Raw genomic sequence first — 112,334 nt, 5'->3', positions numbered from 1 at the left:
TGGACAACATGGTTGACGACAAGAAGAAGGTAAACCAGGTTGACGGTTCGGGCAAGGGATATGAGGGACAGGGATATGAGCTGCCCCTTCTCCTCTTCGCCGGATTCCGCACCCTCATCGACCGCCTGCACGCCGAACTCGCCCACCAGGGCCACCCCGACCTCCGCCCCGCGCACGGGTTCGCGATGCAGGCCATCGGGGCGGCCGGGGCCACCGCCAGCGAGGTCGGGCGGCGGCTCGGCGTCTCCAAGCAGGCCGCGGGCAAGACGGTCGACCGCCTCATCACCCTCGGCTACGCCGCCCGCACCGACGATCCCGCCGACGCCCGCCGCAAGCTGGTCCAGCTCACCCCGCACGGGTTCGACGCGCTGCGCCGGTCGGCGGCGGTCTTCGACGGGCTGCGGGGGGAGTGGGCACAGGCCCTCGGGGCCCGTCGGCTCGGCGAGCTGGAGTCAGACCTTCGCACGGTCGTTCCCCCGGACGCGTTCCGGCTCGACGCGGCGGGGTGGCTGGGCGGCTCGTGACCGGACGTGACCTCGGCTCCGTGCGTATCGTTGTACCGCGCGGCCGTGCTCGACCGGGATACGGCCGGGGAGGAGCGCCACGATGACCGTCGTAGAGACCGACAGGATCGCCATGGCCGAAGACGACGTCGAGTGGGACTTGGACCGATGGTTCGAGCTGCTTGAGCGGATGACCCCCGAGGGAATCAAGGCAGAAGTTGTCGAGGGGGCCGTTTCCATGGTGCCGCAGCGGAATGTGCACTGGCAGATCATCCGGAGGGTCCTCTACGCCCTGGATGACAGGTTCAGCCGGGACTCACTGGTCATGACGGACGTACGCATCGACTTCCCCGGCTATCAGAATGGCTTCTGCCCTGACATGGCGAAGCTCAAGGACGGAGCGAAGCCGGACACGGAAGGCCGCTGGCGGCACCAGGACGTGGAGTTCATCGCCGAGGTCATCTCCCGAGGCACCGGAATGAACGACTACGGCCCGAAGAAGGCCACCTACGCCGAAGCCGGTGTCCCCGTCTACCTCATCGCCGACCCGTACCAGGGCCGCTGCCACGTCTACACCGACCCCAAGGACGGCGAGTACCGCACCGAGTCGAAGTCCGACTTCGGCGAGGAGATCGACCTGACCGGCACCGTCGTCGACCTCGTCCTAAAAACCGACAGCTTCCCCCGCGACTGACCGCCCCCCGGCAAAGGCCTTGCCTGGAGCCCACTCCACCCCGTTGGCTAGGACCCCATGAGGTATACGCAGCTGGGACGCACAGGGCTCAAGGTCAGCCGGCTCACGCTCGGCACCATGAACTTCGGGCCGCTCACCAACGAACCCGACAGCCACACACTCATGGACGCCGCACTCGACGCGGGCGTCAACTTCTTCGACACCGCCAACACCTACGGACAGAGCGTCGGCAAGGGCCGCACCGAGGAGATCCTCGGCACCTGGTTCACGCAGGGCGGCGGACGGCGCGACAAGGTCGTGCTCGCCAGCAAGGTGTACGGGAACATGGCCCCGGACGGGGAGACCTCCTGGCCCAACCACGACCGGCTCTCCGCGCTCAGCATCCGCCGCGCCGTGGACGCGTCGCTCAAGCGGCTCCAGACCGACCACATCGACCTCTACCAGTTCCACCACATCGACCGGCACACGCCGTTCGAGGAGATCTGGCAGGCCATCGACGTACTGGTGGGGCAGGGCAAGATTCTCTACGCCGGGTCCTCCAACTTCCCCGGCTACAAGATCGCCCAGGCCAACGAGACCGCCCGTCGCCTCGGCAGCTACGGCCTCGTCAGCGAGCAGTGCCTCTACAACCTCGCCACGCGCGACGCCGAGACGGAGGTCATCCCCGCCGCCCAGGACTACGGCCTCGGCGTCATCCCGTGGTCGCCGCTGCACGGCGGACTGCTCGGCGGCGTACTGAAGAAGGAGGGCGAGGGCTCGCGCCGCACCGGGGGCCGCTCCGCCGCGGAGCTCGCCAAGCCGGAGGTCCGCGCGCGGGTCCAGGCGTACGAGGACCTGCTCGACAAGCACGGTCTCGAACCCGGCGAGGTCGCGCTGGCCTGGCTGCTGACCCGGCCCGGCATCACCGCGCCGATCGTCGGCCCCCGCACGGCCGAGCAGCTCGACTCCGCGCTGCGCGCCGTCGAGCTGGAACTGTCCGCGGAGGTACTGGACGGCCTGGACGAGATCTTCCCGGGCCCCGGGCCGTCGCCGGAGTCCTTCGCCTGGTGAAGCGGGGCTGGCTGACCAGGCAGGACTGACCAGGCGGGATTGACCAGGCGGGATTGACCAGGCGGGATTGACTAGGCGGGGCGGTCGCGCCCGCGCCTCCGTGCGGGGCGGTCGCGCCGCACCACTATGCGGGGCGGTGGCGCCCGCGTCGGCTGAGAGCCTGTGTCACGGGCTCTAACCGCCGACCATGGACGCCACCGCCACCACGACGAACATCAGCACGAGCACACCGGCCATGATCCGGTTTCTGGTCTTCGGGTCCACACCGTCGAGGTTAACCGGCCCCGCCCGGCACCCGGACGCCGCCTCCCAGAACCCAGCGCCCCACCGCCTCGTACCGGGGCCGCTCCCCCGGCACCCCGCTCCTCGGCAGATTGCTTCGTACGAGGGTCAGCTCGCGGACCGTCCACGCGGTCCCCTCGAAGGAGGCGAGCGCGTCGACGTACGGCCTGAGACCCGTCTCACCACGGCCGCGCGCCACCGTGAGATGCGGGCGGTAGTGCCGGTGCTGCTCCTCCATCGTGACGCCCGCCTTGCGGGCCGCCGCGTCCGTCCGCGCGGCGAGCAGCCGCAGCGCGGCCACGTCACCCGTGGCGCCCGCCCACAGCGCCCGGTCGCCGAAGTGCCCGCCGCCGTGCAGGGAGAGGGTGAAGGGCGGCGTGCGGTGCGCGGCCCGCTTCAGGCGGGCGGTGAGGTCCGGCACCGTCCCTTCGTCGACCTCCGCCATGAAGGCGAGGGTGAAGTGCCAGCCGTCGCGGGCCGTCCAGCGCAGCGCGTCGGCGCCCGGCAGCTCCCGCAACGCGCCTGTCGCCGTGGCCAGTTCGGAGGTCGCGGAGTCCGGCGGAAGGACCGCGGCGAAGAGTCTCATGGGCCTGAACGCTAGCCTCCCTCCATGAGTGATCCCATGCAGATCCGGCCGGGCGGTGCCGACGACGTTCCCGCCGTCCTCGCACTCTTCGACGGGGCCGTGGAGTGGCTCGTCTCGCAGGGCCGCACAGGACAGTGGGGCACCACGCCCTGGTCGGAGAATCCGAAGGCCGTCGCGTTGGTCGAGAAGTACCTCACGACGGGCGAACCATGGATCGCGGAGATCGACGGCGAGGTCGTGGGCACGGTGACGCTCACCGACGGGCCCGGCGGCGACATCATCCCGGAGGCGGACGAACCCGAGCGGTACATCCACCTCCTGGTCGCCGACCACCGCCGCTTTCCCGGCCGCGGCGTGGGCCGCGCGCTCCTCGCACACGCCGCCGAGGAGACCCGGAGGCAGGGTGTGTCCCTGCTCCGGGTCGACTGCTACGCGGGCGACGACGGCAAGCTCGTCGCGTACTACGAGAGCAACGGCTTCGAGCGGACGACCCCCTTCACGGCCGACAACCGCGAGACGGGCGACGCGTGGCCCGGCCAGGTGCTCGCCAGGCGCGTCTGAAACCGCCCGCCCCCGCGCCCGGCGCAGAGCCACCTCCGACGCAACGCAGGTTCGCGGCACGCCGCAGCATCAGCCCACGTCGACACCGCCGCGTCAGGCGCCCGCCCGGCGCGGCCGAACCCCTGGGCCGCCCTGCACACCGCGCAGACGTCACGCCGCCGCCGCCAGCTCCCGCTCCCTCGGTACGAACTGCACGTGCTGCCGACCGCGGCGCAGGTCCACCTTCAGGCGCAGGTTCGCCGCGCGGGCCAGCATCAGGCCGACACCGGCCGCGGCCACCAGGCAGACCAGGCCGCCGACGGCCATGCTGATCCGCACGCCGTAGGCATCGGCGAGCCAGCCGAAGAGCGGGCCGCCGAGCGGCGTGCCGCCGGTGAAGACCATCATGAACAGCGACATGACGCGGCCCCGCATCTCCGGGTCCGTGGCCATCTGGACCGAGGAGTTGGCGGTGACGTTCACCGTCAGGCCGAGGATGCCGATCGGCACGATCAGCGCGACGAACATCCACAGGTCCGGCGCGAACGCCGCCACGACCTGCAACGCGCCGAAGGCGATGGCCGCCCCGGCTAGCAGCCGCAGGCGCGAGGTGCCGCGCCGGGCGGCGAGCAGCGCGCCGGCCAGCGAACCGACCGCCATCAGGGTGTTGAAGAGCCCGTACATCCCCACGCCGCCGTGGAAGACGTCGTCCGCGAAGGCGCTCATCCAGATCGGGAAGTTGAACCCGAAGGTGCCGATGAAGCCGACGAGGACGATCGGCCAGATCAGCTCGGGGTTCTTCGAGACGTAGTTCAGGCCCTCTCGCAGCTGCCCCTTGCCGCGCGCCTTGCGCGGAGTGTGCTGCAACTCGGAGGTGCGCATCAGCAGCAGGCCGGTGAGCGGCGCGAGGAAGGACAGGCCGTTGGCGAGGAACGCCCAGCCGGGTCCGACGGCGGCGGTCAGACCGCTCGCCACGGCGGGGCCGACGAGGCGGGCCGACTGGAAGTTGGCGGAGTTCAGCGACACGGCGTTGCGGACCTGGTCGGGTCCCACCATCTCGGACACGAAGGACTGCCGCGTCGGGTTGTCGACGACGGTGACGAGGCCGGTGAAGAAGGCCGCGAAGTAGACGTGCCAGACCTGGACGTGGCCGCTGAGCGTCAGCGCGGCGAGGAAGAGCCCGCTGAGACTCATCGCGCCCTGCGTGACGAAGAGCAGGTTCCGCTTGGCGAAGCGGTCGGCGATCACGCCGCCGTACAGGCCGAAGAGCAGCATCGGCAGGAACTGCATGGCCGTGGTGATGCCGACGGCCGCGGAAGATCCGGTGAGGCTCAGCACCAGCCAGTCCTGGGTGATGCGGGCCATCCAGGTGCCGGTGTTGGAGACCACGGCGCCGGTCGCGAAGAGCCGGTAGTTCCGGATCTTCAGCGAGCTGAACATCGAGGTCTTCTTGGGGTGGACGGGTTTGTCGAGGGCGGTTGGTGCGGGGGCGGAGTCTGCTCCGGGTCCCGAACTCAAACTGGCTTCGCCTCCTTGGCGTACGTAGCGTCTCGTCTCCCGCGGGGCGCCGCGGGACTACAGGTGCGCGAGCTTCTCCAGGACGGGCGCGGCGGCGCGCAGCCGCTCCCACTCGTCCTGGTCGAGATGCTCGACCAGACCCGCGAGCCAGGCGTTCCGCTTGCGGCGGCTCTCTTCGAGCATCGCCTCGGCGGTCTCCGTCTGGGTCACCACCTTCTGGCGGCGGTCCTCGGGGTGCGGTTCAAGACGGACCAGCCCCTTGGCCTCGAGCAGGGCGACGATGCGGGTCATCGACGGCGGCTGCACGTGCTCCTTCCGGGCGAGCTCGCCCGGGGTGGCGGAGCCGCAGCGGGCAAGGGTGCCGAGCACCGACATTTCGGTGGGGCTCAGCGACTCGTCGACCCGCTGGTGCTTGAGTCGACGGGACAGGCGCATCACAGCAGAGCGCAAGGCGTTCACGGCGACGGCGTCGTCACCATGGGAGAGGTCCGGCATGTTTGTTAGCGTAACTCATTACCCAAGCTAAGTACCACTTGGTTTCCGCCCGCCTCAGCACCGGCAGTCCCATGCTCAACCATTTAGTCACCCGAACGAGTGAGGTGACTTCGGAAAGTGACGCGCGGGCCGCCGGGCGCCCGGGACGCTGTCCCGCATGGGATCGCCAGTGCTCAGCCTGCGCATAGACGGTGAGCTGCTCGACCGACTCCGACAGCACGCGGCCAAAAGAGGAATGAGCGTCCAGGACTATGTGGTCCGGACGCTCATTCGCGACGACTTCGACGAACGGTTCAAGACGTCCGTCGAGGAGACAGAGAAGTTCTACGGGGCGGCGTGACTACGTCAGGTTCAGCGCCGGCATCAGGTAGTAGAAGGCGAACACCGCCGACACCGCGTACATCGCGACCGGCACCTCGCGCCCCCGGCCCGCGGCGAGCCGCAGCACCGTGAAGGTGACGAAGCCCATGCCGATGCCGTTCGTGATCGAGTACGTGAACGGCATCATCAGCATCGTCACGAACGCGGGGATCGCGATCGTGTGGTCGGCCCAGTCGATCTGCCGGATGGACCCGGACAGGATCAGGAAGCCGACCGCGAGCAGCGCGGGCGTGGCCGCCTGGGACGGCACCATCGTGGCGAGCGGCGTCAGGAACAGCGCGACGGCGAAGAGGCCGCCGGTGACGACGTTCGCGAAGCCCGTGCGCGCGCCCTCGCCGACGCCCGCCGTGGACTCCACGAAGCAGGTGGTGGCGGAGGAGGACGAGGCGCCGCCCGCGGCGACGGCGATGCCGTCGACGAAGAGGACCTTGTTGATGCCCGGCATGTTGCCGTTGGCATCCGTGAGCTTGGCCTCGTCGCCGATGCCCATGATCGTGCCCATGGCATCGAAGAAGCACGAGAGCAGCACGGTGAAGACGAAGAGGACACCGGTGAGGATGCCGACCTTCTCGAAGCCGCCGAACAGGCTGATCTGGCCGACGAGCCCGAAGTCCGGCGTCGAGACGGGGTTGCCGGGCCACTCCGGGGTGGTCAGGCCCCACGAGGGGATGTCCGCGAGGGCGTGGATGACCATGGCGACGACCGTCATGACGACGATGCTGATGAGGATGGCGCCCGGCACCTTGCGTACGAGCAGGGCCAGGGTGAGCAGTACGCCGAGCACGAAGACGAGGACGGGCCAGCCGTTGAGGTGCCCGTCGCCGCCGAGCTGCAGCGGGACGGTGGTGTGCGCGGCGTCCGGCATGCGCGAGACGAAGCCGGAGTCGACGAGGCCGATCAGCATGATGAACAGGCCGATGCCGATGGCGATGCCCTTGCGCAGGCCCAGCGGCACGGCGCTCATGACGCGCTCGCGCAGGCCGGTCGCGACGAGCAGCATCACGACGAAGCCCGCGAGGACGACCATGCCCATCGCGTCGGGCCAGGACATGCGGGGCGCGAGCTGGAGGGCGACGACGGTGTTCACGCCGAGGCCCGCGGCGAGGGCGATCGGGACGTTGCCGATGACGCCCATGAGGAGCGTGGTGAACGCGGCGGTCAGCACGGTGGCGGTGACCAGCTGCTTGTTGTCGAGCTGGTGCCCGTACATGTCCTTCGCGCTGCCCAGGATGATCGGGTTCAGCACCACGATGTAGGCCATCGCGAAGAAGGTGGCGAAGCCGCCGCGGACTTCCCTGGCGAGGGTCGAGCCGCGCTCCGAGATCTTGAAGAACGCGTCGAGGCCGTTCAGCGGGGCTTTCGGCGGCTCTTTACGGGCATCGACCGGAGCGCTGGCCGAGGAAGACATGGAAAACCTCATGACCTGTGGTGAAGAAGGTGATGTGCCGAGCTTTAAGGAGTTGTACCTTCGTACGAAAGCAATCGGCCATTAACGAGCCGTTTCAGTATGAATACATGAGAGCGAAATCGCTATCTCCGCGCGTAGACCCTTGCGGGGCAACGGGTGTACGGGACACTGCCCCCGCCTCGTAAGGTGTACCCATGGCGAAGTGGACCCCCAAGCACGAGGCGCCGGAGCCCCTTGAGGGCCCCGTGGTCGCCACCATCACCGGCGGCACGATCCTCTGGTTCGTCCTCTTCCTGGTCCAGCTGCCGTTCTACGGCTGGTTCGACGACCGCGACACCACCTGGTGGGTGTGGACCTGCCTGGCCGGCGGCGGCCTGGGCCTCATCGGCATCTGGTACGTACGCGGACGCGACGCCGCGATCAAGAGGGCGAAGGTCACCCAGCCGCAGTAGAAGGTCACACCGCCGCCGCGGCCCGTACAACCACAGGACGGCTCACGTCCTACCCTGGTCGGATCTTTGGGGCATTCAAGGGGTGAAGCCCCAGAACCCCCCTTACCGTCGAATGCATGACGCATATCGACGCGGGCGCCGAGCTCGACCCGGTCCACCCGGTGCCGCCGCCCAAGGGGCGGGCCACCGGCCTGACCGCCTCGGAGGTCGCCGAGCGGGTCGCCCGCGGCGAGATCAACGACGTACCGGTACGCAGCTCCCGCTCTCTCGGCGAGATCATCCGGGCCAACGTCTTCACCCGCTTCAACGCGATCATCGGCGTGCTCTGGGTGATCATGCTGTTCGTCGCGCCGATCCAGGACAGCCTCTTCGGCTTCGTCATCGTCGCCAACACCGGCATCGGCATCATCCAGGAGTGGCGCGCCAAGAAGACCCTCGACAGCCTCGCCGTCATCGGCGAGGCCAAACCCACCGTGCGGCGCGACGGGCGGGCCGCCGAGATCCCCACCTCCGAGATCGTCCTGGGCGACCTGGTGGAGCTCGGCCCCGGCGACAAGATCCCGGTCGACGGCGAGACCGTGGAGGCCGACAGCCTGGAGGTCGACGAGTCCCTCCTCACCGGCGAGGCCGACCCGGTCATCAAGAAGCCCGGCGACAAGATGATGTCGGGCTCGTTCGTGGTCGCGGGCGGCGGCGCGTTCACCGCCACCAAGGTCGGCCGCGAGGCGTACGCGGCACAGCTCGCCGAGGAGGCCAGCCGCTTCACGCTCGTCCACTCCGAGCTGCGCTCCGGCATCTCCACGATCCTCAAGTACGTGACGTGGCTGATGGTCCCGACCTCCATCGGCCTGGTGATCTCCCAGCTCGTCGTCAAGGACGACGACTTTCGGCAGTCCATCGCCTACACCGTCGGCGGCATCGTCCCGATGATCCCCGAGGGCCTTGTGCTGCTGACCTCCGTGGCCTTCGCGATCGGCGTGATCCGGCTCGGCCGCAAACAGTGCCTCGTACAGGAACTGCCCGCGATCGAGGGCCTCGCCCGCATCGACACGGTCTGCCTCGACAAGACAGGCACCCTCACCGAGGGCGGCATGGACGTCACCGAGTTGCGCCCGCTGAACGGCACCGACGAGGCGCACGTGCGCAAGGTCCTCGGCGCCCTCGGCGAATCCGACCCGCGCCCCAACGCCTCGCTCCAGGCCATCATCGACGCCTATCCCGACAGCGAGGACTGGCGCTGCACCGAGTCCCTCCCCTTTTCCTCCGCCCGCAAGTACAGCGGCGCCTCCTTCAGCGAGGGCGACGGCACCGACTCGACGTGGCTGCTCGGCGCACCCGACGTACTCCTCCCCGACGGCGACCCGTCCCTCGCCGAGATCGAGGACCTCAACAAGCAGGGCCTGCGCGTACTGCTCCTCGCCCGCGCGAAGACCGACCTCGACGACCCCGCCGTGGCGTCCGGCGCCCGCGCCACCGCGCTGGTCGTCCTCGAACAGCGGCTGCGGCCCGACGCCGCCGACACCCTGCGCTACTTCGAGGAGCAGGACGTCGCCGCCAAGGTCATCTCCGGCGACAACGCCGTCTCGGTGAGCGCCGTCGCGGGCAAACTCGGCCTGCCCGGCGCACAGAACACCGTCGACGCGCGCCGCCTGCCCACCGAGACCGACGAGATGGCACAGGCCCTCGACGACAACTCCGTCTTCGGCCGGGTCACCCCGCAGCAGAAGCGCGACATGGTGGGCGCCCTCCAGTCACGCGGCCACACGGTCGCCATGACCGGCGACGGCGTCAACGACGTCCTGGCCCTGAAGGACGCCGACATCGGCGTCTCGATGGGCTCAGGCTCGGAGGCGACGCGGGCGGTCGCCCAGATCGTGCTCCTCAACAACAGCTTCGCGACACTGCCCTCGGTGGTCGCGGAGGGCCGCCGCGTCATCGGCAACATCACGCGCGTCGCCACGCTGTTCCTGGTCAAGACCGTCTACTCGGTGGTCATCGCGCTGCTCGTCGTCTGCGCGCAGGCCGAGTACATCTTCCTGCCGCGCCACCTCACGCTGCTCTCCACCCTGACGATCGGCGTCCCCGCCTTCTTCCTCGCGCTCGCCCCCAACAAGGAGCGCGCGAAGCCGCACTTCGTGCGCAGAGTCATGCGGTACGCGATCCCGGGCGGCGTCATCGCGGGCGTCGCGACCTTCATGACGTACGTCCTGGCCCGGCACCACTACGAGGGCGCGGGCGCGCGGGAAGCCGAGACCAGCGCGGCGACCCTGGCGCTGTTCCTGATCGCCATGTGGGTCCTCGCCATCATCGCCCGCCCCTACACGTGGTGGCGGATCGGCCTCATCGGCGCGATGGGTCTCGGCTTCCTGCTCGTGCTGACCGTGCCCTGGCTCCAGGACTTCTTCCAGCTGAAGCTGGTGGGCACGACGATGCCGTGGGCGGCGGTCGCGATCGCGGCGGTGTCCTCACTGGCCGTCGAGGTCGTCTACCGCTGGGTGGACCGCCGCTTCCCCGCCTGACGGCGGGCGGCTGCTACTGGACGTCGACGAAGTCGCTGGTCGACGTCACGGACGGGGTCGTGGACGTGCCCGCGAAGACGTAACGGTAGTAGCCGTCGGCGGAGGCCGTCACCGTGGTCTTCAGGTTGCCCTTGGTGTCGGACTTGACCGTCTTGAGGGTCGTGTAGCTGCTGGCACCCTTCTTCTTGTACTGCAGCTTCACGTCCTGCTTGGTGTAGCCCGCGTACTTGGCGGTGTCCCAGTTGGCGCGGGTCAGGGCGCCGGAGACCGTGAGGGTCTTGCCCTTCTTGATGGGCTCGGGGGAGGCGTTGGTGGTCAGGCGGGCGGCGCGCTTCACCGAGACGCTGGTCGGGTACGCGTCGTCGGAGACGTGGTCGCCGTCCTTGCCCTGCGCGATCGTCCAGACCTTCCACTTGCCGGCCAGGATGTTGCTGTAGATGTTCACGTTCGGGTCGGCGACGACCGTGACGGTGCAGGTCGAGGTGGTCGCGTTCACGGCGGTGCAGTCGCCGGTCTCGGTCTCGGGGACCATCGAGCCGTCGATGTTGTTCTCGTCGAAGGACGTGCCGTGCCACAGGAACGCGACGGCGTCCTCGATGCCGGACGGGTCCGTCGCGGTGACGGCGATCTTGACCGTCTTCTTGGCGGTGGTGCCGACCACGATGTCCTTGCCACCGTTGACGGTGATCTTCGTGATCTTGGTGTCGCCCACGGCGGTGTCGGCCGGGGCCTTGGCGGCGAAGGTGGCGGCACCGGCCGCCTTCGGGGCGTCGTCGGCCTGGGCGGCCGGGACGGCGAGTGCGGAAAGGGCCAGGGTGCCGGACAGTGCGGCCACGGTGGCACGGATGCGCATGTGTTTCCCCAGTTGGAGAAGGGGCCTCGCGGTGCATTTGCCTTCACGCGAGACCCGAGTGATCTAGGAGTCTGTTGACTCGCAAGATCAGACTCGCCACAGAAGCGAACGGTTGTACGACGGGTGAAGAAATTGTGACCGGGTTGTGGAATGCCCTGTTCCGCCCGGTACGCCGGTAGGCCAGGACGGAACAAGGCACTCCACAGCGCCCGGGAGGTCAGCGGAAGGTCAGTCGAACCAGCGGTCCCGGGCCAGCTCCGCCGTGCGCGAGGGGTCTTCGAGCAGCGCCGCCACCTCGAAGCGGCGCGGCCACTGGCCCGCCGCCCAGGCGAGACCCGCCGCGACCCCCTCCACCGTCGCCGCGTGCACGACACCGTCCGGGGTGCGGCGCCAGTCCAGCTCCACGCCGCCCGCCACCAGTTCGTCGTACTCGACGTACGTCTCCGGGGCCGCGGCACCCAGCAGAATGCGCACGGACTCGGGCACCGCGTGCTCGACGCCCTCCCCCGCCGGCTCCACGGCCGCCGTCTCGCTCAGCCGCCGCACCTGGAACAGCTCCGCCAGGTCCCCCGCCCTGCCGGGCCGCACGGGCAGCAGCGCCACGCCGTCCGCCAGCGGCAGCAGATCGGGGGCATCGGCGACCACCGCGTCCGCCGCGTCGACCACCACGACCTCGCCGTCCACCACCGCGCGCAGCTCGTCCGGAAGGGTCACCTGCTCCGGATCGAGATCGGCCAGCGCCCCGTACAGGGCGTGCAGTTGAGCAGCCGAAACGGGACGCTCCGGGTCCGCGAGACGGTCGAGCAGCTCGGCCGCCCCGCCCGGCTCCTCCAGGAGGGCCCCGACGGACGTCCGTACGCCCAGCGCCCGCAGCACCTGCTCATCACCGAACCCGGACGCGTCCACCGCGTCGTAGAGCCCGGCCAGGAGCGGATCACCGCCCTCCGCCCGCAGCCCGGCGGGCCGGCGGCCGTCGAGAACCGGATGACCACGCAGCCACCACGCCGCGTACGAACGGACCGTCTCCGTCGTACCGTCCGGCAGCAGCACCCGCAGCGGCTGCGTCAGCGCGTCCCGCAACGGCGGGCGCGACAGCATCGCCAGCGCCTGCGGCCAGCAGTCGTCGTCGACCAGGTCGAGATCCCGTACGGCGACGATCTCGGTGGCCACCGGCGGCACCGGAGTGTCCGGCAGCCGGTCGAGCACGTCCTCGCACCACACGTCGACGGCGTCGAGCAGACCCGCGTCGTCCGGCTCCGGGAAGTCGCCCTCGCGCGGCTCCAGTTCATCCGGGTCGAGAACGACATCGGTCGCCCGTACGAGAGCGAACGTGGCGAGCACCCCACAGGCGGCGAGCGGCTGCTCACCCCACCGCTCGGCCAACTCCTCGTCCACGAGCGCCAATTCGTCTTCCCGCATGACCTGCGCGAACGCGCTCCCCGGCAGGACCAGCTCACCGGCCGGGGAGAGCTCACCGTCCTCGTCGGGCAGCGCGAGGGCCGCCAGCCACGGCTCGTCGCCCGGAGCGAGGTTCGCGTCCCGCACGAGCGCGAGCACGACGTCCGCCAACTCCTCGGCGTCCAGCGCCTCCTCGTCCCACGTGTCGTCGTCGAGGGACGCGGCCACGGCCGCACGGACCTGCGGCGTCGTCAGAACCGCGCGAGGCGTCGCGGGCAGCGCGCCGAGCTTCTCCAGAAGCGGGTGGACGGCGTCCGGGTGGGCGACCTTCAGACCAAGACGGGCCAGGGACGCCGGATCGCGCTCGTCCCCGGGCGCGGGAAGCAGAACCTGCCGGGGTCCGATCGTCGTACGGCCGTCGGCGAGCGGCACCGGCAGCCCGGAAAGGCGGTCCGGGTCGACCCCCGCCAACGTGTCGTACAGCCGCCGCCACCAGCCCGGCTCCCGCTCAAGGCCCGCGAGACGGTCGACCGCCTCGGTCAGCGGAACGCGCGCGACATCGAGCGTGCGCAGCTCGGCGCGGCGCTCGAGACCGGCGGGCAGCAGACTCGGGAGCACCTCGGCGAGCACACGGACCGTATCGGCACCGGCACCCTCCACGACCTCCGCGTCACGCGGCCGCAGAACCTCCGGCAACTCGTCCTCATCGCCCTCTGCACGAGGCAGCGCCGGCGGCAGGAAAGCGGCGCGAGGAAGCCGCTCCAGGATGCCCTGCCGCAAAGCACCGTCCAGCTCACTCCTGCCGAGCGGCCCCGGCACGAGAGAAATGATCTCCTCCGTGACGGGCCGCCAGTCGGCGAGCAGCTCGACGTACGCCTCCGCGGCCCGCTCCACCAGGAAATCCGTCAACGGCCCCGGCGCCGCGTGCCGCCGCGCGGTGTCCAGCGGAAGCGACGCGAGGAGCAACGCCGGTACGCCCAACGGCTCGTCGCTCGGCGTCGGCGCGTGCACGACCGGCGTCGTACGGGGCCGCTCCGGAGCGCCGTCGGGGCCCGCGGGCACGGCCCAGGTGACCGACCAGTACGGGCGCAGCCGCTCCTCGACGGGCCGGTCCTTCAGCAGGACGGCGTCGAGCGGACCCTGCCGGCTGACGGTACGCCAGCGGGTCGTGCCCTCCCGGCTGTCCTCCACGATCGTGTACGGGGCCTCGACGCGGCGGCGCAGCGTGCGGGTCGACCCGTCCGGAGTCTCGATGCGGACCTCCTCCAGCCCCGGAAGGGCGAGGAGCAGCGCGTCGTCGACAGCGTCGAGCAGCCGCGCCACGAGGTCCTCCGCGGCGGCGTCGCGCAGCGGCAGGATGACGACCGTGTCATACCCCTCCGGGGCGGTGCCCTCGGCGGCGAAGGGCAGCCGGAGCAGCGGGACGTGGCCGTCCCGCCGCCGGACCTCGTCGCCGAGCCCCGGGCTGAACCTGGCGGTCTCCGCGGCGAGTTCACGCGCCTCGTTGAGCGACCAGCGGACACCGCCGGTACGCCCCACGACGGCGGGCTCGTCACTGACGGCCAGCACGGCGGCGAATCCGACGCCGAACCGTCCCACGCTGCCGGTGGCCCCCTGTTCTCCGGCCTGCGGGCCGGACGCCCTCGGGTCGGGCTCCCTCTTGGCCGAGGCGCGGAGGGTGGAGAGGGACTCCACGCCCGCGGCGTCCAGCGGGGCGCCGCTGTTCGCCGCGGCGAGGACCCCGCCGCGCAACGTCAGCGCCAGCCGGCCTGGCACGCCCGCGCGGGCGGCCGCGTCCGAGGCGTTCTGCGCGAGTTCCACGACGAGACGGTCGCGGTAGCCGCCGAGGGCGAGATCCTCCTCGGCGTTGGCGTCCTCACGGAAACGGGCCGGCGCCCCCGCCCAGGCGTCGAGGACTCCGCGGCGGAGGCGGGCGGTGCCGAAGGGATCAGTACCCTCGGCCGCCGGCCGCACGGTCTTGCTCACGGTCGACTGTCTCCTCTTGTGGTGGCTCTTGGGGGTGCGGGGTGTGCTGGGTGGCTCTTGGTGGGTGCGGGGTGTGTTGGGTGGCTCTTGGTGGGTGCGTGCTGGGTGGCTCTTGGCGGGTGCGTGCTTTGGGGTCTGCCTTGGTGCTTGGCCTGGGGGCGAACGGTACCGCGTCTCGCCGGGGGCGTTGGGGGTGGAGCGGGGGCGGGGGGGCGGGGGGGGTTGCCTGCGCCGCTTCGTGGCGGGAGGGTGGGCCCGCTGTTCCCGGCCGTGCGGCGGGCGGATCTCTTCGCCGCTACGCGGCGCTCTCCCCCACCCACCCACCCGTTTGCCCCGCACCGCAAGGTGAACGTGCGCTACGCCGCTCCGCGGCCGGGACGTGGGCCCGCTGCTCCCGGCCGTGCGGCGGGCGGATCTCTACGCCGCTACGCGGCGGTCTCCCCCACCCACCCACCCGTTTGCCCCGCACCGCAAGGTGAACGTGTGCTGTGCCGCTTCGCGGCGGGAGGGTCGACCTGCCGCGCTCAGCCCGTAAAGCGGGCGTTTCTTCGCCGCTACGCGGCGGATCTCCCTCCCGCCCACCTACCCTCCCGTTTACCTCGCACCGCAAGGTGAGCGTGCGCTACGCCGCTTCGCGGCGGTCTCTCCCACCCACCCACCCGTTTGCCCGGCACCACAAGGTGGACGTTCGTGGGGATGGTGAAGGGCGGGTGGGTGGGGAGAACGCCGCGGAGCGGCGACGCGGGGGGAGTGGGCGCAGGGGGACTGGTGGACAGCCCCGGGCAAGGCGGGCGACGGCCACACCCCACCCCCGCCCCACCGCTGCCGGAACTACGAGTGGCCGAGATCCTCCGCCGGCCCCTCCACACTCACCGACCCGGAATCCGCCGCAGGGCGCAACGGCAGTACGTCCACCCGCGTCTCGTCAAGCACCGGCGGCGCCGGCCGCGGCGGCTTCGGCATGACCGCGGCCTCCGAGTGCCCACCGCACCCGTACGACAGGGACACGACCCGCCCGTCCGCGGGCCCGAACTCATTGCCGCAGATACCGAACGCCTGCCCGAGCGAGCCTCCGATCCGCACGAGGAACCCGCAGCTGACGCACGCCGCGGGCGCCGCCTGCGCCATCGGGGTCTTCGCTCCGTACGCCTCGTCCCAGCGGTCCGCCGCGACGTGCAGCCCGTAGCGGGACAGCACCCGCGACCGCCGCATGCCCAGTTCGTCGGCGACCGCCGCGATGGAGCCGCGGGCGGGCGCGACCGGCAGCTCGGCGGGCGACACCGCCGTGACCTCGGCGTCCTCCGCCTCGACGAGCTCGGCCATCTCCTCCGAGACCACGGAGTTCGGCGGCGGCTCCTCCTCGCCCGAGTAACCGGGTTCGAGGCGCAGGTCCTCGGCGTCGGTCGGCAGCAGGTCGCCCGGCCCCATGTCGCCCGGCCGGAGCCGCTCGCTCCACGGCACCCACTCGGGGGCGAGGAGCGCGTCGGGACCCGGCAGCAGCACCGTCTCGTCGAGGGTGACGACCTTCGCCCGCGAGGCACGGGCGACCGTCACGGCCCACCGCCAGCCGCGGTAGCCGAATTCCTTGCACTCGAACAGGTGCGTGACGACCCGGTCGCCCTCGACGACGACCTCGACGTGCTCGCCGACCACACCGGGCGCGGCGGCGTCCTCGGCCGCGGCACGGGCCAGGCCGACCGCCTCGGCGCACAGGCGGTCCGGGGTACGCGGGGTGCGCGGGGTACGGCTTCGCGTTGTCGCTGCGCTCACAAGTATCGCTTCTCTCCTACGCCGTCTCACGAGTGCGCCACCCTTACGCGGGGGTACGGACGGAGCGGACCAGAGGGCCGCGTCAACGTCCGCGCCCGACGTTCTCGGGCGCACCTACGTCACCCATTCTGCGGGATGACCGAGAGGCGCGCGGCCAAGAACAACCGCCGCAGGCGCGCTACGCACGCTACCTTCTCCTGGCCCCTGGGCCTACACCGACGTACGCCACCGCGCCCCGCACCACCCCTCGTCCCCCTCCACGCAGCCCCCCGCACCACCCCTCAAACCGCCGCCGCTACGCGGCGTTTCCCCCACCCACCCGCCCTTTCCATCCCCCACAACCAAACACCCGAAAAACCCACCCCAAACCGGCACAGCACGCCCGCTTCCCGGTGCGGGGCACACGAGCGGGCGGCTGGGGGACCCGCCGCGTAACAGCACCGAACATGTCCGCCCTGCAGCGCGGGGCGCACAGACGGGCGGCCGGGAGCCCACCCCGGAGCGACACAACACACGCCCACCCGCGGTGCCGGGCAAACGGGTGGGCGGGGGGGGGGGAGGGGACCGCCCTCTCCGCCGCGAAACGGCGTAGCGCACCTCCACCCCGCAGTGCGGGGCGCGGCACCGCCGCGAAGCGGCGCAGCGCTCGTCCACCCCGTCGGGCGGGGCGGACGAGTGGGCGGGGGAGAGAGCCGGGGCCGGGTCTCGGGGAGTGGGAGAGGTGGGGATGTTGCGCCCAGCCTGCGGAGGGGGGTGTCGTGGGCTGTGGTGGGGGGGCTCGGTCGGGAGGGGGCGGTCCCGGTCAGGGTGGGCGCCACGGCTCACAGCCAGTATTCGCACTAGTTGCGCCCCCAAGGGGGCACTATGACGGGGTGGCCCCCACAAGGTCGATGTCCGTAGGAACCGTCTCGCCGGGACCGGCGCGACGGACCGCCCGTGCGCTGACGCGCGCCCTCCACCTCCCCTTCACCGGCACGGCCCGCGGCATCCGCAAGGCCACCCACGCCCACGGAGCGGGCGAGTCGGGCCTCGGGAAGCTCATCGAGCTGCACGCCGTGAACGGCGCGGGCGACGTCATGATCACCGTCGCCCTCGCCTCCACCGTCTTCTTCTCGGTGCCGACCGACGAGGCCCGTGGCCGCGTCGCGCTCTACCTCGCCATCACGATGGCGCCGTTCACGCTCCTCGCGCCCGTCATCGGCCCGCTCCTCGACCGGCTCCCGCACGGCCGCCGCGCCGCGATGGCCGGCGCGATGCTGGCCCGCGCCCTGCTCGCGCTCGTCCTGTCGGGCGCGGTGGTCACCGGCAGTGTGGAGCTCTATCCCGCCGCGCTCGGCGTACTCGTCGCCTCCAAGGCGTACGGCGTGGTCAGAAGCGCCGTCGTGCCACGCCTCCTGCCACCCGGATTCTCCCTGGTCAAGGCAAACTCACGGGTCACTCTCGGCGGTCTCCTCGCCACCGCCGTCGCGGCGCCCGCCGGGGCGGGGCTCCAAGCGCTCGGACCCCGCTGGCCGCTGTACGGCGCCTTCGTGATCTTCGTGTCCGGGATGTTCCTGTCGTTCTCGCTGCCGCACAAGGTCGACTCGTCGAAGGGCGAGAGCAAGGCTCTGCTCGCCGCCGACGAGGAGCACCTGCATCTGCACGCCCGTACCGAGGCCGAGTCCGACACCCTCCGCAAACGGCGCCTCGGGCTTCGTACGGTCGGACCTGCCGTCACCCACGCCCTGGCGGCGAACGCGTCGCTGCGCTGCCTCTCCGGCTTCCTCATCTTCTTCCTCGCGTTCCTGCTGCGGGAGCATCCCCTCGCGGGGCAGAGCGCGGCGGTGTCGCTCGGCATAGTCGGCGTCTCCGCGGGCGCGGGCAACGCGCTGGGCACGGCTGTCGGAGCCTGGCTGAAGTCCCGGGCGCCGGAGCTCATCATTGTGACGGTCATCGCGGTGGTGCTCGGCGTGGCGGTGACTTCGGCGCTGTTCTTCGGGGCGGTGGGGGTCGCCTGCCTCGGCGCGTGCGCGGGCTTCGCCCAGGCACTGTCCAAACTGTCCCTGGACGCGCTGATCCAACGGGACGTCCCGGAGCAGGTCCGCACCTCCGCGTTCGCCCGTTCCGAGACGCTGCTCCAGATGGCCTGGGTCGTCGGCGGCGCCGTCGGCATCGCCCTGCCACTGATCGGGACGCTCGGCCTCTCGGTGGCGGCGGGCATAGTCGCCATCGGCTGGCTCTCGACGGTACGAGGCCTCCTCCTCTCCTCCCGCCACAGCACCCCCCGCCGCACCCGAGTGGTGTGACCTCCCCCCACCGGCCGGCAGCCGGGGCCGTGGGGCCCGTTGCCCCGCGACGCCCCGCCGGGGTAGGGGCGGGTGGGTGGGGTGTCCCCCCGACGTCCCCCCCCCGGGGTAGGGACGGGTGGGTGGGGTGTTCCCCGCGACGTCCCGCCGGGGTAGGGGCACCGAGCCCGCCGCTTCGCGGCGGATGTATCCCACCCACCCACCCGTTTGCCCCGCGACGCAGCTGCCAGGTAGGAGCCCAGGGGCGGGGGGGGGGCGGGGGCAAGCCCAAGACACAGCCCCAGCCAAGGGCAGAAGTGGCGACGGGCCGCAGTCGCGAAACCGGCCGGAGGGGACGTGGGGGTATGTGCGCACGGAGCACCGAGGAAACATTGGCGTCTTTGGACTTGAGGCGCGACGCAGGGATAGCGAGTACGTACATACCCCCACGGCCCCGCCCCACAGACGGGCGGAAGGCGACGGCAGGCGACCACGCGCACACGCCCCACGGCACGCCCATGCCCCCCACGTAGCAGGCGACCCCGGCGCGCCCGATAGCCTTCGCCCATGACCTCCCTGCTCCGCGGCGGAGCCGCGAATGTGAACAGCGCGGCGCGCCGCCGCCGCACCGCGGCCACCCTTGGCGCCGTCTCCGCCGGACTCCTCGTTCTTTCGGCCTGCGACAAGCCGACGCCGCTGGCCACCGTGACGGTCGGCAGCGAGTCCGTGCACACGGACGCCTCCTGCTACAACGACGGCAAGGAACTGAAGGAGTCCCAGCTGAAGTCCTGCCTCCAGGACAAGGACGTCAAGTCCGTGAAGATCGACCCGGACGAGAAGGTCCGCTTCGGCGTCGACCCGGAGATGGCCGAGAAGGGCTGGACCCTGCTGATGAACGGTCAGCCGCTGACCGAGGCCAGCAAGAAGACGTACGTGGTCATCCCGGGCAGCGTCTTCTTCAACCAGCAGTACGGCGGTGGCGGCAGCAAGTCGACCGTCAGCCTCCTCGAGGGCGGCAAGGGCTCGGAGTCCAAGGCGACGGGCCTGTGGTCGTTCAAGTTCGAGAAGGACTCCTGACCACGTACACCGCGAGCACCACAGACCCCGCGCACGCCGCGCACACCGCACCCCCCGCGACCCGCGTCCTCGTAGCCACCGCCGTCCCCGCCGAACGGGACGCGGTGGCCCGCGCGCTGACCGGGGAACCCGGCGCCGACTGCCTCGCCGTCGGCGTGGGCCCCGCGGCCGCCGCGGCAGGCACGGCGACCGCACTCGCCCGCGCCGCCGCCACCGCCCGCCCCTACGGCCTGGTCGTCTCGGCCGGCATCGGCGGCGGCTTCCCGCCCCACGCCCCCGTCGGCTCGCTCGTCGTCGCCGACGAGATCACCGTCGCCGATCTGGGCGCCGAGACCCCCGACGGTTTCGCGCCCGTCACCGAGCTGGGTTTCGGCGCGGTCACCCACCGCCCGCCGCGTTCCCTCGTACGGGATGTGGCCGAGGCCTGCGGTGCCGCGACGGGCACGGTCCTCACCGTCTCCACGGTGACCGGCTCCGCCGAGCGCGCCGCGGAGCTGCGGCGACGGCACCCGCACGCCCTGGCGGAGGCGATGGAGGGTTTCGGTGTCGCCGAGGCGGCGGCCCTGCACGGCCTGCCCGTCCTGGAGATCCGCGCGGTCTCCAATCCGGTCGGCCCGCGCGACCGCGCCGCCTGGCGGATCGGCGACGCGCTGTCCGCGCTGAGTGACGCGTTCGGGAAGTTCGCGCCGGTACTGAGGAGTTGGAACCCACATGGCAGCACACACGACTGAGCCGCGGAACACGGCCCTCGACCGCACCCTCCGCATCGCCTACTCCCCCTGCCCCAACGACACGTTCGTCTTCGACGCGTGGGCACACGGCCGCGTGCCTGACGCGCCCGCCCTCGACGTCACGTTCGCGGACATCGACATCACGAACGGCATCGCGGAGAGGGGCCCGGCGGAGTCCGACCTGGACGTCCTGAAGGTGTCGTACGCCGTGCTGCCGTACGTCCTCGACGAGTACGCGCTGCTGCCCTGCGGCGGCGCGCTCGGCCGTGGCTGCGGCCCGCTGGTCCTGACCCGAGAGCCGGGTGTCGACCTCACGGGCAGGACGGTCGCCGTGCCCAGCGAGAAGTCGACGGCGTATCTGCTGTTCCGTCTGTGGGCGGCGGACACGCTCCCGGGCGGGGGCGTCGGCGAGATCGTCGTGCTGCCGTTCGACCAGATCATGCCCGCGGTGCGGGACGGCAAGGTCGACGCGGGTCTGGTCATCCACGAGGCGCGTTTCACGTACCAGAACTACGGCCTGCACCGCCTCGCCGACATGGGCGAGCACTGGGAGGCCACGACGGGCCTGCCGATCCCGCTGGGCGCGATCATCGCGAAGCGGAGCCTCGGCACGGCGGCGCTGCAGCGGATCGCCGAGTCGGCGCGCACCTCGGTCCGCATGGCCTGGGACGACCCGGAGGCTTCCCGTCCGTACGTCCTGGAGCATGCGCAGGAGATGGACCCGGCGGTGGCCGACCAGCACATCGGTCTGTACGTCAACGAGTTCACGGCCGACCTCGGCGAGAACGGCTACGCGGCGGTCCGCGGCCTGTTGACGCGCGCCGCGGCCGAGGGACTCGTACCGCCCCTCGGCCCGGACGCTCTGTCGTTCCCCTAGCGGCTCTTGAGCGGAGCCTCCCGCCGGGATACGGGGAGCCTCCCGCCGGGATACCCGGAGCCTCCCGTCGGGATACGCGGTCTACACGTCCAGCTGGTCCGCGACCGCCCGCAGCAGGCCCGCGATCTTCGCGCCGGACGCCTTGTCGGGGTAGCGGCCCTTCTCCAGCATGGGTGTGATGTTCTCGAGGAGGGTCGTCAGGTCCTGGACGATCGACGCCAGTTCGTCCGGTTTGCGGCGCTGCGCGGCCGCGACCGACGGGGTCGGGTCGAGGATCGCGACGGAAAGGGCCTGGTCACCGCGTTGTCCCGCGACCACGCCGAATTCCACGCGCTGGCCGGGCTTGAGTGTGTCGACGCCGGCGGGCAGTACTGAGGAATGCACGAAGACGTCGCCGCCGTCGTCGCGGGAGAGAAAGCCGAAGCCTTTCTCGCTGTTGAACCACTTGACCTTGCCGGTAGGCACGTGAAGTCCTCGTCCTCGTACTCGTCGTACTCGTCTATGCCGTGTCCGCCCGTCCGGAACGTCGGGGCGAAAACGGCTCTGGATAGCACTACAGCGGGTCGCTCGACCCGCCAGGACCAAGACTATTGGTCCGGGGGCCGGTGACAAGACGTCCCCGGATTCTTCCTACGCGCTGGGAACTACCCTGGTCGGGTGCGTGACAAAACCCAAGCGAATTCCGCCGGACCGGGCGATGGAATGGTCCGGACCGGAGCAATCATCTTCTTCGTCGGAGCCGTGGCCACACTGGTCACGGTGGCCCCGCTCTTCCTGGGCACCGATCCCTTTCCGTCCATCGCGTACGCGGTGTGCATGCTGATGGGCGTCGGGTTCCTCCTCGCGGCGACCGGTGTGCTGCGCGGCATCGCCTCCCAGCGGCGACAGGCGCGGTCGAGCGCTACTTGACGTCGGCTCGGGCGGCGTAGGCGTCGAGCCACGCGGGGAACTCCGCGAGAGAGCCGAGTACGACGTCCGCGCCCGCCGCGCGCAGTTCCGCTGCGTCGCACGGTCCGGTCGCCACCGCGACGGAGAGCGCGCCCGCCGTACGCGCGCCGCGTACGTCGCCGGTGTGGTCGCCGACGTACACCGCCGCGTCGTACTCGCGCAGCGCCTGCGCCTTCGCCTCCGCCCACAGCCAGCCGATGACGGCGTCGGCCTCGATGCCGAGGTGCGTCAAGTGCAGCTTCGCGTTGGGCTCGTGCTTGGCGGTCACCACGATCGCGCGGCCGCCGTGCGCGTGGACCGCGGCGACGGCCTCGCGGGCGCCGGGCATCTCGAGGGTCGGCTCGATGGCGTGTGTGGTGTAGATCTCACGGTAGAGGTCGCCCGTCTCCCGGATCTTGTCCTCCGGGAACCAGTGGCGAAGTTCCTGCTCCAGCGGCGGGCCGAGCCGCGTGACCGCCAGATCGGCGTCGACGTACGTCCCCGTCTCCGCGGAGAGCGCCTGATAGGCGGCCTTGATGCCGGGCCGGGAGTCGATCAGGGTCATGTCGAGGTCGAAGCCGACGGTGAGCGTGTGAGAGGTCATGAGGCCATTGTGCCGAGGGCCGCCGCACCGCCCGCACATAGACTTAGCCCACCCTTACCGCCGCTCCCCTCCCCGCCACCGCCGCCTCACCCCTCCTTGCCGCCCTCCCCCGTGAAACGAGCTCAGCCGATGCGTGTGCCCGTCGGACGCGCCGCCGTGATGACGGCGGGCGTCCTGGCCCTGCTGCTCGCCGTCCTGTTCAGCCTCACCGTCGGTGCCCGCGCCATCGCGCCGTCCGCCGTGTTCGACGCGCTGCTGCACGACGGGCACGGCGAATCCGCCGAAGTCATCCGCGAGATGCGGGTGCCCCGCACGGTGATCGGCGTGCTCGTCGGCGCCTCGCTCGCGCTGGCCGGCACGGTGCTGCAGGGCATGACCCGCAATCCGATCGCCGACCCCGGCATCCTCGGCATCAGCCAGGGCGCCTCGGTCGGCGTGGTCCTCGCCATCGCCTACGCCGGGGTCCACACCCTGACCGGTTACGTCTGGTGGGCGTTCGCCGGTGCCGGGATCGCGTCGGTCGCCGTCTACGCCATCGCGGCCGGCGGCCGGGGCGGCGCGACCCCCGTGAAGCTCGCGCTCGGCGGTGCGGCGATCAACGCGCTCCTCGTCTCCGTGACGACCGCGGTCCTCACGACCAAGGCGTCCGCGCTGGACGAGTTCCGGTTCTGGCAGGTGGGTTCGCTCTCCGGCCGCGACTCCGAGGTCGTCGGCCAGATCTGGCCGTTCCTGCTCGTGGGCCTCGTGCTCGTCCTCGCCGTCGCGCGCGGCCTGGACGCGCTCGCGCTCGGCGAGGACGTGGCGAAGGGGCTCGGCCAGAACATCGCGGCGGTACGGATAGTGGGCGGGATCGGCGCGACGGTCCTCACCGGCGCGGGCGTGGCCGCCGCGGGCCCCATCGCCTTCATCGGCCTCGCCGTGCCGCACATCGCCCGCGCGCTGATCGGCAGTGACCACCGCTGGGTGCTGCCGCTGGCGGCGGTCCTCGGGCCCGTGATGCTCCTCGTCTCCGACACGGTCGGGCGGATCGTCTTCCCGCCCAGCGAGGTGCCCGCGGGCGTGATGACCGCGCTCATCGGCGTGCCGTTCCTCGTGACTCTCGTACGCCGGAAGGCGGTGGCGGCGTGAGTGGCGCCAGCACGGGTGTCGTGCCCCCGAACCCGACCCCGCCCCCGACCCCGCACCGGACCCGCGTCCGGCCCGCCGGTCACGCGGTGCTGCGCGTACGCAAGGCGGCCTTCCTCGTCCACCGCAGGGCCGCCGTGGTGGCCGCCGCGCTCGCCCTGCTGCTCGCCGCGGGCTGTCTCGCGTACCTCTGTGTCGGTGAGTCCTTCGTCCCGCCCGTCGAGGCCCTGAAGGTCGTCCTCGGGCAGCCGTCCCCCGACGAGCTGGTCGTGGGCACGCTGCGCGAACCCCGCATGGTGGTGGGCCTGTTGGCCGGTGCCGCGTTCGGTGTGGCCGGCGCGCTCATCCAGACCGTCGCCCGCAACGCCCTCGCCAGCCCCGACATCATCGGCATCAGCCACGGCGCGAGCGCGCTGACGGTCGGCGCGATGACCTTCGGGGTCACCTCGTACACCGTCCTGCCGTATCTGTCCGTGCTCGGCGGTGTCGCCGCGGCGGCCCTCGTGTACGTCTTCGCGTGGCGCGGCGGCCTGCACGCCACCCGCTTCGTCCTGATCGGCATCGGCTTCGCCATCGCCCTGCGCTCGGTGACGACGCTCTTCATGACGAAGGGCGACTACCTCGTCGCCCAGCAGGCGCAGATCTGGATGACCGGCTCCCTCAACGGCCGCGGCTGGGCCGAGGCGAACCCGCTCGGCCTGACCCTGCTCGTCCTGCTCCCCTTCGTCCTGTGGGCGGCCCGCGCCCAGCGCGCGGTCACCATGGACGACGACACGGCGACGGCCCTCGGGACGCGCCTGGGGCACGTACGCCTCGGTCTCGTCCTGCTCGGCGTCGTCCTCGCCTCGGTGGCGACCGGCGCCGCGGGGCCCGTCGACTTCGTGGCGCTCCTCGCCCCGCAGATCGCCCGCCGCCTCACCCGCACCGCGCAGATCCCGCTGCTGTGCTCGGCGCTGCTCGGCGCGCTGATCGTGGTCCTCGCGGACCTGCTGGCCCGCCGTCTGTTCTCGCCGACCGAGCTGCCGGTGGGTGTCCTGACGGCGGCGGTCGGCGCGCCGTACCTGATCTGGCTCATCGTCCGGAGCCGCTCCGTCCGCAATGGAGGCACGTCGTGACCGCCCGCCTTTCGGCCCGCGAGCTGACCCTCGCCTACGAGGACCACACGGTCGTCGACGGCCTCGACCTCGTGATCCCCGACGGCAGGGTCACCGTGATCGTCGGCCCCAACGCCTGCGGCAAGTCCACGACGCTGCGCGCCCTCGGCCGCCTCCTCAAGCCGAGGCGCGGTGCCGTCCTCCTCGACGGCGAGTCCCTCGCCAAGCTGCCCACCAGGAAGATCGCACAGCAGGTCGGACTGCTCCCGCAGACGCCCGTCGCGCCCGAGGCGATCACCGTCGCCGACCTCGTCGCGCGCGGCCGCCAGCCGCACCAGCACTGGTGGCAGCAGTGGTCCGACGAGGACGAGAAGGCGGTGACGGAGGCGATGGAACGTACCGACGTCGTCGCGCTCGCCGACCGCCCCGTCGACGAGCTCTCCGGCGGCCAGCGCCAGCGCGTGTGGATCGCGATGGCCATCGCGCAGGACACCGACATCCTCCTCCTGGACGAACCCACCACCTACCTCGACATCTCCCACCAGGTCGAAGTCCTCGACCTGGTGCGCCAATTGGCCGCGACCACGCGGGAGGGCGACCGGGGCCGTACGGTCGTCGTCGTCCTGCACGACCTCAACCAGGCCGCACGGTACGCCGACCACCTCGTCGCCATGAAGAGCGGCGAGATCGTCGCCGAGGGAGCCCCTTCGGAAATCGTCACCGAGGATCTCGTACGCCAGGTCTTCGGCCTGGAGTGCGTGGTGGTGCCGGACCCCGTGACCGGCTCCCCCCTGGTCGTCCCCGGAGCGCCGTGGTCCCCGGCGGCGCCCGCCCGCACCAGCCCCGCCTGACGGCACCACCTGACCGCATGAAAGGCGTCCCCATGACCTCCTTCCGCTCCCCGCTGCACCGCAGGGCACTCCTCACCGGGTCACTGGCCCTCACCGGCACGCTGGCACTCTCCGCCTGCGGCTCCTCCGACTCCGACGGGTCCGGCGCCGCCTCCGGCAGGACCCGTACCGTCAAGACCGCCATGGGCGACGTGAAGGTCCCCGAGAAGCCGCAGCGCGTCGTCGTCCTCGACACCGCCGAGCTGGACTCCGCGATCACCCTCGGCGTGAAGCCGGTCGGCTCCACGCACGTCGAGGCCGAGTCGGGCTTCCCCGGCTACCTGCCCAAGGACAAGGTCAGCGGCATCAAGGACGTCGGCGAGATGCTGAACCCCAACATGGAGGCCATCGCGGCGCTCGATCCCGACCTCATCCTGACGTCGAAGATCCGGCACGCGGCCAAGTACGACCAGCTCAAGGAGATCGCGCCGACCGTCATGACGGAGACGACCGGCTTCCCCTGGAAGGAGAACTTCCAGGTGCACGCCGACGCGATGGGCAAGAGCGCCGAGGCCCGGAAGGTGGTCGCCGACTACAAGGCGCACACCGAGAAGGTCACCACCGCCATCGGCGGGCCCGCGAAGGCGGCACAGACCAAGGTCAACATCATCCGCTTCATCGAGGGCGCCGACATCCGCCTCTACGGCGAGCAGAGCTACATCGCCACGCTCCTCAAGGACGTCGGTCTCGGCCGCGCGCCGATCTCCGCGGAGGCCAAGGACGGCTTCTCCTACGACCTGTCGCCCGAGAAGATCGACCTCGCGGACACGGACGTCATCTTCCAGTCCACGTACGGCGATCCGAAGAAGGCCAAGCAGACGCAGACCGTGGGCAGCAGCCTGTGGAAGAACATGAAGGCGGTGAAGTCGGGCAACGTCCACACCGTCGAGGACGAGCTGTGGATCCAGGGCATCGGCTACACCGCTGCCGCCGAGATCCTGGACGAGATGCAGGCGGACCTGACGAAGAAGTAGCCTCCCGAGGCGCCGCTCACGGCCGTTGCCTCTGCGATCTCCACAGCAGGAAGAGCGCGGAGGCGACGGCCGCGCCGCGCACCACCCACGGCCACGTGTCGGCGATGGCGTCACTCATGTGCCCGTCCGTGATCGGCTCGCCCCAGCCTTTGTAGGCGCGCCCCCACAGCCAGGTGATCCCCGCGGCCACCGCGAGCCCCGGCAGCCACAGGACGGCGATCTTCACTTCGGTGCGGGAGAGCCTGCGGGAGGCGTAGGCGATGAGCCAGCCGACACCGAGGACCACGAGGTTGCCGAGGACCGCGCCGACGGTGAGGAGTGCGGCGGCGAGCAGGAGCAGCGGGTTGCTGAACGCCGGCCCCGTCCCGGCGCCGGCCCCCGCCCGGCCGCCCCGCGACCACCACCGCCGCCGCGCCGCCGCCCCCGACTCCCCTCCTTCTCCCTCTTCTCCCTCTCCCTCTCCCTCTTCTCCCTCTCCCTCTTCTTCCGCGTACTCGTACGCCTCTTCGTCCTCCGCCTCGGGGGCGCCCTTGGTGAGGCCCAGCGAGGGCGGTGGCTTGAGTATCTCGGGGATCTCCACGCCGCCGACGAAGCCGGGGACGCTGTCGGCGACGCCGAACGGGCTGCTGTCCACCCGCCACCAGTCGGGCTCGGACCCGCTGGGCCCCAGCTCGTCCGTGCCCGCGAGGTGCGGCGGCGACGCGCCCTCGAAGTCGGCGGGAAGGCCCGCGTCCGGGGCCTTCGGCCGGCCCTCGCGGCGGGGCCCCGGCACGATGCGCCGCAGGCTCTTCGGCAGGCCCTTGGAGCCGTTCCGCGGCCCGCTGTCCCGCTGCTCGGGCACGGCGGGCGCGCGCTTCCCCGCGGGGGGATCTCCCGTTACGCCCGCCGCGTCCCCCGCGTCCCCCGCGGCCCCTGCGTCCCCCACTTCCCCCATATCCCCTACGTCTGCGGGGGTACCGCCCGCCGCTTCGACGACGTCCTCCGGAGTGCCGAGGCGGGAGAGGATGCGGCGGACCGCGGCGGGGCTGTCGCCCGTGGCTCCGGCCCGGCCGCGGTCGATCCGGTTCCGCAGCTCGGAGACCAGCCGCATCCGGTCGCCGGACGGCAACTGCCGCTGCTGCGCCAGGTCTCCGACCCGGCTCAGATAGTCGTAGACCAGCTGATCGCTCTCGATCCCCACGAAGTCCCCTCCGGGGCGGCTGCGTTGACGCGCCGCGGTTGTGCACAGGGCTCTCGACGTTACCGCCTCCCGGCCACCGGGCGCCCGCACCCTAGGGGTCGGCATCCGTCTCAGGGTGTAGGGGCTCAGTCGCAGGGTGCACCGGAGGCCGATGGGCGGGTTGCACCGCAGGCCGATGTGCGGGGGACGCGCGGAAACCATCATGAAGTCATGAGCGCCGCAACCTTCACCCCAGCGTCCGTCCGTTCCTCCGCCGACCCCGCCACCGGCACCGACACCGGTGGCGCCTCGCACCCGCACCGCGTGAGCGGCGCCCTGCGCGCCGCCAAGGTGCTCGTGAGCGCCGCGTTCGGCGTCGTCGTGCTCGGTGAGTACGCCGAGGAAGCGGGCGTACGACACCGCTGACCCGCCCCGCCGGGCGCCCCCGCCCACGCCCCGAGGTCCACTAAAGTCACGCCGTGCAACCACGGAAAGTGACCGTCGCCTCACCCCTCGCAGCGGCATCGCTGCTCGCGGCCTCCCTCGCCGCGCTGGCCGTCCTCTGCGTCGTCCAGGACGTCCCGATGGCCGACACCCTGGTCTACCGGGCCGAGGGCGCCGCCGTCGCCGACGGCGGTGATCTGTACGGGTTCACCGTCACCGAGTGGGAACTGCCCGCCACCTACCCGCCGTTCGCCGCGATCCTCTTCGTACCGACGACCTGGCTCCCCCTAGGGGTTCTGAAGGCCGTCTTCCTCGTCGGCAACACCGGTCTACTCGCGCTCCTCGTCCGCCTCTCCTGCGGACTGGCGGGCCTGCCCGTACGGGCCGCGCCCGTCTGCGCCGCCACCGCCCTCGCCCTCTGGCTCGAACCCGTCTTCCAGACCGTCCTGTTCGGTCAGATCAACCTCGCGCTCGCCTGCCTGGTCCTCTGGGACCTCACCCGCCCGCCCGGCGCCCTCGGCAAGGGCTTCGCCGTCGGCGTCGCGGCCGGGATCAAGCTGACCCCGGCCGTGTTCATCGCGTACCTCGTGCTGCGAGGGCGCGTCCGTGAGGCGGCCACCGCGCTCGCCGGGTTCGCCGGCACCGTGCTGCTCGGCGCGCTGGTGCTGCCCGCCGCGAGCGTCGAGTTCTGGACGCGAAGGGTCTTCGAGACGGGCCGGGTCGGCAAGGCGTGGATCGTCGACAACCAGTCCCTTCAGGGCCTGGCGGCCAGGCTCCTGCACGACGCGGAGCCCGGCCCGCTGTGGGCCGTCCCGGCAGCCGTGACGGCGGCCGTCGGCCTCTGGCTGGCCCGCCGCACACCGGGCGAGCCGCGCGCGCTGCTCGTGGCCGCGTTCACGGCCGTGCTGATCTCGCCGATCAGCTGGTCGCACCACTGGGTGTGGTGCGTGCCGCTCCTCGCCCTGCTGATCGCCGAGGGCCGCCCCCGCCTGGCCGCCGCCGTGGCCGTGCTCTTCACCGCCCGCACGTTCTGGCTGCTGCCGCACCGGGGCGACCTGGACCTCCGGCTGCCGTGGTGGCAGCAGCCACTTGCATCGCCGTACGCCCTGCTGGCGCTGGCGCTCCTCGGCGGGCTGACCGTACTGACGGCGTCGGCGGCGCTGCCGACGTCGAGTACGTATCGGAGGTCGAGTACGTATCGGAGGTTGAGTACCTACCTGAGTACGCGGACAGAGGTGCCCGCGCCCCGCACACGGGTTGACTCGCTCCATGGACCGTTCCATGAACCCCGAGCCCCGCGCCGGGACCGAGACGCGCGCCGAGTGGGCCGCGCGTAACGCCGCGTACGCCGCCGAGCACCCCGTCCCCGCCCCCCACCACCGGTCCCGCGTCCTCGCCCTGGCCCTGGCGACCCCCGTCGTGCTCCTCCTCCTCACGCTCGGCTGGTACGTGGTCGCGCTCGACGCGGAGCTCGGCGACCCGTCGTCGCAGGCGCACCAGGACGTGGTGGCCCGCTACGTCCTCGCGGCGCTCGGCGGCCTCGGCTGCCTGACGGCGGGCTGGCTCACGCCGCGCGACTCGCGCGCGGCGTGGCTGCGGACGGGTTTCGCGCTGACGTCGGTGCTGGTGATCCCGACGGCGATGCTGGCAGGCGCCTAGCCCTCCGCCCTCCGCTACTGGGCCAGCAACTCGTCCGCGTCGACGATCCGGTACGCGTACCCCTGCTCGGCGAGGAACCGCTGCCGGTGGGCGGCGAAGTCCTGGTCGATGGTGTCGCGGGCGACGACGGAGTAGAAGCGGGCCTCGTGCCCGTCGGCCTTGGGCCGCAGCACGCGCCCGAGCCGCTGGGCCTCCTCCTGCCGCGACCCGAACGTTCCGGACACCTGGATGGCGACGGTGGCCTCGGGCAGGTCGATGGAGAAGTTGGCGACCTTGGAGACCACGAGGACGGAGATCTCCCCCTCCCGGAACGCGCCGAAGAGCTTCTCGCGCTGCGCGTTGGTCGTCTCGCCCTTGATGACGGGCGCGTCCAGGTGCTCGCCGAGCTCGTCGAGCTGGTCGATGTACTGGCCGATGACGAGGGTCTGCTCGCCGGCGTGCTTCTTGACCAGCGCCTCCGTGACCTTCCGCTTCGTGGCGGTGGTCGCACAGAACCGGTACTTCTCCTCCGCCTCGGCGGTGGCGTACGCGAGCCGCTCGCTGTCCGTCAGATTGACCCGGACCTCCACGCAGTCGGCGGGCGCGATGTACCCCTGCGCCTCGATCTCCTTCCACGGGGCGTCGAACCGCTTGGGCCCGATGAGCGAGAAGACGTCGGACTCGCGTCCGTCCTCGCGTACGAGGGTCGCGGTGAGCCCGAGACGGCGCCGCGCCTGGAGGTCGGCGGTGAACTTGAAGACGGGCGCGGGCAGCAGGTGGACCTCGTCGTAGATGACGAGCCCCCAGTCGCGCGAGTCGAAGAGTTCGAGGTGGGGGTAGATGCCCTTCCGCTTGGTCGTCAGCACCTGATACGTGGCGATGGTGACGGGCCGGATCTCCTTGCGGGTCCCGCTGTACTCACCGATCTCGTCCTCGGTGAGGGAGGTCCGCTTCACCAGCTCGTGCTTCCACTGGCGGGCGGAGACGGTGTTGGTGACGAGGATGAGGGTGGTCGCCTTGGCCTGCGCCATGGCGCCGGCGCCGACGAGGGTCTTCCCCGCCCCGCAGGGCAGCACGACGACACCGCTCCCCCCGTGCCAGAACCCTTCGACGGCCTGCTGCTGATAGGGCCGCAGCGCCCAGCCGCTCTCGTCCAGATCGATCTTGTGGGCCTCGCCGTCCACGTACCCGGCGAGGTCCTCGGCGGGCCAGCCCAGCTTCAGCAGGGTCTGCTTGACCTGCCCGCGCTCGGAGGGGTGCACGGCGACGGTGTCCGGGTCGAGCCGCTCGCCGACGAGCGGCTGCACCTTCTTCGACCGCAGGATCTCCTCCAGCACCGGCCGGTCGGTGGTGGTCAGCACGAGCCCGTGGGTGGGGTGCTTGGAGAGGGTGAGGCGTCCGTACCGCGCCATCGTCTCGGCGACGTCTACGAGGAGGGCGTGCGGTACGGGGTACCGCGAGAACTCCACGAGCGCGTCCACGACCTGCTCCGCGTCGTGCCCGGCGGCCCGCGCGTTCCACAGCCCGAGCGGGGTGACCCGGTACGTGTGGATGTGCTCGGGCGCCCGCTCCAGCTCCGCGAAGGGCGCGATGGCACGACGGCACGCGTCGGCCTGCTCGTGGTCGACCTCGAGCAGGAGAGTCTTGTCCGACTGGACGATGAGGGGACCGTTCACGCGAGCGCCCTTTCCTAGGCCAAACGTCCAGTGTGCCGCATGGTGGCGGGTCACGGCGGTGACGTCGGCTACAGCATCCGGGCCCTCGGCGGCCCGGCGGGGCCGGACGCCGCCCGCCGGGCCGCCCGTCTCAGGCGTCCGTGCCGTCCCCGGCGAACAGGTCGTCGACGGTCTCGGCGTGCACCGCCCGCTCCAGCCAGCGGTTGAGCGTGTCGAAGTCGGTGCAGGCGCTCACGCGCTCCCGGGCGTCCTCGGGGATGTCGACGCCGCGCACCTCCAGGACCCGGAGGATGGCTTTGGCCTCGCCTCTGGCCACGCCTTCTTGCTTGCCTTCTTCCCTGCCTTCCTCCTTGCCCTCGAGGTAGGCGGTCTCGCGGACAGTGCCGCGTCCGGGGAAGTAGGTGACGAAGGTCATCAGTTCTCTCCATTTCTCTCCGGCACGGGTGTTCCCCAGGCCGACGTCCAGAAGGTCGTTGTAGTAGGTGGCGGACTTCTTGTCGGACGCCTGCACGGCATGGGCCAGCGCTTCCAGTATGGCGGTGGCGTCCGCGCTGTTGCCATGTGTCAGGGCCGCGAAGGTGGCCATGGCCAGGTTCTCCCGCACGGCTCTCGGTTCGGTGATCATCGGTACGTTGTCCGGGCCGACGACCAGCGGGTGGGTGCTCTGGGCGATCCAGCCGCGCGCTCCGCAACTGAAGGGACCCACGGCCCACTTCGCGGTGGCGCGGCTCTTGCAGACGACGAGCAGCAGGACCGGCAGGCGGAACTTCGCCCGGAGGTAGGCCACGTAGTACGGCCAGCTCGTCTCCTTGTCCGTGTCGTGGCGTCCCTGTGCCTCGATGGCGAGGAGGAAGTCGTCGCCGTCGGAGGGCTGGACGCGCAGCACGCTGTCCACGCGGCGCTCCAGCGGCAGGAGTTCCGTCGCGTCAGGGGTGAGGACGTCCACGGTCGCCTTCTCCGGGAAAGGCAGGTCGAGGGCGTCGAAGACCGGGACGAGGATCTCGGGGCGGTCCTGGAAGATCCGGTGAGACGCCTCGTGGGCTGATGTGACCATGGGAGGAACCTTCGCGGGGGCGGGGCCGCGATGTCGCGTCGTTCCGGGTGCGTTCACTCTTTCGGGAGGGGTAGGGGCGTTCTCGTCGGGACGTTCGCGTCGTGGGTGGCTTCGCGGGGAGCGAAAGGGGGCGGCGTGGGAGGTGGGGCGTGGGTCAGGGTGGGGGCATGTTGAGTCGTGTGGCTGTGCTGTCCGATGTTCATGGTGTGCTGCCCGCTCTGGAGGCGGTGCTCGCCGAACCGGATGTGCGGGCGGCGGAGCGGATCGTGCTGACCGGGGACATCGCGGCGGGGCCCCAGCCCGTCGAGGTTCTGGAGCTGCTGGCCGGGATGGGCGACCGGGTCTTCTGGGTCAGGGGCAACGCCGACCGCGAGCTGGTCGAGCACCGGCGCGGGCAGCCCTGTGACGACGCCATCTCCGCCTGGGCCGCCGAACAGTTGGGCCCCGGGCACCTCGACCTGCTGGACGGGCTGCCGCGGTCGGTGCGGCTGTCCCTGCGGGGGCTCGGGGATGTTCTGTTCTGTCACGGCACGCCCCGCGACGACGAGGAAGTCGTCCTGGTCGACTCCCGGCTCGAACGGTGGCAGGAGGTGTTCGGCGATCTCGACCCGGACGTGCGGACGGTGGTCTGCGGGCACACCCACATGCCGTTCGCCCGCCTCGCACACGGCCGCATGGTGATCAACCCCGGCAGCGTCGGCATGCCCTACGGAAGGCCGGGGGCCCACTGGGCGCTCCTGGGCCCCGGCGTCGAACTGCGGACCACGGAGTACGACATCGACGCCGCCGTCGCCCGCGTGACCCGTGACTGCGGCTACCCCGACGCCGCCGAGTGGGCCGACCACTACCTGCGGGCCCGCTCCACCGACGCGGAGGCCCTCGCGGTGTTCGGGCCGCGGGACGGGAGGTAGAGGCAGGGCGGGCAGGGGCCGCACGGGCGTGAGGGCGCCTGTGGATGCGTTCGACCCGCTACCGTGAACCGGATGAGCACCGACGAGCCGCAGCCCACGGACAGCGCCGACGCGAGCGCGTCCGCGCCGCCGCGTGCCGCGGAGACGCCCCGTTCCCTCGCCGAAGCGCTCCGGTCACGGGCGGACGGCGCGATCGCCGACCTGCTCCGGGCCCGGCCCGATCTCCTGAATCCGGTGCCGACCGACCTCACCCAGCTCGCGACGCGCGCGGGCACCCGGGCCTCCGTCGTGCGGGCCCTCGAGCGGCTCGACCGGTTCGCGCAGCAGGTGGCCGAGGCGCTCGCCGTCGCGCCGGACCCCGCCACGTACGAGGAGGTCCGCGACCTGCTCGCGGGGGACGACGGGGACGCCGACGTCGAGCGGGCGCTGGGCCGCGCCCTCGGCACGCTCCACGAGCAGGCCCTCGTGTGGGGGCCCGACGACCGGCTCCGGCTCGTCCGTACCGCGCGGGAGCTCCTCGCCCCGTCGCCGCAGCACCCGTCCCCGACCGGCCTCGGCCCCACCGTCGCCGAGGCCACGGCCGGGATGTCGCCGACCCGCATCCAGGACATCGTGTCGGCCGCGGGGCTGCCCACGACGCACGACCCCGTGTCCGCCGTGCGGTCGCTCACCGCGCTGTTCACGGACCGCGCGCGCATGTCGGCGCTGCTCGACGAGGCGCCGTCCGAGTCCGTGGAGGTGCTGTCCCGCCTGGTGTGGGGGCCGCCGTACGGTCAGGTCACCGCCGACCCGGCCCGGCATCTGCGGTGGCTCCTGGACCGGGGGCTGCTGCTGCCGACCGCGCCCGGCACGGTCGTACTGCCCCGCGAGGCCGCCCTGCACCTGCGCGCGGGCCGCGCCCACCGTACGGTCGCGGCGACTCCGCCGCCCGTGGAGGCAGCGCGCGAACACCGTCCACAGGTTGTGGACGCGACCGCCGCCGGGCAGGCGTACACCGCGCTCGCCACCGTCGAGGAGCTGTTGAAGGACTGGGACGAGGGCGGGCCCGCCGTGCTGCGCGCGGGTGGGCTGAGCGTGCGCGACCTGAAGCGGACCGCGGTGGCGCTCGACACGACGGAGCCGCTGGCCGCGTTCTGGGTCGAACTGGCCTACGCGGCGGGTCTGCTGGCGTCCGACGGCGAGGCCGACGAGCGGTACGCCGCGACGCCCGCGTACGACGAATGGCAGGAGCTGCCCGCCCCCGAGCGGTGGTCGGCGCTGGCCACGGCCTGGCTGGCGGCCACCCGCACGGCAGGTCTGGTCGGCGGGCGCGACGGCAAGGACCGCACGCTGTCCGCGCTCGGCCCGCACCTGGACCGTTCGTCGGCGCCCGAGGTGCGCCACCGGGTCCTGGAGCTCCTCGCCGCGCTCCCCGAGGGCTCGGCGCCCGTCCCTGAGTCCCTCCAGGCCCGACTCCGCTGGGAGCGCCCACCCGCCTCCCGCAACCGCCCCGCCGATTCCGCCCACGCACCGGACCTGCGCTCCCGCATCGCCCTATGGACCCTGGAAGAGGCCGAGTTGCTGGGCGTCACGGGCCGCGGCGCCCTGTCGACACACGGCCGGGCACTGCTGCCTGGAGCGGTCGAGGACGACGCGGGTGGCAGGGGAGACACCCGTCACGCGGAAGACCGCACCAGTACCCCCGCCGACCCCCACCTCCCCGCCGCCCGCGCCGCCCGCGCCGCCCGGCTCCTCGCGCCGCTGCTTCCCGAGCCCCTCGACCACGTCCTCCTCCAGGCCGACCTCACCGCCGTGGCCCCCGGCCCGCTGGAGCGGCCGCTGGGCGACGCGCTCGCCGTGCTCGCCGATGTCGAGTCGAAGGGCGGCGCCACGGTCTACCGCTTCTCGCCCGGTTCCGTACGGCGCGCGCTCGACGCCGGGCAGTCCGCGTCCGACCTGCACGCCTTCCTCGCCGCCCATTCGCGTACGCCGGTCCCGCAGCCCCTGGCCTATCTGATCGACGACGTGGCGCGGAGACACGGCCACCTGCGGATCGGCGCCGCCTCCGCGTACGTGCGCTGCGACGACGAGGCCCTGCTCAACGAGATCCTCGCCGACAAGCGCGCCCAGAGCCTGCGGCTGCGCCGTCTCGCGCCGACCGTGCTCGCCGCCCAGGCGGACCCCGGCGCGCTCCTGGAGGGGCTGCGCTCCATGGGCTTCGCGCCCGCCGCGGAGAGCGCCGATGGCGACGTCCTGATCACCCGCGCCCACGCCCACCGCACCCCGCCCCGTTCGGCGCCGGAGCCGGTGCCGGACGGTCCGCCGCTGCCCGGCGTCACGCTCATCGACGCGGCGGTACGCGCGATCCGCGCGGGCGACCTGGCGTCGACGGCGCCGCGCAAGGAGACCCCGGCGGGGGACGGCCGGCTGCCGCGGACCACGGCCGCCGAGACCCTCGCCACGATGCAGGCGGCGGTGCTGACCGGCGAGGCCGTGTGGATCGGCTACGTGAACGCCGAGGGCTCCGCGAGCCAGCGGGTCATCGCGCCGGTCCGGGTCGAGGGCGGCTTCGTCACGGCGTACGACCACACGGCGGACGAGGTCCGTACGTATCCCCTGCACCGCGTCACGGGAGTCGCCGAGCTCGCCGACGACTGAGCCGGGAGACGCGGACGACCGGACGGGACGCGGACGGCCTACGGCCCCGCCGCGACCCCATTAATCGTTGGCCCCCGCAGGCGCCCCCGTCCTAGGATGCCTCCTTCCCCGCCTCCCCCGTGGAGCGGCGCCGCCCGGACGGCAACCGGTCGGCACCTCGCCCGAGCAGCACACGCAGCACGAGCGCAGAGGCCCGCACACGACACCGCAGAACCGCCGGAGGCACCCCGTGCACGCGCACGCCGACCCTGAGCCCCTAGACCCGCAAGGCCCCATCGACCCGCACGACCCCCTCGATCCGCACGACCCCCTCGCCCGGGAGCGCGGGCATCTCGCCGCGTCCCGTTCCGCCCTGCGCGCCATGCGTGAGGACGCCGAGGCCCTCGACATCCGCGACGTCACAGCGAACTGGGTGAACGCCGCCGTCCTGGAGCGGCAGCTCGACGAACGCATCAAGTCCCTCGCCGACCTCGCCCACACCCCGCTCTTCTTCGGGCGGCTCGACTATCTGCACGCGCCCGGTGCCGAGCAGGCGGAAGGCGCCGAGGGCGAGCAGTTCTACATCGGGCGGCGGCACGTGCACGACGCCGACGGGGACCCGATGGTCATCGACTGGCGCGCGCCGGTCTCCCAGCCGTTCTACCGGGCCTCCAAGAAGGACCCGATGGACATCGGCCTGCGCCGCCGCTTCGGCTACACGGCCGGTGACCTCACCGCGTACGAGGACGAGCACCTCAGCGACCCGGGTGAGGCCGAGCGGACCAGCAAGCTGCTCCAGCGGGAGATCGAGCGGCCGCGCGTCGGCCCGATGCGGGACATCGTCGCCACCATCCAGCCCGAGCAGGACGAGATCGTCCGCAGCGGGCTGAGCGGCAGCGTGTGCGTGCAGGGCGGCCCGGGGACGGGAAAGACCGCCGTCGGCCTGCACCGGGTCGCCTATCTGCTGTACGCGCACCGGGAGCGGCTCGCCAGGACCGGCACTCTCGTCATCGGGCCGAACGCGTCCTTCCTGCACTACATCGAGCAGGTTCTGCCCGCGCTCGGCGAGCTGGAGGTCAAGCAGGCCACCGTCGACGACCTCGTCGCCCATGTGGAGGTGCGCGGCACGGACGAGGCCGCCACGGCCCTCGTCAAGGGCGACGCCCGGATGGCGGAGGTGCTGCGCAACGCCGTCCGGTCGCACGTCACCCTGCCCACCGAGCCCGTGGTGGTCGTGCGGGGGTCGCGCAGGTGGCGTGTCCCGGCGTACGAACTGGAGGAGATCGTCCAGGAGTTGCTGGCGCGGGACATCCGGTACGGGGCCGCGAGGGACGCCCTGCCGCAGCGCATCGCGCACGCCGTGCTCGTCCGCATGGAGCAGGCGGGCGAGGCGCCGGACGACCGGGTGCAGGACGCTGTGGCCCGCAACCCCGCGGTGAAGGCCGCGGTGAAGGCGGTGTGGCCGCCCGTCGAGCCCGCGAAGCTCGTGCTGCGGCTGCTGTCCGACGCGGACTTCCTCGCCGCGCACGCCGGGGGGATTCTGAGCGAGGAGGAGCAGAAGGCGGTTCTGTGGGCCAAGCCCGCCAGGAGCGTCAAGTCCGCCAAGTGGTCCGCCGCGGACGCCGTCCTGATCGACGAGGCCGCCGATCTCGTCGCGCGCACGCACTCGCTCGGGCATGTCGTGCTGGACGAGGCGCAGGACCTCTCGCCCATGCAGTACCGCGCGGTGGGCCGGCGCTGCACGACGGGGTCGGCGACCGTCCTCGGCGACCTCGCGCAGGGCACCACGCCCTGGGCGACGCGTAGTTGGGACGAGGCGCTGCGGCACCTGGGCAAGGAGCAGGCGGTCGTGGAGGAGCTGACGGCCGGTTTCCGTGTGCCGCGCGAGGTCATCGCGTACGCGTCACGGCTGCTGCCGGACATCGCGCCGGGCCTCGCGGCGGTCGAGTCGGTGCGTGAGTCGCCCGGGTCGCTCGCGGTGCGCCGGGTGGCGCGGGGCGAGGAGTTGGACGCGGCCTGTCTGGAGGCGTGCGCGGAGTCGCTGCGGCAGGAGGGGTCCATCGGGCTCATCGCCGCGGACGCCCGGATTCCGTCGCTCGCGGGCGCGCTGTCGGCGGCCGGGGTCACGTACCTCTCCCCCGGCGAGGAGACGACGCCCGACACCCGGCTCACGCTCGTGCCCGCGTCCCTCGCGAAGGGTCTGGAGTACGACTATGTGGTGCTGGACGAGCCGGCCGCCGTCGTCGGCGGCGAACCGGACGAGCGCACGGGCCTGCGCCGCCTGTACGTGGCGCTGACCCGTGCCGTGTCCGGCCTGACCGTCGTGCACGCGGCCGACCTGCCCGGGCAACTCACCTAAGGAGCGGGCGTCTTGGGGTCGGCGGCCTCGCCGGCACCGGTGGTGGCCGACGGCAGGTGCGTGACGATGAGCACGATGCCCGCGAGCGTCACGACGCGCGTCGCCGCGTCGAGGCCGTTCCATGCCTCCGACTGCCACATGGCGAACCATTCGCCGCCGATCCCGATGAAGCCGACCCCGAAGAGGAGGAGGATCATCAACAGGCCGATGCTGCCCGCCCGTCGGGCCCTGGGCAGGCCCTGAGGGCGCCGCAGGGCGCGGGCCCACAGGACCGTCGACGTGCCGAGGACGAGCGCGGCCAGGGTCTCCCAGGCGATGATCCCGACGTACGCGGCGTCCTGCAGTCCGGTGGACTCCACCGCGCGCCACTTGAGGCCGTTGTCCTTGAAGGTGGTGTCCATCGACAGGACATGGCGTACGAACTGCTGGTTGGTCCCGAAGTCGGTGATGTTCCCGAACGCGACGAGCGCGATGTAGAGCGCCACCGTCCCCGTGAGCAGCATCGCGGCGACGGGCAGCGTCCCGGCCGCGAGCATGCGCTCCGCGGGACGCGTCTTTTCTGCTGGTATCGGCATGAGGTCCCCTCCGTGTCGGTCCAGTTCTATCGCGTCCCGCGGGGAAACGATCAACCGGCGGCCGGCCGCCGGAGGGCGGGCCCCCGGCCCTCAGCCGTCCAGCGCGGCCCGCCATTTCGCGACCGCCTCGGCGCAGACCGGTGCCGACCAGCCGTCGGGGCGGGCGGCGCCGCCGATGTGGAAGGCGTCGACGCCGGCCGCCGTCAGGCGCGGCAGGTGGTCGAGGCGCAGGCCGCCGCCGATGAGCAGCTGCGGTTCGTACCCGGGTTCGCCGCGGCGGGCCGCCTCGGCGAGCAGCGTCGGCAGGCCCTCGTCGACGCCGGCCGCGGCGCCCGCGGTGAGGTAGGTGTCGAGTCCGGGCAGGTCGGCGAGCTGCTTGCGCAGGGCGTCGCGGTCGGCGGCGCGGTCGATGGCGCGGTGGAAGGTCCAGCGGCAGCCGTCGAGCGCGCCGAGCAGGGCTTCGACGGCGGGCAGGTCGGGGCCGCCCGCCTCGTCGAGGAAGCCGAGCACGAATTCGTCGGCGCCCTCGCTCCTGAGTTCCTGGGCGTGGCGCAGCAGTTCGTCGACGTCACCCGCGGCGAACCCGTCGGCCAGCCGGAGCATGACGCGCAGCGAGATGTCGACGGAGGAGCGGATGCTGGCGAAGGTCTCGCGGGACGGGGTGAGGCCGTCCGCGGCCATGTCGGTCACCAGCTCGAGGCGGTCCGCCCCGCCGGCCTGGGCGGCGACGGCGTCCTCGGCGTCGAGGGCGATCACCTCCAGGACTGCACGCTTGCTCATGGATGTCTCTTCCTTCTGGTCGCGATACCAGTCACATAGGTCTAGTCCAATTACCAGCCTACGCGCAGAACACCCCGGCGCGAGCCGGTTGGCCCGCACCGGGGTGCGCGAACGTCAGGACAGGGCGGACGTCAGGACAGGGCGAACATCAGGACAGCGGCTTGAACCCCCGCAGCCGCAGGCTGTTGCCCACCACGAACACCGACGAGAAGGCCATGGCCGCGCCCGCGATCATCGGGTTGAGCAGTCCGGCGGCGGCCAGCGGGAGGGCGCCGACGTTGTAGGCGAAGGCCCAGAAGAGGTTCGACCTGATCGTGCCGAGGGTGCGCCGGGAGAGCCTGATCGCGTCGGCCGCCGCCCGCAGGTCACCTCGTACGAGCGTGAGGTCGCCCGCCTCGATCGCCGCGTCCGTGCCGGTGCCCATCGCGAGGCCCAGGTCGGCCTGGGCCAGCGCCGCGGCGTCGTTCACGCCGTCGCCGACCATGGCGACGGACCTGCCCTCGGCCTGCAGCCGCTTCACCACGTCGACCTTGTCCTGCGGCATGACCTCGGCGATCACGTGCTCGGGAGCGATGCCCACCTCGGCGGCGACCGACTCCGCGACGGCCTTGTTGTCGCCGGTCAGCAGGATCGGGGTCAGGCCGAGCGCGCGCAGCCGCTCGATGGCCTCGGCGCTGGTGTCCTTGACGGCGTCGGCGACCTCCAGGACCGCGCGGGCCTCGCCGTCCCAGGCGACCGCGATGGCGGTACGTCCCGCCGCCTCGGCCTCGGCCTTGGCGCGGGCCAGCCCGGCCGGCAGCCGGATCTCCCACTCCGCCAGCAGCTGCTCGCGTCCTGCCAGGACCGCGTGGCCCTCGACGACGCCCTGCACGCCGAGACCCGCCACGTTGGCGAAGTCCTCGGGGACGGGCAGCTCGCCCACCTCGGCGGCGGCGCCGGCGGCGACGGCGCGGGCGATGGGGTGCTCGGAGGAGTGCTCCAGGGCGCCGGCCAGGCGCAGGACGTCGGTGGCGGTGGTGCCGGGGGCGGTGTGGGTGGCGAGCAGCGTCATCTTTCCGGTGGTGACGGTGCCGGTCTTGTCCAGGACGATGGTGTCGACCTTGCGGGTGGACTCCAGGACCTCCGGGCCCTTGATGAGGATGCCGAGCTGGGCGCCGCGGCCGGTGCCGACCATGAGCGCGGTCGGCGTGGCGAGGCCCAGGGCGCACGGGCAGGCGATGATCAGTACGGCGACGGCGGCGGTGAAGGCGGCGGTCAGCCCTGCGCCGTTGCCGAGCCAGAAGCCGAGGGTGGCGAGCGCCAGGCCGATGACGACCGGCACGAACACCGCGGAGATCCGGTCGGCCAGGCGCTGGGCGGCGGCCTTGCCGTTCTGCGCGTCCTCGACGAGCTTGGCCATGCGGGCGAGCTGGGTGTCGGCGCCGACGCGGGTGGCCTCGACGACGAGGCGGCCGCCGACGTTGAGGGTGGCGCCGGTGACCGCGTCGCCCGCGCCGACCTCGACGGGCACGGACTCGCCGGTGAGCATGGAGGCGTCCACGGCCGACGAGCCCTCGACGACCGTGCCGTCCGTGGCGATCTTCTCGCCGGGCCGGACCAGGAAGCGGTCGCCGGCCTTCAGCTCCCCGACGGGGACGGTCTCTTCGCGGCCGCCGTCGCGCAGCACGGTGACGTCCTTGGCGCCGAGCTGGAGCAGCGCCTTCAGGGCGGCGCCCGCCTTCCTCTTGGAGCGGGCCTCGAAGTAGCGCCCGGCGAGGATGAACGCGGTCACTCCGGCCGCGGCCTCCAGGTAGATGTTCCCGGCGCCGTCGCTCCTGGCGATGGTCAGCTCGAAGGGGTGCGTCATGCCGGGCGTACCGGCCGTCCCGAAGAACAGGGCCCACAGCGACCAGAGGAACGCGGCCGACGTGCCGACGGAGATCAGCGTGTCCATGGTGGCGGCGCCGTGCCGGGCGTTGGTGTACGCCGCCTTGTGGAAGGGCCAGGCCGCGTACGTCACGACGGGCGCGGCCAGCGTGAGCGACAGCCACTGCCAGTACTCGAACTGCAGCGCGGGGGCCATCGCCATCGCGATGACGGGCACGGACAGCAGGGCCGCGGTGACCAGCCGCTGGCGCAGCGGCCGCAGCTCCTCGTATGCCTGCCGCTCCTCGTGTGCCTGCCGCTCGTCGTCGGTCTGCCGCTCGGCTCCGCCGGACGCGGGCTCGTCGCGTACGGGAGCGGGCTCAGCTGCGGTGTAGCCGGTGGCCTCGACGGTCGAGATCAGGTCCTGTACGGAGATGTCCTCGCCGCGGTAGCTGACCTTGGCCTTCTCGGTGGCGTAGTTGACGGTCGCCTCGACGCCGTCCATGCGATTGAGCTTCTTCTCGATCCGGGCCGCGCAGGAGGCGCAGGTCATGCCACCGATGGCGAGTTCGACCTCTGCGGCGGGCGGCGCCGCCTCGGCGGCACCGGGTGTGGTGGTGGCCATGTCTCGGGCTCCTGTACGAGTCGGGGTCCCGATACCCGGGGCGGGTACCGCTGACGAGGTCCATGTATACCCCTGGGGGGTACCTGACGCAAGAGGCGCCGATCAGAAACTCCGGCTTGACTTCATACCCCAGGGGGGTATCTTCGACATATGAATACCGGACTGAGGATCACCGCATTCGCCGCCGCCGTCGCCGCGACCTTCGGCACCGCGTACGGCGTGGGCACGGGCATCGACCCCGTCACGGACAAGGCACCCGCGGCCGCCCGGCACGGAGAACACGACGGCGGGCAGCGGGAAGAGAAGGAGGTGGGGAAGGAGAAGAAGAAAGAGAAGGAGAAGCAGACGGCCGACGGGGCCGCCCCCGGGGGCCTCGCGGTCTCCGACCGCGGCTACACGCTGGACCTGGAGACCCCGCGCGTCGAGGCGGACCGGCCACAGGAGCTGCGCTTCGCCGTCGTCAAGGACGCCACCGGCCGGAACGTCACCGCGTACCAGGAGGAGCACGACAAGGAGCTCCACCTCATCGTCGCCTCACGCGACCTGACCACCTACCGCCATCTGCACCCGACGCGCGCGGCCGACGGCACCTGGTCGACGAAGGCCGAGCTGCCCGAGGCGGGCGGCTACCGCGTCTTCGCCGACTTCCGCCCCGAGGGCGCGAAGGAGGGACTGACGCTGGGCGCGGACCTCGCGGTGGCGGGCGCGTACGCCCCGAAGAAGCTGCCCGCGCACAGCACCACAACGCGGGTCGACGGCTACGACGTCACGCTGAAGGGCGAGCTGAAGACGGGCGCGGGCGGCGACCTCACGCTGAGCGTGGCGAAGAACGGCAGGCCGGTGACCGACCTACAGCCCTACCTGGGCGCGTACGGCCACCTGGTCGCGCTGCGGGACGGCGACCTCGCCTACCTCCACGTTCACCCGAACGGCGCGCCCGGCGACGGGAAGACGAAGCCGGGCCCCGGTGTCTCGTTCGGCACGGCCGCCCCCAGCAAGGGCGCGTACCGCCTGTTCCTGGACTTCAAGCACGAGGGCAAGGTCCGCACGGCGGCGTTCACGGTGCACGCCGGCGGCAACGGCGACACCGGCGACCACCCTGACGCCGAGCCCGAGAAGGGCGACGGCCACGGGCACTGACGCCACCCCGTGCGGCCGCCCTACGTGGCTCAGGCGGTGGGCGCGACGGCCGCCAGTTCGTCCACCGAGCCCGACATGACGGCCCGCACATGTGCCGTCAGATGCTCCAGCGGCCAGTCCCACCAGGCGAGTTCGAGCAGCCGGGCGATGTCCTCGTCGCCGAAGCGGCGGCGGATGAGCTTCGCCGGGTTGCCGCCGACGATGCCGTAGTCGGGCACGTCGTCGACGACCACGGCCCCCGACGCGATGATGGCGCCGTGGCCGATGCGGACGCCGGGCATGACGGTCGACCGGTAGCCGAACCACACGTCGTTGCCCACCACCGTGTCACCGCGGCCCGGCAGCCCCGCGATCAGGTCGAAGTGCTCGCTCCAGGACCCGCCCATGATCGGGAACGGGAACGTCGAGGCCCCGTCCATCCGGTGGTTGGCGCCGTTCATGATGAACCGCACCCCCTCGCCCAGCGCGCAGAACTTCCCGATGACGAGCCGCTCCGGCCCGTAGTGGTAGAGCACGTTCCGCGTCTCGAAGGCGGTGGGGTCGTCGGGATCGTCGTAGTACGAGAAGTCCCCGACCTCGATCAGCGGCGAGGTCACGAGCGGCTTGAGCAGAACCACCCGCTCCTGCCCCGGCATGGGATGCAGCACGTTCGGATCGGCGGGTACGAGCGGTGCGCCGGAGCCGGACGCGGGCGTGTCGGAAGCCATCCCCCCATGATCCACGTCAGCCGAAGAGTGACAACTCCTTTTCCGTGACGCCCGCGAGCTCGTAGCGCGTGCCCGTCATCGGCCGTCCCGTGCACAGCCGTATCAGCGTCGGCGCGTCCCCGATGTAGCGGGCGGGCGGCCGCTGCCCGTCGACGACGCCCAGAACCAGCGGCTCGTCCCAGCCGTCCACGTCGGCGTGGAGCGGCGGCAGCGGGGAGGCGGCCCGCCTGGACCTGCTGTACCACTCCAGGAGCGGCAGCGCGTCGGCCAGCCCCGCACCGCCGTACGCGCCCGGCTTCCCCCACGCATCCCGTACGTCGCCGGCGTGCACCCACTCGCCCAGCGCGACACCGTCCAGGAGCCCCTCGGCCGCGGCGATGACCGGGCCCGCCTCCGTCATGCCGCGCTCCAGCTCGTCCACGACACGGGAGTTGGACCAGTCGGCGCGCTCGGCGATGTCACGTTCGTTGCTCTCGGGCGTGAACACGCCCTCCTCGAAGCGGCTCTCCACCACCCGCGTCAGCGCGGAGCCGCAGTGGGCGAGCACATGCCGCACGGTCCAGCCGGGACAGCAGGTGCGGATCTCGTACGCGTCGTCCGGGGCGGACCTCAACAGCGGTACGAGAGCGTCGCGTTCGGTACGGAGGAGGCGTCCCGCGCGGTCGGGATCGTAGGTTTCGTCGTTGGTGGCCATGGCGGCAGCCAACAGCCTGCGGCCGCACATGGCAACATACCCCCCGCGGGTAAGCGGCGACTACAGTCGCCCCATGGCCGACGAAAAGGACCTCCACGCCCGCTGGGCCGTGACCCTGCTCCGCGCGAGTTCGGGCACCCCCGACCCCGCCCCCTACGCGGAGCGTCTCCTCGCGCGCTGGGCCGAGCCGCAGCGCCGCTACCACACCACCGACCACCTGGCGGCGGTCCTGGACCACATCGACGTACTGGAGGAACACGCCGACGACCCGGAACTCGTACGCCTGGCGGCATGGTTCCACGACGCCGTGTACGCGCCCGACCGCTCCGAGAACGAGGAACGCTCCGCCCGCCTGGCCGAGCGGGCCCTCGCCGAAGCCGGCCTGTCGGACGGCCGGACGGCCGAGGTGGCCCGCCTGGTCCGCCTCACCGTCACGCACGACCCCGCCGAAGGCGACCACAACGGCGAGGCCCTGTGCGACGCCGACCTGGCGATCCTCGCCGCGCCCCCGGACACGTACGCCGCCTACGCCGCGGCCGTCCGCGAGGAGTACGGGTTCGTGCCGGACGAGGCGTTCCGCTCGGGCAGGGCGGACGTGCTGCGCCGGCTGGTGGCGCTGCCCCGCCTGTTCAGGACGCCGTACGGGGCGGCCAACTGGGAGGCGCCGGCCCGCGAGAACCTGGCGACGGAACTGACCCTGCTCGCCCCCTGACACCCCCTGAACGCGCCTCGGACGCGCCCTGGACGCCCGCGCCGCCGCCCCGCGGAATTCGGAGGCCGCCCGCGCCCCTCTCCCGTACTCTCACCGCATGCTTCTCATGGGTGGGGACCAGATCGACGAGGCCGTCGCGCACGCGGCCGGGGTGCTGCGTGCGGCGGCGGACCGCGACTGGAGCGTCAAGGCGGGCGGGCTCGACTGGAGCTGTCTGCGGACGGCGGAACACATCGCGGGCGACTTCAGCGCCTACGCGGGCCAGCTGACGGGCCGCGCCACGGACGGCTGGGTGCCCTTCGACATCACGCTCGACGAGGGCACGGGTCCCGAGGGCGCGATCCACGCGATCGAGGCGACCGGCGGCATCCTGGCGGCCGTCGTCCGCACGGTGCCGCGCGGCACCCGCGGCTACCACACCTACCCCTCCGGCAGCGCCGACGCGACGGGCTTCGCCGCGATGGGCGTCGCGGAGGTCCTGCTCCACACGTACGACATCGCCCGCGCGCTCGACGTCGACGCGGAACCGCCCGCCGCCCTGTGCGAAGCGGTCCTCGCCCACCTCTTCCCGCACGTACCGCCTGCCCTCCCGGGCGCCACGCCCTGGACGACCCTGCTGTGGGCCACGGGCCGCGGCACCCTGTCGGGCCGCGCGCCCGTCACGCAGTGGCGCTGGCACAACCCGCACTCCCTCCCCGCGGGACCCGTCGCCCTGCGCGAGGTGACGCCCGCCGCCGCCGCGGACCTCGCCGCGGGCGGCACGGGAGGACTGACCTGGCTGGGCGGCGGCCCCTTCAAGGGGACGCGGGCGGCCGCCGGCATGCGCACGAAGGCGTACGCAGCCGGGGCGCTCCGCCCCGGCTGGGGCATGTACGTGATGGTCCGCACCGCCGACGAGCTGGCCATCGGCGGCATGGGCTTCCACGGCCCGCCGGACGACAACGGCTGCGTCGAGGTCGGCTACGACCTGGTGGACGCGGCCCGCGGCAACGGCTACGCGACGCAGGCGCTGCGCGCCCTGTCCGAGTGGGCCATGACCCACTCCGAGGTGACGTCCCTCCTCGCCGTGACCGCCCCCGACAACGCCCCGTCCCAGCGGGTGGCGACCCGGGCCGGCTACGTCCGCCTCCCCGACCGCGACACGAACCACGCGTACGGACTGCACCGGCCGTGACAGGCCCTGGCATCAGCCGATCGGCGCCGGGGCCTGCTTGTCGAGGGCGAGCAGGCGGTAGTGCGGGTCGGGGCGGGCATCGTCCTGGGCCGGGAGGCGCGACAGCCGCTCGCACAGGTCCTCGACCCGGCGCGGGGGCGCCGCGTTGGCCCAGGGGATGCGGCCCTTCGTGATCACCTGCTGCCAGGTGCGGGGGCTGCGGCCCTGCCCGGTGCCCTCGAAGACCGTCTCCCCGGCCGGGGCCAAGCCGTGCCCTGCCGTCAGGGACAGGACCCGGTCGGTGTGGTCGGTGACCTTCGGCGCGTAGGCGTTCCGCAGGGGCGCCGTCACCTCGGCGAGGTCGCTGGGGACGGTGAAGTAAGCGTCGTCCTTGTCGACCGTGGTGATCAGTACGCCGCCGGGACGCAGGACGCGGGCCGCCTCGGCGAGGACGGGAGCGGCGTCGGGCAGCAGGTGCAGCAGCCAGACGAGGACCACCGCGTCCACAGAGCCGGTGGCCAGCGGCAGGCGGGTGGCGTCGCCGAGCACGGCGCGGCGCGGGAGGCGCCGCGCGGCGAGCGCGAGCATGCCGGGCGAGCTGTCGACGCCGAACACTGTGCGGCCTGGCCGGTCGAGGCGCCGGGTGACGATGCCGGTGCCGCAGGCGATGTCGAGGACGGTGCGGGCGTCGTGCGGCAGGAGCCGTTCGACGGCTTCGGCGGCGGCCTCGGCGCGGGGCTCGCCGCCCCGCGAGGCGTCGTACTGCTCGGCCTCGCCGTTGTAGTCGATCACGATGCCGACCTGCGGGGGCGTCGCCGGTCCATGACGGAAACTCCTTCGTTGTCCAGGTAGTCGAGGAGCGCGAGTCCCGAGCCGTCCAGTTCGTACAGGACGCGGGTGCCCGCCCTGCGGCGGTGCACGAGCCCGGCGGAGACCAGCGAGGTGAGGTGCTCGGACACCGTGCTCGCGGCCAGGCCGAGGACCGCCGCGAGTGCGGTGGTGGTCGTGGGGACGGCGAGTCCCCGCACGACGCCCGCGCGGCTGCGGCCGAGCAGGATCTCCAGCCGGTCGCCGCGCACGGGCATGTCGGTGCGCCGGTCGGGGGCGCTCGTCCCGGAGAGGATCGCGGCGCCCTTGGCCTGGTAGGAGAAGGCGGCGCTGCCCTCCTCGTCCATGGCGAAGAGCGAGGCGCCCCGGCCGAACAGCAGGGGCACGATGACGATGCGGGAGGCGAGGGGGACGGAGATGCGGCCGGGTCCCGCGTCGATCCTGAGCGCGGACGCGTCGCGCAGCAGCCGTCCGTGCAGGGTGTCGAAGAGCCGGTCGGAACCCTCGGTGGCCAGGACGCGGGAGCGCAGCAGGATCTCTTCCTCGATGGTGGAGCGCAGCGACGACGCGTACGGCGCGAGGGCTGCCTGCCAGTAGCGGTCCAGTGTCCGGCTCAGCTGCCGCAGCGCGGTCTCCGGGTCGGCGTTCAGGGGCTGGACGACGCTCGGGACGCCGTCGGGGTACCAGCGGGCGAGCCCGGCGCGGACGTGGGCGGGCGGCAGGGCGCGCAGGGCGGCCAGGCTCTCCTCCAGGTCGGCCTTCGGTGACGTCGGCACGACGGCGAGGAAGGAGGGCAGGGTTCCCCGGCCGGAACGGTAGAGCTCGACCAGCCAGGGAGGGATCTCGATGCCCGCCGCGGTGACCGAACGCCGGGCTTCCTTGGCCCACTTGGCGTACGGCCACGGTGGTGTCGCACGCTGTGAGACGAGCAGCCCGAGGCTGCCGAAGACCTCCCACAGCCAGCTGCTGGAAATCCGCACAGAGCTGTGCCCGGATTTCTGGATCGGAATGTGAATCATCGAGTTCCCCCAGGTCGTCCCCCACGAGGCCAGGTCGAACGGGGTACAGACTTGCCATCGGCGATCATCTGCGCAACTGCCGTTCGAAAGGTGAGACGAGGCCCCGCGGCGATGTCGTGACGCGCGCCGGCCGGGGCGCGCGGGCTCGTCAGTGCTATGTGGGCGCGGGAAGTTCACCGGCGACGACTTCACCGGCCGCGAGTTCACCGGCGCGGGCCACGGCCGCGTGCACCGCGTCCGCCATCGCCGGGGCGGTGCGGGCCGCGAGCAGCACGGAGAGGCCGGCTTCGGTGATGCCGCCCGCGGTCGCCAGGCTCTCCCAGGCGGCCGCGCCTGAGGCGTCCGCCCGGCGCAGCAGCGCGGCGGCGCTCTCCAGGGCGTCCGCGGCGAACGCCCTGGCGTGCGTGTACTCGGCGCCGGCCCGTGTCGCGGCCGAGCCGATCCCGGATGCGGCGAGCGCCAGGAAGGCGGCGCCGCTGCCCAGGGTGGAGGCGGCCAGGTCCTGTTGGTCCTCGGGGATCTCCACGACCGTGCCGAGGTGTTCCAGGAGGGCGGTGACCCTGGCGTGCACGTGGCCGGGGGTGCCCCGCGCGGAGCTGAGGGCCAGCAGGCCGCCCCGCTCGACGGACGCGGCGTTCGAGGCGACCCGGAAGGCGTGCGCGGACCGTGCCGGGCCCGGCAGGAGCCGGTCGAGCGGGCGGCCCGCGACGAAGGAGACGACGGCGGCGCCCGGGGCGAGTCCGGGCAGCGCGAGGGCGAGCACCTCGTCCGCCTGGGCGGGGCGCACGGTCACGACGAGCACGTCGGCGTCGCGGGCGGCCCGGCCGTTGTCGGTGGAGACGCCGACCGGATGGCTGCGGGCGAGCCGTTCGGCCTGTTCGGCGGTGCGGGTGGTGGCGCGGAGCCGGTGCGCGGGGTGGCCTGCGGCCAGCAGTCCGGCGAGGACGGAGCGCCCCAGGTGCCCGGCGCCCGCGACCGTCACCAGCGGCGGGACGGCGGGCGGCGGCGCGGCGTGCGGCGGGACAGCGGGCGGCGGCGCGCTCACCGTGCTGCTTCCGGGGTGCGTGCCGCTGCGGAGCCGGCTGCTTCCGGGGGGCGTGCCGGCAGCACGGACCGCAGGCGTGACCACGCTTCGGTGAACACCTCGTCCGCGGTGCCGGTGGCGTCCAGCGTGGTGAAGCCCCCCTCCTCGTACTCCTCGAGACCTCGGTAGGCGTCGCGGAACCTGCTGAGGAAGGAGAGGGAGTTCGTGTCGGTGTTGCGGGCCGTGACCCGTTCCAGGGCGAGTGCGGGCGGCAGGTCGAGCAGCAGCACCGCGTCCGGCACGGGCAGCAGTTCGTAGAGGCGGCGCAGCCTGGGGAGGTTGGCGGTGCCGGAGACGGCGGCCAGGGCCAGGTGCGTGTAGTAGTAGCGGTCGAGCACCACGACGTGGCCGGGGCGGGCGAGGTCGTCCGTGAGGTCGAGCATGTCCCGCCATTTGAGGATCGAGGCGAGGAACTGGGCCTCGTCGCGGCCGAGCATCGCGAAGCGGTCGGCGTGCCCCTCTTCCCGCGCGATGGCGTCGAGGGTGTCGCGGACCGGCGCGAGGTTCTTGTTGGGGTACCAGTCGGCGGAGCGGCCCGTCGCCCGGACCTCGTCGACGATGCGGCGCCCCAGGGTGCTCTTGCCGGACCCGTCGATCCCTTCGACCACGACCAGCGCGGCCCGGCCCGGAGTGCGACCGTCTGCCGTCACGCCGTCTGCCGTCACGCCGCACTCCGTCGCAGCAGCCCGTGCTCCAGCGAGGCGACCAACTCCTCGCGTATGTCGGACAGTTCGAGGCCACAGTCGCCGAGTACGCCGGACAGGGTGCGGACGCCGTCCAGCGCGCCCAGGAACGCCAGCCACGGCTTCTCGTCCACCACGTACTCGATGACGCCGTCCACCGCCAGGAACCAGGACTCGCCGTCCTTGCCGGGTGAGGACAGCAGCAGCACCTCGGGGGCGAGTTCGACGACCAGGTCGCCGTCGAGGACCGGGGCGACACCGATGCGTTCCTCGACGGCGATGCTCTCGGCGTCCCAGTCGGTGACCTTCAGGCTCTGCGGGGCGGGCCCGGCGCCGGTGGTGACCAGCGGGGCGGGCACGTCCTCCGCCATGCGGGCGAGGAGGCCGAGGTTGACGAGGCGCAGCACCAACTGCACGTCGATGGAGGGCTTCTCGGCGAGGTGCGCGACCATGGCGCGCAGCTTGTCGGCGTCCAGGTGGCGCCGGGCCTCTTCGGTGGAGAGGGCCTCGTCGATGAGGGCGCCGCCGTCCTGGGCCAGCATCCGGGAGAAGGCCCGGAAGGTGTGCACGTCGCCGGGCCCGTAGAAGAACGGGACCTTCTCGCGCCGGACGATCTGCTCGGGCAGCAGCCCGGACACGGCGGACCGCAGGATCTGCTTGTCCCAGAGCAGCCGGGCACGCCGTTCGGCGGGTATCGCGGCGGACAGCTCGACCAGCCGGTGGTCGAGGAAGGGGACGCGGGCCTCGATGCCGCTGCCGGCGGCGGTGCGGTCCTCGTGCCAGCAGTTGTACTGCTGGATCTTGTGCCACTGACGCCGCAGGTACTGGGGGTAGGGGTCCTGGGCTGCGATGCCGAGGTGGTGGTGCACCGCGTCGTCGCGCAGCACGGGGTAGGGGGTCTGTTCCCACCAGGCGGCGAGCGCGGGTGCGTCGAGGAGCGCGCCGCGCCGGGTCATGTCGCGCAGGTGGGCCTCGAAGTCGTGCCAGTCGCCGCCGCCGGCCAGGTCGGGCGAGTAGCCGCCGTTGAACTCGTCGCTGGCCGAGCCGAGCAGCATCCCGCGGAGCTCGGGCCGGGCGGTCTTGGCGTACCGGTGCAGTTCGTGCTTGTAGAACTGCTCGGGTCCGCACTCCGGCGTCTCGGACAGCCACAGGAGCCGCTTCCACTCCTCGACGCCCGGCACCCGGTCCGCGTCGAAGACGACCTGGTGGTTGGGCAGCCCGAGGAAGTCGGAGACGAGCGCGCCGTTCCGCGCGTCGCCGTTGCGGTAGGTGGCGCCGCTGAGGACCGTGAAGGTGTGCAGTGAGTCCGTGTGGCGGGTGGCCAGCGCGGCGACGGAGGCGGAGTCGATGCCGCCGGACAGGAACAGGCCGAGCTCGCTGTCGGCCGTGGCGCAGTCGGCGACGGAGTCGGCCAGCAACGCGCCGTACCGCTCGACGAGTTCCTCGTCGGAGCCGGATACGTCTACTCCGTCGCCGTCGCCCGGGAAGTCCCAGTAGCGGTGGGTGGTGGTCCTGCCGTCGGCCAGGTCGATGCGGACGACGGTCCCCGCGGGCACCAGATGGATGTCCTCGAACCAGGTGACCGGCTCGGCCTCCTTCAGGTGCGGGGCCGCCGTCATCATCGGCTGGGTGAGCGCGGCACCCCAGTCGACCCGCCGCGGAGTGGCGGCGTCGCTGAAGAGCGCCTTGATCTCCGAGCCGAAGACGATCCGCTCGGCGTTGCGGTGGTAGTAGAGCGGCTTGACGCCGAACCGGTCGCGGGCCAGGACGAGTTGTCCGTTGCGACGGTCCCAGATGACGATGCCGAACATGCCGCGCACGGTGTCGAGGAAGTCCACGCCGTGCTTCGCGTAGAGCGGCAGGAGCACCTCGCAGTCGGAGGCGGTGCGCACCGCGCCCGCGGGGAGGGCCGCGGCCAGTTCGCGGTGGTTGTACACCTCGCCGTTGGCGATGAGGACGAGGTCGCCGTCGCCGCTGACCAGCGGCTGAGCGCCGTCGTCGGGGCCGACGAGGGAGAGGCGGGTGAAGGCGAGCCCCATCGGGCCTCTGCGCAGCAGTTCACGGTCGTCCGGGCCGCGGTGGGAGATGATGTCCGCCATGCGGGACAGCAGGCTGTCCGCGTCCGGGGTCAGATCCGCACCGTCGATCCGGGCCACTCCGGCCAGGCCACACATGGGCTACCTCGCTTCACTACACACGGGAGATTCAAGAAGGTGCCGGGTCCGTGGACCCGGCACCTTCCTCACTGACGCTGTCTACCTGAATCAGGCGTTGACGCGCAGGATGCTGCTGGAGTTGATCGGCTTGACGGCCGGCTTCGAGTACTTCTGCATGGCGATTCACCTCCTGTTGCGCGGCCCCGACGAGGAACTCGCGGGTGCCGCGGGGAATTCGGGCCCTGCCCGGTGGCGATAGGAACACGCCGCCGATCTACGATGAGATCGCCAGGGCCGTCGTGTTGCCGACCATAGACGGCCGCGGCGCGATATGGCCAAGCCTTTCGTCCGCCGCCGAATGCTCCCCTTCTCTCCCTTTCCCGAACGGAGATTGAGGGCCTTTCGGCTCTCTCCGAATCCATGGCGGTTCCCCTCTCCCCTGCCTAACCTCGTGCTGGCCTGAGCGTCGATGCCGGGCAAGTGATGCGGTACTCCCGGTGGAGGTAGAGCGATGGCCACAGACTTCAAGAATTGCCTGAGCGAACTGGAGAAGCGTGCGCTGCTCCCCGACGAGTACAGCGCCGTGTACATCTCGGGTTCGATCGCGCGTGGCTGGGGCAACGAGACCAGCGACCTCGACATCTACGTGATCACGCCCGAGCCGTGGGCCGGCGACGGCGAGGCCTCCGCGCCGGTCGGCCTCGAGCCCAACTTCGTGCCGATCGGCATCACGCACGTGAACAAGGTGCGGTGGGACATCGAGTACTGGTCGCAGAGCCAGGTGGAACAGCTGATCGCGAAGGTGTCCTGGGCGTCCTTCGACAGCAACCCCAGGGCGACCGAGCTGATGACGTCGCCCATGCAGCACGAGCTGAACTTCCTGGAGCGGCTGCCGTACGCGGTGCCGCTGGTGGGCGAGGAGTGGCTGCGGGACCGGCGCGAGGAGGTCGCCTCCTCGGCGCTGCGCTCCCTGGCGACGTCGGCCCAGCTCAACCTCGCCGACGCCTATCTGGAGGACGCCGTCGGCCAGTTGAAGGCGGACGACCTGGAGAGCTCCGTGCTGTCCGCGAAAATGGCGTTCGGACATGCCATGGACGCGCTGCTCGCCTACCACGGTGAAGTCGGTCGCAGTTGGAAATGGCGGGCCCGCAGGTTCCACGAGGTCAAGCAGGACGTTCTTACTTTCGACCGTTACTGGGCGCTGGAGACCATGCGTGACTTCGACCCCGACAACCCGGCCCGTTGGGTGGAGGAGATCGTCCAGGTCTGCCGGAACATCTCCTTCGATGTGGTGCTCTGAATGACCTCCGGTGAAGAGATGAACCAGCCGTCGCCGGGCCCCGACTCCGTTCCGAAGATGCCGCTGGACTTGCGCATACGAAGAACCAAGGACTCCCTCCTTCTCATGTACGGGGAATCCCTGATGGAGCTTTCGGAGTCGGCGGCCTTCATCGTCCGTGAATTCGAAGGCCGGAGCAGTCTGGCGGATATCGCGCGGCGGCTCGTCGACGCGTACGGAATACCGTTCGACGAGGCTCTGGAGGACGTGACGTCGGTCGCCGAGTCGCTGCAGTCGCACGCGATGGTGGACTACGCATGACGAGCACGCCTTTCTACGCGGGGCTGGCCGCGAGCGAACTGCGCGTGGCCGAGACCGGGTACCGGGCGGCGGTCGCGTACGACAGCCGGTTCGGCAACTGGGAGGCGCGCGCCAGCGTGCGCCGCAAGCCCGCGCGCCGACTGGAGGGGCAGGGCGACGAGCTGGCGGTCCCCTTCCCTCCGGAGCTGGCGCCGGTGGCCACGCATCCGCTGGTCACCGGGCGCGGGCCCGCGGCGGTACGAGAGGTGCTGACCCACTGCCTGTACCAGTACCTGCACTTCACGACGGAGCTGGAGGAGCTGGCCGTCATCCCGGTCGTCGGCAAGATCAGCCGGAACCGGGCCGGCCTGCTCCTGCCCGAGGCGATGCGCGCCGACGCGTTCAAGATCTACACGGACGAGGCGTGGCACGCCCAGTTCTCCTATGACCTGGTCCGCCAGGTCGAGCGGGGTTCCGGCATCGCGGTCCGGCTCCCGGAGCTGCCGCTCTTCGTCGACCGTCTCGACGCCGTGCGCGACCGCCTCGACCCGGCCGTACGCGGCCTGGAGGGGCTGATGTTCAGCATCGTCAGCGAGACGCTGATCTCCGCCATCCTCGCGGACCTGCCCCACGACGCCCGTCTTCCGAAGGCGGTGCGGGAGCTCGTACGCGACCACGCCGAGGACGAAGGCCGCCACCACGCCTACTTCCGGCAGCTGCTCGACGCCTTCTGGCCCGCGCTGTCGGCCCGCGAGCGGGCCGCCGTGGGCCCGCTGCTCCCGGAGATCGTCTACGCCTTCCTGGAGCCCGACTACCGGGCGGCCGGCCTCGCCCTGCGGGCCGTGGGGCTGCGTCCGGACGAGGTGGCGCAGGTGCTCGCCGAGAGTCTGCCGCGCGACCGGGTGACGGGTGACGTGGCGGCGGCCGCCCGGTCGGCGGTGCGCTACTTCTGCGAGGTGGGCGCCCTGGACAACCCGGCGACCGCGGAGGCCTTCGAGGCGTCGGGGCTGCTCGCACGCGTCCCGTAGCGGGGGTCGTCTCATACCCGCCTCATACCGGGCGGCGTTCGTAGACCAGTGTGGAGACGTCCGTGACCGTGCCGTGGTCGAGGACGACCTCCGTGGGGCAGTCCCGCCCGAGGAACGCGACGAGGCTCGCGGTGAGTCCGTACGCGCCCACGTTCGGCACCACCACGTGGTCGCCGACGGCCAGTTCCGCCTCCTTGCCCCGGCACCAGAAGTCCAGCGGGGTGCAGAGCGGCCCCACGACGTCCGTGCGCCGGACATCCCCTGCCCCGGGCTCCGCGGCGAGCTCCGCGGCGGGCTCCGCGGCAGGGACGAAGGCGGGCTGGATGCGCGGCAGGCGTCCGATCGCGGACATGCCGCCCAGGTGGTTGATCCCGGAGTCCAGGACCGCGAACCGCTTGCCCTTGGACTCCTTCACATCCAGCACCTCGGCCACCAGCCGGCCCGCGGCGCCGACCAGATGCCGCCCCGACTCGAACAGCAGCTTCGGGCGGCGTGCCGCGTCGGGGAAGTGCCGGGCGAGCGCCGCGTCGACCGCCGGTCCGACGCCCCGCAGGTCGACGGCCTCGTCGGGCCGTGCGTACGCCCGCGGAAAACCGCCGCCCAGGTCGAGGACGCGCGGCCGGATGCCGAGCGCGCGGCAGACGCGGGCCGCCGACTCGACCGAGTCCGCGAACTGCCGGGCAAGGCCCTCTGCCGTCGGCACGTTGCTGCCCAGGTAGTAGTGCAGGCCGATGATCTCGCAGCCGTCCGACGAGGCGAACCGGCCGGGGTGCGCGAGCAGCAGTTCCGCGTCGACGCCGAACTGGGAGGGGACCCCCGTCATGGCGAGGCCGGGTTCCGTCGTGCCCTGTTCGGGGTTGACCCGCAGCATGACCTCCACCGGGACGCCGAGCCGGGCCGCGCAGGCGCGCACGACGTCGAGCTGGTCCGCCGAGTCCACCGAGAACAGCCGGGCGCCGCACCTGATCGCGGTGCCGGTCTCCGCCGCCGACCTGCCGGGGCCGGTGTAGACGACGGTCTCGGCGCTCATGCCGCCGGCCAGCGCGGTGACGAGTTCGGAACGGGAGGAGACCTCGGCGCCGCAGCCCAGCCGGGCCAGCTCCGCGACCAGTGCGGGGTGCGGGTTGGCCTTGAGCGAATAGAGCACGCGCGAGCCCGCGGGCAGCTCCTCCTCCAGCCCCTTGAACGCGGCCCGGACGTCGTCGAGTTCGTACACGTACAGCGGGCTTCCGTACGCGGCGATCAGGGGTGCCAGGTCCGGGCTCATCGGCCGGTCTCCAGTGCTCTTCGCAGCGCGGCCTTGTCGACCTTGCCGTTGGTGTTCAGGGGCAGGGCGTCCACTCTGTGGATGTGGTCGGGCACCTTGTGGTCGTCGAGCCTGGCCCGCAGCCCGGCCCGCACCTCGTCGGTGGTGCGCGCGGTGCGGACGGCCAGCAGCGCGCCCCGCTCCTCGCTCAGCACGACGGCCGCCGCGGTCACGCCGTCCACGTCCAGGGCGGCCGCCTCGACCTCCAGCGCGCTGACGCGGAAGCCACGGCTCTTGTAGACGTCGTCCTCACGCCCGTGGAAGTAGAGGAACCCGTCCTCGTCCATGGAGCACAAGTCGCCCGTGAACAGGGCCCGTTCGCCGTCGAGCGTGCGGAACCGCCGCGCCGTCTGCTCGGGCGCGTTGTGGTAGCCGCGCATCACGTGGGGGCCGCGGACCACCAGCTCGCCCTTGGTGCCCGGCGGCACGGGGCGCCCGTGCTCGTCCACGATCAGGCAGGTGGTGCCGGACAGGGGGCGGCCGACGGAACCGGGCCGCTCGGCGAGTTCGCCGGGCAGCAGGATGGAGACGCGCTTGCACTCGGTGAGCCCGAACATGGGGTGGAGCCGGGCTGCGGGGAAGTGCCGCCGCAGCTCCTGGGCGTAGCTCTCGGGGAAGTGCGCCCCGGTGTTGGTGACCATGCGCAGCGGCGGCAGTCCGGCTGGGCGCCGGGCGGCGAGCCGGAGCAGGACGGCGGCGAGGGCCGGCACGGCCGGCAGGACGGTCACCTCCCACTCGTTCAGGAGCCGCAGCAGTCCGGGCCCGGCGTCGGCCATCGTGCCGAGCGACAGGGTCGCGCCGGACGCGCAGGCCAGGAAGACCTGGTAGAGCCCGTAGTCGAACGCCAGCGGCAGGAAGCAGCCGATCACGTCACCGGGGCGCAGCTCCAGCCGTTCCTGAACGGCGCCCGTGGCGAACCGCATCGCGGCATGATCGCTGATGACGGCCTTGGGCATGGACGTGCTGCCCGAGGTGTAGATCAGGGCGGCGACGTCGTCGGGGCCGACGGCGCCCTGCGGGCAGGTGCCGTCCTCCGCGATCGCGGTGAGCGGCTCCACGGGGACGTCCGCCCCCGTTCCCGCCACGACGGTGCCCAGCTCGTCGTCGACGAGGACCAGCGCGGGCGCGCAGTCGGCGAGGATGTGCCGCAGGTGGTACGGCTTGACGGTCGGGGAGACGATGACGAACGCCGCGCCGAGCCGGGACAGCGCGAACAGCGCGGAGACGAGCGCGGCGCTGTTGTGGGCGAACAGGACGACGCGGTCGCCGCGCGTGATGCCCCGTGCGCCGAGTCCGGCGGCCGCGGCACGGCTGTGGCGGTCGAGTCGGGCGTACGTCCATGACGTGTCCGCCGTCCGCAGCGCCACGGTGTCGGGGTGCCGTGCCGCCGCGTCGTCGAGCAGGCCGTGCAGGACACCGGTGGGCACGGTCATGCGGTGCGGCCCCAGTACACGGAGACGAGCCGCAGCTCGACCGGGCCGTTGTTGGTGAGGTGGTGCTCGATGCCGGACTCGAACAGCACGACGTCACCTGCGGCGATCTCGAAGGTCTCCTCGCCCCGGTCGAGCACCCCGGACCCCGACGACACCACCCAGATCTCGTGCTGGGGGTGCGAGTGCAGGGGCAGTTCGGCTCCCGCGTCGACGACGGCGGTGTTCAGGGTGAACGGCATGTCCCGGCCGATGGCGCGGGGCAGCACGAGATCGTTGAGGGTGACCCCCTCGGCGAGCGGGCGGCCGAACTTGCGGACCGGCCCTGCGGGCTTGCGGGTGCGGACGGCAGCGGGCTGGGCTGCGGCTTCGCTCATGGCGCTGTCGGATGCCTTTCTCCTCGGCGGGGCCGCGTGGCCAGGGCCTCGACGAGCGCGTCGGTGAGGGCGTTCGGGTCGGTGAAGGTCTCCGGTCGCAGCGCCACGGGCGGGAACTCCACGCCGTGGTCCGCTTCCAGGGCGCTGGTGACGGAGACGATGCCCAGCGAGTCGAGCAGGCCGGAGTCGAGCAGTTCGGTGTCGGCGGCCAGGACAGGGCTGCCGGGGATCGTCTCGCGCAGCCGCTCGAGCACGCCGGCCAGCAGATCGGCGCGGTGGGAGTTCATCGGTTCATGCCCTTCTTCACGCGCGCACCTCGGAACCGGGTGCGGCCACGGCGGGTGCGGCCACGACGGGTGCGGCCATGGCCGGTTCGGCCGCAGCGGGTTCGGCCGCGATCCGCTTCAGCGCCACCCGGTCCGCCTTGCCGGTGCCCGTGCGGGGCAGTTCGGGGAGGATGCGGAGCTCCCGGGGAAGCATGTAGACGGGCAGCAGCTCGCGGCACCAGGCGGTGAGTTCCGCCTCGGACACGGCGCCCTCGCGGCGCAGGGTGACGAACGCGATCAGTTCGTGGGTGCGCTCCGGGTGCGGCCGGGTGCTGACCACCGCGTCCTGGATGGCGGGATGCGCGAGCAGCCGCGCCTCCACCTCGCCGAGCTCGACACGGAAACCGCGCGTCTTGACGCGCCCGTCACGGCGGCCGCGGAAGTGCAGCAGCCCCTCACCGTCCCAGGCGCCGAAGTCACCGGTGCGGTACGTGACGTACGTCTGTCCCCCGGCCTCCACCGTCAGCCGGGACGCCTCGGTCATCGCCGGGTCCCCGAGATAGCCCTCGCACATGGTCGCGGAGTGCACCACGATCTCGCCCTCGGCACCGGGCTCGGTGACGACCGCGCCGCTCGCGTCGGTCAGGAACACCTTCGAGCCGCCGAACGGCAGCCCGATGGGGATGCGGTCGAGGCGCAGGTGTTCCGGGGTCACCTTCAGGGCGGTGACGGCGTTGGTCTCGACGGGACCGTAGATGTTGACGATCTGCGCGTGCGGCAGGAGCGCGGCCAGTTCGCGCAGCGGCGGCACGGGGAACTCCTCGCCCGAGTACATGACGGTGCGCAGCCGCGGCAGGCCGTCGGCGAGGGAGGCGCTGCGCAGCAGGCCGGTCCACGCCGAGGGGACCGCGTACATGCTGGTCGCGCCCTGTTCGCGCAGGGTGGTGCAGACGGCCTCGGGGAAGAGGATCGTGCGGTCGTCGAGCAGGAGGACCGTGGCGCCCCGGGCGAGGGTGCCGAACAGGTCGAAGATGTGCATGTCGAAGTGGAGCGGCGCGTAGCAGGCGACGACGTCGTCCTCGCGTACGCCGATCAGGTCCTGGGCCCAGGCCAGGAACGTCACGGCGTTGGTGTGGGTGGTCAGGACGCCTTTGGGGACGCCGGTCGAGCCGGAGGTGTAGAGCACGTTGGCGACGGCCGACGGCTCGGCCCGCCCGGAGAGCTGTGACTGCTCCGGGTGCTCCGGCGCTCCCGCCGCGAACCCGGTCAGGGGGACGGCACGGGCCCGCGAGGTCTCGGCGAGGACCGGTGGCCGTACGCCGGGCGCGGTGTCGTCGACGAGCAGGATGCGGGCGCCGCTGTCGCCGAGGAGGAGTTCGCGGCGGGCGGCGGGTACCGCCGGGTCGACCGGGACGTACGGAACCCCTGCGAGGAGGCAGCCGAGCATCGCGGCGACCGTGCCGGGCGTCTTGGTCGCGTGCAGCGCGACCGGTGACGCCGGACTGGCGTCCGCGACGGCTGCGGCCAGCGTGCGCGTCTGCCGGGCGAGCTCTCCGTAGGAGGTCCGTTCGCCGCGGAAGACGAGCGCGGTGGCGTCCGGGCGCCGTTCGGCGGCGGCCAGGATGCGGTCGGTGAGCCGTTCATGGGCGACGGCTCCTCTCATGGTCACAGTCCCTCGCCGTCGAGGTGGGCCAGCAGGTCGCGCGCGAACGTCGCCTCGGCGGCCGCGAGCCGGCTGTCCAGGAGGTCGAAGCTGGCCGTGGAGGACTTGGCGCCCTTGGCCACGCGCTGCGCGTTGACGAACGCGAACTGCGAGGCGCGGCGCCACGGCAGGTCGATCTCCTCGTGGAAGCGCCGGGCGAGTCCGGCGGGCACCAGCTCGGGACGCGCCTCGGCGAGCCGCGTCAGCCAGGCGGAGTGGCAGGAGCGGGCGCGGGTGACTTCCCAGCATCCGAGGTCGTAGCGGGCCATCGCATCGGTGTCGTCGGCGTGGTCCCGCGCCCACTGGGCGTACGCGTGCAGGTCGCCGCGCTCGCCCACCAGCCGCAGGATCGTTTCGGCGTTGGCGCGGAGCGCTTCGGCGGGCGGGGTGGGCCGGGCGGTGCCGCGGGAGGACAGCGAGATCACCTCACCGAGCTGTCCGGGGCCGAGCGCCTCGACGAGCTTCTCGTACTCGGCACGGGTGACCTGGGCGGGTCCGGGGACGACGCGGCCCCACGGGGTGGAGTTGGTGTAGGCCTCGACGATGTGGAACGTGTCGCCGGTGACGCCGGCGAGGATCGTCGGGTGTGCGGAGCTGTCGTTGCCGAAGTAGGGCAGCCACGGCATGTGGAAGGCGTCGCCGTAGACGATCAGCGGGGTGCCGTCGGCGACGAGGGCCGTCACGGCTTCGTAGTACCCGGGCAGGGCGATCTGCCGGCGGTCGAAGACGAGCCCGGTCTCCCGGGCGATGGACTCCAGGACCGGCACGCGCAGGGTGACGGGCACCTCGTCGGTGGAGCGCAGTTCGAAGCTCCACTGCAGGCCCATGGCCGCCGAGGGGTCGGCGGCGCCGTGGAACTGCTGGAGTGCGGCCAGGTGGGCGTTGTCGCAGTTCAGCCAGGGAGCATCCGTAACGGTCTCCGATACGGGGATGACGCCCGCGGTCTGTGTTGTCACGTTGATCGACCTTCTTGGGTACGGGATGGTGCTCGGCGCAGCTGGTGGATCTCCCTGGCCAGCTTGGCGGCGGAGCCGAAACGCCCGTATCCGTCGTCGGACGGACCGGGGCCGGCGGGGCGGGAGCGGCCGAACGGGGTCAGGTTCGCGCTGCGGGGCGCGCCGTCGACGATCCATTCGGCGAGGCATTTGCCGACGACGGGGGCGGTCTTGAAGGAGCTGCCGCTGTCCGCGACGGCGCAGAACAGGCCGGTGGCCTCGGCGAGTTCGTCGATGACGGGACGGCCGTGCGGGCTCATGGCGATGAGTCCGGCCCAGCCACCGCGCATGGCGGCCGAGCTCAGCCCGGCGAAGCGCCCGGCGAGCTTGGCGCGGCACATGTCGACGTACCACTGGTCGACGCCCTCCGGCCCGTCGGCGGGCCCTTCCACGGGCACGCCCATCTCCAGCCCCGCGAGGAGCGATGTGGGGGTGTCGGGGCGGATCCAGGAGCCGCGCACCTGGTCGAGGAGTACGGGGGCGCCGTCGGGGAGAGAGCCCGGTTCGACGCGGAACCGCGTGATCTGCACGCGTCGCGCGCCGAGCCCGAGGTCGATGCCGAGCGGTTCGAGCAGCCGCGCGGACCACACTCCGGCGGCGAGGACCACCGCGGGTGCGGACACGGTGTCGCCCGCCTCGGTCTCGACGCCCTTGACCCGGCCGCCGCCGGTCAGGACGCGGCGTACGGCGGTGTGCCGGACGTCCGCGCCGGCCCGGCGCGCTCCTTCCAGGTAGGCGCGGGTGGTGAGCACCGGGTCGGCGTATCCGCTGTCCGGTTCGACGACGGCGGCGCCCACGTCGTCGAGGTCCGCCCCGGGGAACAGGGCGGCGAGTTCCGGCAGCGGCAGTTCCCGTACCGGGATGCCCGCGGCCTGCTGTGCGGCGACCGCGTCCCGCATGGTGTTCGCGTAGCGCGGCGGCAGCAGGTGCACGATGCCGCTCCGGGTGAACCCGGTGGGCAGGCCGGTGAGTTCGGGGACGCGAGCCAGTTCCCGCAGGCCCGCGTGGGCCAGCGAGGCCTGGGGCAGCGAGGGGTGGTGCAGGGTGAGCATGGCGCCGGACTTGGGCGTGGCCGACCGGGGCGAGGGGACGTCCAGCAGGACGACGCGTCCGGCGCCTCGTGTCGCCAGGTGGAAGGCGGCGGCGGCGCCGTTGATGCCGCCGCCGATGACGACGACGTCCGCGGTGGTGCTGTCGTCGCCGTGTCTGCCCGCGGTCATGACGGGGTCGCCACGGGATGTCCGGGGGCCGTGTCGAGTGGCCGCGGGGCGGCCGTGTCGAGCGGCCGCAGGGCCGTCAGGCCCGACCAGATCTCCTTGAACACGTCGTCGGCGGACCGGGACGCGTCGATGACGTGGAAGGTCTCGTACTCGGGAAGCCGGTGGAATGCGTCCCTGAAACCGGCGAGGAATTCCGTGGTGTTGGTGTCGACTCCGCGGGTGCGTACGCGTTCGGCGGCGACGCCCGGTTCGACGTCCAGGAAGAAAACCAGATCCGGTTCCGGGAAAGCGCTGAACAACCTCCGCAGCAGCGGCTCGTTGCCTGTTTCGAAGGTACGGGCAAGGGCGAACTGCGCGTACTTGTAGCGGTCGACCACGACGAAGTGGTCCGGGCGGTTCAGGTCCGTTTCGAGCTCCAGCAGTTCCCGCCACTTCATGATGCTGGGAATGAGCTGAGCGAAGTCTCTGCCGAACAACTCGAAACGGTTCTCGTGGCCTTCTTCACGAGCCAGTCGATCGAGTGCGGTGCGCACCGGGCGAAAGGTTCGATTGGGGAACCACGTGACGGAACGGCCGCATTTCCGCAGCATGTCCACGAGTGCGAGTGCGGCTGTCGTCTTGCCCGATCCGTCCGTGCCTTCGACCGCTATCAGACACGCCTGCTTCTGGATACTGCCCGGGCCGCGTTCGGCTGTGGGCATGGCAGCAGGAACACCCATTTCCCTCCCCCGTTCACATGGATGCGCAATCCCGGCAGAGCCGAGATTGCGGTGACCATACCTGCTCGTAGATCGGCGGGCCAGAGGGTGCCCATCTATCGGGACGAGATCTAAAGAGACTCCCAAGTATGGCCTCTGACCAGGCAGTTCACCAGCCGCGGCGGGGTCCGCGGAGGGCGCCGCGCACCAGGTGCTCGGGCTGTTCGGCCAACAGGCGGCGGCACACCGAGAGCACTGAACCGACCCACTCCCGACTGTTTTCGACGCGCAGTCCCGACATGGTCTCGATCGCCCAGTACTCGTCGAAACCGAGGGCTTTCGGGGCGACTTCACGGACTCGGCGTGCGCGCCATTCAGGGGTGTACGTCCCGTAACTCCCCTGGCCTTCGAGGAGGGCGTCGACGGTGTGTCCGAAGGCCTTGCGGGCCGAAAGGACGGCGCTGTGCAGATCACCCGACGCGAGTTGTCCGACCGCGTCCTCGACGGACCCTTCGGCGTCGCCCAGGGACCGGGTGACGGCGATGTCCCGGAAGGCGCTCCGCTCGGCCCGCTCCCGCCAACCGTCGAACGCGGCATGCCCGTTGCGTGCGCGGCCCGTGACGATGCCCTGGACCAGCAGTTCCTCCGTCTCGACGAGCAGGGGCGCGACACCCGCCGCCGCAAGCCGGTCGCGGCCCGTCTTGGCCAGCACCTGCTCGGCCTGGCTCTCGGTCCAGCAGGTCACGGCGTACCTCTGCCCCCGGACGTGCCTGGTGAGCGTGGCGACGCGGGCCGGGTCGAGCGGCACGCTCCTGGCCGTCGAACCGGCCGGAGCCCAGGGCGAGACGGTGACGACGTGCACGTCGTGGGCGACCGGATCGGGGCGGCCGGACCGCAGGTCGCCGCAGAACACCGCGACGGTGTCCGTGGGCAGTTCCTCCTGTGGGACCACCTGGTCGAGGAGTTCGGAAATCTCGGGCACGGCTTCGCTCCTGTCGCGGTGGTTCACCGGCATGAGGGGATTGCGGGGGAAGGTATCAAACCCCCTCCACCAGCGAAGGGAATTACCGGTTCCGTTCGCCGCTTGCGATGTACACATGCTGGACAGCCCATTTCCGCCGACATTCCCCGTGGGTATAGTGCGGCGCGCTGCCACGGGGGCGTGGCTTAAGTTCAGTTGTGCGATGTGCCGGGGGGCGTGCGGTCGCTGCCGAGCATGAGAGCCGTCTTCTCGGACCATCGACGCAGTGCGAAATGAGGCACGTGTGCTCAGCGAAACCCATCAGCCCTTCCAGCCCGTCAGCCGGCATCGCGACGGGCCCGACGGACGGGCCCGCGTCGGCAGGGCCGCCTTTCTGCGCATGCTCTTCGACATGCACCTGGTGCGGATCTTCGAGACCGGCCTCGTGGAGCGCGCCCAGCGGGGCGAGGTGACCGGCCCCGTGCACACCGCGATCGGCCAGGAGGCCGTCGCCGCCGGGGTGTTGAGGCATCTGGGCCCGGCCGACCACGTCGTGGGCAGCCACCGCGCGCACCACCACTTCCTGGTCCAGTCGCTCGCCCAGACCCTGCCCGCGGACTGGGACCCCCTGACCGACGGCTTCCCCGAGGGCGCCACCAAACAGCTCACCGCGTCCTTCGCCGAGATCATGGGCCTCACCAGCGGCGTCAACCACGGCGCGGGCGGGTCCATGCACCTGCGGGACGCGAGCGTCGGCTTCATGGGGTCGAGCGCCATCGTCGGCGGCGGCATCCCCGTCGCAGGAGGTCTCGCCTTCGCGCACGCGCTGCGCGGCACGGGCGGCTGCGCGGTCTGCTTCATCGGTGACGGGGCCGTCAACCAGGGCACCTTCCACGAGACGGCGAACATCGCGGGCACCATGAAGCTGCCCCTGCTCATCGTCGTCGAGAACAACGGGTACGCGGAGGCCACCCGCCCCGAAGAGGTCTCCGCGGTCCTGCCGCTGGCGGGCCAGGGCGCGGCGCACGGACTGCGCGCGGCCGAGGTGGCGGGCGACGAGCCGGGCGCCCTCACCTCGGTGGCCGCCGACCTGCTGGCGGGCGTACGGCGAGGCGACGGCCCCGCCCTCCTGGAGGTCCGCACCTACCGGCACCTGGACCACACCGGCGGCCGCACGGGCAGCGAAGCCGGCTACCGCAGCGGTGACGAGGAGGCCCGGTGGCGCCGCCGCGACCCGCTCGTGTCGCTGCCGCCGGTCCTCGTACGGGAAGGGCTGCTGTGCGACGGCGAGGCCGAGGCGGTGGAACGGAGCGCGGCCGCCGTGGCCGACCGGGTCTTCACCGCCGTGCGCACCCCGTCCGCGACGACACCGGTGCTCGACCCCTACGCCCTGCTGCGGGCCCCCGCCCTCCCCCGCTTCACCGCGGACACCGGGACGGCCGACACCGGGACGGCCGGGGCCGCGCCCGCAGCACCACCGGCACGCCTCACCTTCCGTGACGCGATCGCCGAGGGCCTCGCGCGGGCGTTGCGCGGAAGCGACGAGGTCGTGTTCCTCGGCGAGGAAGTGGGCAAGCCCGGCGGCCTGCTGGCGCGGTCCGGGCGGCTCGACCGGGAGCTCGTCGGGTCGCGGATCGTCGACACCCCGATATCCGAGGCCGCGTTCGTAGGGATGGCGGGCGGTGCCGCGATGGCCGGGCTGCGGCCGGTCGTGGAGCTGATGTACGGGAGCTTCGCGCTGATCGCGGCCGATCAGCTCTTCAACCACATCGGCATGATCCGGGCCCTGTACGGCAACACGGCCCAGGCACCCGTGATCGTACGGACCAAGGTTCCCGTCGGTCTCGGGTACGGGCCGCAGCACGGCCTGAACCCCGTCGGCCTCTTCACCTCGTTCCCCGGCTGGCGGGTGTACGCGCCCGCCGACGCCCAGGACTACCTCGGCACTCTCAACTCCGCCCTGGACTGCGACGATCCCGTCCTCATCGTCGAGTTCACGCAGCTGTACGACGAGGTGTACGAACTCTCCGAGGCGGACTTCACGGCCCGTCTGCCGCTGGAAGGGTCCCGCGTGGTGCGGCCCGGCGGCGACGCCACCGTGTTCACGTACGGCCTCGGCGTCCACTGGGCGCTGAGCGCGGCCCGGGAGCTCGCCGCCGAGGGAATCTCGGCCGAGGTCGTGGACCTGCGGGCACTGGACGCCGTCGCGACGGACTGGCCGGCCCTCGCGGACGCCGTGCGCCGCACGGGCCGCGGCCTGTTCGTGGACCCGGCCGCGCGCGGGCAGGCCATCGGGCCGAGGCTCGCCGCGGACCTCGCCGAACGGGAGCGCGGCGTCCGGCTCTCCTGCCTGGCCTGCTCGGACGTCCAGCCGGTCGCCCACGAGCTGGAACGCCAGGCGGTCATCACCCCCACCGAGGTGGCGCAGGCCGTGCGACGGCTTGTGCACGACGACGTAAGCGACAGTAAGGAAGCACAGAAGTGACGACCCAGACGACGGACAGCGCCGTACGCCCGGAGCCCACGGACGAGTTCCTCGCCGTACTCCGCGAGTTCCTGCCCGCCCTGCCCGCGGACGAGCGGCCCGCCCCGGACGGCGCCCTCGCCTCGTACGGCCTCGACTCCCTCGGCTCCATCTCGCTGATGCTGGCCCTGGAGGAGACATTCGACATGACGTTCCCGGAGGAGCAGCTGAGCGCCGACACGTTCCGTACCGTCGGCTCCCTGTGGCAGGCCGTCCACGAGCTGCGGCAGGCCCAGTGAGCGGCGACCACTCCCCGGACACGGCCCTCGCGCTCGCCGAGAAGCTGAGCGCCGAGTTCGCCCAGCACGCCGCCAAGACCGACGAGGCGGCCGCCTTCCCCGCCGGCAACGTGCAGCGGCTGCGGGAGACCGGGCTGCTCGGGCTGCTCGTACCGTCCTCGTACGGCGGCATGGGCCTGGGCCTCGCTGAGCTGTCCCAGGTCGCCCGCGTGCTGGGCGGCGGCTGCGCCTCCACCGCGATGATCTGGGCGATGCACTGCCAGCAGGTCGCGACACTGGTGCGGCACGGCGACGAGCGGCTGCTCCGCCGGGTCCTGCCGCGCGTGGCGTCGGGCGACTGCCTGCTCGCCTCCATCACCACGGAAGCCGGCAAGGGCGGCCACCTGCTGTCCGGCCTCGCCGCGCTGGAGGAGGACGGCGACGGGCACGTGCTGCGGCGCGACGCCCCGGTGGTGACCGCGGGACTGGAGGCCGACGCCTACCTGATCACCATGCGGACCCGGCCCGACAGTCCGCCGAGCGACGTGTCGCTGGCGTTCGTGCCGCGCGAGGACGCCGAGGTCTCCTTCCGCTCCGGCTGGGAGACGCTCGGTATGCGCGGCACGGCGAGCGTCGGCCTGACGCTGCGTACGCGGGTGTCCGGCGAACAGCTGGTCAACGGCCCCGGCGGTTTCCCGCCCGTGGCCGTCGCCACGCTGATCCCGGTGGGGCACCTGGCGTGGTGCAGCGTGTGGCTCGGTGTGGCGCAGGGCGCGTTCCGGCACGTCGTCGGCCTGCTGCGGGACCCCAAGGTCCGTTCCGCGCGCGATCGTTCGGAGCTCGCGGCGCACCACCTCGCCCGCGCCCGGCTGAAGCTGGACACGGCGGCCGCGTTCCTCCAGGCGTGTCTGGACGAGTACGTGGAACTGGACGCCAGGACGTCGGCCGGTGAGGGCCGCTTCTCGGACGTCGCCTTCCAGCTGCACATCAACGGTCTGAAGGTGCAGGTGTCCGAGACGGCGTTCGCCGTCGTGGACGAGCTGGTCTCCATCGGCGGCCTGCGCCACGGATACACGCGCTCCCCCGGCAACCCCTTGGAGCGCGCCTTCCGCGACCTGCGGGCGGCCTCCTTGATGTACGCCAACGACCGCCTCCTCGTCGCCAACGGCCAACTGGCCCTGCTCGACCGGGAGATACGGCTTCCCGGCACGGCCGGGGCCGACGGCACGACGGCCTTCTTCGCCCGCACCGGCCGGGACGCGTGAACGCCGTGGACCTCTCGCGCTTCTTCGACGTGCCGGTCCTCGAAGGCACGGCGGTACGGCTGGTCCCGCTCGGGTCCGAGCACACCGCCGCGCTGGTCGAGGCCGCCCAGGGGGAACGGGCCCGGTTCCGCTACACCGACGTACCGGCGGACGAGGCGGGCATGCGGGCCTACGTGGAACGGGCCGTCGAGGGCAGGGCCCGGCGGGAGATGGTGCCGTTCGCCGTCGTGGACGCGGCCGAAGGAGCCGGAGAAAGGGTCCTCGGCACCACCCGGTTCTGCTACTTCGAGCACTGGCGCTGGCGCGACGAGCACCGCCCGCGCCCCGTCGGGGTGCCCGAGGCCGTACAGATCGGCTACACCTGGCTGACGCACTCGGCCCAGGGAGGCGGCGCCAACCGCGAGGCGAAACTGCTGCTGCTCGGCGTGGCTTTCGAGCGGTGGCACATGCGCCGGGTCACCTTCCGCACCGACGCCCGCAACGAACGGTCCCGGCGGGCCCTGGAAAGCCTCGGCGCGCGGCTCGACGGCGTGCTGCGGGCCGCCCAGGCCGGGTACGACGGCGCGGTGCGCGACAACGCCGTCTACTCCGTCCTCGACTCGGAGTGGCCGGCGGTGCGCGACCGCCTTCAGGCCCGGGTCCGAGCCCGGTGACCGCCACGGGTCCGAGCCCGGTGACCGCGACAGGTCCGAGCCCGGTGACCGCCCTCGCCGAACCCTTCGGCGCCGCGACCGACGAGGTGGTGCGGGTCGCCGCCCGGGACGGTGCGCCGGGGCACGTGCGCAAGGTGCTCTCACCGCACGCGGGCAATGTGCACGGCATGGGCCCCGGCGTGGGGCTCGCCGAACAGGACTGTCACTACTGGGCCCGCGAATACCGGTTCTACCGGGCTTTCGCGCGCGGCGAGCTCGGCTCGTGGGCGGACCTCCCGCTGCGTCCCGCGACACCGTACGGGTTCGACGAGCGGCCCGACGGAGCACTCGTCCTCACCCTGGAGGACGTGGCCGAGCCGCCCGGGGACTGGCGGGCGCCCGACTACCGTGAAGTGGCCGCGCACCTGGGCGTGTTCAACGGACACCACTTCCTGCGCCCGCTGCCCGACCCTCCCGGCTGGCTCAGCCGCTCGTGGCTGCGCTGGTGGTTCACCTCGATGACCCCGGCGGCCGTGTCGGGCCTGCGCACCCTGACACCGGACGCCCGCGCCGCCCTGGCGGAGGTCACCGACCCGAAGGCGTCCGTCGCCGGGACCACCGCCCTGTGGCGCGCACGCTCCGAACTGCTCGCGAGGCTCGACAGGGTGCCGGTCGCGCTCGCCCACCTCGACGCCAACCGCCTCAACCTGCTGCGCGCCGAGCCCGGCCGCTCCGTCGCCGTCGACTGGTCGTACGTGGGAGTCGAGGCGCTGGGCACGGACGCGGCGCAGCTGTTCGCCTCCAGCGCCGCCCGCCTCCTCGTACCCGCCGACGACCTGGCCGCGTTCCACGACGCGGTGCTCGACGGGTACGTCGCCGGGCTGCGGTCGGCGGGCGTGCCCGGCGAGGTGCTGTCCGCCGTGCCCGGCTGGTACGACCTGGCCATCTGCCTGCGCTGGGGCGCCGCGCACCTGTTCTGGGCCCGCGGGATCGCCGACCCGGAACGCCGCCCCGTCCTCGAACAGCGCTGGTGGAGACGCCCGTTCGCACAGGCCGCCCCCGACCTGGCCCTCCTGGACCGCTACCTGTCCGGCCTCACCGAACGGACCCTCGCGTGACCACGATCGTGCTGGTGCACGGGGCGTGGACGGGCTCGTACGTGTGGCACGGCGTCCGGGCACTCCTGCGCGCCGACGGGCACGAGGTGTTCACGCCGACGCTGACCGGGCTCGGCGAAAGAGTCCACCTCGCCCGCCCGGACACGGACCTGGACACCCACGTACAGGACGTCGGCAACCTGCTGCGCTTCGAGGACCTGAAGGACGTGGTGCTCGCGGGCCACAGCTACGGCGGGGTGGTCGCCCAGCTCGCGGCCGACCGCTCCCCGCGCCGGGTCGCCCACCTCGTCCTGCTCGACTCCTTACTGGCGCGGGACGGCCACTGCGTACAGGACCTGCGCCGCCACCCGGCCCCCAGCGGTACGCGGGGCATCGCGCCGCCCCGGTTCCGGGACGTCGACCCGGCACGGCTGGCCCGGCTGCTGCCCGCGGTCCGCCTGTCGCTCCAGCCTCCGCGGACGTTCCTGCAGCCCATGGCCCTGTCGGCGCCCGTGGAGGAGCGGCCGTTCCACCGGACGTACGTCCGTGCGGCCCGGCGCTCCCCCTCGGCGCCGTACGAGGAGGCGGCCGCCTTCACCCGGGAGCACCCCGCCTGGCATTGCACCGACGTCGACAGCGGCCACGACATGATGACGGACCGCCCCCGCGACGTGGCGGACGTGCTGGGCGCGACGCCGGGGCAGGCCGCCCGGCTCAGCTGCCGGCGAGCGAGGTGACGAGCCCGACGGGCAGGGCGAAGTCGACGGTCGGCACGAAGGTGTCGCCGATGGCGTGGACGAGGTCGCCGCCGTCGGCCTTCGACACGGTCACTTCCGCCGACAGCGCCCGCCCCTCGGCGGGGACCGCCCCGGCCCGTGGTGCGTCGCCGCTGAGTTCCGCGACGGCCAGGTGCCCCGGCACCAGACGTACGCACGTCCAGTTGTTCAGCTCGTCCCACTCCACCGGGCGGGCCTCGGCGTCGGGGACGAGGCGCAGCGGGTGGTCCTTGCCGTAGGCGTCCCGCGCCGACGCTGTCACGGCCGCCACCCGCGCGGGCTCCTCGGGGAACAGCCGCGCGGTGACGGCCCGTGCGTGGCCGACGGTGACCTCGCAGCGCCCGTCCGGGTCGGCCGCGGTCACCGGGGGCACCGGCTCGGGGGCGACGTCCGGCATGAGTCCGGCGATCCGTCCGGCCTGCGCCCCGGTGACCTCGCACCAGTCGGCCACCCGCCCGAGGCAGGTCGCCAGGAACGGGAGCAGGCCCGCGTGGTCCAGGGTGTCGTGCAGGTAGGCGACGTCGATCTCCCGGTCCAGGCAGAGCAGCAGATCGTTGACCATCTTCGCGGTGACGAAGCAGTCCCCTGCGGCGTTGGCGACCACGGCGCACATGTCGTCCTCGAACGCGAGAGGCCCCGCGACCGTGCCGCCGCCCTCGAAGGTGCGGCGCAGCGGCATGACGGCACAGTGCCGCACGGAGTACGGCCCGGCGTGGATGTCGATGGAGAGCCGGTCACGGTTGGGCGTGGTGAGGCGGATCTGTCCGTACAGCTCGCCGGTGCGCACGTCGCGCTTGAACCACGGCAGTTCGATGTCCAGGTATATGTACCCGTCCGCACGCAGCCGGCGGGCCAGCTTCCACGCGTCGTCCATGGTGGCGACGAGGACGTCCAGGTCACCGACGTCGCGGTGACAGCCCTCCGGGTACAGGGGCCGGAAGGAGAAGCCCTTCATCGTCCACCAGCGCACCCCCTCCTCCTGCGCGAAGCGCGTCACCAGGGCACCGACGGCGGGCGCGCTGCGCCAGCGGTCGGCCATCACCGAGGCCCGCTCGCCGACGCGCTCCGCGAGCTCCGTGAGCAGCTCCGCGTCCCGCGGCTCCGCCTCCTTCGCCAGCCGCAGGGCGGTGTCCCGCGCCATGGTGCTGATCTTGTGGCGGAACAGCAGATCGGCGGCGTCGCGGGTCCCCACATCGGCCAGCGCCTCGAGCATCTGCCGCGTCCCGTACTTCGGCTGCAACAGCCCGAAAGAGAGCACCCGTTCACGAGCGCCTTCATGGACTGCGGTCTCCGACCGGCCCTCTGACTGGACCTCTGAAACCTTCTCTGACATGGGCTTCCATCCCTCTCGTGGTTGCTCAGGCCGGGCTGCGGACCGCGAGAGCCTTCTCGGCTCCCTCGACGCACCCGGCCACCTGGCTTTCGGAGACCCCGGTGAAGGACAGGCGTACGGCGGCCCGGTCCCAGCCGAACGCGGCACCGGCGCCCACGGCGAGCCCCTGGCCGCCCAGCGCCTCGACGGCCGCTTCCTCGCTCGTACCGTCGGGCAGCAGCAGGCTCAGCGACGGCCCGTCCCCGTACCGCAGTTCCACTCCGGACGGCAGCCGTACGGCCGAGGCGAAGCGGCGGCAGCGGCGGGCCGGCGCCTCCAGGGCGGCCTCGGCCAGCAGCTCAAGGCCGCCCGCTCCGATGAACGAGGCCCACGCGTGCTGCCAGGCGGTCGGCGGCCCACCGGCGGCGGGGCGGTCGGGCCCGGCACCGCCGGGCGTCACCTGCCAGCCCAGCGCGGTGCCGCCGCCGGCCAGCTTGTGCAGACTGCCCACCAGGATCGCGGCGCGGGGCCGGGGGGCGTCGGGCACGCACCAGTGGTACGCCTGGTTGACCACGACGCGCCTGCCCGCGCCCGCGAGTTCGTCGAGCCGGTCCGCCTCGGCGCGCGTCAGGGTCCTGCCGTCCGGGTTCCGCGCGGGACTGGTGACCCAGACCGTGGCGCCCTCGGGGACACCACGGCCGTCGAGGATGTCCTCCCAGTCGAGCGCGACGACCGGCACGCCGTACTGCGCGGCGAGCCTGGGAACGCTCAGGAAGGTGGGACGCTCCACCACCAGCGCGGTGGCGCCCGCCAGCAGAGAGGCGACCTGCCCCCGGATGCCGGAGGTCACGGCGAGCTCCGCGGCGGGCACGCCGAGATGGTCGGCCAGGGCGTGACGCAGCACGGGCGCCCCCGTCCGCGCGGAAGTGCCCCAGGCGTCCTCGCCGGACAGGGCGTCCCGCGCGACACGCAGCCACAGCCGCTGCGCCTCGGGAGGCCGGCCGGGCGCCGGGCCGGTGAGATCGATCAGTGGAATCTCCTACGTCGGACACGGAATGCACGGGCATTCACGCGTCAACCTGGCATGGATTACAGGGAGATGACCCCGTAACTGTCAACAAGCGCCCAGCCAGTGAGACGAGACATTCTTTTGTTGACGCCCCGTGAAGCGCCTGATGAGATAACAATCCCCCATCTTCGAAACCTCTCTTCGAAACCTCTCTTCGCCCCCCGACACGGGCTTCCGGAAAAGGGATTCACTCCATGATTGACGCGGAGACCTGCCTCTCCCACCTGACGGAATTGGGCCTGGTGCCGGATGACAGCGTGGCGGTCTTCTGCGTCGGTTCCGTAGCGCGTGGCTGGGCCAACGAAACGAGCGACCTCAACTTCTACATCGTCTCCGCGACCCCCTGGTCGCGCCCGGACACGGCCGCCAAGACCGCCCCGCTCGACCCGCCGGCCGTCCCCGTGCACGTGCTCCACATCGACGGCCGCTGCTGGAAGCTGAAGCACTGGTCCCAGGGCCAGGTGGACCAGATGCTGGCCAAGGTCGGCTGGGACCGGTTCACCGGGGAGCACCCCGTCACCGTCCCCTTGGCGGAGATCGAGGAACTGTTCGTCGAGCGCCTGGAGAGCGGCCTGCCGGTGACCGGCGCCGACTGGCTGGCGCGGCACAGGGACCTCGCCCGCGCGAGCGCGTTCCGGGCCTTCATCACCACCAGGTCGCTCGACGCGGCCGCCCGCTGCGAGGAGGACGCGCTGGCCAGGCTCGCGGCCGGCGACCCGCACGGCGCGGTGCTCTGCGCCCGCCGGGGCTTCGGTTTCACGGTCGACGCGCTGCTGGACAGCCGGGGCAACCACGGCATCTTCACCCCGAAGTGGCGGGCCCGCCGGTTCCGCGACCTGTCACCGTCCTCGCTGACCTTCGACGAGTACTGGGCGCTGGAGACGATGGCCGACTTCGACCCGGACCACCCGGAAACCTGGGTGCACACGACGACGAAGGCGTGCCGCCGCATCGAAGCCGAGATCGGCGACGTGACGGTTCCCGCGCCCTGACGCCCGACCGGGCATTCCGCGCCTTTCGGAGGCAGGCGAAAGACCTGGCTGCCACCGCACCCGGCTGGCTAACGTTCGCCCTGATCGGGGAGGGGGGATCATGAGCACCACAACGACAAAGAACACGGCCGCGACGAAGAGCGGCTCGGCGAATCTCTTCTGGCGGTACTGGGTCGCGTCGACGTCCAGCAACGTGGGCGACGCCGTGACGACGGTCGCGCTGCCGCTGGTCGCCGTCGGCATGCTGGACGCCTCGAGCTTCGAGGTCAGCCTGCTGACCACCGCCCGCTACCTCGCCTGGATCCTGATCAGCCTGCCGGCGGGCGTCATCGTGCAGCGCCTGCCCCTGCGCGGCACGCAGGTGGCCATGGACGCGATCCGTGCCGTCGCTGTCCTCTCGGTCCCGGTGGCCGCGGCCTTCGACGTGCTCAGCCTGCCGCAGCTCGTCCTCGTCGCCCTCGTGATCGGTTTCGCGAGCGTGATATTCGACGTGGGGAACTCCTCCTTCCTGCCCTCCATCGTCAGCAAGGAAGAACTGACCGCCCGGAACAGCCTCACCACCGGATCGGCCGCGGCGACACAACTGGGCGGCCCTTCTCTCGGCGGCATCCTGGCGCAGACGATCGGCGCCGCGACAAGTCTCCTGGTGGACTTCGTCAGTTACGTCATCTCGGCAATTCTTCTGCAAAGCCTCCCCCGCCCTCAGCGCGACACGACCAACACGAAAACCGTCTCGGCCCTTTCCCTGATCCGGGAGGGCTGGAATTACGTCGTCCGCCACAAGCTGATCCGTACGGTCGCCATCGCCGCGACACTCATCAACTTCGTATGCGGCGGCCTGATGGCCATCGCGCCGGTATTCCTGGTGCGCACGCTGGACGCCCCCGCGAGCCTCGTCGGAATTCTCATCGCCACCGAGGGGATAGGCAGCCTCATCGGGGCCGCGTTCACCACGCGACTCGTCAAACGGCTGGGCGGAGCGCGCGCCATCCTTTACGCCGGCCTCGCCCTGGCGTCGGCCGCACTGCTCATCCCCTTCGCGACGAAGGGCTTCGGGCTCCTCTTCTTCGCCGTCGGCAACATGGGCTTCGCAGCGGGAGTAGTGGTCCTGAGCATCACGGGCCGAACCCACCGCCAGACGGTCACGCCCCCCGAGCTGCTCCCCCGGGTCATGGCCACGGTCCGCTTCATCTCCTGGGGCGTGATCCCCCTGGGAGCCCTCACCGGCGGAATAGTGGCCACGACCCTGGGCAACAGGGAGGCCCTGACCCTCACGTGCCTCTGCGCGACCCTGGTCCCCCTGGCAGTCTGGTCCAGCGACCTACGCAACCTCCGCGACCTGTACTGACCTGCACCCACCCCCACCGGGGCAGGCCCCCCAAGCCCGCCGCTCCGCGGCGGATGTATCCCACCCACCCGCCCGTTCGCCCCGCGACGCAGCTGCCAGGTAGGAGCAGAAGGGCGTCGGCAGCCCCCACCGGGCCGCAGCCGCACGCGCTCCCGAGGGGACGTGGGGGTATGTGCGCACGGAGCACCGAGCACACTCTGGCGCCTTTGGACTTGAGGCGCGACGCAGGGATAGCGAGTACGTACATACCCCCACGGCCCCGCCCCACAACGGATGCCAAGGCGAACCCCGCCCAAGGCGCCCCCGCCAGGGAATGTCACGCCCAACCCCAACGTTCACTCCTGTTATGCCAACTCCCGTCCCCCGACCAACCCCCTCCCCCCAAGGCGCCCCCGCCAGCCCCCGCATGCCCACAGCCGTCCACATGCTGGGCCTAGCCGTCTTCGCCCTCGGCACCAGCGAGTTCATGCTCTCCGGCCTGCTCCCCCCGATCGCCGACGACATGAACGTCTCCATCCCGCGCGCAGGCCTCCTCATCTCCGCCTTCGCCATCGGCATGGTCATCGGCGCCCCCCTCCTCGCCGTGGCGACCCTCCGCCTCCCCCGCCGTACGACCCTGATCACGCTCATCACGGTCTTCGGCCTCGGCCAGGTCGCCGGCGCCCTCGCCCCCACCTACGAGATCCTCTTCGCGTCCCGCGTCGTCAGCGCGCTCGCCTGCGCCGGCTTCTGGGCGGTCGGCGCGGCCGTCGCCATCGCGATGGTGGAGTTCGGCCAACGGGCCCGCGCCATGGCGGTCATGATCGGCGGCCTGTCGATCGCGAACGTGCTGGGCGTCCCGGCAGGCGCGTTCCTCGGCGAGAACTTCGGCTGGCGCTCCGCGTTCTGGTCGGTCGGCGCCGCCTCGGCGATCGCGCTGATCGGCGTCCTCACGCTCATTCCCCGCATCCCGCTCCCCGCGGAGAAGCCGCAGCTGAAGAAGGAGCTGTCGATCTACGGCGACCGCCAGGTCTGGCTGTCGGTCACGGTCACCGCCCTCGCCGCGGGCGGCGTCTTCTGCGCGTTCTCGTACCTCTCCCCGCTCCTGACGGACGTGGCAGGGCTCTCCGAGAGCTGGGTCCCGAGCGTGCTCGGCCTCTTCGGCGTCGGCGCGCTCGTGGGCACGACGATCGGCGGCCGCGTGGCGGACGCCCATCTCTTCGGCGTCCTCCTGAGCGGCATCACCGCGTCGACGGTGTTCCTGGTCTCCCTCGCCCTGTTCGCGGCGACCCCCGCGGCGGCGATCTCGCTGAGCTTCCTCCTCGGGGTCTCGGCGTTCTACACGGCTCCGGCGCTGAACGCCCGTATGTTCAACGTGGCGGGCGCGGCCCCGACGCTGGCGGGCGCGACGACGACGGCGGCGTTCAATCTCGGCAACACGGGCGGCCCGTGGCTCGGCGGCACGGTGATCGACCTGAAGCTCGGCTACGGGGCGACGGCGTGGGCGGGCGCGGCGATGACGGCGACGGCGATCGTCGCGGTGGCGCTCTCCCTCCGCCTGCACCGCAGGGCACCGAGCCGCGTCGTCACGACAGGCTCCACAACCTCTCCGGACCCCGCCGAGAGCAGCACCAAAAGCCCCTCCTGGAACTAAAGTTGGCGGGCGGGGGCGCGGGGTTCACGGAGCAGGGGGCGGCATGACGGTGCACGACAACGCAAACACCCGGACCGAAAAGACCCAAGGGTTCCAGGAGACCCAGGGCCCCGAGGAGATCCAGGGGCCCGAGACGATCCAGGGACCCGCGAAGATCGAGGGCCAGTCGCTGGCCTTCTGGGTCGAGGCCACGGACGAGGACGACCCCGGCAGCGACTCCAAGGGCCTCTTCGGCCGGGACGGCGAAGCCGTGCTGCGCCCGGTCCCGCTCGGCCCGCTCCGCAAGAACCTCGCGGCGACGGTCGACGCGTTGCAGCAGGTGTTCAAGGAGGTCGCGGACCGGGACGACACGCTCGCCTTCGCGGAGGCGCAGCTGTCGTTCCAGGTGACGGCGAGCGGCTCCATCCAGCTGATCGGCACCGGTCAGGTGCAGGGAACCAGGGGCCTGACCTTGACGTTCAAGCGCCCGACGACCTGAGCGCGCCCCCGTGTCACCGCACAAGGCCCTGCTGATCGGGGCGAGCGACTACGACGAGCCGCGCATCGACAAGCTCCCCTTCGTCCAGGACGACCTGGTGCGGATGCGCGACGTCCTCACCGACCGCGGCTTCCGGTCGGTGGAGATCGTCGAGAACAAGCGGGGCATCATCCCCAGCGTCGTACACGCCCAGGTCCGTGCCTTCCTGCGGGACGCGCGGCCGGACGACACGCTGTGGATTCTGCTCAGCGGGCACGGCCACCACTTCGAGGGCCAGGACTATCTGATCCCCGAGGACGCGACGTTCGACGTCGAACCGTTCTCCGACACGTGCATCGAGATCGGCTGGCGCAAGGAGCTGGAGGAGTCGCGCGCGGGCCACGTCGTCTTCCTCATCGACGCCTGCCGCGAGGGCGTCCAGCGGGACACCAAGGCGGCCCCGCCCGGCATCCAGCCCTGGTCCCGCCGCCGGATCGCCGACACGCTGCGCCGCAAGGTCGCGTACGTGTACGGCTGTTCGGCTTCCCAACAGGCCCTGTTCGTCAGGGAGTCCGAGTCGCCGCTGCCCGGCTCGGACACCGGCATCCCGCCCGGCGAGTCGTTCAGCCTCTTCACCCGGGCCGTCAGCGACGTGATCGCGGAGAATCCGCACGCGATGCGGCTCCAGGAGTTCTTCCAGGAGGCGCAGACCCGCGTCACCGCCCTGCACCGCGCCTACAAGCGGCCGGAGCGCGCCCCGCAGCAGATCCGCGTGGTCTGCGAACTGTCCCCCGGAGAGCAGGACTTCCCGCTCCTGCCCGGCCCCGACCGGCCCACCGAGGCCCACCCGTGGATCCGCTCGGTCGCCAAGCACCCCGTGTGGCAGCGCACGCGCCCCGGCCCCGCGCGGGACACCCTGCACGAGCTCTGCGGCACCCTCGCGGGCCGTCTCGCCGCCGGTTACGAGACGGCGGCGGCCGCTCTGCGCGACGACCCGTGGCACGACTCCGAACTGGCCCTGCGGACCCACGACAGGCTCGGCTTCCTGACCCACCGGCTCGCGGACGGCGTGCAACTGTCCCCGTCCGAGGCGGCCCTCGCCGTCCTCCTTCCACTGGTCGAGCAGGCTTTCTGGGCGCAGGAGGCGGAACGGCGCACGGGCGTGCTGGCCGGCGGCGACCGGGGTCCTGCCCCGGACCGCGACCGGTTCCGGAAGTTCGTCCAGGGCTTCCCGCGGATCAAGCGCAGGCTGCGCGCCCTGGAGCAGGCGAAGGTCTCGGACGGCTCGGTGGAACGCATCCGCTGGTGGCTCTACCACCGCTGGCTGATCCAGCAGCCGGAGGCGTACGCGGCGGAGTCCTTGAAACTGCTCGTCGGCGGCCCCGCGCCCCGCCCCGCGAACGGCCCCGCGCCCCGCCCCGCGAACGGCTCCGCGACCGGTTCCGCGGCCGTCCCCGACCACCCGCGCTGGGTCACCGAGTCCCTTTCCGAGAAGCGGCTGATGCGCTTCCTCCAGGAGCACCGCGCGGCCCCCTTCGCCACGTCACGGGGCGATGGCTTCCACGACCACGACACGGTCGCCGCGAGCGCGCCCGACGAGCACGAGGTGCGTGAGCCGCTGGTCGCGGCGCTCACCAAGGCGGCGTACGCGATGGCGGTGGACCCGGTCGACCTGCCCGAGATCGTCGTGGAGCACCTGGGCATCTCCGACAGCGTGGACCTCGGCGAACTCCTGACGACGGTCCGGGGCTCGGACTGGCGCACGTCGGGCGCGGGCCGCTCTCTCAACGCGGTGTGCGGGCACCCGGCGGTGCAGATCGCGCTGCGGGAGCACGCGTCGCGGGTCGACGGCCTGCTGCGGGACATCAACAAGGCGAACAACCCGACGCTCTCCCTTCTGTCGGCCCTGCCTCCCTACGCGGACGGCTCACGGGTCCGCCTGGGCGGCAACACCCCGGAACAACTCTCGGACGGCATCCGGTTCCAGCTCGCGGAGGACCGGGTCCAGGAGCTCCTGATGGGCGAGGAGCTGTACGGCGAGCGGGAGCTGGCGGTCCGCGAGCTCTACCAGAACGCGTTGGACGCGGTGCGTTACGCCGACTGCCGCACCCAGTTCCTGCGCCGCACAGGCCGCCCGGCCGCGCCCTGGGAGGGGCGGATCGAGTTCGTCCAGGGAGTCGCCGACAGCGGCCGCCCGTACCTGGAGTGCCGTGACAACGGAATCGGCATGGGCATCGACGAGTTGAGCAACGTCTTCTCCCAGGGCGGCGCCCGCTTCGTGGACCTGCCCGAGTACATCGAGGAGCAGGCGGCCTGGGCGGACCTGCCCGACGCCAAGATCGAGCTGCACCCCAACTCCCGTTTCGGGATCGGTGTGCTGAGCTATTTCATGCTGGCCGACGAGATCGTGGTACGCACCTGCCGGCTGGGCCGGGACGGCCGCCCCGGCCGGCTGCTCCAGGTGTCCATCGCCGGCCCCGGCAACCTCTTCCGGGTCGAGGACCTGGGGCCGGGTGACGCGCCGGGGACCACGGTGCGGCTGCTCCTCACCCAGCACGGGACGCCGGTGTCGTGCGTGACGGCACTGCAGCGGGTGCTGTGGGTGGCGCCGTACCGCACGACGGCCGAGCACGGTTCGCGTCGGCACGAGTGGCTGCCGGGCCGGCCCTCGCCGATCGGCATGGAGCTGCACCTGACCAGCAGTTGGGTGAGCCTGCGGGGCGGCGGCGTCTGCTTCCCCTCGAACGACCCGGACCTGTGGTGGGTGGACAGCCGGGGCTGGATTCTGGCGGACGGGGTGTACGCCAGCACCGACAATCTGGTGCACGAGACCACTCCGTACGGCGCCCTGGTCAACCTGCACGGGGAGCACCGCCCCGAGCTGACGGTGGACCGGCGGAACCTCCGCTCCTTCGACCAGGCCCATGTGGAGGAGCGGATGACGGCCGCGGTGCCCAGTCTCTTCGCCGAGGGCGTTCCCCTGCCCACCGCGCAGTGGCTCTCCTTGACCAGCTCCTCCTCCGTGCCGTTCGGGGACCGGGTCGCCGCGGAGGCCCGGCGCGTCAACCAGGCCTGGCAGCTCGGGGACGTCTCGCTGCCCTACGCCCGCGTCGGCTTCTTCCCTCCCGACGAGACCCTGCTCCCGCTGGTGACGGGCCGGTTCCCGGAGGGCGACCGGCACCACACCGCTTCCTTCCTCCTCAACATGCCGGAACCGGTGCTGCGTTGGCGTCTCCTCACGCTGTACGGGGCAGGGCTCGGCGTGCCGCTCGAACCGTCCGTGACCGGGGCCGACGACATCTCGTGCGCCCGCCCTTCGGACATCGCACTGCTCGCCCGCTATCGGGAGACACCGGCCTTCCCCCGGTGGGACCGGTGTATCGGTTCCTGGGTCAGAGGGCCCGAGTCGGTCGACAGGATGCTGGGCCAGCCGTCACGGGCCCTCGCGGCCACCGGCGTGGTCAGTCTCGACCCGCTGTTCCGCTGGTGGGATCACGGCCGGGAGTTCACGGTCGCGGATCTCTTCGAGCGGGTCAGGCTCACCGGCCTGCCCGCCGCCGAGGTCGTCGGCCGGCTTGCGTCGCTCGGCTACCGCACAGCGCCGCTCCACGGGGCGGCCGCGGTGCTCCACGGGGACCTTCCCCTGCTGCGGCCGCTGGGCGACCCGGAGGGCTGGCTCGCCCCCGGGGCGTCCCTGCCCACCGCGCAGATCTGCCTGAGCGCGGCGCTGGCCGGGTTCCCGACGTCCCGGGCGGCCCGTCGGCTGGGGGAGCTGGGATTCACGGTGGCCGATGACCGGCCCGAGCGGGACACGTGGACCGACGACGAGAAGACGATCCTTCAGTGGCTGTGGCGCATGCACGCGACCCCGCCGGACCCGGAGGCCGCACGCCACATCTCTCCGGCCCAGCTGGCGGCGGTGACCCGTGCGACGGGAATCGGCCTGCGGCAGGTCGCCCGTCTGCTGGAGCAGCTCGGGTTCACCGTTCCGGCGGCCGCCTCCCTGCCGGCCGCGCTGACCGACGACGACCGGGCGCTCCTGGAGTACGAGGGTTCCTCGCCGGATGTGGACCTGCCGGTCCCGTTGCGCTACCTCACGGCCGTCGCCCGGCGGACCGGACAGCCCGTGGCGGACGCGGCGGCACAGCTGCGCGCGCTGGGATATGACGTGCCCGCGCCTCCCACCGACGAGGGTGAGCTGCCCACCCGGGAGGAGATCGCCTTCCTGGGCACGGGGGTCACGGGAAACAGCATCACGGAGGTCGTGGAGGGCAAGCCCGTCACCCTGCTCGGGATCGCGGGACGGGCGAGCGCCGCCGACATCTCCCTGGCGCAGGCGGCTGCCCGTCTGACGTCCATGGGCCATGTGTGCGGTCCCGACCCGGCGCTTCTGTCCCGCCTGCACGACAAGGACGTCCGCGCCGTGCTCTACGGAACGGCTCCGGTACCGGACGACTACGGCCCGGTCTCGCCCGAGGAACTCCGTGCCGTGGCGCTGCACACCGGCATGAACCCCTACGCCCTGGACGCCGAAGCCGAGGGCATCTGGGACGGCCCCCACACGATCTTCGTGGCCGAAAGCCTGACCGGCCTCGGCTTCGAGGTCGTCGAGCCCACCCCGGCCCAGAAGGACGAGCGGAAAGCCGAGGTCACCCTGCTCCACTCCCTCTCCCCGGGCGGGTGGACGGACAACGACGAGTGGCGCGAGCACCGGTCGGGCACGCGCGTCTCCCTCGCGACGCTCGCCTCGGTCGCCATGCGTCTGGCGGTGCCGTTCCACGACGTCGCGCTCTCCGCCACCGAGCTCGGCATGCGCCACGAGGCGGAGGACTGGTTCAGCCCGGACTCACTGACCCGCGCCGCCCCGCTGGACGCGGCCCCGAATCCCACCCGGCGCGTCCCCCCGCCCCCGTCCGCCTAGGCCGGCCGCCCCTTGGGCCTCCGCAACCCCGCCCCCGTGAGCCGCCGCACCAGTTCCTTCGAGCCCACCTCGACCGCGCCCGCCCGCACCGCGTCCTGGTAGCGCTCCGCGGGTACGTCGTAGTGGTCGCGGTCGAAGGCGCGCGGCGGGCAGCCGATGGACGCGGCGAACGCGTGCAGTTCCTCGTACGAGACGTCGCTGACCAGGTGGGACCACATGCGGCCGTGCCCCGGCCACGTCGGCGGGTCTATATAGACGCTCACGTCAGGCCGCCCACCGGTGCCACGACCACGCCCGCCTTGCCGCACACCCAGTGCGGGTCGGGCCCCAGCTCCGGTTCGACGTCGAGCGCGTGAGGGTCGCCCGTGCCGCACACGGGACACAGCGGCCACCTTCCGTACCGTTCCAGGAGCGCGTCCTGGACGTCCTGGGCGACGAGCCCCGCGACGTAGGCGACGCCCTCGGGCCACTGCTCGACCCACCAGCGCCGGTGCGCCACCGACTCCTCGACCATCGAGACGACCTCGGCCTCGGCGACCTCGCGGGCGACGAGGTCGGCGAGGACGAGTGCGCGGGCGGCGTGCAACGCCTGCTCCAAGGGGTCGATCGCGTCCATGCCGCCATTGTCACCCCACTCGCACCACCCGGAAGAATCCGCGGACCCCGAGACCCCACACACGGACCCTCACCCCGAGACCCGTCACGGCCGGCCCTCCCGGACCTTGACCGCACCCCAGTCCGAAAATACCTTTCAGATGTGAGCAATGATGTGAAGGAAATTTTCGCGGACGCCGCGCCCCCCGCCCCCGCCGCCCTCGCGGCCAAGGTGCGGACCCTGGCGCCGTCGATGACCCGCTCCATGCAGCGGGTCGCCGAGGCCGTCGCCGGCGACCCCGCGGGATGCGCGGCCCTCACGGTCACCGGCCTCGCCGAGCTCACGGGCACGAGCGAGGCGACCGTGGTGCGCACCGCCCGCCTCCTCGGCTACCCCGGGTACCGGGACCTGCGCCTCGCGCTCGCCGGCCTCGCCGCCCAGCAGCAGTCGGGGCGCGCGCCCGCCGTCACCGCGGACATCGCCGTCGACGACCCCATCGCGGACGTCGTGGCGAAGCTCGCGTACGACGAGCAGCAGACCCTCGCCGACACCGCCGCCGGGCTCGACACCGTGCAGCTCGGCGCCGCCGTCGCCGCGCTCGCCACCGCCCGCCGGGTGGAGATCTACGGCGTCGCGGCCTCGGGACTCGTCGCCCAGGACCTCGCCCAGAAGCTGCTGCGCATCGGGCACATCGCGCACGCGCACTCCGACCCGCACCTGGCCGTCACCAACGCGGTGACGCTGCGCGCCAAGGACGTCGCGATCGCGATCACCCACTCCGGTTCGACCGGCGACGTGATCGAACCCCTCCGCGTCGCCTTCGAGCACGGCGCGACGACGATCGCGATCACCGGCCGGCCCGGCGCGTCCGTCTCGCAGTACGCCGATCACATACTGACCACGTCGACGGCCCGCGAGAGCGAGCTGCGACCGGCTGCGATGTCGTCCCGTACGAGTCAACTCCTCGTGGTTGACTGCCTTTTCGTGGGCGTGGCGCAGCGGACGTACGAGACGGCGGCCCCCGCGCTCGCCGCGTCCTACGAGGCGCTCGCCCACCGCCACCACCCGCGCGGCGGCACCCGCTGACGCCCTCGCTACCCCTCTTCTTCTCCACCCCAACCCCCCGCACCGGACACGAAAGAGCCGCACCCGCCATGACCTCCACCACCGACGCGACCGACCCGACCGGCGCCGACTCCGACTCCGCCCCGCACCACCACCAGCACAAGCGCGGTGACGACTACGGCGAGCTCCGCGCCCAGCTGGCCACCCTCACCACCGAGGCGTTCCGCCCCGAGCTCTCCGAGATCGACCGGCTGCCCACCGCGGAGATCGCGAAGATCATGAACGGTGAGGACGCGTCCGTCCCCGCGGCCGTCGCCGAGCAGCTGCCCGCGATCGCCGCCGCCATCGACGGCACCGCGGCCCGCATGGCCCGCGGCGGCCGCCTGGTCTACGCGGGCGCGGGCACGGCCGGGCGGCTCGGCGTGCTCGACGCCTCCGAGTGCCCGCCCACCTTCAACACCGACCCCGCCGAGGTCGTCGGTCTCGTCGCGGGCGGCCCGAGCGCCATGGTCAAGGCGGTCGAGGGCGCGGAGGACAGCAAGGAGCTGGCCGCCGAGGACCTGGACGGGCTCGGCCTCACCGCGGACGACATCGTCGTCGGCATCTCCGCCTCCGGCCGCACCCCGTACGCGATCGGCGCGGTGGAGCACGCCCGCGCCCGCTACGGCGCGCTGACCATCGGCCTCTCCTGCAACGCGGACAGCGCGCTCGCGGCCGCCGCCGACCACGGCATCGAGGTCGTCGTGGGCCCCGAACTCCTCACCGGCTCCACCCGCCTCAAGGCGGGCACGGCCCAGAAGCTCGTCCTCAACATGCTGTCGACGATCACGATGATCCGCCTCGGCAAGACGTACGGGAACCTGATGGTGGACGTGCGCGCGTCGAACGAGAAGCTGCGGGCCCGCTCCCGCCGCATCGTCGCCCTCGCCACGGGCGCCTCCGACGAGGAGATCGAGGCGGCGCTCGCCGCCACGGACGGAGAGGTGAAGAACGCGATCCTCACGATCCTCGGCGGGGTCGACGGCCCCACGGCCGCAGACCTCCTCACCACCTCCGCCGGCCACCTCCGCACAGCCCTCGACAACGCCCGCACCACGGACTAGCGGACTGGTTCACACCTGGCCGCCATGAGCCACACCCGCTGGCATACCAGCGGCCTGCAGCCAGCCGGAACATTCGCCGTTCAGCCGGGAAACCCCGCCGTGTCGACGGTCGCCGCGAACGGGTCCGGCAACTCGACGCTCTCCCCGAACGGCACCCGCTCGGCGTGCTTGTACGCCCCGTTCTGCGGCCCTGTGAAGAGCGTGACGGTCGGCCCGTGCTCGTCGAAGCGGTCCACGAGCAGGTAGACGGGCACCGGGGCGTGACCGTAGGCCCACAGCTTCTTGGTGCGGTCGTCCTTGGCGTTGCTCTGCGAGGTGATCTCGACGACGAGCAGCGCCTCCGCCGCGTCCAGCGGATCGTTGACGTCCGGATCGGCCGCGTCCACGGCCTCGCGCGGGGCGAGTACGAGGTCCGGGACGTACAGCTTGCCCAGGGGGGCGATGTGGAGGCCGAGGGTCTGGTACACCCCCAGCTCATCCGGAGCCGATCGGTAGAGAACCCTCTGCAGGGCATCAGCGATTCCGTTGTGGTGCCTGTGCGGGGGCGGTACCCAGGCGATCTGCCCTTCATCGATCTCGGCGTGCCAGCCCTCCGGCACATCCAGCTCACGCCAGGCCTGGAGCAGGACGTCCCACGACCGGTGGTCGGGAGCCGTGTCGTGCTCGACCGGTGCCGCGGTCATCGCTGGTCCCTTCGCATTCGGCCTGCTGCGCACGAGCGCAGATCGACGAGCCTGCGGTCGTTGACCGCTCGCTCCCAGCGTCCCACGAACGAGCGCCCGAGACGCCGACCCGCTCACCAGGGCCGCGCCTGCACCTGCCGGTTCAGTTGCCTCACCTTCGCCCGGAGCACCTCCCCCGGCTCCGCGTCACCGACCGCCGCCGGCGGGCAGTCCCACTCCCTGCCCCCGCCGATCGGTCTGAGCTGCACGAGTCCCCCCTCGCAGCCCATCACCTCCCCGACGCTCCCGTCCCGGTAGTCGACGGCGTACGTCCCCGCCTCCGGCACCCGCGGATCCTCCTCGTTCACCGCACCTCCTCCAGCACGGCGGCCAGCCTCAGCGCGGTATCCAGATTGCAGCGCCCCAACTCCACCAGAGGCAACGCCCCGTCCGCCGCGGCGGTCAACGGATCGATCCGCAGTGAGGGCAACGTGACCCCGACCTCCGCGAGTCCCGCCTTCAACTGCCGTACGGCCTCTTCGGCCGCCCGCACCCGTTCCTCCGCCGTCAGCGCCATGACCTCCGCCTTTCACACTGAGTGTTCTCGTCCCATCACCCAGAGTGTCCAACTGCGCGCAGCCTGAAAAGTCCAGGCGCCCCAACAACGCTCCGTGTTCAGTGGAGGAGTTGCCCACGACCCACCCCAAGGGCCTTGCGAACTCCGCCATGCGCGCGAGCGGGCGGGCCTCTCCCAGGAGGCGCTGGGTGCGCCACTCTTCGTCAGCGGCTCCTTCATCGGCCAACTGGAGGCGGGTACGCGGAGTATGCACTTGGAGTACGCGCTGCACTTCGACGAGGCGCTACGGCTCCACAGGAGACGATCGACGCAGACGTAGCCGCCCGCCTCGAACGAGCCCACCCTCTGGACGACCCAACAACGCCGTTCCCCTGGGCTGTACTTGACGAGGCAGCCCTCAGACGAGAGGTCGGCGGAGGCGCGGTGACGGCTGAGGCACTGCGGCACGTGGCCGGGCTGATCGACGACCCGGCCATCGTCGCCCGCCACGCACTGATGCTCAATCTCCTCCAGGCCGCTGCTCTCCCACCCAGAGAATCCCTGGCTCTGATCGATTCGTTGGCGCAGGATTACGAGCATGGGCAACACCACCCGTGAGTACGAGTTCGACGCCACGAGCTGGTCCGCATTCGTGACGAGCATCCCAACGTGAGCCGACGTCACGGCCGCAGCGCGGCCGACTACCCGGCTCCACCGCTCGGGTCACCGTTCACCGCCGGACGCCGGGGGCGCATTGGTCGTAGAGGGGGGCGCACGGCTCACGCATTCGCAACTTTCCCAAAGTAGGTCCCCGACCGCGCCCGCGACGGGCACCCACGATGAACCGGACCGCACCCGGCAGCGAGAGCCGATGCCCCGACCGGCGAGGCCGCGCAGGTGACCGAGCCTCGACCGTGACGGGCACCCACGTTGGGCCGGTCCGCACCCGGCGACGAATGCTGATGGCCCGAGCGGCGAGGCCGGGCAGTCAGCCGAGCTGCGACCGTGACATCGGCTCACGTTGGGCCGGTCCGCACCCGGCAACGAAAGATGATGACCCATCCAGGGAATCCGAAGCCCCCACCCCTGGCCGTCCGGCTCAAGGTCAACGTGCGGTGGAGGGGCGGGAGTCAAGGGTGGAGCGAAGCGGAATCGGCGCAGCCGACGCGACGCAGGAGCGCCCTTTACTGCCGCCCCGGAGGCGCCACAATCCGCAAAAAACCGGGCGGCCCCGGCAACCATCAAAGACCCAGGCCCACCAACGTCACCGCCCCTGGCCGGCTTCGCGACAGAGTTGCCGGTCCCCGGCGGCAGCCGGCCCGCGTCGAGTTGGCCGACGCGCCGCCGCCCCACGAGGGCGAAGCGGCGGAAGAGCCCCGCAACCCCAGGCCACGGCACCCCGCCCCACGCGTCACTCGCGTACGCGGCCGAACTCGGCCTGTCCGAAAGGGCCCCGGCCCAGGCGCGGATTGCCGCGAGCAGGTGTCGGCGACTACCCGACGTATCAAAGATGGCACCGGACGTCACCGCAACGGCACGACCGGAGGGGACCCTTCATGACCAAGCGCAACGAACCCGACCAGCCGAACCACCCCAACCAACCCAACCAACCCAACCAACCCAACCAGCCCAACCACCCCAACCAGCCCACCCACCCCAACCAGCCGATCCAGCCCGATCTCCAGGAGATGGACGAGCGGGAGGTGGCCGAGGCGATCGGGTCGGCCGCCCGCATCACCCTGGCCCCGGGCCCCCGCGAGGCCCGCGAGACCCCCGCCACCGCCCCGCAGCCGGACGACGAGTGGGCGCTGCCCGGCGGCACCGCGTGGGTGTACCTCGCCGACAAGGAGAAGGGCCTGACCCGCCCGGTCATCCTCGGCGACGGCTTCAACAGCGGGCCGAGCGAGCTGGACTTCTCGTGGGAGATCCTGGAGCGCGGCCCGTACCCGTTCATCAGCGCGCTGCGGCAGCGCGGCTACGACGTCATCCTGCTCGGCTTCGACGAGCGGAGCGCGTCGATCCTGGAGAACGCCGAGGTCGCCAGGGCCGCGATCCTGGAGACCATCGCGCGCCGCACCGGCGACCACCCGCTGACCGTCGGCGGCTTCAGCATGGGCGGCCTGGTCACGCGGTACGCGCTCGCCAAGATGGAGCACGACGGCGGGACCGGCGGGACCGGCGAGAACGACCACCAGACCGCCCTGTACTTCTCCTACGACAGCCCGCACCGCGGCGCCTGGATACCCATCGCCCTGCAGTCGTTCGCGCACTACATCCGGCGGCTCAACGCGGCGTTCTCGAACCAGATGAACAGCCCGGCCGCGCGTCAGCTGCTGTGGCAGCACATCAGCGAGTGGGGCGACACCCCCGAGACGGACAAGGAGCGCGGCACCTTCCTCGCCGAGCTGGACCGAGTGGGCCGCTGGCCCTCGCGGCCGAAGAAGATCGGCGTGGCCAACGGCTCCCGCATCGGCGAGAACAACGGCGTCCCGGCCGGTGAGCAGGCCTTCCACGGCAAGGGCCTCGCCATCACCGGCACCCACCTGTACACGCAGTCGGCGGGCGAGGACCAACTCGTCGCCCAGCTGCGCGTGGTGACCCTGCGCAGGCCGCGCATCCGCACCGCGAACCTCCCCGAGATCGACAGCGCGCCCGGCGGCACCCTGGAGGGCTTCGGCATCCTCGCCGACGAACTGAACAAGATCCCCGCGCTGATCGGCCTCGGCTCCGAGGCGGACTTCCGCGAGCACTGCTTCGTACCGACGGTCAGCGCGATCGCCCTGCGCGACATCGACACCCACGAGAAGCTGTACGAGCCCGTCACGGCCGCGGCGGAGAAGGAGAGCGAACTGGACGAATTCCTCTGCTCCTCCCGCAACGAGGGCCACACCCTGGTCACCGAGGAACTCTGCACCTGGATTCTGGACCGCCTGCCGTAACCCGGACTGCCTGCCGTAACCCGGAAAACAACCCGGAAAGTAACCCGGAAACGCCCGAGGGCGGCACCCCTTCGTGAGAAGGGGTGCCGCCCTCGGTACGTACGGGACAGTGATCAACCAGAGGTCGATCAGAAGTCCATGTCACCGCCCGGCATGCCGCCGCCGGCCGGGGCAGCGCCCGCCTTCTCCGGCTTGTCGGCGATGACGGCCTCGGTGGTGAGGAACAGCGCGGCGATGGAGGCGGCGTTCTGCAGGGCAGAGCGCGTCACCTTCGCCGGGTCGAGGATGCCCTCGGCGATCATGTCCACGTACTCACCGGTCGCGGCGTTCAGGCCGTGGCCGACGGTCAGGTTGCGCACCTTCTCGACGACGACACCACCCTCGAGGCCGGCGTTGACGGCGATCTGCTTCAGCGGGGCCTCGAGGGCCAGCTTCACAGCGGCGGCACCCGTGGCCTCGTCGCCCTCGAGCTCCAGCTTCTCGAACACCTGGGAGGCCTGCAGCAGGGCCACGCCACCACCGGCGACGATGCCCTCCTCGACGGCCGCCTTCGCGTTGCGAACGGCGTCCTCGATGCGGTGCTTGCGCTCCTTGAGCTCGACCTCGGTCGCGGCACCGGCCTTGATGACGGCCACGCCGCCCGCGAGCTTCGCCAGGCGCTCCTGGAGCTTCTCGCGGTCGTAGTCCGAGTCGCTGTTCTCGATCTCGGCGCGGATCTGGTTGACGCGGCCCTGGACCTGGTCGCTCTCACCGGAGCCGTCGACGATGGTCGTCTCGTCCTTGGTGATGACGACCTTGCGGGCGCGGCCGAGCAGGTCGAGACCGGCGTTCTCCAGCTTGAGGCCGACCTCCTCGGAGATGACGGTGCCACCGGTGAGGATGGCGATGTCGCCGAGCATGGCCTTGCGGCGGTCACCGAAGCCCGGGGCCTTGACGGCGACGGACTTGAAGGTGCCACGGATCTTGTTGACGACGAGCGTGGACAGCGCCTCGCCCTCGACGTCCTCCGCGATGATCAGCAGCGGCTTGCCCGACTGCATGACCTTCTCCAGCAGCGGAAGGAGGTCCTTCACGTTGGAGATCTTGGAGTTGACGATCAGGATGTACGGGTCGTCGAGCGACGCCTCCATACGCTCCATGTCGGTGGCGAAGTACGCCGAGATGTAGCCCTTGTCGAAGCGCATACCCTCGGTGAGCTCCAGCTCCAGACCGAAGGTCTGGGACTCCTCGACGGTGATGACGCCTTCCTTGCCGACCTTGTCCATCGCCTCGGCGATGAGCTCGCCGATCTGCGTGTCGGCGGCGGAGATGGAGGCCGTGGAAGCGATCTGCTCCTTGGTCTCGACATCCTTCGCCTGCTCGAGCAGGGCGCCGGAGACGGCCTCGACGGCCTTCTCGATGCCGCGCTTCAGAGCCATCGGGTTGGCGCCGGCGGCCACGTTGCGCAGACCCTCGCGCACCAGGGCCTGGGCCAGGACGGTCGCGGTCGTCGTGCCGTCACCGGCGACGTCGTCCGTCTTCTTCGCGACCTCCTTGACCAGCTCGGCGCCGATCTTCTCGTACGGGTCCTCGAGCTCGATCTCCTTGGCGATGGACACACCATCGTTGGTGATCGTGGGGGCGCCCCACTTCTTCTCGAGGACGACGTTGCGACCCTTGGGGCCCAGGGTCACCTTGACGGCGTCGGCGAGCTGGTTCATGCCGCGCTCGAGGCCGCGCCGTGCCTCCTCGTCGAACGCGATGATCTTGGCCATGTGAAGTGGTCCTCCCGGACGGGGTGGAAAAGCAAACGGACCGTGCTGGTGCCCGCGACGGACGGACTGCGTGCCGTGTGGTTCCTTGCCCCACTCGGCCTGCGGACCTCACCGACCCGATCCAAGTTCTGTCACTCTCACTGGGAGAGTGCTAAGCCCAATGATTAGCACTCGACCCCCACGAGTGCAAGGTGCTCCCGCCAGATCCGCCCGGCGCGCGGGAGCACGGACGCACATGAGGGGCTCGCCCCGAAGCACATGAGGGGCTCGCCCCGAAGCACACGAGGGCCCCCGGACGCACACGAGGGGCCCGTACCCCTGTCGGGATACGAGCCCCTCGCGCTACTTGCTTCGGTGGTCGATCGCGCCGAGCTAGACGGCGAGCTTGACCATGTCCGCCTGCGGACCCTTCTGGCCCTGCGAGATCTCGAACTCGACTCGCTGACCTTCTTCAAGGGTGCGGTAGCCGTCCATCTGGATCGCGCTGTAGTGGACGAAAACATCCGCACCACCGTCGACCGCGATGAAGCCGTACCCCTTCTCCGCGTTGAACCACTTGACGGTGCCCTGAGCCATGCCTAACTCCCCTATTACTGGCCCTTGCACAGGACCGCACTTCGCGGACCCGGGTCAGACCTCACCCCCCACTGATTGGGGGTGTGCGCCGGAACGCGTCGACCGCCGCTGAATGTATCTGTCCAACTGCCGTCTGCAACAGGTCAATCGGACGAGAATTCTGGGCACGCCCGAACGGTAATATGCGGAGAATTCGCCGGAATTCAGGGCAAGTCGGGCCAGGCAAAAGCGGCATAAGGCTCAAATGGGCAGCGCTCTTTGGCTACTTCTTGTCGGCTCCGGGCCGACTTCGTATATGCACTCGGCACTGACGGCGAAGCACGCTTCCCAACTGTACCGCGCTCAACCATGCAGAATTGCCCCCTCCGTTTCTCTCGCGGAGGGGGCAATTCAGATAACGCAGGGTGCTTGCGAAAAGATCAGCCGCCGGCGACGGCGGGAATGATCGAGACACCGGCGCCGTCCGGCGTGGCCGTCTCCAGGCCCTGCTCAAAACGGACGTCGTCGTCGTTCACGTACACGTTGACGAAGCGGCGCAGCTTGCCCTGGTCGTCCAGGACGCGGGCGGCGATGCCGGTGTGGTTCTTCTCCAGATCGGCGATGACCTCACCAAGATTCGCCCCCTCGGCGACGACCTCGGCCTTGCCACCGGTGTAGGTGCGCAGAATGGTGGGGATACGGACGTTGACGCTCATGGATTCACCTCGGTGATTGAGGGGGACGGTCAGGTGGCGCCCCTTCAGGGGCGCGGGGAACTGCGCGAGGACGGACCACGACCCGCGGTCGACAGCGGACCTCGGGCCCTACGGCGACTAGTCGGCGAGCCCCGCGGAGCGAAACGCTTCGAGACTGGGCTTGATCGTCGCCGTGGCCTGCGAAGTCTCAGCGACAGCGTCCAGCGTCTTCAGGCCGTCCCCGGTGTTGAGCACGACCGTGGTGAGGGCCGGGTCGAGGAGCCCCGCCTCGAAGAGCTTCTTCGTGACGCCCACCGTCACACCCCCCGCGGTCTCCGCGAAGATCCCTTCCGTGCGCGCGAGAATCTTGATCGCCTCGACGACCTGCTCGTCGTTCACATCCTCCACCGCACCACCCGTGCGGCGCGCGATGTCCAGCACGTACGGACCGTCCGCGGGGTTGCCGATGGCAAGCGACTTGGCGATGGTGTTCGGCTTCTGGGGGCGCACGACGTCGTGACCGGCCTTGAACGCGGCCGACACCGGGGAGCACCCCTCCGCCTGCGCGCCGAAGATCTTGTACGGCTTGTCCGCCACCAGGCCGAGCGCGATGAGCTCCTTCAGACCCTTGTCGATCTTCGTGAGCTGTGAGCCGGACGCGATCGGGATGACGAGCTGGTCGGGCAGCTCCCAGCCGAGCTGCTCGCAGATCTCGTACGCGAGGGTCTTGGAGCCCTCGCCGTAGTACGGCCGCAGGTTGACGTTGACGAAGCCCCAGCCCTCGCCCAGCGGGTCGCCGATGAGCTCGGAGCAGAAGCGGTTCACGTCGTCGTAGTTGCCCTCGATGCCGACGAGTTCACCGCCGTAGACCGCGGCCATGACGACCTTGCCCTGCTCCAGGTCGTGCGGGATGAACACGCAGGAGCGGAAGCCGGCGCGGGCGGCGGCGGCGCCCACGGCACCGGCCAGGTTGCCGGTGGAGGAGCAGGACAGCGTGGTGAAGCCGAAGGCGCGCGCGGCCTCGAGGGCCTGCGCGACGACGCGGTCCTTGAAGGAGTGCGTGGGGTTTCCGGAGTCGTCCTTGACGAACAACTTGCCCTGCTCGGCGCCGAGTTCGCGGGCGAGGTTGTCGGCCTTGACGAGCTGGGTCCAGCCGGGGTTCAGGTTCGGCTTGTCGGCCACGTCGGCGGGGACGGGGAGCAGCGGGGCGTAGCGCCAGATGTTGGCGGGTCCTGCCTCGATCTGCTTGCGGAGGGCTTCCGGGTCGCCGAGAGGCAGGTCGTACGCGACTTCGAGGGGGCCGAAACACTCGGCGCAGGCGAAGATCGGGCCGAGCGGGAACTTGGTGCCGCACTCACGGCAGGAGAGGCCGGAGGCGGGCCCGAGGTCGACGGAAGGGGTGGTGCTTTCGGTGGCGACAGTCTGCACAGCCATGGAGGCGAGGCCCTTTCTCCTCATCTTCCTCGCGACGCATCTCGCCGCGAGACGGAATTGGCACCTTCCCCACCGTGACCTCGCGGTCGGCGGGAGGGTTGCCGGGGCTTCAACGGGCCGTTTCCCTCTGCCCCTCTGGATGAGCGGTTTTCGATTATGGGTTTCAGTTGTCGATCTCAACGCGGCGGTGACCCCGACATGCGATGGTCACCGGCGTTGTTCAAGACTGTAACCGAAGCCCCGGACCCTTGAGATAGTCGTCCGAACCGCGAGATGGGTCACATCGAACACCTATGGGAGGACCGCGACCGTGCTGGAAGAGGTCGAGCGCTGGCTCAGCAGGCGTTCCTGGTCCGTCGACGACCGGCCGACGGCCCGGCTGACCGACGCCAAGCGCGCCTGCGGCGCCTCGGTGAGCGTCGTGCTGCCCGCACTCGACGAGGAGGGGACGGTCGGCGAGATCGTCGCCGAGATACGCCGCGAGCTGATGGAGAAGGTTCCGCTGGTCGACGAGCTCGTGGTGATCGACTCCGGGTCCACGGACCGCACGGCCGAGGTCGCGGCGGCCGCGGGCGCCAAGGTCGTCCGCAGGGACGAGATCCTGCCACGCATACCGGCCGTTCCGGGCAAGGGCGAGGTGCTGTGGCGCTCGCTGCTCGTGACGAGCGGTGACATCGTCGCGTTCGTCGACGCCGACCTGCGGGAGTTCTCCGCGGACTTCGTCTCGGGGATCGTGGGCCCGCTGCTCACCGACCCGGACGTGGCCTTCGTGAAGGCGATGTACGACCGGCCGCTGGGTGAGGCTGCCGGGCAGGGCGGCCGGGTGACGGAGCTGATGGCGCGGCCGCTGCTGAACATGCACTGGCCGCAGCTGGCGGGGTTCGTCCAGCCGCTCGGCGGCGAGTACGCGGCCCGCAGGTCGCTCCTGGAGCGGCTGCCGTTCCCCGTCGGGTACGGCGTGGAGCTCGGCCTGCTCGTCGACGCGCTGCACACGGTGGGCCTGGACGCGCTGGCGCAGGTGGACGTGGGGGTGCGCAAGCACCGGCACCAGGACGGGCAGGCGCTGGGGCGGATGGCGGCGGCGATCTACCGGACCGCACAGCTGCGGCTCGCCCGCGGCCACCTCGTACGCCCCGAGCTCACGCAGTTCGAGAGGGGCGAGGACGGGTTCGTGCCGCGGACGTACGCCGTCGACACGGAGGAGCGGCCGCCCATGAGCGGCGTCGCCGAGTACGCGCACCGCCGCGTGGCGTGACCGGTCCCGGCCAGGCGGAGTCCGGCCGTACGTTTGCCCGGCCCCGGGACGGGCTACGTTTTGCCACATGGTCTCCGAGCACGGTTCGTCAGCAGCGCAGGTACTCGTCGCGTCCAACCGCGGCCCCGTCTCGTACACCGTGGAGGAGGACGGGCGGCTGACCGCCAGGCGCGGCGGCGGTGGCCTGGTCTCCGGGCTCAGCGCCATCGGTGACGAGGCCGACGCCCTGTGGGTGTGCGCGGCGCTCGGCGACGGCGACCGCGAGGCGGTGCGGCGCGGCGTCGGGGAACCGGGCGTACGGATGCTGGACATCGACGCGGCCGTCCACGCGGACGCGTACAACGGCATCGCGAACTCGGTGCTGTGGTTCGTCCACCACCTGCTCTACCAGACGCCGCTGGAACCGGCCTTCGGGCCGGAGTTCCGTGCACAGTGGGCGGCGTACGAGACGTACAACCGGGCGTTCGCCGAGGCGCTCGCCCAGGAGGCGGGGCCGGGGGCCGCGGTCCTCGTGCAGGACTACCACCTGGCGCTGGTGCCTGGCATGCTGCGGGAGCTCCGCGACGACGTGCGCATCGGCCACTTCTCGCACACGCCGTGGGCGCCCGCCGACTACTTCCGGATGCTGCCGGACGACGTGGCCGAGCAGCTGCTGCGCGGGATGCTCGGCGCCGACCGGCTCGGGTTCCTCACCGGGCGGTGGGCGGACGCGTTCACCGAGTGCTGTGTGCGGATCGTCGGCGGGACCTCGGGCACTCGGATCGGTGTGCACGGGCTCGGCGCCGACGCGGACTTCCTGCGGGAGCGGTCCCGGCGTGACGACGTCGAGGAGCGGATGCGGGCGCTGCGGGAGCAGACGGGCCGGCAGGACGGCGAGAACCGGAAGCTGATCGTGCGGGTGGACCGCACCGAGCTGTCCAAGAACATCGTGCGGGGCCTGCACGCCTACCGCGAGCTGCTCGACACCCGCCCCGAGTGGCGGGAGCGCGTCGTGCACGTCGCCTTCGCCTACCCGTCCCGGCAGGACCTGGCGGTCTACCGCGAGTACACCGCGGAGGTCTCCCGGGTCGCCGAGGACATCAACGCCACGTACGGGACGGACGGCTGGACCCCGGTGGTCCTGCACGTCAAGGACGACTTCGCCCGCTCGCTCGCGGCCTACCGCATGGCGGACGTGGCGCTGGTCAACCCCATCCGCGACGGCATGAACCTCGTCGCGAAGGAGGTCCCTGTCGTCTCCGACGAGGGCTGCGCGCTGGTCCTTTCGCGGGAGGCGGGCGCCCACGAGGAGCTCGGCGACGACGCGCTGTCCGTGAACCCCTTCGACGTGACGGCCACCGCTGAGGCGCTGCACGCGGGTCTCGTGATGTCTCCGGAGGAGCGTGCCGAGCGCACCAAGCGCCTCGCGGCGGCGGCGACGGCGCTGCCGCCCGCGCAGTGGTTCCTGGACCAGCTGCGGGCCCTGACGGGCTGAGACGCGCGGGCTGAGGCGCCCGCGCGGTCGGGGCAGCGGTCAGAGCAGACGGTCAGGGCAGCCTGGCGGTGATCGCCGACAGCAGCCGTACGACACCCAGCGGTCCGTCCACGACCAGGTCGGCCCGCCCGGCCAGCTCCTCGACCTCCGTGCTGCCGCTGCACACGAGCAGGCCCGCGACACCGTCCGAACGGAGCTTCTCGACGGCGCCGAAGGCGGGCAGGTCGCCGAGGTCGTCGCCCGCGTACAGAACGGACTCGGCGCCCACCTCGCGCAGATACTCGGCGAGGGCCACGCCCTTGTCCATGCCGGGCGGCCGCAGCTCCAGGACGAGCCGGCCCGGCTCGACGATCAGCCCGTGCCGGTTCGCCAGCTCGCCGAGCGGCTCGCGCAGCGCCTCGAAGGCCGCCTGCGGGTCCTGCGCCCGGCGCGTGTGCACGGCGACGGCGCGGCCCTTCTCCTCTATCCACGTGCCGCGCCAGGCGCCGATCCCGTCCAGGAAGCCGGGCAGCTCGGCGCGCACGGCCGCGACGCCGGGGTGCGGCTCGGCGGCGCGGACCGTGCCGGTGACGGCGTCCCAGCGCTCCGCGCCGTAGTGCCCGAGGACGACGAGGTGCTCCAGGCCGGGCACGCCCGCGAAGCCGCCGTAGCGGACGGCGACGCCCGCCGGGCGGCCCGTGACGACGGCCACCGACCGCAGGCGCGGGGCGAGCGCCGCGAGCACCGGCACGGCGTCCGGGTGGGCGCGCGCCTGCTCGGGATCGGGCACGATCGGGGCGAGCGTGCCGTCGAAGTCCAGCGCCACGACGGCACGTTCGGGCCGGGCGAGGAAGGCGGCGAGCCCGTCGCATCCCGCGGACGTCACGGGTACGGGCAGGCCGGGGGGTTCGGGCAGGTCCGACAGCGAGTACGTAGGGTCACCCATGGGCCCGACCTTAGCCGCGTCAGCGCTCGGCGCGCCGGGACTCCCGCACCCGGCGCAGCCGATTGACCGTAATCGGGTCATGGGCGAGCGCCCGCGCGTCGTCCAGGAGGGCGTTCAGGACCTGGTAGTAGCGCACCGGCACCATGCCGAGTTCCTCGCGGATGGCACGCTCCTTGGCGCCGGGGCCCGGCCACGGCCGCCGTTCGAGGGCGAGCACGGCACGGTCCCGCTCGGAGAGCCCCTCCGGCCCCTGCTCGCTCGGCCCCTGATCGCTCATGCCCGCCACGCTACCGGCCGCGTCCGACAGTCCGGCACGGCCGCCGCTACAGCCGCTACAGCCGCTACAGCCGCTACAGCCACTGCACCCGCTACTCCGCGTTCTCCGCGGTCATCGCCCGGGTCTGGATGCGGCCGAGCACCGACTTCGGGTCGCCGCCCTCGCCGACGGTCTTGCCGATGTCCTTCTTGATGTCCGCGGAGACCTGCGCCCAGGACGTCTTGCCCACCGGGTACAGCTCGGACGTCGGGAGCTCCTTGAGGAACTCGCCGAGCGGGGTGTGGCCGCGGTCCTTCGCCATCGCCTCGGAGGCGGAGGTCGTCACGGGCAGGATGTCGTACTCGTTCGAGAACTCGAGCACGTTCTTCTTGCTGTAGACGTAGTCGAGGAACTTGCCGGCCTCCTTGCGGTGACCGTTCTGCTTGAACGCCATCATCCAGTCGGCGACACCCATCGTGGCCTGCGCCTTGCCGTTGACGCCGGGCGCCGGCACCATGCCGAACTTCACGCCCTTCTTGGCCGCCATCTTCATCAGCGTCGGGTGGCCGTTGAGCATGCCGACCTCGCCGCGCGAGAACGCCGCGAACGCCTCGGCGCGGTTCAGCTCGGCCGGCGGCGTCGGCCCGGTCAGGCCCTTGCCGACGAGCTCGTCCCTGAGCCAGGAGAACGTCTTGGCGTTCTGCGGGGAGTCCAGGGCGTACGAGCCGACGTTGTCGGTGTAACCGCCGCCGCCGCTGAGCATCCACATCAGCGTCTCGGCGGGGGCCTCCTCGGGGCCGAGCGGCAGCGCGTACGGGATCTTCACGCCGCGCGCCTTGAGCGCCTTCGCGTCGGCCTGGAGCTCGCTCCAGCTCTGCGGCGGGGTGAGGTTCGCGTCCTTGAAGAGCTTGGTGTTGTAGAAGAGCAGACGCGTGGAGGAGGCGAACGGCATGCCGTACTGGATGCGGTTGACCTCGCCGGCCTGCGAGAGGGGGGCCAGGAAGTCGGCCTGCGTGGCGATGGAGAGGAGCTCGTCGGCCTCGTAGAGCTTGCCCTGCGCCGCGTAGTCGGCGTAGGCGCCGATCTGCGCCAGGTCGGGGGCCTCGCCCTTCTTGACCATGTCCTTGACCTCGCGGTCGACGTCGTTCCAGGAGTGGACGGTCACGTCGACCTTGATGCCGGGGTTCTCCTTCTCGAACCCCTCGACGACCTCGGCCCAGTACTTCTTCGAGCTGTTCGCCGCGGAGTCGCCGTAGTCGGCGGCCACCAGCTTGAGGGTGACGTCGCCGGAGTCGCCGGGACCGCCGCAGCCGGCGAGCACGCCCGCCATGCCCAGTGCGGCCACCGCCGCGGTCAGACCTGTCACGCGCCGCTGCACAGCTGTCCCACCCTCATTGCTTCCACGTTCCACTTGAACTGCGAGTTTCCCCCGAGTCCGGACACAAGGTCTACACCACCCGCGTATCACTTGTGCAACGGCGGTCCCGCCGATGACCATGGCGGGAGTCCCGCACCAGTCCCGCACTGCACTGACGAGGAGCCTTTGCGCATGTCGCGTACCGCAGCAGAGATAGCCACCCAGCCCGCCTGCTGGCGCCGGGCGGTGGAGGCGGCCGCCGGCTTCGAGGGGCTCCCGCAGCCCGGTGAGCGGGTCGCCGTCACCGGGTGCGGGACGTCGTGGTTCATGGCCATCGCGTACGCGGCGCTGCGCGAGGCGGCCGGACTCGGCGAGACGGACGCCTTCGCGTCGTCGGAGTTCCCGGCCGGGCGGACGTACGACCGGGTCGTCGCGATCACCCGCTCCGGCACGACGACGGAGGTCCTGGACCTCCTGACCCGCCTCAAGGGCACGGTTGCGACACTCGCCCTCACCGCCGACCCGAAGACCCCCGTCATGGACGCGGCGGACACCGTGGCGGTCCTGGACTGGGCGGACGAGGAGTCGGTCGTCCAGACCCGCTTCGCGACGACGGCCTTCGCCTTCCTGCGGGCCGGGCTCGGCCACATCCCCGGCCTGAAGACGGTGGCCGAGGCGGCCGTCGACGCGGAACTCGCGGTCGCCGAGCCGCTGCCTGCCGCGGTGGTCGAGGCGGAGCAGTGGACGTTCCTCGGCCGGGGCTGGACGTACGGTCTCGCCCTGGAGGCCGCCCTGAAGATGCGGGAGGCGGCCGGCGCCTGGACGGAGTCGTACCCGGCGATGGAGTACCGCCACGGGCCGATCTCCATCACAGGACCCGGCCGGGTGGCCTGGATGTTCGGCACGCTGCCGGACGGGCTCGCGGCCGATGTGGCCCGCGTCGGCGGCGAACTGGTCGCCCGCCAGGAGGCGGACCCCCTCGCCGACCTCATCCGCGCCCAGCGCCTCGCCGTGGCCCTCGCGGAATCCCGCGGCCAGGACCCGGACCGCCCCCGCAACCTCACGCGGAGCGTCATCCTCAGCTAGCGGAGCGGAGGCCGGGCGGCTCACCTCAGGGTGATGGCGATGCCCTCGGGCTGGTCACCGGTGCGCAGGGTCGCCCGGACCTTCGTGAGCGCCGGCTCGACCACCGAGACGGTGTCGGATTCCTCGTTGGTGACCCAGACCCGGCTGCCGCCAGGACTGACCGCCACGCCCTGCGGCGTCCTGCCCACGGGCACCCGGGAGAGGACACCGCCGGTCCCGGTGTCGATGACGAGGAGCACGTCGGCCCCGGAGTCCGCGGCGTACAGCCGCTTTCCGTCGGGGCTGACGCCGAGGCCGAGCGGGGCCTTGCCGACCGCCCAGGTGGCTGTCACCTTGCGGGTGGCGGGGTCGATGACGGAGATCCTCCCCGAACCCGTGTCGGCGACGTAGACCCTGTCGCCCTTCGCCGTGGCGGTGATCCCGCTGGGGAAGTCACCCACGGGAATCTGGGCCACGGGCTCATAACCCTTGGACAGTACGGTGACGCTGTTGCTGCCGCTGTTGGTGACGAAGGCGCTGCCGTCGGGCAGGGTGGCGATGCTGTGCGGGAGTTCACCGACCGAAGGCGTCGTGAGGACTTTACGGCTGGCCGTGTCGATGACGGAGACGTTGCCGCTGCCCCAGTTCGCGGCGAGTACCCGCCGCCCGTCACGACTGGCGGAGGCGGAGAACGGACGGGTCCCGACCGGCACGGTCGCCACGACTTTGCGGCCGGTCGTCTCGATGAAGGTGACCGAGTCGGACAGACCGTTCGCCACATACACGTGGGAGCCGTCGGGGGCCACGCCCACGCCGGTCGGTCCGCGGCCTGTCCTCGTGGTGGCGACGGGCTTCTCGAGCCGGACGTCGAAAGAGGAGACCGCACCGGAACCGGTGTTGGCCACATATGCGGCGATGCGCATCGGGAAGCCCTTTTCGGACGCGCCCTTCGGTTCCGGTCGCGGTGCCGGGAACGGTCCTGTGGACGCCGCGGCGGACGTGCACGCCATGACGGCGAGCGCCGACCCGAGCGTCAGAAATCGGCGACAGCCCGATCCGAAGATTCTCAGCATGGGATCTACCTCTGTGACTGTGGGGGGAAAGTCCGAGACGGATGTGCACTTCCAAACGCTCTACTCCGCGCATCCCACACGGCAGGGAGAGGGATTCGTTCTATCGCATGGCGGCATTCGGGGCGGCTTGACCCTTTCGCTTACGTGCGTGGGTCATATGACAGGCGCATCGTTCACCGCGCGTCCACCACTCGCCGACGACAGATGCGAGGTGGACTAGACCTTTCACGGGGCGACGCGGGAGACTGTCCCCCGTGAGACACGTCATCGCCCTCGATGTGGGCGGCACCGGAATGAAGGCCGCCCTGGTCGGGGCCGACGGCACCCTGCTGCACGAGGCGCGCCGCCCCACGGGGCGCGACCGCGGCGCCGACGCCGTGGTCGAGTCCATCCTCCGCTTCGCCGCGGATCTGCGCGCCCACGGCGTCGAGCGGTTCGGGGAGCCGGCCGCCGCGGCGGGAGTCGCCGTCCCCGGCATCGTCGACGCGGAGCGCGGCGTGGCCGTGTACGCGGCGAACCTCGGCTGGAGCGACGTCCCCCTGCGGGACCTCCTCAGCGCCCGCCTGGAAGGCGTCCCCGTGGCCCTCGGCCACGACGTCCGCACCGGCGGCCTCGCCGAGGGCCGCATAGGGGCGGGACGGGGCTCCGACCGGTTCCTGTTCGTACCCCTGGGGACCGGCATCGCAGGCGCCATCGGCATCGGCGGCGCCATCGAGCCCGGCGCCCACGGCTCGGCCGGCGAGATCGGCCACATCGTCGTACGTCCGGGCGGCCCGCCCTGCGGCTGCGGCCAGCGCGGCTGCCTGGAGCGCCTCGCCTCCGCGTCCGCCGTCAGCAAGGCCTGGGCCGAGGCGAGCGGCGACCCGGAGGCGGACGCGGCGGACTGCGCGAAGGCCGTGGAGTCCGGCGACCCGAGGGCCCAGGAGGTCTGGCACAACGCCGTCGACGCCCTGGCCGACGGCCTGCTCACCGCCCTCACTCTGCTGGACCCGCACACGCTGATCATCGGTGGCGGTCTCGCGGAGGCCGGGGAAACCTTGTTCACGCCGCTGCGGGCCGCCGTCGCGGCACGTGTCGTGCGGTTCCAGACGCTCCCGGAGATCGTCCCCGCGGCCCTCGGCGACACCGCCGGGTGCCTCGGTGCGGGCCTGCTGGCCTGGGATCTCCTCGATCGAAAAGCCGACCTCGACCGAAAAGCCGACCTCGACCGAAAAGCCGACCTCAACCGGAAAACCGACCCCACGGAGGTATCCACCTGATGGCCACTAGCAAGGTTCTCGCCGGTGCCCAGGTGGTACTGCCCACGGGAACCCTCACGAACGGCCGCGTCATCGTGGACGGCACCCGCATCGCGGGCAGCCCGACCCCGGGCGCCGAGACCGTCGACCTCACCGGCCACTGGGTGGTCCCCGGCTTCGTCGACATCCACAACCACGGCGGCGGCGGTGCCTCCTTCACCTCGGGCACCGTCGAGGACGTCCTCAAGGGCATCCGCACGCACCGTCTGCACGGCACCACCACCGTCGTCGCCTCCACGGTCACCGGCGAGATGGACTTCCTGGCCCAGCGGGCCGGTGTGCTGTCCGAGCTCGCCGAGCAGGGCGATCTCGCGGGCATCCACTTCGAGGGCCCCTTCATCTCGCCGTGCCGCAAGGGCGCGCACAGCGAGAGCCTGCTCAGGCACCCCGACCCGGCCGACGTGCGCAAACTCCTCGACGCGGCCCGCGGCCGGGCGAAGATGGTCACGCTCGCCACGGAACTGCCGGGCGGCCTCGACTCCGTGCGTCTGCTGGCCGAGCACGGCGTGATCGCGGCCATCGGGCACACGGACGCGACGTACGAGCAGACCGTGGAGGCGATCGACGCGGGCGCCACCGTCGCGACGCACCTCTTCAACGCCATGCCGGGCCTCGGCCACCGCGTCCCGGGGCCGATCGCCGCGCTCCTGGAGGACGAGCGGATCACCGTCGAGCTGATCAACGACGGCACCCACCTGCACCCGGCCTCCTTCGAGCTGGCCTTCCACCACGCGGGAGCCGCCCGCGTCGCGCTCATCACGGACGCCATGGACGCGGCGGGCTTCGGCGACGGCACGTACATGCTCGGCCCGCTGGAGGTCGAGGTGAAGGACAGCGTGGCGCGGCTCGTCGAGGGCGGCTCCATCGCGGGCTCCACGCTCACCCTGGACCGCGCGTTCAAGCGCTCGGTGACCGTCGACGGCCTCTCCGTCGAGGACACCGTCCGCGCCATCTCCGCCAACCCGGCCAGGCTCCTCGGCCTCGACGACAAGGTCGGCTCGCTGGAGCCGGGCAAGGACGCGGACCTGGTGGTCCTGGACGCGGCCTTCGACCTCAAGGGCGTCATGCGCAAGGGCGAATGGGTGGTTGAACCCTTTTAGCCCCCAACCCGGGTGATTTCAGAACCCGTTCAGTCTTCACGGAACACAAGGCGGTTGGCCCTCACCTCTGGGCCAACCGCTTTCTGTTTGGCATGATCAGAATCCAGGAGAGGCGAACGGCAAGCGCGTTCGGACAGGCACTTCGGGGGTGGTACGCGTGATCCTCACCGTCACGCTGAACGCGGCCCTCGACCTCACCTACAAGGTCCCCGCCCTCGTCCCGCACACCTCCCACCGCGTCACCGAGGTCACCGAACGGCCGGGCGGCAAGGGCCTGAACGTCGCCCGCGTGCTCACCGCCCTCGGCCACGACGTGACGGTCACCGGCTTCGCGGGCGGCGACACCGGCCGCCTCCTGCGCGAGCGCCTCGCCGCCGAACCCCGCCTCACGGACGCGCTCGCCCCGGTCGCGGGCGCCACCCGCCGCACCCTCGCCGTCGTCGACTCGGCGACCGGCGACACCACCCAGCTCAACGAACCGGGTCCGACGGTCACCCCCGCCGAATGGGCCGCCTTCCTCGTCTCCTACGAGGAGTTGATGCACCGCGGGAACCTGTCCGCGGTCGCCCTCTGCGGCAGCCTGCCCCCCGGCGTCCCCGTCGGCGCGTACGCCCTTCTCGTACGTTCCGCACGGGCCGCCCGCGTCCCCGTCCTGCTCGACACCAGCGGGGAGCCGCTGCGCCGCGGCGTCGCCGCCCGCCCCGACATCGTCAAGCCCAACGCCGACGAACTCGCCGAGCTGACCGGCTCCCACGAGCCGGCCCAGGCCACCCGCGACGCCCGCCGCAGGGGCGCCCACGCCGTCGTCGCCTCGCTCGGCGCCGAAGGACTCCTCGCGGTCACCCCGGACGGCGGCTGGCGCGCCCGGCCCCCGAAGCGGGTCCGCGGCAACCCGACCGGCGCCGGCGACTCGGCGGTCGCGGGCCTCCTCTCCGGACTGGCCGAACACCTCCCGTGGCCGGAGCGCCTGGCCCGCGCCGTGGCCCTGTCGGCGGCGACGGTCGTGGCGCCGGTGGCGGGCGAGTTCGACCCCTCGACGTACGAAGAACTGCTGCCTCGTGTCGAGGTGACAGGACAGGTCACCGCGGCCTGAACCTCCGCACCGCCTAGAGCAATTGGGGAGTACCGTGCCACTGGTCAGCACCGGCGAACTCGTCGGGGAGGCCCGCGCCGCGGGTCACGGCGTCGCCGCGTTCAACGTCATCACCCTGGAGCACGCGGAGGCGGTCGCGCTCGGCGCCGAGCGGGCCGGGGCCCCCGCGATCCTGCAGATCTCCGAGAACGCCGTGAAGTTCCACGGCGGCCGCCTGTCCGCGATAGCGGCGGCGACGGCGGCGGTGGCCCGCGCGTCCACGGCCCGCCTCTCCCTCCACCTGGACCACGTGACGGACGTCGAACTGCTGCGGGCCGCGCACCCGGAGGGCTGCAGTTCCGTCATGTTCGACGCGTCGAAGCTGTCGTACGGCGAGAACGTGAAGGCGACGGCCGACGCGGTCCGCTGGGGGCACGAGCGCGGCATCTGGGTCGAGGCGGAGCTCGGCGAGGTGGGCGGCAAGGAGGGCGAGGCACCGCTGGACGCGCACGCGCCGGGGGTGCGCACGAATCCGGCGGAGGCGGCCGCGTACGTCGCGGAGACGGGCGTCGACGCCCTCGCGGTGGCCGTCGGCTCCTCGCACGCGATGACGGAGCGCACGGCGGCCCTTGACCACGAGTTGATCGCCTCCCTCGCGGCGACCGTGCCCGTGCCTCTCGTGCTGCACGGCTCAAGTGGCGTACCGGATACGGAGATCCGGCGGGCCATCGCCTCCGGCATGCTGAAGATCAACGTCGGCACGGCCCTCAACACGGCATTCACGGGCGAAGTTCGCGCGTACCTCCACACCCATGAGACGGGTGTCGACCCCCGGAAATACCTCGTCCCGGCTCGCGAGGCGATGGCCGGGACGGTGGCGGGCTTCCTGGGGCTGCTGAAGCAGCCCCAGGAGCGCTGAAAGGCAGGCTCTGACGGCTAGTTGCCGCTGCCCGCCTCCTTGAGCCACATCTGGTCGATGTTCGCCCCGGACGTCCCGCACAGGTCGCTCTGGGCACAGGAGAGCGTCACCGTGTTGGTGCCCTTGGTGAGCTGGACCAGCGCCCAAGTGTGCGTCCAGCCCTTCTCCCAGTCGCCTTCGTCCGCGTGGGAGAAGTTCTCCATGTTCAGGGGGCGGGTCTGCTTGTTGCCGTTGACGAGGATCGTGGCGTTGGAGTCCTTGCCGGGCACGCCGTAGTTCACCCACAGCCTGTAGGCACCGGCCTTGGGGATGCCGTTGACCGTCCACGTCACCTGGGCGCCGACCTTGTCGAAGCCGGCCACGTAGACCCCGCCGGACGCCTTGGCGCCCTCGACGTCGGACGCCGTGGTCGTGCCGCCCTCCAGCTTCAGGGCCTTCGCGTCCGTCTTGGGCAGCTCGGCCGCCGGCTTCTCGGGCTTCTTGCTCGGCTTCTCGCTGGGCTTGACGGACTCGGCCTGCGTCGGCTTGCCGCCCGCCTCGCTGTCGCCGCCCTTGTCGTCACCGCCACGGCCGAAGATCATCGCGGCGCCGATGCCGATGGCGACGACGGCCACCACGGCGATGGCGGCGATCAGCAGTCCCTTCGTGTTGGGGCCACGCCCGCGCCCGCCGCCGTTGCCCGACTGCATGTGCTGCGTGACGGGGGCGCCGCCGGGCTGCGCCTCGGGGGCGGTGTAGTGGGCGTTCGGCCGGCCGTAGGCGGCCTGCTGGGCCTGCTGCGGCACCTGCTGGCCGTACGCCTGCTGGCCGCCGTAGGTCTGCTGCCCGTAGGTGGGGCGCCGGTCACCGACCGCTCTGACCTGGTTGTACGAGGACCGGGGACCCGGGTACCCGTAGCCGCCACCGCCGCTGGGCGGGGTCGCCCCGGCCGCCTGTCCGTCCTCGTACAGGTAGCCGAACGGATCGTCGTCGCCCTGCGGCGCGCTCGGCGTGTTCTCGCCGTTATTGCCGGGCGTCATTCCCAGGTCACTCCCTCACATCGCTGACGCGGGGAGCCTACCCGGTCCCAGTGGGCCAAAGGAGTGGCCTTGACCTCATCAGGCCCGCTACCCGGCCCGTCGGTGCTGCTTGGCACGCGACCGTTTCTCCACGTACATCCGCTGGTCAGCGGAGTGCAACACTTCGTCAGCCGACATCCCGCAGTGCGCCCAGCCGATGCCGAAACTGGCCCCTACACGGACCGCCCTCCCGTCGACCCGGATCGGCGGGATGATCGCGTTCCGCAGCCGGACGGCGAGGTCCTGGGCGTCGGCGCGGCCGAGGCCGTCGGCGAGCACGACGAACTCGTCGCCGCCGAGCCGCGCCACCGTGTCACCGTCCCGCACCCCGCTCGTGAGCCTTCGCGCGACCTCGATGAGGACGGCGTCACCGGTGTGGTGCCCGAACCGGTCATTGATCGACTTGAAGCCGTCGAGGTCGCAGAAGAGGACGGCAAGACCCTTCGCGCCGTCGTCCACATCGCCGTCGCCGCCCTGCGGGGCGACGGTGTGGACGTGCGGGTCGAAGCCCTCGTCCCGCTGGTGGGAGGCGTGCCCGAAGTCGAAGCCGTGTTCGTACGCGGCGTCGAGGGAGTCCACGGCGCTGGGCTGGCCCGCGTGCGGCCTGCGGCAGAGGCGGGAGCTGAGCCGGGCCCGCAGTTCGGCGGAGTTCGGCAGTCCGGTCAGCGAGTCGTGGCTGGCCCGGTGGGCGAGCTGCAGCTCGCGGCGCTTGCGCTCCTCGATGTCCTCGACGTGCGTGAGCAGGAAGCGGGGCCCGTCGGCGGCGTCGGCGACCACGGAGTTGCGCAGGCTCACCCACACATACGTCCCGTCGCGCCGTGCGAGCCGCAGCTCGGCGCGGCCGCCCTCGGCGGACGTGCGCAGGAGCGTCCCGATGTCCTCGGGGTGCACGAGATCCGAGAACGAGTAGCGCCGCATGGCGGAGGCGGGGCGGCCGAGGAGACGACAGAGCGCGTCATTCGTCCTGAGGATCCGGCCGTGCTGGTCGCCGCCCATCTCGGCGATGGCCATGCCGGAGGGCGCGTACTCGAAGGCCTGCCGGAAGCTCTCCTCGCTGGCCCGCAGCGCCTGCTGCTCCCGCTCCAGGCGGACCAGGGCGCGCTGCATGTTGGCCCTGAGCCGGGCGTTGCTGATCGCGATGGCGGCCTGGAACGCGTACATCTGCAGGGCTTCGCGGCCCCAGGCGCCGGGCCTGCGGCCGTTGCGGGGCCGGTCCACGGAGATCACGCCGAGCAGCTCGCCACCGGCCGCCCCCGTCGCGTACATGGGGGCGAAGAGACGGTCGGAGGGGTGCCACTCGTCCTCGAAGCGGGGCTCGGGCCCTTCCGTGTACCACTGCGGGACGTCGTCGTCGTCGAGGACCCAGCCCTCGGTGTACGAGATGAAGCGCAGCGCGCCCCAGGCCTCGCCCATGGCGAGGCGGCGCTCCCAGGCGTCACGGGAGCCGACACGTCCGGTGATGAGGGCCTCGGCGGAAGAGTTTCCCGCGAAGGCGGCGACGACGAGGTCGCCGTCCGGGCGCACGAGATTGACACACGCCAGTTCATAGCCAAGGCCGTTGACGACGCCGTCGGCGACGGTCTGCAGCGTGTCCGCCAGGCTCCGGGCCGTGTTCAGCTCCGCTACCACCTGGTGCAGCTGCCGCAGGGTCGCAAGACGGACGTACGGCTCCGACTCGGTCTCCATGCTCGTTCTCCCCGAGACCTCGACAGCAACTCCAGGATGCGCAGCGCCCGCAGTGTTCTTCGGTGTGGACCTCTGTTGGCGGTGGTCTTCCGTGACCTCGACCTTGTGCCTTTGTGCCCTCAGTGTCTTTCACTGTCTTCCAGTGTCCGATTGCCACCGTCACTGAATCACAGCGAGCTGCTCACTCGGTACACAGGGTCAACAAAATATGGGTCCTGTGACTCAAGTCACAGGTGAGAAGCCGCCGTTGGTCCAGTCCCTTGGACTAGTCCACTGCATCCCGCGGCACTGCGTGCCACCCTTTGCCGAGCGCGGGCGGGGCGGCTCGGCCATCGGTCCTAGGACCGGTCTGGGACCGGAGCCCGATGTTTCGGGCAGGGCGCACGGGCTAGCTTCGATCTCGTGGCTCACGTACTGAAGACTCTCCCGGCCCCGCCCGCCCCACGCCTTCCGTCACCGGATGGGCATGCTGATGGGGTGAGCAACGACGAGTTCCGCGCGGCGATGTCCCGGCTGGCCGCGGGCGTGGTCCTGGTGACGGCGCGCGAGCCCGGCCTGGACCCGGACGATCCGGCCGCGCCGGTGGGCGAGGACGTGGGCATGACCGCCACGGCCTTCCTCTCCGTCTCCCTCGACCCGCCCCTGGTCATGGTGAGCCTGCGCGAGGGCTCCCGCATGGACGACCTGCTCGCCGAGCAGCCGCTGTGGGGGGTGTCGGTCCTCGCGGAGAGCCAGCGGCACATCGCGGGCCGCTTCGCGATGAAGGGCCGGATCAGCGACCGGCTGCTCTTCGAGGACATCCCCTACGTACGGGGTGCGGCGTCGGACGCCCCACTCGTCGGTGGCGCGCTGTCGACGCTGGAGTGCCGTACGGAGCAGACGGTGACCGCGGGCGACCACACGCTGGTGATCGGCCGCGTCCTGACGGCGTCGCTCCCCAGTGGGGAGGGCGGCCCCTTGCTGTACTTCCGCGGCCGCTACCGCCAGCTGGGCTAGCGTCCTGTCAGGGGGCGCCCCTGAGGGGCACGGGTGCGCCCCTGAGAGGCGCGGGCGTCAGCCCCAGCCCTGCCCCGAGCGCCCCCGCTTGGTCTCACTGCGCTGCTTCTTGTTGCGCAGGCGCCGTTCGTTGATCCCGCGAGGAATCTTCGTGGCGCGGCGCGGCTTGGGCGGCGGGGCGGTGGCCTCCGCGAGCAGGGACGCGAGCCGCGTGGCGGCCATCTCCCTGTTCCGCCACTGGGAGCGGTGCTCGCTCGCCCGTACGCTGACGACGCCATCGACGAGCCGGGACGCGAGCCGCTCCAGGGCGCGCTGCTTCCACACGTCGGGGAACGCGTCGGTGTTCGCGAGGTCGAACCGCAGCTCGACCTGCGAGTCGCTGGTGTTGACGTGCTGCCCGCCCGGCCCCGACGACCGCGAGAAACGCCACATGAGCTCCGCCTCGGGCAGGGAGACGGAGCCACGGATGACATAGGGACCGGACATGCCTCCATGGTCCCGCGCCTGACAAGCCCACGTCACGCGCTTTTCCCGCTGTCGTGTTTCCCGCTGTCGTGCGTGCCCCCGACAGAGGTACGTAAAGAAAGTAAAGCCAAGCGGAACCTTGGGGACCCCGGTCGACGTTGGTACCAGTGAAGTAGCTTCGTCCCCAGTACGAAGCACATACGCACTGTGCGTACGTAACGAGGGAAGGGACTCCCAACAATGGCAGTAAGCCTGTCCAAGGGTGGCAACGTCTCGCTCACCAAGGAGGCTCCGGGCCTGACCGCCGTCACCGTGGGCCTCGGCTGGGACGTCCGCACCACCACTGGCACCGACTTCGACCTGGACGCCTCCGCGATCGCGGTGAACCCCCAGGGCAAGGTCTTCTCGGACCAGCACTTCGTCTTCTTCAACAACAAGGCGACGCCGGACCAGACCATCGTCCACACCGGTGACAACGTCACGGGTGAGGGCGAGGGCGACGACGAGCAGATCAACGTGAACCTCGCGGGTCTGCCGGCCGACATCGAGAAGATCGTCTTCCCGGTCTCGATCTACGACGCCGAGAACCGCTCGCAGAACTTCGGCCAGGTACGGAACGCCTTCATCCGCATCCTCAACCAGGCCGGCGGTGCGGAGATCGCGCGCTACGACCTCTCCGAGGACGCCGCCACCGAGACCGCCATGGTCTTCGGCGAGCTGTACCGCAACGGCGCGGAGTGGAAGTTCCGCGCCGTCGGCCAGGGCTACGCCTCGGGCCTGGTCGGCATCGCGCAGGACTTCGGCGTGAACGTCTGACGTGACTGTCTGACGCGACCGTCCGACCGGCTGACGCCGATCGACACGGAGGGCCCCGGCGACAACACCGCCGGGGCCCTCCGGCGTCCACCCACGGCGCACCGCTCTGCCCTACGGCGTGCACCCACGACACGCCCCGCTGCCCTACCCTCTCCGCCATGATCGCCGAACTGCAATGCGTGGTCCTGGACTGCCCCGACCCCCCGGCCCTGGCGGAGTTCTACCGCACGCTCCTGGGCGGCACGGTGAACCACCCGGACCCCCGCTGGTCCACCAGCCCCGACTGGACGACCCTGCACACCCCCACGGGCCAGGTCCTCACCTTCCAACGAGCCCGCGACCACGTCCCACCACGCTGGCAGGACCCCACGTCCCCGCAACAGTTCCACCTGGACCTCCAGGTCCCGGACCTGGACGCGGCCCGCCCCCAGGTCCTGGCAGCAGGCGCAACGCTCCTGGACGAGGAGACCGGCGGCACGAGCTGGCACGTCTACGCGGACCCGGCGGGGCATCCGTTCTGCTTGGTCCGCCACTGAGCCGGGTCGCGTCCGGTCCCCTGGTCCCTCAGGACGGCTTGAATTGCTCATGCGGTACGGCCCGTTCCCACACCGCTTCGAAGGCCGCCGAGCACAGCCGCGCGACGGCCGGGTCAGTGGTCCGCTCCTCGTCCCCTTCCGGCGAGAGTTCTCCCTCTCCGGTGAAATGAAGGAACACGACGAGACGGCCGTCGAACAGCCAGAAGTCGTTCCCGGGGAGAGCGACATCCGATGCCCGACGTCGCGGCAACCACCGCACCTGCTCTCCCGCCGCGACGTTTCCGGCCGTCACATGGTGCTCGAAACGGATGTAGTCCGTGACCGGCTCGGAAACGATCCGTGCGCGGCGCACCACGACTCCGCGTCCGGTGGTCTCCCGCATCAGCGCAAGCCAGGCACTGGTCTCTTGGTCCAGGTACCGGGAGGTCTCACGTGCGCCGTCCCGCCATGAGATGTACTCCGGGTCGGACTGCATGTAGCCGTCCCGCATCTCCAGGTGTACGGCAGACCGCTCGGCCAGTCGGAACAGCTCAACGAACGTGGGTTCCTCCGCCACCGTTCACCTCCGGGAAAGACTGCAGATCGAGGTCGAGGCGGAACGTCCTTCTCGCGGCATCGGCGGTGTACAGCGACGGAGCCCGGGCCCTGATTCAGGCCGAGCTGCGGGCGGTCTCATGGGGGCGCCGGGACTTCTGCCACTGCATGAGGCATCCACACCGTTCACAGCTCACTCGCGACGCGGTGAAGCAGTCGCCGGGATTCACGTTCACTCAATGACGCACGCTCCGCGACGTCGAGCAGGTTTCCGAACCTATTGAGTTGGACCTCGTCGATAATGGAGACGCCTCCCACGGGGCTGTCCAAGTGGACAGTGTCCAGCTGCGGAACCACGCCCCCTGCGTACAGCAGCGACTGATCCACCTCGATGAAGTCCTCGCACGTGAACGGGATGACCCGGAGCTT

Annotated in this window: 103 protein-coding genes, 1 pseudogene and 1 riboswitch (1 of these 105 cut by a window edge); of the genes and pseudogenes, 53 read left to right on the top strand and 51 right to left on the bottom strand. The window is 71.8% G+C overall.

What is annotated here, in order from left to right; genetic code table 11:
- Positions 1–8 precede the first annotated feature (8 nt).
- The 3 genes from AB0N81_RS03610 (at position 9) to AB0N81_RS03600 (ending at position 2,247) form a co-directional block, all read left to right on the top strand.
- Positions 9–524, top strand: a complete 516-nt coding sequence (locus AB0N81_RS03610; RefSeq protein WP_365355290.1) for a MarR family transcriptional regulator — start codon at positions 9–11, stop codon at positions 522–524.
- Positions 525–606: 82 nt separating this feature from the next.
- Complete coding sequence (locus AB0N81_RS03605; protein WP_365355288.1) at positions 607–1,197, top strand: Uma2 family endonuclease; 591 nt, start codon at positions 607–609, stop codon at positions 1,195–1,197.
- Positions 1,198–1,254: 57 nt separating this feature from the next.
- On the top strand, positions 1,255–2,247 hold the full coding sequence (locus AB0N81_RS03600; RefSeq protein WP_365355286.1) for an aldo/keto reductase: 993 nt from the start codon (positions 1,255–1,257) through the stop codon (positions 2,245–2,247).
- Between the two features lie 274 nt (positions 2,248–2,521).
- Here AB0N81_RS03600 and thpR read toward each other — a convergent pair whose 3' ends face one another.
- Positions 2,522–3,115 carry an RNA 2',3'-cyclic phosphodiesterase gene (gene thpR, locus AB0N81_RS03595; RefSeq protein WP_365355284.1) on the bottom strand — a complete coding sequence of 198 codons (594 nt, stop codon included), beginning with the start codon at positions 3,113–3,115 and terminating at the stop codon, positions 2,522–2,524.
- A gap of 24 nt (positions 3,116–3,139) precedes the next feature.
- Here thpR and AB0N81_RS03590 point away from each other — a divergent pair, with 24 nt between their 5' ends.
- Entirely contained in the window at positions 3,140–3,676 is a 537-nt protein-coding gene (locus tag AB0N81_RS03590; protein ID WP_365355282.1) for a GNAT family N-acetyltransferase, read from the top strand.
- Between the two features lie 150 nt (positions 3,677–3,826).
- On the opposite strand, the gene AB0N81_RS03585 is transcribed toward AB0N81_RS03590, so the two are convergent.
- Positions 3,827–5,173: an MFS transporter gene (locus AB0N81_RS03585; RefSeq protein ID WP_365355280.1), complete on the bottom strand. Its 1,347-nt coding sequence runs from the start codon at positions 5,171–5,173 to the stop codon at positions 3,827–3,829.
- A gap of 57 nt (positions 5,174–5,230) precedes the next feature.
- The gene (locus tag AB0N81_RS03580; protein WP_362998070.1) at positions 5,231–5,668 is read right to left on the bottom strand and encodes a MarR family transcriptional regulator; all 438 of its coding nucleotides are present in this window, start codon (positions 5,666–5,668) and stop codon (positions 5,231–5,233) included.
- A gap of 157 nt (positions 5,669–5,825) precedes the next feature.
- Here AB0N81_RS03580 and AB0N81_RS03575 point away from each other — a divergent pair, with 157 nt between their 5' ends.
- Entirely contained in the window at positions 5,826–6,008 is a 183-nt protein-coding gene (locus AB0N81_RS03575) for a ribbon-helix-helix protein, CopG family (RefSeq protein WP_362998072.1), read from the top strand.
- Here the strand turns inward: AB0N81_RS03575 and AB0N81_RS03570 are convergent, their stop codons facing one another.
- Positions 6,009–7,457: an NCS2 family permease gene (locus AB0N81_RS03570; RefSeq protein ID WP_365355278.1), complete on the bottom strand. Its 1,449-nt coding sequence runs from the start codon at positions 7,455–7,457 to the stop codon at positions 6,009–6,011.
- 194 nt (positions 7,458–7,651) lie between these two features.
- Here AB0N81_RS03570 and AB0N81_RS03565 point away from each other — a divergent pair, with 194 nt between their 5' ends.
- A complete protein-coding gene (locus tag AB0N81_RS03565) occupies positions 7,652–7,909 on the top strand; it encodes a DUF2530 domain-containing protein (protein WP_365355276.1) in 258 nt (85 codons plus the stop codon).
- A gap of 116 nt (positions 7,910–8,025) precedes the next feature.
- Positions 8,026–10,428, top strand: a complete 2,403-nt coding sequence (locus AB0N81_RS03560; protein WP_365355274.1) for a cation-translocating P-type ATPase — start codon at positions 8,026–8,028, stop codon at positions 10,426–10,428.
- A gap of 13 nt (positions 10,429–10,441) precedes the next feature.
- On the opposite strand, the gene AB0N81_RS03555 is transcribed toward AB0N81_RS03560, so the two are convergent.
- The 3 genes from AB0N81_RS03555 to AB0N81_RS03545 form a co-directional block, all read right to left on the bottom strand.
- Positions 10,442–11,281 carry a DUF5707 domain-containing protein gene (locus tag AB0N81_RS03555; RefSeq protein ID WP_365355272.1) on the bottom strand — a complete coding sequence of 280 codons (840 nt, stop codon included), beginning with the start codon at positions 11,279–11,281 and terminating at the stop codon, positions 10,442–10,444.
- Between the two features lie 228 nt (positions 11,282–11,509).
- Positions 11,510–14,665, bottom strand: coding sequence for a molecular chaperone Hsp90 (locus AB0N81_RS03550; RefSeq protein ID WP_365355271.1), 3,156 nt, complete (start codon positions 14,663–14,665; stop codon positions 11,510–11,512).
- An 831-nt stretch (positions 14,666–15,496) separates the two neighbouring features.
- Complete coding sequence (locus AB0N81_RS03545; RefSeq protein ID WP_365355269.1) at positions 15,497–16,435, bottom strand: DUF3027 domain-containing protein; 939 nt, start codon at positions 16,433–16,435, stop codon at positions 15,497–15,499.
- Between the two features lie 890 nt (positions 16,436–17,325).
- Here AB0N81_RS03545 and AB0N81_RS03540 point away from each other — a divergent pair.
- The 4 genes from AB0N81_RS03540 (at position 17,326) to AB0N81_RS03525 (ending at position 21,384) form a co-directional block, all read left to right on the top strand.
- Positions 17,326–18,720 (top strand): MFS transporter, encoded by a 1,395-nt coding sequence (locus tag AB0N81_RS03540; RefSeq protein WP_365355267.1) that lies wholly within the window; start codon positions 17,326–17,328, stop codon positions 18,718–18,720.
- Between the two features lie 546 nt (positions 18,721–19,266).
- Positions 19,267–19,776 carry a DUF2771 domain-containing protein gene (locus AB0N81_RS03535; protein WP_365355266.1) on the top strand — a complete coding sequence of 170 codons (510 nt, stop codon included), beginning with the start codon at positions 19,267–19,269 and terminating at the stop codon, positions 19,774–19,776.
- Positions 19,773–20,507 carry a futalosine hydrolase gene (locus AB0N81_RS03530; RefSeq protein ID WP_365355669.1) on the top strand — a complete coding sequence of 245 codons (735 nt, stop codon included), beginning with the start codon at positions 19,773–19,775 and terminating at the stop codon, positions 20,505–20,507. The genes AB0N81_RS03535 and AB0N81_RS03530 overlap by 4 nt, the downstream gene beginning before the upstream one ends.
- Positions 20,488–21,384, top strand: a complete 897-nt coding sequence (locus AB0N81_RS03525) for a 1,4-dihydroxy-6-naphthoate synthase (RefSeq protein WP_365355264.1) — start codon at positions 20,488–20,490, stop codon at positions 21,382–21,384. The genes AB0N81_RS03530 and AB0N81_RS03525 overlap by 20 nt, the downstream gene beginning before the upstream one ends.
- An 81-nt stretch (positions 21,385–21,465) precedes the next feature.
- Here the strand turns inward: AB0N81_RS03525 and AB0N81_RS03520 are convergent, their stop codons facing one another.
- Positions 21,466–21,849 (bottom strand): cold-shock protein, encoded by a 384-nt coding sequence (locus AB0N81_RS03520; RefSeq protein ID WP_076685560.1) that lies wholly within the window; start codon positions 21,847–21,849, stop codon positions 21,466–21,468.
- A 192-nt stretch (positions 21,850–22,041) separates the two neighbouring features.
- Here AB0N81_RS03520 and AB0N81_RS03515 point away from each other — a divergent pair, with 192 nt between their 5' ends.
- A complete protein-coding gene (locus AB0N81_RS03515) occupies positions 22,042–22,293 on the top strand; it encodes a hypothetical protein (protein WP_365355262.1) in 252 nt (83 codons plus the stop codon).
- Here AB0N81_RS03515 and AB0N81_RS03510 read toward each other — a convergent pair.
- Positions 22,286–22,915, bottom strand: a complete 630-nt coding sequence (locus AB0N81_RS03510) for an HAD hydrolase-like protein (RefSeq protein ID WP_365355260.1) — start codon at positions 22,913–22,915, stop codon at positions 22,286–22,288. The genes AB0N81_RS03515 and AB0N81_RS03510 overlap by 8 nt on opposite strands.
- A 129-nt stretch (positions 22,916–23,044) precedes the next feature.
- On the opposite strand from AB0N81_RS03510, the gene AB0N81_RS03505 reads away from it, so the two are divergent.
- The 4 genes from AB0N81_RS03505 to AB0N81_RS03490 are packed head-to-tail and all read left to right on the top strand — an operon-like array spanning position 23,045 to position 26,998.
- On the top strand, positions 23,045–24,043 hold the full coding sequence (locus tag AB0N81_RS03505; protein ID WP_365355259.1) for an iron ABC transporter permease: 999 nt from the start codon (positions 23,045–23,047) through the stop codon (positions 24,041–24,043).
- Between the two features lie 20 nt (positions 24,044–24,063).
- Positions 24,064–25,155: an iron chelate uptake ABC transporter family permease subunit gene (locus AB0N81_RS03500; RefSeq protein ID WP_365355668.1), complete on the top strand. Its 1,092-nt coding sequence runs from the start codon at positions 24,064–24,066 to the stop codon at positions 25,153–25,155.
- The gene (locus AB0N81_RS03495; RefSeq protein WP_365355257.1) at positions 25,152–25,985 is read left to right on the top strand and encodes an ABC transporter ATP-binding protein; all 834 of its coding nucleotides are present in this window, start codon (positions 25,152–25,154) and stop codon (positions 25,983–25,985) included. Before AB0N81_RS03500 ends, AB0N81_RS03495 begins: the two co-directional genes overlap by 4 nt.
- Before the next feature lie 32 nt (positions 25,986–26,017).
- Positions 26,018–26,998, top strand: coding sequence for an iron-siderophore ABC transporter substrate-binding protein (locus AB0N81_RS03490; RefSeq protein WP_365355255.1), 981 nt, complete (start codon positions 26,018–26,020; stop codon positions 26,996–26,998).
- A gap of 16 nt (positions 26,999–27,014) precedes the next feature.
- On the opposite strand, the gene AB0N81_RS03485 is transcribed toward AB0N81_RS03490, so the two are convergent.
- Positions 27,015–28,178: a hypothetical protein gene (locus AB0N81_RS03485; RefSeq protein ID WP_365355254.1), complete on the bottom strand. Its 1,164-nt coding sequence runs from the start codon at positions 28,176–28,178 to the stop codon at positions 27,015–27,017.
- 210 nt (positions 28,179–28,388) lie between these two features.
- On the opposite strand from AB0N81_RS03485, the gene AB0N81_RS03480 reads away from it, so the two are divergent.
- From AB0N81_RS03480 to AB0N81_RS03470, 3 genes are all read left to right on the top strand, one after another.
- Entirely contained in the window at positions 28,389–28,583 is a 195-nt protein-coding gene (locus AB0N81_RS03480) for a hypothetical protein (RefSeq protein WP_365355252.1), read from the top strand.
- A gap of 158 nt (positions 28,584–28,741) precedes the next feature.
- Positions 28,742–29,938, top strand: coding sequence for a glycosyltransferase 87 family protein (locus AB0N81_RS03475; RefSeq protein ID WP_365355667.1), 1,197 nt, complete (start codon positions 28,742–28,744; stop codon positions 29,936–29,938).
- Positions 29,883–30,260, top strand: a complete 378-nt coding sequence (locus AB0N81_RS03470) for a hypothetical protein (RefSeq protein WP_365355251.1) — start codon at positions 29,883–29,885, stop codon at positions 30,258–30,260. Before AB0N81_RS03475 ends, AB0N81_RS03470 begins: the two co-directional genes overlap by 56 nt.
- Positions 30,261–30,274: 14 nt before the next feature.
- Here AB0N81_RS03470 and AB0N81_RS03465 read toward each other — a convergent pair whose 3' ends face one another.
- Both AB0N81_RS03465 and AB0N81_RS03460 read right to left on the bottom strand, forming a co-directional pair.
- Positions 30,275–31,915, bottom strand: coding sequence for a DNA repair helicase XPB (locus tag AB0N81_RS03465; protein ID WP_365355249.1), 1,641 nt, complete (start codon positions 31,913–31,915; stop codon positions 30,275–30,277).
- A gap of 130 nt (positions 31,916–32,045) precedes the next feature.
- On the bottom strand, positions 32,046–32,969 hold the full coding sequence (locus AB0N81_RS03460; protein WP_365355247.1) for a hypothetical protein: 924 nt from the start codon (positions 32,967–32,969) through the stop codon (positions 32,046–32,048).
- 167 nt (positions 32,970–33,136) lie between these two features.
- On the opposite strand from AB0N81_RS03460, the gene AB0N81_RS03455 reads away from it, so the two are divergent.
- From AB0N81_RS03455 to AB0N81_RS03445, 3 genes are all read left to right on the top strand, one after another.
- The gene (locus AB0N81_RS03455) at positions 33,137–33,880 is read left to right on the top strand and encodes a metallophosphoesterase family protein (protein ID WP_365355245.1); all 744 of its coding nucleotides are present in this window, start codon (positions 33,137–33,139) and stop codon (positions 33,878–33,880) included.
- A 72-nt stretch (positions 33,881–33,952) separates the two neighbouring features.
- Positions 33,953–36,517 (top strand): helicase-associated domain-containing protein, encoded by a 2,565-nt coding sequence (locus tag AB0N81_RS03450; protein ID WP_365355244.1) that lies wholly within the window; start codon positions 33,953–33,955, stop codon positions 36,515–36,517.
- 361 nt (positions 36,518–36,878) lie between these two features.
- Positions 36,879–38,855 carry an ATP-binding domain-containing protein gene (locus AB0N81_RS03445; protein ID WP_365355665.1) on the top strand — a complete coding sequence of 659 codons (1,977 nt, stop codon included), beginning with the start codon at positions 36,879–36,881 and terminating at the stop codon, positions 38,853–38,855.
- Here the strand turns inward: AB0N81_RS03445 and AB0N81_RS03440 are convergent.
- From AB0N81_RS03440 to AB0N81_RS03430, 3 genes are all read right to left on the bottom strand, one after another.
- Positions 38,852–39,430, bottom strand: a complete 579-nt coding sequence (locus tag AB0N81_RS03440) for a DUF2165 domain-containing protein (protein ID WP_365355243.1) — start codon at positions 39,428–39,430, stop codon at positions 38,852–38,854. The genes AB0N81_RS03445 and AB0N81_RS03440 overlap by 4 nt on opposite strands.
- A gap of 90 nt (positions 39,431–39,520) precedes the next feature.
- On the bottom strand, positions 39,521–40,210 hold the full coding sequence (locus AB0N81_RS03435) for a copper homeostasis protein CutC (RefSeq protein ID WP_365355242.1): 690 nt from the start codon (positions 40,208–40,210) through the stop codon (positions 39,521–39,523).
- 148 nt (positions 40,211–40,358) lie between these two features.
- The gene (locus tag AB0N81_RS03430; protein ID WP_365355240.1) at positions 40,359–42,680 is read right to left on the bottom strand and encodes a heavy metal translocating P-type ATPase; all 2,322 of its coding nucleotides are present in this window, start codon (positions 42,678–42,680) and stop codon (positions 40,359–40,361) included.
- Positions 42,681–42,830: 150 nt separating this feature from the next.
- Here AB0N81_RS03430 and AB0N81_RS03425 point away from each other — a divergent pair, with 150 nt between their 5' ends.
- Positions 42,831–43,820, top strand: coding sequence for a hypothetical protein (locus AB0N81_RS03425; protein ID WP_365355238.1), 990 nt, complete (start codon positions 42,831–42,833; stop codon positions 43,818–43,820).
- Between the two features lie 29 nt (positions 43,821–43,849).
- Here the strand turns inward: AB0N81_RS03425 and AB0N81_RS03420 are convergent, their stop codons facing one another.
- Positions 43,850–44,527 carry a CatB-related O-acetyltransferase gene (locus tag AB0N81_RS03420; RefSeq protein WP_365355237.1) on the bottom strand — a complete coding sequence of 226 codons (678 nt, stop codon included), beginning with the start codon at positions 44,525–44,527 and terminating at the stop codon, positions 43,850–43,852.
- A 16-nt stretch (positions 44,528–44,543) separates the two neighbouring features.
- Positions 44,544–45,221, bottom strand: coding sequence for a maleylpyruvate isomerase family mycothiol-dependent enzyme (locus AB0N81_RS03415; RefSeq protein WP_365355236.1), 678 nt, complete (start codon positions 45,219–45,221; stop codon positions 44,544–44,546).
- Between the two features lie 73 nt (positions 45,222–45,294).
- On the opposite strand from AB0N81_RS03415, the gene AB0N81_RS03410 reads away from it, so the two are divergent.
- Positions 45,295–45,933, top strand: coding sequence for a hypothetical protein (locus AB0N81_RS03410; RefSeq protein ID WP_365355234.1), 639 nt, complete (start codon positions 45,295–45,297; stop codon positions 45,931–45,933).
- A gap of 97 nt (positions 45,934–46,030) precedes the next feature.
- Positions 46,031–47,107, top strand: coding sequence for a GNAT family N-acetyltransferase (locus AB0N81_RS03405; RefSeq protein ID WP_365355232.1), 1,077 nt, complete (start codon positions 46,031–46,033; stop codon positions 47,105–47,107).
- Positions 47,108–47,119: 12 nt separating this feature from the next.
- Here the strand turns inward: AB0N81_RS03405 and AB0N81_RS03400 are convergent, their stop codons facing one another.
- From AB0N81_RS03400 to asnB, 5 genes are all read right to left on the bottom strand, one after another.
- Positions 47,120–47,878, bottom strand: a complete 759-nt coding sequence (locus AB0N81_RS03400; RefSeq protein ID WP_365355230.1) for a class I SAM-dependent methyltransferase — start codon at positions 47,876–47,878, stop codon at positions 47,120–47,122.
- Positions 47,875–48,933 (bottom strand): helix-turn-helix domain-containing protein, encoded by a 1,059-nt coding sequence (locus AB0N81_RS03395; RefSeq protein WP_365355229.1) that lies wholly within the window; start codon positions 48,931–48,933, stop codon positions 47,875–47,877. Before AB0N81_RS03395 ends, AB0N81_RS03400 begins: the two co-directional genes overlap by 4 nt.
- 154 nt (positions 48,934–49,087) lie before the next feature.
- On the bottom strand, positions 49,088–49,978 hold the full coding sequence (locus AB0N81_RS03390; protein ID WP_365355227.1) for an NAD(P)-binding domain-containing protein: 891 nt from the start codon (positions 49,976–49,978) through the stop codon (positions 49,088–49,090).
- On the bottom strand, positions 49,975–50,682 hold the full coding sequence (locus AB0N81_RS03385; RefSeq protein WP_365355226.1) for a hypothetical protein: 708 nt from the start codon (positions 50,680–50,682) through the stop codon (positions 49,975–49,977). Before AB0N81_RS03385 ends, AB0N81_RS03390 begins: the two co-directional genes overlap by 4 nt.
- Positions 50,679–52,874, bottom strand: a complete 2,196-nt coding sequence (gene asnB, locus AB0N81_RS03380) for an asparagine synthase (glutamine-hydrolyzing) (protein ID WP_365355225.1) — start codon at positions 52,872–52,874, stop codon at positions 50,679–50,681. Before asnB ends, AB0N81_RS03385 begins: the two co-directional genes overlap by 4 nt.
- 493 nt (positions 52,875–53,367) lie before the next feature.
- On the opposite strand from asnB, the gene AB0N81_RS03375 reads away from it, so the two are divergent.
- The 3 genes from AB0N81_RS03375 to AB0N81_RS03365 are packed head-to-tail and all read left to right on the top strand — an operon-like array spanning position 53,368 to position 55,463.
- Complete coding sequence (locus AB0N81_RS03375) at positions 53,368–54,156, top strand: nucleotidyltransferase domain-containing protein (protein ID WP_365355223.1); 789 nt, start codon at positions 53,368–53,370, stop codon at positions 54,154–54,156.
- Positions 54,157–54,456 carry a PqqD family protein gene (locus AB0N81_RS03370; protein WP_365355221.1) on the top strand — a complete coding sequence of 100 codons (300 nt, stop codon included), beginning with the start codon at positions 54,157–54,159 and terminating at the stop codon, positions 54,454–54,456.
- Complete coding sequence (locus AB0N81_RS03365) at positions 54,453–55,463, top strand: diiron oxygenase (protein WP_365355220.1); 1,011 nt, start codon at positions 54,453–54,455, stop codon at positions 55,461–55,463. Before AB0N81_RS03370 ends, AB0N81_RS03365 begins: the two co-directional genes overlap by 4 nt.
- A 22-nt stretch (positions 55,464–55,485) precedes the next feature.
- Here the strand turns inward: AB0N81_RS03365 and AB0N81_RS03360 are convergent, their stop codons facing one another.
- From AB0N81_RS03360 to AB0N81_RS03320, 9 genes are all read right to left on the bottom strand, one after another.
- Positions 55,486–56,730, bottom strand: a complete 1,245-nt coding sequence (locus AB0N81_RS03360; protein ID WP_365355218.1) for a type III PLP-dependent enzyme — start codon at positions 56,728–56,730, stop codon at positions 55,486–55,488.
- Positions 56,727–58,202 (bottom strand): class I adenylate-forming enzyme family protein, encoded by a 1,476-nt coding sequence (locus AB0N81_RS03355; protein WP_365355216.1) that lies wholly within the window; start codon positions 58,200–58,202, stop codon positions 56,727–56,729. Before AB0N81_RS03355 ends, AB0N81_RS03360 begins: the two co-directional genes overlap by 4 nt.
- Complete coding sequence (locus AB0N81_RS03350; RefSeq protein WP_365355215.1) at positions 58,199–58,576, bottom strand: cupin domain-containing protein; 378 nt, start codon at positions 58,574–58,576, stop codon at positions 58,199–58,201. Before AB0N81_RS03350 ends, AB0N81_RS03355 begins: the two co-directional genes overlap by 4 nt.
- Positions 58,573–58,863 carry a phosphopantetheine-binding protein gene (locus AB0N81_RS03345; RefSeq protein ID WP_365355214.1) on the bottom strand — a complete coding sequence of 97 codons (291 nt, stop codon included), beginning with the start codon at positions 58,861–58,863 and terminating at the stop codon, positions 58,573–58,575. The genes AB0N81_RS03350 and AB0N81_RS03345 overlap by 4 nt, the downstream gene beginning before the upstream one ends.
- Before the next feature lie 16 nt (positions 58,864–58,879).
- Positions 58,880–60,505: an amino acid adenylation domain-containing protein gene (locus AB0N81_RS03340; RefSeq protein WP_365355212.1), complete on the bottom strand. Its 1,626-nt coding sequence runs from the start codon at positions 60,503–60,505 to the stop codon at positions 58,880–58,882.
- Between the two features lie 2 nt (positions 60,506–60,507).
- The gene (locus AB0N81_RS03335; protein ID WP_365355210.1) at positions 60,508–61,500 is read right to left on the bottom strand and encodes a hypothetical protein; all 993 of its coding nucleotides are present in this window, start codon (positions 61,498–61,500) and stop codon (positions 60,508–60,510) included.
- The gene (locus tag AB0N81_RS03330; protein ID WP_365355208.1) at positions 61,497–62,759 is read right to left on the bottom strand and encodes an FAD-binding oxidoreductase; all 1,263 of its coding nucleotides are present in this window, start codon (positions 62,757–62,759) and stop codon (positions 61,497–61,499) included. The genes AB0N81_RS03335 and AB0N81_RS03330 overlap by 4 nt, the downstream gene beginning before the upstream one ends.
- Positions 62,756–63,460: a hypothetical protein gene (locus AB0N81_RS03325; protein WP_365355206.1), complete on the bottom strand. Its 705-nt coding sequence runs from the start codon at positions 63,458–63,460 to the stop codon at positions 62,756–62,758. Before AB0N81_RS03325 ends, AB0N81_RS03330 begins: the two co-directional genes overlap by 4 nt.
- A gap of 166 nt (positions 63,461–63,626) precedes the next feature.
- Complete coding sequence (locus AB0N81_RS03320) at positions 63,627–64,439, bottom strand: hypothetical protein (protein ID WP_365355204.1); 813 nt, start codon at positions 64,437–64,439, stop codon at positions 63,627–63,629.
- 283 nt (positions 64,440–64,722) lie between these two features.
- On the opposite strand from AB0N81_RS03320, the gene AB0N81_RS03315 reads away from it, so the two are divergent.
- Genes AB0N81_RS03315 through AB0N81_RS03290 form a run of 6 tightly spaced genes read left to right on the top strand, consistent with a single transcriptional unit; the run spans position 64,723 to position 70,891 of the window.
- Complete coding sequence (locus AB0N81_RS03315) at positions 64,723–66,903, top strand: thiamine pyrophosphate-dependent enzyme (RefSeq protein ID WP_365355203.1); 2,181 nt, start codon at positions 64,723–64,725, stop codon at positions 66,901–66,903.
- Positions 66,900–67,181, top strand: coding sequence for a phosphopantetheine-binding protein (locus tag AB0N81_RS03310; protein WP_365355202.1), 282 nt, complete (start codon positions 66,900–66,902; stop codon positions 67,179–67,181). The genes AB0N81_RS03315 and AB0N81_RS03310 overlap by 4 nt, the downstream gene beginning before the upstream one ends.
- A complete protein-coding gene (locus AB0N81_RS03305) occupies positions 67,178–68,425 on the top strand; it encodes an acyl-CoA dehydrogenase family protein (RefSeq protein ID WP_365355201.1) in 1,248 nt (415 codons plus the stop codon). The genes AB0N81_RS03310 and AB0N81_RS03305 overlap by 4 nt, the downstream gene beginning before the upstream one ends.
- On the top strand, positions 68,422–69,078 hold the full coding sequence (locus AB0N81_RS03300) for a GNAT family N-acetyltransferase (protein WP_365355200.1): 657 nt from the start codon (positions 68,422–68,424) through the stop codon (positions 69,076–69,078). Before AB0N81_RS03305 ends, AB0N81_RS03300 begins: the two co-directional genes overlap by 4 nt.
- A gap of 20 nt (positions 69,079–69,098) precedes the next feature.
- Positions 69,099–70,175 carry a hypothetical protein gene (locus tag AB0N81_RS03295; protein WP_365355199.1) on the top strand — a complete coding sequence of 359 codons (1,077 nt, stop codon included), beginning with the start codon at positions 69,099–69,101 and terminating at the stop codon, positions 70,173–70,175.
- The gene (locus AB0N81_RS03290) at positions 70,172–70,891 is read left to right on the top strand and encodes an alpha/beta fold hydrolase (RefSeq protein WP_365355197.1); all 720 of its coding nucleotides are present in this window, start codon (positions 70,172–70,174) and stop codon (positions 70,889–70,891) included. The genes AB0N81_RS03295 and AB0N81_RS03290 overlap by 4 nt, the downstream gene beginning before the upstream one ends.
- Here the strand turns inward: AB0N81_RS03290 and AB0N81_RS03285 are convergent.
- Positions 70,869–72,188 (bottom strand): nucleotidyltransferase family protein, encoded by a 1,320-nt coding sequence (locus AB0N81_RS03285; protein WP_365355195.1) that lies wholly within the window; start codon positions 72,186–72,188, stop codon positions 70,869–70,871. The two genes, AB0N81_RS03290 and AB0N81_RS03285, sit on opposite strands and share 23 nt — an antisense overlap.
- 100 nt (positions 72,189–72,288) lie before the next feature.
- Entirely contained in the window at positions 72,289–73,215 is a 927-nt protein-coding gene (locus AB0N81_RS03280; protein ID WP_365355664.1) for a hypothetical protein, read from the bottom strand.
- 290 nt (positions 73,216–73,505) lie between these two features.
- On the opposite strand from AB0N81_RS03280, the gene AB0N81_RS03275 reads away from it, so the two are divergent.
- The 5 genes from AB0N81_RS03275 to AB0N81_RS03255 all read left to right on the top strand — a co-directional run bounded on the left by AB0N81_RS03275 (position 73,506) and on the right by AB0N81_RS03255 (position 82,662).
- A complete protein-coding gene (locus tag AB0N81_RS03275) occupies positions 73,506–74,303 on the top strand; it encodes a hypothetical protein (protein WP_365355193.1) in 798 nt (265 codons plus the stop codon).
- A gap of 100 nt (positions 74,304–74,403) precedes the next feature.
- Positions 74,404–75,651, top strand: a complete 1,248-nt coding sequence (locus AB0N81_RS03270; protein ID WP_365355192.1) for an MFS transporter — start codon at positions 74,404–74,406, stop codon at positions 75,649–75,651.
- Between the two features lie 406 nt (positions 75,652–76,057).
- Entirely contained in the window at positions 76,058–77,284 is a 1,227-nt protein-coding gene (locus AB0N81_RS03265) for a Cmx/CmrA family chloramphenicol efflux MFS transporter (protein ID WP_365355190.1), read from the top strand.
- Between the two features lie 43 nt (positions 77,285–77,327).
- Entirely contained in the window at positions 77,328–77,762 is a 435-nt protein-coding gene (locus AB0N81_RS03260) for a hypothetical protein (protein WP_365355188.1), read from the top strand.
- Positions 77,763–77,772: 10 nt separating this feature from the next.
- Positions 77,773–82,662: a caspase family protein gene (locus tag AB0N81_RS03255; protein ID WP_365355187.1), complete on the top strand. Its 4,890-nt coding sequence runs from the start codon at positions 77,773–77,775 to the stop codon at positions 82,660–82,662.
- Here AB0N81_RS03255 and AB0N81_RS03250 read toward each other — a convergent pair.
- Positions 82,659–82,925, bottom strand: a complete 267-nt coding sequence (locus AB0N81_RS03250) for a DUF4031 domain-containing protein (protein ID WP_365355186.1) — start codon at positions 82,923–82,925, stop codon at positions 82,659–82,661. The genes AB0N81_RS03255 and AB0N81_RS03250 overlap by 4 nt on opposite strands.
- Positions 82,922–83,278, bottom strand: coding sequence for a hypothetical protein (locus tag AB0N81_RS03245; protein ID WP_365355185.1), 357 nt, complete (start codon positions 83,276–83,278; stop codon positions 82,922–82,924). The genes AB0N81_RS03250 and AB0N81_RS03245 overlap by 4 nt, the downstream gene beginning before the upstream one ends.
- A gap of 141 nt (positions 83,279–83,419) precedes the next feature.
- Between AB0N81_RS03245 and AB0N81_RS03240 the strand changes: the two genes are divergently transcribed.
- Together AB0N81_RS03240 and murQ are read left to right on the top strand one after the other, a co-directional pair.
- Positions 83,420–84,343 carry a MurR/RpiR family transcriptional regulator gene (locus AB0N81_RS03240; RefSeq protein ID WP_365355184.1) on the top strand — a complete coding sequence of 308 codons (924 nt, stop codon included), beginning with the start codon at positions 83,420–83,422 and terminating at the stop codon, positions 84,341–84,343.
- 68 nt (positions 84,344–84,411) lie between these two features.
- Positions 84,412–85,425 (top strand): N-acetylmuramic acid 6-phosphate etherase, encoded by a 1,014-nt coding sequence (gene murQ / locus AB0N81_RS03235; RefSeq protein ID WP_365355183.1) that lies wholly within the window; start codon positions 84,412–84,414, stop codon positions 85,423–85,425.
- 80 nt (positions 85,426–85,505) lie between these two features.
- Here murQ and AB0N81_RS03230 read toward each other — a convergent pair whose 3' ends face one another.
- The 3 genes from AB0N81_RS03230 to AB0N81_RS03220 form a co-directional block, all read right to left on the bottom strand.
- Entirely contained in the window at positions 85,506–86,108 is a 603-nt protein-coding gene (locus tag AB0N81_RS03230) for a Uma2 family endonuclease (protein ID WP_365355182.1), read from the bottom strand.
- A 113-nt stretch (positions 86,109–86,221) separates the two neighbouring features.
- Positions 86,222–86,455: a hypothetical protein gene (locus AB0N81_RS03225; RefSeq protein ID WP_365355180.1), complete on the bottom strand. Its 234-nt coding sequence runs from the start codon at positions 86,453–86,455 to the stop codon at positions 86,222–86,224.
- Positions 86,452–86,664 (bottom strand): hypothetical protein, encoded by a 213-nt coding sequence (locus tag AB0N81_RS03220; protein WP_365355178.1) that lies wholly within the window; start codon positions 86,662–86,664, stop codon positions 86,452–86,454. The genes AB0N81_RS03225 and AB0N81_RS03220 overlap by 4 nt, the downstream gene beginning before the upstream one ends.
- A 94-nt stretch (positions 86,665–86,758) precedes the next feature.
- Between AB0N81_RS03220 and AB0N81_RS03215 the strand changes: the two are divergent.
- A pseudogene (locus AB0N81_RS03215) lies at positions 86,759–87,261 on the top strand (Scr1 family TA system antitoxin-like transcriptional regulator).
- A 938-nt stretch (positions 87,262–88,199) separates the two neighbouring features.
- Entirely contained in the window at positions 88,200–89,582 is a 1,383-nt protein-coding gene (locus tag AB0N81_RS03210) for a hypothetical protein (protein WP_365355176.1), read from the top strand.
- Between the two features lie 128 nt (positions 89,583–89,710).
- Here AB0N81_RS03210 and groL read toward each other — a convergent pair whose 3' ends face one another.
- The 4 genes from groL to thrC all read right to left on the bottom strand — a co-directional run bounded on the left by groL (position 89,711) and on the right by thrC (position 94,044).
- Positions 89,711–91,336: a chaperonin GroEL gene (gene groL, locus AB0N81_RS03205; RefSeq protein ID WP_365355174.1), complete on the bottom strand. Its 1,626-nt coding sequence runs from the start codon at positions 91,334–91,336 to the stop codon at positions 89,711–89,713.
- A gap of 372 nt (positions 91,337–91,708) precedes the next feature.
- Positions 91,709–91,912 (bottom strand): cold-shock protein, encoded by a 204-nt coding sequence (locus tag AB0N81_RS03200; RefSeq protein ID WP_005315736.1) that lies wholly within the window; start codon positions 91,910–91,912, stop codon positions 91,709–91,711.
- Between the two features lie 419 nt (positions 91,913–92,331).
- Positions 92,332–92,607, bottom strand: a complete 276-nt coding sequence (locus AB0N81_RS03195) for a MoaD/ThiS family protein (protein WP_150184767.1) — start codon at positions 92,605–92,607, stop codon at positions 92,332–92,334.
- Positions 92,608–92,724: 117 nt separating this feature from the next.
- A complete protein-coding gene (gene thrC, locus AB0N81_RS03190; protein WP_365355172.1) occupies positions 92,725–94,044 on the bottom strand; it encodes a threonine synthase in 1,320 nt (439 codons plus the stop codon).
- A riboswitch (SAM riboswitch) is annotated at positions 94,038–94,166 on the bottom strand. (Overlaps the previous gene by 7 nt.)
- 164 nt (positions 94,167–94,330) lie before the next feature.
- Between thrC and AB0N81_RS03185 the strand changes: the two genes are divergently transcribed.
- Complete coding sequence (locus tag AB0N81_RS03185; protein ID WP_365355170.1) at positions 94,331–95,275, top strand: glucosyl-3-phosphoglycerate synthase; 945 nt, start codon at positions 94,331–94,333, stop codon at positions 95,273–95,275.
- 67 nt (positions 95,276–95,342) lie between these two features.
- The gene (locus AB0N81_RS03180; protein ID WP_365355168.1) at positions 95,343–96,749 is read left to right on the top strand and encodes a trehalose-6-phosphate synthase; all 1,407 of its coding nucleotides are present in this window, start codon (positions 95,343–95,345) and stop codon (positions 96,747–96,749) included.
- A gap of 52 nt (positions 96,750–96,801) precedes the next feature.
- On the opposite strand, the gene otsB is transcribed toward AB0N81_RS03180, so the two are convergent.
- The 3 genes from otsB to AB0N81_RS03165 form a co-directional block, all read right to left on the bottom strand.
- Positions 96,802–97,674 carry a trehalose-phosphatase gene (gene otsB / locus AB0N81_RS03175; RefSeq protein ID WP_365355166.1) on the bottom strand — a complete coding sequence of 291 codons (873 nt, stop codon included), beginning with the start codon at positions 97,672–97,674 and terminating at the stop codon, positions 96,802–96,804.
- A 19-nt stretch (positions 97,675–97,693) separates the two neighbouring features.
- Complete coding sequence (locus AB0N81_RS03170) at positions 97,694–97,951, bottom strand: DUF3263 domain-containing protein (protein WP_365355164.1); 258 nt, start codon at positions 97,949–97,951, stop codon at positions 97,694–97,696.
- A gap of 91 nt (positions 97,952–98,042) precedes the next feature.
- Positions 98,043–99,260, bottom strand: coding sequence for an extracellular solute-binding protein (locus AB0N81_RS03165; RefSeq protein WP_365355662.1), 1,218 nt, complete (start codon positions 99,258–99,260; stop codon positions 98,043–98,045).
- A gap of 219 nt (positions 99,261–99,479) precedes the next feature.
- Here AB0N81_RS03165 and AB0N81_RS03160 point away from each other — a divergent pair, with 219 nt between their 5' ends.
- Positions 99,480–100,373, top strand: a complete 894-nt coding sequence (locus AB0N81_RS03160) for a sugar isomerase (RefSeq protein WP_365355162.1) — start codon at positions 99,480–99,482, stop codon at positions 100,371–100,373.
- A gap of 20 nt (positions 100,374–100,393) precedes the next feature.
- Here the strand turns inward: AB0N81_RS03160 and AB0N81_RS03155 are convergent, their stop codons facing one another.
- Entirely contained in the window at positions 100,394–101,275 is an 882-nt protein-coding gene (locus tag AB0N81_RS03155) for a beta-propeller fold lactonase family protein (protein WP_365355160.1), read from the bottom strand.
- A 404-nt stretch (positions 101,276–101,679) separates the two neighbouring features.
- Between AB0N81_RS03155 and AB0N81_RS03150 the strand changes: the two genes are divergently transcribed.
- From AB0N81_RS03150 to AB0N81_RS03135, 4 genes are all read left to right on the top strand, one after another.
- Positions 101,680–102,684 carry an ROK family protein gene (locus tag AB0N81_RS03150; RefSeq protein WP_365355158.1) on the top strand — a complete coding sequence of 335 codons (1,005 nt, stop codon included), beginning with the start codon at positions 101,680–101,682 and terminating at the stop codon, positions 102,682–102,684.
- Positions 102,684–103,823 carry an N-acetylglucosamine-6-phosphate deacetylase gene (gene nagA, locus AB0N81_RS03145; protein ID WP_365355156.1) on the top strand — a complete coding sequence of 380 codons (1,140 nt, stop codon included), beginning with the start codon at positions 102,684–102,686 and terminating at the stop codon, positions 103,821–103,823. Before AB0N81_RS03150 ends, nagA begins: the two co-directional genes overlap by 1 nt.
- A gap of 157 nt (positions 103,824–103,980) precedes the next feature.
- On the top strand, positions 103,981–104,916 hold the full coding sequence (locus AB0N81_RS03140) for a 1-phosphofructokinase family hexose kinase (RefSeq protein WP_365355154.1): 936 nt from the start codon (positions 103,981–103,983) through the stop codon (positions 104,914–104,916).
- Positions 104,917–104,950: 34 nt separating this feature from the next.
- Positions 104,951–105,814 (top strand): class II fructose-bisphosphate aldolase, encoded by an 864-nt coding sequence (locus tag AB0N81_RS03135; protein ID WP_365355152.1) that lies wholly within the window; start codon positions 104,951–104,953, stop codon positions 105,812–105,814.
- Positions 105,815–105,831: 17 nt separating this feature from the next.
- On the opposite strand, the gene AB0N81_RS03130 is transcribed toward AB0N81_RS03135, so the two are convergent.
- Complete coding sequence (locus AB0N81_RS03130; RefSeq protein ID WP_365355150.1) at positions 105,832–106,833, bottom strand: carbohydrate-binding protein; 1,002 nt, start codon at positions 106,831–106,833, stop codon at positions 105,832–105,834.
- 87 nt (positions 106,834–106,920) lie between these two features.
- Positions 106,921–108,558: a diguanylate cyclase CdgB gene (gene cdgB / locus AB0N81_RS03125; protein WP_365355148.1), complete on the bottom strand. Its 1,638-nt coding sequence runs from the start codon at positions 108,556–108,558 to the stop codon at positions 106,921–106,923.
- Positions 108,559–109,062: 504 nt separating this feature from the next.
- Here cdgB and AB0N81_RS03120 point away from each other — a divergent pair.
- Complete coding sequence (locus tag AB0N81_RS03120) at positions 109,063–109,554, top strand: flavin reductase family protein (protein WP_365355660.1); 492 nt, start codon at positions 109,063–109,065, stop codon at positions 109,552–109,554.
- Between the two features lie 57 nt (positions 109,555–109,611).
- On the opposite strand, the gene arfB is transcribed toward AB0N81_RS03120, so the two are convergent.
- A complete protein-coding gene (gene arfB / locus AB0N81_RS03115) occupies positions 109,612–110,040 on the bottom strand; it encodes an alternative ribosome rescue aminoacyl-tRNA hydrolase ArfB (RefSeq protein WP_365355146.1) in 429 nt (142 codons plus the stop codon).
- A 219-nt stretch (positions 110,041–110,259) separates the two neighbouring features.
- On the opposite strand from arfB, the gene AB0N81_RS03110 reads away from it, so the two are divergent.
- Both AB0N81_RS03110 and AB0N81_RS03105 read left to right on the top strand, forming a co-directional pair.
- Positions 110,260–110,835, top strand: a complete 576-nt coding sequence (locus tag AB0N81_RS03110; protein WP_365355144.1) for a TerD family protein — start codon at positions 110,260–110,262, stop codon at positions 110,833–110,835.
- Between the two features lie 158 nt (positions 110,836–110,993).
- The gene (locus tag AB0N81_RS03105; RefSeq protein WP_365355142.1) at positions 110,994–111,371 is read left to right on the top strand and encodes a VOC family protein; all 378 of its coding nucleotides are present in this window, start codon (positions 110,994–110,996) and stop codon (positions 111,369–111,371) included.
- Positions 111,372–111,399: 28 nt separating this feature from the next.
- On the opposite strand, the gene AB0N81_RS03100 is transcribed toward AB0N81_RS03105, so the two are convergent.
- Both AB0N81_RS03100 and AB0N81_RS03095 read right to left on the bottom strand, forming a co-directional pair.
- On the bottom strand, positions 111,400–111,927 hold the full coding sequence (locus AB0N81_RS03100; RefSeq protein ID WP_365355140.1) for a DUF6879 family protein: 528 nt from the start codon (positions 111,925–111,927) through the stop codon (positions 111,400–111,402).
- Positions 111,928–112,091: 164 nt separating this feature from the next.
- On the bottom strand, positions 112,092–112,334 hold the end of the coding sequence (locus AB0N81_RS03095) for a helix-turn-helix transcriptional regulator (RefSeq protein WP_365355138.1). It continues 609 nt past the right edge of the window; only the last 243 of its 852 coding nucleotides appear in the window; its start codon lies off the right edge, out of view; its stop codon occupies positions 112,092–112,094.

Origin of the sequence: Streptomyces sp. NPDC093510 (assembly GCF_040683555.1) — a bacterium.
Lineage (GTDB): Bacteria > Actinomycetota > Actinomycetes > Streptomycetales > Streptomycetaceae > Streptomyces.
The sequence above is the reverse complement of the archived record's forward strand: the minus strand, read 5'-3'. Positions and strand labels throughout refer to the sequence as shown.

Bases quoted from the DNA above. Each gene is read 5' to 3' on its own strand.
- AB0N81_RS03610 (WP_365355290.1), top strand. From the start codon at position 9: ATGGTTGACGACAAGAAGAAGGTAAACCAGGTTGACGGTTCGGGCAAG.
- AB0N81_RS03575 (WP_362998072.1), top strand. From the start codon at position 5,826: ATGGGATCGCCAGTGCTCAGCCTGCGCATAGACGGTGAGCTGCTCGAC.
- AB0N81_RS03440 (WP_365355243.1), bottom strand. From the start codon at position 39,430: ATGCCGATACCAGCAGAAAAGACGCGTCCCGCGGAGCGCATGCTCGCG.
- thrC (WP_365355172.1), bottom strand. From the start codon at position 94,044: ATGAGGAGAAAGGGCCTCGCCTCCATGGCTGTGCAGACTGTCGCCACC.
- AB0N81_RS03200 (WP_005315736.1), bottom strand. From the start codon at position 91,912: ATGGCTCAGGGCACCGTCAAGTGGTTCAACGCGGAGAAGGGGTACGGC.
- asnB (WP_365355225.1), bottom strand. From the start codon at position 52,874: ATGTGTGGCCTGGCCGGAGTGGCCCGGATCGACGGTGCGGATCTGACC.
- AB0N81_RS03230 (WP_365355182.1), bottom strand. From the start codon at position 86,108: ATGACCGCGGCACCGGTCGAGCACGACACGGCTCCCGACCACCGGTCG.
- AB0N81_RS03420 (WP_365355237.1), bottom strand. From the start codon at position 44,527: ATGGCTTCCGACACGCCCGCGTCCGGCTCCGGCGCACCGCTCGTACCC.
- AB0N81_RS03490 (WP_365355255.1), top strand. From the start codon at position 26,018: ATGACCTCCTTCCGCTCCCCGCTGCACCGCAGGGCACTCCTCACCGGG.
- AB0N81_RS03560 (WP_365355274.1), top strand. From the start codon at position 8,026: ATGACGCATATCGACGCGGGCGCCGAGCTCGACCCGGTCCACCCGGTG.
- AB0N81_RS03260 (WP_365355188.1), top strand. From the start codon at position 77,328: ATGACGGTGCACGACAACGCAAACACCCGGACCGAAAAGACCCAAGGG.
- AB0N81_RS03220 (WP_365355178.1), bottom strand. From the start codon at position 86,664: ATGGCGCTGACGGCGGAGGAACGGGTGCGGGCGGCCGAAGAGGCCGTA.
- AB0N81_RS03580 (WP_362998070.1), bottom strand. From the start codon at position 5,668: ATGCCGGACCTCTCCCATGGTGACGACGCCGTCGCCGTGAACGCCTTG.
- AB0N81_RS03155 (WP_365355160.1), bottom strand. From the start codon at position 101,275: ATGCGCATCGCCGCATATGTGGCCAACACCGGTTCCGGTGCGGTCTCC.
- AB0N81_RS03505 (WP_365355259.1), top strand. From the start codon at position 23,045: ATGCGTGTGCCCGTCGGACGCGCCGCCGTGATGACGGCGGGCGTCCTG.
- murQ (WP_365355183.1), top strand. From the start codon at position 84,412: ATGACCTCCACCACCGACGCGACCGACCCGACCGGCGCCGACTCCGAC.
- AB0N81_RS03605 (WP_365355288.1), top strand. From the start codon at position 607: ATGACCGTCGTAGAGACCGACAGGATCGCCATGGCCGAAGACGACGTC.
- AB0N81_RS03360 (WP_365355218.1), bottom strand. From the start codon at position 56,730: ATGAGCCCGGACCTGGCACCCCTGATCGCCGCGTACGGAAGCCCGCTG.
- AB0N81_RS03370 (WP_365355221.1), top strand. From the start codon at position 54,157: ATGACCTCCGGTGAAGAGATGAACCAGCCGTCGCCGGGCCCCGACTCC.
- AB0N81_RS03525 (WP_365355264.1), top strand. From the start codon at position 20,488: ATGGCAGCACACACGACTGAGCCGCGGAACACGGCCCTCGACCGCACC.
- AB0N81_RS03410 (WP_365355234.1), top strand. From the start codon at position 45,295: ATGGCCGACGAAAAGGACCTCCACGCCCGCTGGGCCGTGACCCTGCTC.
- AB0N81_RS03570 (WP_365355278.1), bottom strand. From the start codon at position 7,457: ATGTCTTCCTCGGCCAGCGCTCCGGTCGATGCCCGTAAAGAGCCGCCG.
- AB0N81_RS03160 (WP_365355162.1), top strand. From the start codon at position 99,480: ATGTCGCGTACCGCAGCAGAGATAGCCACCCAGCCCGCCTGCTGGCGC.
- groL (WP_365355174.1), bottom strand. From the start codon at position 91,336: ATGGCCAAGATCATCGCGTTCGACGAGGAGGCACGGCGCGGCCTCGAG.
- AB0N81_RS03460 (WP_365355247.1), bottom strand. From the start codon at position 32,969: ATGGTCACATCAGCCCACGAGGCGTCTCACCGGATCTTCCAGGACCGC.
- AB0N81_RS03555 (WP_365355272.1), bottom strand. From the start codon at position 11,281: ATGCGCATCCGTGCCACCGTGGCCGCACTGTCCGGCACCCTGGCCCTT.
- AB0N81_RS03355 (WP_365355216.1), bottom strand. From the start codon at position 58,202: ATGACCGTGCCCACCGGTGTCCTGCACGGCCTGCTCGACGACGCGGCG.
- AB0N81_RS03180 (WP_365355168.1), top strand. From the start codon at position 95,343: ATGGTCTCCGAGCACGGTTCGTCAGCAGCGCAGGTACTCGTCGCGTCC.
- AB0N81_RS03210 (WP_365355176.1), top strand. From the start codon at position 88,200: ATGACCAAGCGCAACGAACCCGACCAGCCGAACCACCCCAACCAACCC.
- AB0N81_RS03565 (WP_365355276.1), top strand. From the start codon at position 7,652: ATGGCGAAGTGGACCCCCAAGCACGAGGCGCCGGAGCCCCTTGAGGGC.
- AB0N81_RS03590 (WP_365355282.1), top strand. From the start codon at position 3,140: ATGAGTGATCCCATGCAGATCCGGCCGGGCGGTGCCGACGACGTTCCC.
- AB0N81_RS03435 (WP_365355242.1), bottom strand. From the start codon at position 40,210: ATGAGCAAGCGTGCAGTCCTGGAGGTGATCGCCCTCGACGCCGAGGAC.
- AB0N81_RS03475 (WP_365355667.1), top strand. From the start codon at position 28,742: ATGGCCGACACCCTGGTCTACCGGGCCGAGGGCGCCGCCGTCGCCGAC.
- cdgB (WP_365355148.1), bottom strand. From the start codon at position 108,558: ATGGAGACCGAGTCGGAGCCGTACGTCCGTCTTGCGACCCTGCGGCAG.
- AB0N81_RS03270 (WP_365355192.1), top strand. From the start codon at position 74,404: ATGAGCACCACAACGACAAAGAACACGGCCGCGACGAAGAGCGGCTCG.
- arfB (WP_365355146.1), bottom strand. From the start codon at position 110,040: ATGTCCGGTCCCTATGTCATCCGTGGCTCCGTCTCCCTGCCCGAGGCG.
- AB0N81_RS03395 (WP_365355229.1), bottom strand. From the start codon at position 48,933: ATGATTCACATTCCGATCCAGAAATCCGGGCACAGCTCTGTGCGGATT.
- AB0N81_RS03425 (WP_365355238.1), top strand. From the start codon at position 42,831: ATGAATACCGGACTGAGGATCACCGCATTCGCCGCCGCCGTCGCCGCG.
- otsB (WP_365355166.1), bottom strand. From the start codon at position 97,674: ATGGGTGACCCTACGTACTCGCTGTCGGACCTGCCCGAACCCCCCGGC.
- AB0N81_RS03540 (WP_365355267.1), top strand. From the start codon at position 17,326: ATGTCCGTAGGAACCGTCTCGCCGGGACCGGCGCGACGGACCGCCCGT.
- AB0N81_RS03510 (WP_365355260.1), bottom strand. From the start codon at position 22,915: ATGACCTCTCACACGCTCACCGTCGGCTTCGACCTCGACATGACCCTG.
- AB0N81_RS03265 (WP_365355190.1), top strand. From the start codon at position 76,058: ATGCCCACAGCCGTCCACATGCTGGGCCTAGCCGTCTTCGCCCTCGGC.
- nagA (WP_365355156.1), top strand. From the start codon at position 102,684: ATGGCCACTAGCAAGGTTCTCGCCGGTGCCCAGGTGGTACTGCCCACG.
- AB0N81_RS03445 (WP_365355665.1), top strand. From the start codon at position 36,879: ATGCGTGAGGACGCCGAGGCCCTCGACATCCGCGACGTCACAGCGAAC.
- AB0N81_RS03600 (WP_365355286.1), top strand. From the start codon at position 1,255: ATGAGGTATACGCAGCTGGGACGCACAGGGCTCAAGGTCAGCCGGCTC.
- AB0N81_RS03430 (WP_365355240.1), bottom strand. From the start codon at position 42,680: ATGGCCACCACCACACCCGGTGCCGCCGAGGCGGCGCCGCCCGCCGCA.
- AB0N81_RS03345 (WP_365355214.1), bottom strand. From the start codon at position 58,863: ATGAACTCCCACCGCGCCGATCTGCTGGCCGGCGTGCTCGAGCGGCTG.
- AB0N81_RS03340 (WP_365355212.1), bottom strand. From the start codon at position 60,505: ATGAGAGGAGCCGTCGCCCATGAACGGCTCACCGACCGCATCCTGGCC.
- AB0N81_RS03350 (WP_365355215.1), bottom strand. From the start codon at position 58,576: ATGAGCGAAGCCGCAGCCCAGCCCGCTGCCGTCCGCACCCGCAAGCCC.
- AB0N81_RS03415 (WP_365355236.1), bottom strand. From the start codon at position 45,221: ATGGCCACCAACGACGAAACCTACGATCCCGACCGCGCGGGACGCCTC.
- AB0N81_RS03455 (WP_365355245.1), top strand. From the start codon at position 33,137: ATGTTGAGTCGTGTGGCTGTGCTGTCCGATGTTCATGGTGTGCTGCCC.
- AB0N81_RS03170 (WP_365355164.1), bottom strand. From the start codon at position 97,951: ATGAGCGATCAGGGGCCGAGCGAGCAGGGGCCGGAGGGGCTCTCCGAG.
- AB0N81_RS03470 (WP_365355251.1), top strand. From the start codon at position 29,883: ATGAACCCCGAGCCCCGCGCCGGGACCGAGACGCGCGCCGAGTGGGCC.
- AB0N81_RS03165 (WP_365355662.1), bottom strand. From the start codon at position 99,260: ATGGCGGGCGTGCTCGCCGGCTGCGGCGGTCCCGGCGACTCCGGCGAC.
- AB0N81_RS03330 (WP_365355208.1), bottom strand. From the start codon at position 62,759: ATGACCGCGGGCAGACACGGCGACGACAGCACCACCGCGGACGTCGTC.
- AB0N81_RS03275 (WP_365355193.1), top strand. From the start codon at position 73,506: ATGATTGACGCGGAGACCTGCCTCTCCCACCTGACGGAATTGGGCCTG.
- AB0N81_RS03120 (WP_365355660.1), top strand. From the start codon at position 109,063: ATGTCCCGGCTGGCCGCGGGCGTGGTCCTGGTGACGGCGCGCGAGCCC.
- AB0N81_RS03450 (WP_365355244.1), top strand. From the start codon at position 33,953: ATGAGCACCGACGAGCCGCAGCCCACGGACAGCGCCGACGCGAGCGCG.
- thpR (WP_365355284.1), bottom strand. From the start codon at position 3,115: ATGAGACTCTTCGCCGCGGTCCTTCCGCCGGACTCCGCGACCTCCGAA.
- AB0N81_RS03195 (WP_150184767.1), bottom strand. From the start codon at position 92,607: ATGAGCGTCAACGTCCGTATCCCCACCATTCTGCGCACCTACACCGGT.
- AB0N81_RS03535 (WP_365355266.1), top strand. From the start codon at position 19,267: ATGACCTCCCTGCTCCGCGGCGGAGCCGCGAATGTGAACAGCGCGGCG.
- AB0N81_RS03405 (WP_365355232.1), top strand. From the start codon at position 46,031: ATGCTTCTCATGGGTGGGGACCAGATCGACGAGGCCGTCGCGCACGCG.
- AB0N81_RS03110 (WP_365355144.1), top strand. From the start codon at position 110,260: ATGGCAGTAAGCCTGTCCAAGGGTGGCAACGTCTCGCTCACCAAGGAG.
- AB0N81_RS03325 (WP_365355206.1), bottom strand. From the start codon at position 63,460: ATGCCCACAGCCGAACGCGGCCCGGGCAGTATCCAGAAGCAGGCGTGT.
- AB0N81_RS03105 (WP_365355142.1), top strand. From the start codon at position 110,994: ATGATCGCCGAACTGCAATGCGTGGTCCTGGACTGCCCCGACCCCCCG.
- AB0N81_RS03480 (WP_365355252.1), top strand. From the start codon at position 28,389: ATGAGCGCCGCAACCTTCACCCCAGCGTCCGTCCGTTCCTCCGCCGAC.
- AB0N81_RS03375 (WP_365355223.1), top strand. From the start codon at position 53,368: ATGGCCACAGACTTCAAGAATTGCCTGAGCGAACTGGAGAAGCGTGCG.
- AB0N81_RS03365 (WP_365355220.1), top strand. From the start codon at position 54,453: ATGACGAGCACGCCTTTCTACGCGGGGCTGGCCGCGAGCGAACTGCGC.
- AB0N81_RS03245 (WP_365355185.1), bottom strand. From the start codon at position 83,278: ATGGACGCGATCGACCCCTTGGAGCAGGCGTTGCACGCCGCCCGCGCA.
- AB0N81_RS03130 (WP_365355150.1), bottom strand. From the start codon at position 106,833: ATGACGCCCGGCAATAACGGCGAGAACACGCCGAGCGCGCCGCAGGGC.